At 67.5% G+C, this 115103-nt stretch carries 103 protein-coding genes and 1 pseudogene (2 of these 104 running past the window's edge); 68 read left to right on the forward strand and 36 right to left on the reverse strand.

Annotated features, from left to right (window positions below; all coding sequences use genetic code 11):
- The 4 genes from SB751_RS18220 to SB751_RS18235 all read left to right on the forward strand — a co-directional run.
- Positions 1-309, forward strand: the 3' end of a protein-coding gene (locus tag SB751_RS18220) for a LysR family transcriptional regulator (protein ID WP_410748273.1). The gene continues 591 nt to the left of window position 1, outside the view; 309 of the gene's 900 nt are visible here — the last part of the coding sequence; its start codon lies beyond the left edge, outside the window; the stop codon is at positions 307-309.
- A 123-nt stretch (positions 310-432) separates the two neighbouring features.
- Positions 433-1044: a glutathione S-transferase gene (locus tag SB751_RS18225; RefSeq protein WP_313818976.1), complete on the forward strand. Its 612-nt coding sequence runs from the start codon at positions 433-435 to the stop codon at positions 1042-1044.
- Between the two features lie 36 nt (positions 1045-1080).
- The gene (locus SB751_RS18230; RefSeq protein WP_186296773.1) at positions 1081-2031 is read left to right on the forward strand and encodes a pyridoxamine 5'-phosphate oxidase family protein; all 951 of its coding nucleotides are present in this window, start codon (positions 1081-1083) and stop codon (positions 2029-2031) included.
- A 45-nt stretch (positions 2032-2076) separates the two neighbouring features.
- Complete coding sequence (locus SB751_RS18235; RefSeq protein ID WP_149138121.1) at positions 2077-2799, forward strand: MgtC/SapB family protein; 723 nt, start codon at positions 2077-2079, stop codon at positions 2797-2799.
- Between the two features lie 75 nt (positions 2800-2874).
- Here SB751_RS18235 and SB751_RS18240 read toward each other — a convergent pair whose 3' ends face one another.
- From SB751_RS18240 to SB751_RS18250, 3 genes are all read right to left on the reverse strand, one after another.
- Entirely contained in the window at positions 2875-3396 is a 522-nt protein-coding gene (locus SB751_RS18240) for a GAF domain-containing protein (protein WP_313818975.1), read from the reverse strand.
- Between the two features lie 6 nt (positions 3397-3402).
- A complete protein-coding gene (locus SB751_RS18245) occupies positions 3403-4386 on the reverse strand; it encodes a Bug family tripartite tricarboxylate transporter substrate binding protein (RefSeq protein WP_144196448.1) in 984 nt (327 codons plus the stop codon).
- A gap of 96 nt (positions 4387-4482) precedes the next feature.
- A complete protein-coding gene (locus SB751_RS18250; protein WP_144196447.1) occupies positions 4483-6312 on the reverse strand; it encodes a gamma-glutamyltransferase family protein in 1830 nt (609 codons plus the stop codon).
- 111 nt (positions 6313-6423) lie between these two features.
- On the opposite strand from SB751_RS18250, the gene SB751_RS18255 reads away from it, so the two are divergent.
- Positions 6424-7365 carry a LysR family transcriptional regulator gene (locus SB751_RS18255; protein WP_410748274.1) on the forward strand — a complete coding sequence of 314 codons (942 nt, stop codon included), beginning with the start codon at positions 6424-6426 and terminating at the stop codon, positions 7363-7365.
- 282 nt (positions 7366-7647) lie between these two features.
- On the opposite strand, the gene SB751_RS18260 is transcribed toward SB751_RS18255, so the two are convergent.
- On the reverse strand, positions 7648-8352 hold the full coding sequence (locus SB751_RS18260; RefSeq protein ID WP_144196445.1) for a dihydrofolate reductase family protein: 705 nt from the start codon (positions 8350-8352) through the stop codon (positions 7648-7650).
- Positions 8353-8475: 123 nt separating this feature from the next.
- Here SB751_RS18260 and SB751_RS18265 point away from each other — a divergent pair, with 123 nt between their 5' ends.
- Positions 8476-9480 carry a porin family protein gene (locus tag SB751_RS18265; protein ID WP_144196444.1) on the forward strand — a complete coding sequence of 335 codons (1005 nt, stop codon included), beginning with the start codon at positions 8476-8478 and terminating at the stop codon, positions 9478-9480.
- Between the two features lie 62 nt (positions 9481-9542).
- On the opposite strand, the gene SB751_RS18270 is transcribed toward SB751_RS18265, so the two are convergent.
- On the reverse strand, positions 9543-10439 hold the full coding sequence (locus tag SB751_RS18270) for a LysR family transcriptional regulator (protein WP_144196777.1): 897 nt from the start codon (positions 10437-10439) through the stop codon (positions 9543-9545).
- 107 nt (positions 10440-10546) lie between these two features.
- Between SB751_RS18270 and SB751_RS18275 the strand changes: the two genes are divergently transcribed.
- The gene (locus tag SB751_RS18275) at positions 10547-11560 is read left to right on the forward strand and encodes an aldo/keto reductase (protein ID WP_144196443.1); all 1014 of its coding nucleotides are present in this window, start codon (positions 10547-10549) and stop codon (positions 11558-11560) included.
- Positions 11561-11595: 35 nt separating this feature from the next.
- Complete coding sequence (locus SB751_RS18280; protein ID WP_144196442.1) at positions 11596-12846, forward strand: MFS transporter; 1251 nt, start codon at positions 11596-11598, stop codon at positions 12844-12846.
- Here the strand turns inward: SB751_RS18280 and SB751_RS18285 are convergent.
- The 5 genes from SB751_RS18285 to SB751_RS18305 form a co-directional block, all read right to left on the reverse strand.
- Positions 12827-13303 carry a RidA family protein gene (locus tag SB751_RS18285; RefSeq protein ID WP_144196441.1) on the reverse strand — a complete coding sequence of 159 codons (477 nt, stop codon included), beginning with the start codon at positions 13301-13303 and terminating at the stop codon, positions 12827-12829. The genes SB751_RS18280 and SB751_RS18285 overlap by 20 nt on opposite strands.
- A complete protein-coding gene (locus tag SB751_RS18290; protein ID WP_211943170.1) occupies positions 13290-13670 on the reverse strand; it encodes an antibiotic biosynthesis monooxygenase family protein in 381 nt (126 codons plus the stop codon). Before SB751_RS18290 ends, SB751_RS18285 begins: the two co-directional genes overlap by 14 nt.
- Positions 13671-13687: 17 nt before the next feature.
- A complete protein-coding gene (locus tag SB751_RS18295; protein ID WP_144196439.1) occupies positions 13688-14677 on the reverse strand; it encodes a zinc-dependent alcohol dehydrogenase family protein in 990 nt (329 codons plus the stop codon).
- 81 nt (positions 14678-14758) lie between these two features.
- Entirely contained in the window at positions 14759-15061 is a 303-nt protein-coding gene (locus tag SB751_RS18300) for an ArsR/SmtB family transcription factor (protein ID WP_144196438.1), read from the reverse strand.
- Positions 15062-15152: 91 nt separating this feature from the next.
- Positions 15153-15794, reverse strand: coding sequence for a DUF2239 family protein (locus SB751_RS18305; protein WP_144196437.1), 642 nt, complete (start codon positions 15792-15794; stop codon positions 15153-15155).
- Positions 15795-15958: 164 nt separating this feature from the next.
- Between SB751_RS18305 and SB751_RS18310 the strand changes: the two genes are divergently transcribed.
- From SB751_RS18310 to SB751_RS18340, 7 genes are all read left to right on the forward strand, one after another.
- Positions 15959-16417 carry a DUF305 domain-containing protein gene (locus tag SB751_RS18310; protein ID WP_410748275.1) on the forward strand — a complete coding sequence of 153 codons (459 nt, stop codon included), beginning with the start codon at positions 15959-15961 and terminating at the stop codon, positions 16415-16417.
- Positions 16418-16429: 12 nt separating this feature from the next.
- The gene (locus SB751_RS18315) at positions 16430-17902 is read left to right on the forward strand and encodes a YncE family protein (RefSeq protein ID WP_144196435.1); all 1473 of its coding nucleotides are present in this window, start codon (positions 16430-16432) and stop codon (positions 17900-17902) included.
- Positions 17903-18024: 122 nt separating this feature from the next.
- On the forward strand, positions 18025-19353 hold the full coding sequence (locus tag SB751_RS18320; RefSeq protein ID WP_250025514.1) for a nitrate- and nitrite sensing domain-containing protein: 1329 nt from the start codon (positions 18025-18027) through the stop codon (positions 19351-19353).
- 305 nt (positions 19354-19658) lie between these two features.
- Positions 19659-20471, forward strand: a complete 813-nt coding sequence (locus tag SB751_RS18325) for a formate/nitrite transporter family protein (RefSeq protein WP_144196433.1) — start codon at positions 19659-19661, stop codon at positions 20469-20471.
- A 29-nt stretch (positions 20472-20500) separates the two neighbouring features.
- The gene (locus SB751_RS18330) at positions 20501-22237 is read left to right on the forward strand and encodes a protein kinase domain-containing protein (RefSeq protein ID WP_410748276.1); all 1737 of its coding nucleotides are present in this window, start codon (positions 20501-20503) and stop codon (positions 22235-22237) included.
- A gap of 51 nt (positions 22238-22288) precedes the next feature.
- Positions 22289-22855 carry a TetR/AcrR family transcriptional regulator gene (locus SB751_RS18335; RefSeq protein WP_144196431.1) on the forward strand — a complete coding sequence of 189 codons (567 nt, stop codon included), beginning with the start codon at positions 22289-22291 and terminating at the stop codon, positions 22853-22855.
- Between the two features lie 51 nt (positions 22856-22906).
- Positions 22907-23866, forward strand: a complete 960-nt coding sequence (locus SB751_RS18340) for a quinone oxidoreductase family protein (RefSeq protein ID WP_144196430.1) — start codon at positions 22907-22909, stop codon at positions 23864-23866.
- A gap of 87 nt (positions 23867-23953) precedes the next feature.
- On the opposite strand, the gene SB751_RS18345 is transcribed toward SB751_RS18340, so the two are convergent.
- Positions 23954-25228 carry an epoxide hydrolase family protein gene (locus SB751_RS18345; protein WP_144196429.1) on the reverse strand — a complete coding sequence of 425 codons (1275 nt, stop codon included), beginning with the start codon at positions 25226-25228 and terminating at the stop codon, positions 23954-23956.
- 336 nt (positions 25229-25564) lie between these two features.
- On the opposite strand from SB751_RS18345, the gene SB751_RS18350 reads away from it, so the two are divergent.
- From SB751_RS18350 to SB751_RS18365, 4 genes are all read left to right on the forward strand, one after another.
- Positions 25565-26785, forward strand: coding sequence for a cytochrome P450 (locus SB751_RS18350; protein WP_144196428.1), 1221 nt, complete (start codon positions 25565-25567; stop codon positions 26783-26785).
- A 69-nt stretch (positions 26786-26854) separates the two neighbouring features.
- Positions 26855-27916 carry a selenide, water dikinase SelD gene (gene selD, locus SB751_RS18355; protein WP_144196427.1) on the forward strand — a complete coding sequence of 354 codons (1062 nt, stop codon included), beginning with the start codon at positions 26855-26857 and terminating at the stop codon, positions 27914-27916.
- Positions 27913-28995 carry a tRNA 2-selenouridine(34) synthase MnmH gene (gene mnmH, locus SB751_RS18360; RefSeq protein ID WP_144196426.1) on the forward strand — a complete coding sequence of 361 codons (1083 nt, stop codon included), beginning with the start codon at positions 27913-27915 and terminating at the stop codon, positions 28993-28995. Before selD ends, mnmH begins: the two co-directional genes overlap by 4 nt.
- Before the next feature lie 141 nt (positions 28996-29136).
- Positions 29137-30375 (forward strand): MFS transporter, encoded by a 1239-nt coding sequence (locus SB751_RS18365; RefSeq protein ID WP_144196425.1) that lies wholly within the window; start codon positions 29137-29139, stop codon positions 30373-30375.
- On the opposite strand, the gene SB751_RS18370 is transcribed toward SB751_RS18365, so the two are convergent.
- Complete coding sequence (locus SB751_RS18370; protein WP_144196424.1) at positions 30359-31426, reverse strand: putative zinc-binding metallopeptidase; 1068 nt, start codon at positions 31424-31426, stop codon at positions 30359-30361. The two genes, SB751_RS18365 and SB751_RS18370, sit on opposite strands and share 17 nt — an antisense overlap.
- 275 nt (positions 31427-31701) lie before the next feature.
- Here SB751_RS18370 and SB751_RS18375 point away from each other — a divergent pair, with 275 nt between their 5' ends.
- The 13 genes from SB751_RS18375 (at position 31702) to SB751_RS18435 (ending at position 45690) form a co-directional block, all read left to right on the forward strand.
- Complete coding sequence (locus tag SB751_RS18375; RefSeq protein WP_410748277.1) at positions 31702-34134, forward strand: DUF3772 domain-containing protein; 2433 nt, start codon at positions 31702-31704, stop codon at positions 34132-34134.
- Positions 34135-34226: 92 nt separating this feature from the next.
- A complete protein-coding gene (locus SB751_RS18380) occupies positions 34227-34637 on the forward strand; it encodes a VOC family protein (protein WP_144196422.1) in 411 nt (136 codons plus the stop codon).
- A gap of 85 nt (positions 34638-34722) precedes the next feature.
- Positions 34723-35394, forward strand: coding sequence for a DUF2076 family protein (locus tag SB751_RS18385; RefSeq protein ID WP_211943178.1), 672 nt, complete (start codon positions 34723-34725; stop codon positions 35392-35394).
- 73 nt (positions 35395-35467) lie between these two features.
- On the forward strand, positions 35468-36424 hold the full coding sequence (gene pip, locus SB751_RS18390; protein WP_144196420.1) for a prolyl aminopeptidase: 957 nt from the start codon (positions 35468-35470) through the stop codon (positions 36422-36424).
- A gap of 201 nt (positions 36425-36625) precedes the next feature.
- Positions 36626-36967, forward strand: a complete 342-nt coding sequence (locus SB751_RS18395; RefSeq protein WP_211943179.1) for a hypothetical protein — start codon at positions 36626-36628, stop codon at positions 36965-36967.
- A gap of 176 nt (positions 36968-37143) precedes the next feature.
- Positions 37144-38313 carry an AI-2E family transporter gene (locus tag SB751_RS18400; RefSeq protein WP_144196418.1) on the forward strand — a complete coding sequence of 390 codons (1170 nt, stop codon included), beginning with the start codon at positions 37144-37146 and terminating at the stop codon, positions 38311-38313.
- Between the two features lie 17 nt (positions 38314-38330).
- Positions 38331-39860, forward strand: coding sequence for an efflux transporter outer membrane subunit (locus SB751_RS18405; protein WP_144196417.1), 1530 nt, complete (start codon positions 38331-38333; stop codon positions 39858-39860).
- The gene (locus SB751_RS18410) at positions 39857-41008 is read left to right on the forward strand and encodes an HlyD family secretion protein (RefSeq protein ID WP_144196416.1); all 1152 of its coding nucleotides are present in this window, start codon (positions 39857-39859) and stop codon (positions 41006-41008) included. Before SB751_RS18405 ends, SB751_RS18410 begins: the two co-directional genes overlap by 4 nt.
- A gap of 16 nt (positions 41009-41024) precedes the next feature.
- A complete protein-coding gene (locus SB751_RS18415; protein ID WP_313818969.1) occupies positions 41025-42071 on the forward strand; it encodes a DUF2955 domain-containing protein in 1047 nt (348 codons plus the stop codon).
- A gap of 131 nt (positions 42072-42202) precedes the next feature.
- A complete protein-coding gene (locus SB751_RS18420; protein ID WP_144196414.1) occupies positions 42203-43483 on the forward strand; it encodes a flavin-dependent oxidoreductase in 1281 nt (426 codons plus the stop codon).
- Between the two features lie 31 nt (positions 43484-43514).
- Positions 43515-44651: an ABC transporter substrate-binding protein gene (locus tag SB751_RS18425; protein WP_410748278.1), complete on the forward strand. Its 1137-nt coding sequence runs from the start codon at positions 43515-43517 to the stop codon at positions 44649-44651.
- Positions 44648-45133: a DUF3237 domain-containing protein gene (locus tag SB751_RS18430; protein WP_250025526.1), complete on the forward strand. Its 486-nt coding sequence runs from the start codon at positions 44648-44650 to the stop codon at positions 45131-45133. The genes SB751_RS18425 and SB751_RS18430 overlap by 4 nt, the downstream gene beginning before the upstream one ends.
- A 2-nt stretch (positions 45134-45135) precedes the next feature.
- Positions 45136-45690 (forward strand): MarR family winged helix-turn-helix transcriptional regulator, encoded by a 555-nt coding sequence (locus SB751_RS18435; RefSeq protein ID WP_144196411.1) that lies wholly within the window; start codon positions 45136-45138, stop codon positions 45688-45690.
- Here the strand turns inward: SB751_RS18435 and SB751_RS18440 are convergent.
- Complete coding sequence (locus SB751_RS18440) at positions 45687-46262, reverse strand: cupin domain-containing protein (RefSeq protein WP_244844705.1); 576 nt, start codon at positions 46260-46262, stop codon at positions 45687-45689. The genes SB751_RS18435 and SB751_RS18440 overlap by 4 nt on opposite strands.
- Positions 46263-46425: 163 nt before the next feature.
- Between SB751_RS18440 and SB751_RS18445 the strand changes: the two genes are divergently transcribed.
- On the forward strand, positions 46426-47163 hold the full coding sequence (locus SB751_RS18445) for a 2OG-Fe(II) oxygenase (protein ID WP_313818966.1): 738 nt from the start codon (positions 46426-46428) through the stop codon (positions 47161-47163).
- Between the two features lie 53 nt (positions 47164-47216).
- On the forward strand, positions 47217-47474 hold the full coding sequence (locus SB751_RS18450) for a DUF3820 family protein (RefSeq protein ID WP_144196409.1): 258 nt from the start codon (positions 47217-47219) through the stop codon (positions 47472-47474).
- A 53-nt stretch (positions 47475-47527) separates the two neighbouring features.
- On the opposite strand, the gene SB751_RS18455 is transcribed toward SB751_RS18450, so the two are convergent.
- On the reverse strand, positions 47528-49075 hold the full coding sequence (locus tag SB751_RS18455; RefSeq protein ID WP_186296770.1) for a glucan biosynthesis protein G: 1548 nt from the start codon (positions 49073-49075) through the stop codon (positions 47528-47530).
- A gap of 274 nt (positions 49076-49349) precedes the next feature.
- Between SB751_RS18455 and bglX the strand changes: the two genes are divergently transcribed.
- A complete protein-coding gene (gene bglX / locus SB751_RS18460) occupies positions 49350-51647 on the forward strand; it encodes a beta-glucosidase BglX (RefSeq protein ID WP_211943183.1) in 2298 nt (765 codons plus the stop codon).
- A gap of 15 nt (positions 51648-51662) precedes the next feature.
- On the opposite strand, the gene SB751_RS18465 is transcribed toward bglX, so the two are convergent.
- Positions 51663-51896, reverse strand: a complete 234-nt coding sequence (locus tag SB751_RS18465; RefSeq protein WP_144196407.1) for a hypothetical protein — start codon at positions 51894-51896, stop codon at positions 51663-51665.
- A 132-nt stretch (positions 51897-52028) separates the two neighbouring features.
- Here SB751_RS18465 and SB751_RS18470 point away from each other — a divergent pair, with 132 nt between their 5' ends.
- The 5 genes from SB751_RS18470 to SB751_RS18490 all read left to right on the forward strand — a co-directional run bounded on the left by SB751_RS18470 (position 52029) and on the right by SB751_RS18490 (position 57634).
- A complete protein-coding gene (locus SB751_RS18470; RefSeq protein ID WP_144196406.1) occupies positions 52029-52955 on the forward strand; it encodes an alpha/beta hydrolase in 927 nt (308 codons plus the stop codon).
- A gap of 10 nt (positions 52956-52965) precedes the next feature.
- Positions 52966-55059 carry a penicillin-binding protein 1A gene (locus SB751_RS18475; RefSeq protein WP_211943184.1) on the forward strand — a complete coding sequence of 698 codons (2094 nt, stop codon included), beginning with the start codon at positions 52966-52968 and terminating at the stop codon, positions 55057-55059.
- Positions 55060-55080: 21 nt separating this feature from the next.
- Complete coding sequence (locus tag SB751_RS18480; protein ID WP_211943185.1) at positions 55081-56349, forward strand: arsenic transporter; 1269 nt, start codon at positions 55081-55083, stop codon at positions 56347-56349.
- Positions 56350-56448: 99 nt separating this feature from the next.
- Positions 56449-57174, forward strand: coding sequence for a GTP cyclohydrolase I (folE, locus tag SB751_RS18485; RefSeq protein WP_144196403.1), 726 nt, complete (start codon positions 56449-56451; stop codon positions 57172-57174).
- A 10-nt stretch (positions 57175-57184) separates the two neighbouring features.
- Positions 57185-57634, forward strand: a complete 450-nt coding sequence (locus tag SB751_RS18490) for a BLUF domain-containing protein (RefSeq protein WP_144196402.1) — start codon at positions 57185-57187, stop codon at positions 57632-57634.
- A 62-nt stretch (positions 57635-57696) separates the two neighbouring features.
- On the opposite strand, the gene SB751_RS18495 is transcribed toward SB751_RS18490, so the two are convergent.
- A complete protein-coding gene (locus SB751_RS18495) occupies positions 57697-57948 on the reverse strand; it encodes a hypothetical protein (protein WP_144196401.1) in 252 nt (83 codons plus the stop codon).
- Positions 57949-58503: 555 nt separating this feature from the next.
- Between SB751_RS18495 and SB751_RS18500 the strand changes: the two genes are divergently transcribed.
- The 3 genes from SB751_RS18500 (at position 58504) to SB751_RS18510 (ending at position 64141) form a co-directional block, all read left to right on the forward strand.
- Complete coding sequence (locus tag SB751_RS18500) at positions 58504-59148, forward strand: response regulator transcription factor (protein WP_211943186.1); 645 nt, start codon at positions 58504-58506, stop codon at positions 59146-59148.
- Positions 59149-59154: 6 nt separating this feature from the next.
- Positions 59155-62601 carry an ATP-binding protein gene (locus SB751_RS18505; RefSeq protein ID WP_211943187.1) on the forward strand — a complete coding sequence of 1149 codons (3447 nt, stop codon included), beginning with the start codon at positions 59155-59157 and terminating at the stop codon, positions 62599-62601.
- Positions 62602-62740: 139 nt separating this feature from the next.
- Complete coding sequence (locus SB751_RS18510; protein WP_144196398.1) at positions 62741-64141, forward strand: MFS transporter; 1401 nt, start codon at positions 62741-62743, stop codon at positions 64139-64141.
- A 380-nt stretch (positions 64142-64521) separates the two neighbouring features.
- On the opposite strand, the gene SB751_RS18515 is transcribed toward SB751_RS18510, so the two are convergent.
- Positions 64522-67212 (reverse strand): glycoside hydrolase family 18 protein, encoded by a 2691-nt coding sequence (locus SB751_RS18515; protein ID WP_144196397.1) that lies wholly within the window; start codon positions 67210-67212, stop codon positions 64522-64524.
- 558 nt (positions 67213-67770) lie between these two features.
- Between SB751_RS18515 and SB751_RS18520 the strand changes: the two genes are divergently transcribed.
- Entirely contained in the window at positions 67771-68514 is a 744-nt protein-coding gene (locus tag SB751_RS18520) for a transcriptional regulator (protein WP_280527772.1), read from the forward strand.
- 4 nt (positions 68515-68518) lie between these two features.
- Here SB751_RS18520 and SB751_RS18525 read toward each other — a convergent pair whose 3' ends face one another.
- From SB751_RS18525 to SB751_RS18540, 4 genes and pseudogenes are all read right to left on the reverse strand, one after another.
- Complete coding sequence (locus tag SB751_RS18525) at positions 68519-69493, reverse strand: Bug family tripartite tricarboxylate transporter substrate binding protein (protein ID WP_410748291.1); 975 nt, start codon at positions 69491-69493, stop codon at positions 68519-68521.
- Positions 69494-69600: 107 nt separating this feature from the next.
- Positions 69601-70413 (reverse strand): SDR family oxidoreductase, encoded by an 813-nt coding sequence (locus tag SB751_RS18530; RefSeq protein WP_144196394.1) that lies wholly within the window; start codon positions 70411-70413, stop codon positions 69601-69603.
- A gap of 42 nt (positions 70414-70455) precedes the next feature.
- Positions 70456-71298: an IclR family transcriptional regulator gene (locus tag SB751_RS18535; protein ID WP_144196393.1), complete on the reverse strand. Its 843-nt coding sequence runs from the start codon at positions 71296-71298 to the stop codon at positions 70456-70458.
- A 131-nt stretch (positions 71299-71429) separates the two neighbouring features.
- A pseudogene (locus SB751_RS18540) lies at positions 71430-71783 on the reverse strand (YciI family protein); the annotation flags it as partial.
- Between the two features lie 343 nt (positions 71784-72126).
- Between SB751_RS18540 and SB751_RS18545 the strand changes: the two are divergent.
- Both SB751_RS18545 and SB751_RS18550 read left to right on the forward strand, forming a co-directional pair.
- Positions 72127-72333, forward strand: a complete 207-nt coding sequence (locus tag SB751_RS18545; RefSeq protein WP_144196391.1) for a hypothetical protein — start codon at positions 72127-72129, stop codon at positions 72331-72333.
- Positions 72334-72388: 55 nt separating this feature from the next.
- A complete protein-coding gene (locus SB751_RS18550; protein ID WP_410748279.1) occupies positions 72389-74584 on the forward strand; it encodes a phosphocholine-specific phospholipase C in 2196 nt (731 codons plus the stop codon).
- Positions 74585-74611: 27 nt separating this feature from the next.
- On the opposite strand, the gene SB751_RS18555 is transcribed toward SB751_RS18550, so the two are convergent.
- Positions 74612-75586, reverse strand: a complete 975-nt coding sequence (locus tag SB751_RS18555) for a LysR family transcriptional regulator (RefSeq protein ID WP_144196389.1) — start codon at positions 75584-75586, stop codon at positions 74612-74614.
- Positions 75587-75690: 104 nt separating this feature from the next.
- Here SB751_RS18555 and SB751_RS18560 point away from each other — a divergent pair, with 104 nt between their 5' ends.
- The 4 genes from SB751_RS18560 to SB751_RS18575 all read left to right on the forward strand — a co-directional run bounded on the left by SB751_RS18560 (position 75691) and on the right by SB751_RS18575 (position 79244).
- Complete coding sequence (locus SB751_RS18560; protein WP_410748280.1) at positions 75691-76833, forward strand: alanine racemase; 1143 nt, start codon at positions 75691-75693, stop codon at positions 76831-76833.
- Between the two features lie 62 nt (positions 76834-76895).
- Complete coding sequence (locus tag SB751_RS18565) at positions 76896-77795, forward strand: helix-turn-helix domain-containing protein (RefSeq protein WP_211943956.1); 900 nt, start codon at positions 76896-76898, stop codon at positions 77793-77795.
- 124 nt (positions 77796-77919) lie between these two features.
- The gene (locus tag SB751_RS18570; protein WP_211943957.1) at positions 77920-78894 is read left to right on the forward strand and encodes a Bug family tripartite tricarboxylate transporter substrate binding protein; all 975 of its coding nucleotides are present in this window, start codon (positions 77920-77922) and stop codon (positions 78892-78894) included.
- 32 nt (positions 78895-78926) lie between these two features.
- Positions 78927-79244 carry an NIPSNAP family protein gene (locus SB751_RS18575; RefSeq protein WP_144196385.1) on the forward strand — a complete coding sequence of 106 codons (318 nt, stop codon included), beginning with the start codon at positions 78927-78929 and terminating at the stop codon, positions 79242-79244.
- Between the two features lie 35 nt (positions 79245-79279).
- On the opposite strand, the gene SB751_RS18580 is transcribed toward SB751_RS18575, so the two are convergent.
- From SB751_RS18580 to SB751_RS18595, 4 genes are read right to left on the reverse strand one after another with little or no spacing between them, the layout of a single operon-like run.
- On the reverse strand, positions 79280-80914 hold the full coding sequence (locus SB751_RS18580; protein ID WP_211943958.1) for a carboxylesterase/lipase family protein: 1635 nt from the start codon (positions 80912-80914) through the stop codon (positions 79280-79282).
- Positions 80915-80964: 50 nt separating this feature from the next.
- Positions 80965-81723 carry an enoyl-CoA hydratase/isomerase family protein gene (locus SB751_RS18585; RefSeq protein ID WP_144196383.1) on the reverse strand — a complete coding sequence of 253 codons (759 nt, stop codon included), beginning with the start codon at positions 81721-81723 and terminating at the stop codon, positions 80965-80967.
- 30 nt (positions 81724-81753) lie between these two features.
- On the reverse strand, positions 81754-82527 hold the full coding sequence (locus tag SB751_RS18590; protein ID WP_144196382.1) for a glutathione S-transferase family protein: 774 nt from the start codon (positions 82525-82527) through the stop codon (positions 81754-81756).
- A 14-nt stretch (positions 82528-82541) separates the two neighbouring features.
- The gene (locus tag SB751_RS18595; protein ID WP_250025535.1) at positions 82542-83522 is read right to left on the reverse strand and encodes a quinone oxidoreductase family protein; all 981 of its coding nucleotides are present in this window, start codon (positions 83520-83522) and stop codon (positions 82542-82544) included.
- 192 nt (positions 83523-83714) lie between these two features.
- On the opposite strand from SB751_RS18595, the gene SB751_RS18600 reads away from it, so the two are divergent.
- Both SB751_RS18600 and SB751_RS18605 read left to right on the forward strand, forming a co-directional pair.
- Positions 83715-84905 carry a CaiB/BaiF CoA transferase family protein gene (locus tag SB751_RS18600; protein WP_211943960.1) on the forward strand — a complete coding sequence of 397 codons (1191 nt, stop codon included), beginning with the start codon at positions 83715-83717 and terminating at the stop codon, positions 84903-84905.
- Positions 84906-84944: 39 nt separating this feature from the next.
- Entirely contained in the window at positions 84945-85943 is a 999-nt protein-coding gene (locus tag SB751_RS18605) for a Bug family tripartite tricarboxylate transporter substrate binding protein (RefSeq protein ID WP_246118910.1), read from the forward strand.
- Between the two features lie 33 nt (positions 85944-85976).
- Here SB751_RS18605 and SB751_RS18610 read toward each other — a convergent pair whose 3' ends face one another.
- Positions 85977-86663, reverse strand: a complete 687-nt coding sequence (locus SB751_RS18610) for a GntR family transcriptional regulator (protein WP_144196379.1) — start codon at positions 86661-86663, stop codon at positions 85977-85979.
- Between the two features lie 97 nt (positions 86664-86760).
- Entirely contained in the window at positions 86761-87708 is a 948-nt protein-coding gene (locus SB751_RS18615; RefSeq protein ID WP_186296795.1) for a Bug family tripartite tricarboxylate transporter substrate binding protein, read from the reverse strand.
- A 278-nt stretch (positions 87709-87986) separates the two neighbouring features.
- Here SB751_RS18615 and SB751_RS18620 point away from each other — a divergent pair, with 278 nt between their 5' ends.
- Positions 87987-89240 (forward strand): MFS transporter, encoded by a 1254-nt coding sequence (locus SB751_RS18620; protein WP_410748281.1) that lies wholly within the window; start codon positions 87987-87989, stop codon positions 89238-89240.
- A 109-nt stretch (positions 89241-89349) separates the two neighbouring features.
- Positions 89350-89568, forward strand: coding sequence for a hypothetical protein (locus SB751_RS18625; protein WP_144196376.1), 219 nt, complete (start codon positions 89350-89352; stop codon positions 89566-89568).
- Between the two features lie 74 nt (positions 89569-89642).
- Here the strand turns inward: SB751_RS18625 and SB751_RS18630 are convergent, their stop codons facing one another.
- Both SB751_RS18630 and SB751_RS18635 read right to left on the reverse strand, forming a co-directional pair.
- Positions 89643-90047 (reverse strand): cupin domain-containing protein, encoded by a 405-nt coding sequence (locus SB751_RS18630; protein WP_144196375.1) that lies wholly within the window; start codon positions 90045-90047, stop codon positions 89643-89645.
- 4 nt (positions 90048-90051) lie between these two features.
- On the reverse strand, positions 90052-90531 hold the full coding sequence (locus SB751_RS18635; protein ID WP_144196374.1) for a carboxymuconolactone decarboxylase family protein: 480 nt from the start codon (positions 90529-90531) through the stop codon (positions 90052-90054).
- Positions 90532-91164: 633 nt separating this feature from the next.
- Here SB751_RS18635 and SB751_RS18640 point away from each other — a divergent pair.
- The 5 genes from SB751_RS18640 to SB751_RS18660 are packed head-to-tail and all read left to right on the forward strand — an operon-like array spanning position 91165 to position 95754.
- On the forward strand, positions 91165-92028 hold the full coding sequence (locus SB751_RS18640; RefSeq protein ID WP_144196373.1) for a branched-chain amino acid ABC transporter permease: 864 nt from the start codon (positions 91165-91167) through the stop codon (positions 92026-92028).
- 20 nt (positions 92029-92048) lie between these two features.
- Positions 92049-93080: a branched-chain amino acid ABC transporter permease gene (locus tag SB751_RS18645; protein ID WP_250025538.1), complete on the forward strand. Its 1032-nt coding sequence runs from the start codon at positions 92049-92051 to the stop codon at positions 93078-93080.
- Positions 93073-93837, forward strand: coding sequence for an ABC transporter ATP-binding protein (locus SB751_RS18650; protein ID WP_144196371.1), 765 nt, complete (start codon positions 93073-93075; stop codon positions 93835-93837). The genes SB751_RS18645 and SB751_RS18650 overlap by 8 nt, the downstream gene beginning before the upstream one ends.
- Positions 93824-94531, forward strand: coding sequence for an ABC transporter ATP-binding protein (locus SB751_RS18655; RefSeq protein WP_144196370.1), 708 nt, complete (start codon positions 93824-93826; stop codon positions 94529-94531). Before SB751_RS18650 ends, SB751_RS18655 begins: the two co-directional genes overlap by 14 nt.
- 50 nt (positions 94532-94581) lie before the next feature.
- Positions 94582-95754, forward strand: coding sequence for an ABC transporter substrate-binding protein (locus SB751_RS18660; protein ID WP_144196369.1), 1173 nt, complete (start codon positions 94582-94584; stop codon positions 95752-95754).
- 153 nt (positions 95755-95907) lie between these two features.
- Here the strand turns inward: SB751_RS18660 and SB751_RS18665 are convergent, their stop codons facing one another.
- Positions 95908-98511 (reverse strand): DUF6600 domain-containing protein, encoded by a 2604-nt coding sequence (locus SB751_RS18665; RefSeq protein ID WP_410748282.1) that lies wholly within the window; start codon positions 98509-98511, stop codon positions 95908-95910.
- A 228-nt stretch (positions 98512-98739) separates the two neighbouring features.
- Positions 98740-100065 carry a putative bifunctional diguanylate cyclase/phosphodiesterase gene (locus tag SB751_RS18670; protein WP_144196368.1) on the reverse strand — a complete coding sequence of 442 codons (1326 nt, stop codon included), beginning with the start codon at positions 100063-100065 and terminating at the stop codon, positions 98740-98742.
- 287 nt (positions 100066-100352) lie between these two features.
- Here SB751_RS18670 and SB751_RS18675 point away from each other — a divergent pair, with 287 nt between their 5' ends.
- The 8 genes from SB751_RS18675 (at position 100353) to SB751_RS18710 (ending at position 109998) form a co-directional block, all read left to right on the forward strand.
- The gene (locus SB751_RS18675) at positions 100353-101972 is read left to right on the forward strand and encodes a methyl-accepting chemotaxis protein (RefSeq protein WP_144196367.1); all 1620 of its coding nucleotides are present in this window, start codon (positions 100353-100355) and stop codon (positions 101970-101972) included.
- A gap of 30 nt (positions 101973-102002) precedes the next feature.
- Positions 102003-102488 (forward strand): chemotaxis protein CheW, encoded by a 486-nt coding sequence (locus SB751_RS18680; RefSeq protein ID WP_211944036.1) that lies wholly within the window; start codon positions 102003-102005, stop codon positions 102486-102488.
- A complete protein-coding gene (locus SB751_RS18685; RefSeq protein ID WP_144196365.1) occupies positions 102485-103768 on the forward strand; it encodes a CheR family methyltransferase in 1284 nt (427 codons plus the stop codon). Before SB751_RS18680 ends, SB751_RS18685 begins: the two co-directional genes overlap by 4 nt.
- Complete coding sequence (locus SB751_RS18690) at positions 103761-104441, forward strand: chemotaxis protein CheW (protein WP_144196364.1); 681 nt, start codon at positions 103761-103763, stop codon at positions 104439-104441. Before SB751_RS18685 ends, SB751_RS18690 begins: the two co-directional genes overlap by 8 nt.
- Positions 104438-106732 carry a hybrid sensor histidine kinase/response regulator gene (locus SB751_RS18695; RefSeq protein ID WP_410748283.1) on the forward strand — a complete coding sequence of 765 codons (2295 nt, stop codon included), beginning with the start codon at positions 104438-104440 and terminating at the stop codon, positions 106730-106732. The genes SB751_RS18690 and SB751_RS18695 overlap by 4 nt, the downstream gene beginning before the upstream one ends.
- The gene (locus tag SB751_RS18700; protein WP_144196362.1) at positions 106729-107769 is read left to right on the forward strand and encodes a chemotaxis response regulator protein-glutamate methylesterase; all 1041 of its coding nucleotides are present in this window, start codon (positions 106729-106731) and stop codon (positions 107767-107769) included. Before SB751_RS18695 ends, SB751_RS18700 begins: the two co-directional genes overlap by 4 nt.
- Positions 107770-107771: 2 nt before the next feature.
- Positions 107772-108797, forward strand: coding sequence for a diguanylate cyclase domain-containing protein (locus SB751_RS18705; RefSeq protein ID WP_410748284.1), 1026 nt, complete (start codon positions 107772-107774; stop codon positions 108795-108797).
- A 424-nt stretch (positions 108798-109221) separates the two neighbouring features.
- Positions 109222-109998, forward strand: coding sequence for a DUF4397 domain-containing protein (locus tag SB751_RS18710; RefSeq protein WP_144196360.1), 777 nt, complete (start codon positions 109222-109224; stop codon positions 109996-109998).
- A 50-nt stretch (positions 109999-110048) separates the two neighbouring features.
- Here the strand turns inward: SB751_RS18710 and SB751_RS18715 are convergent, their stop codons facing one another.
- The 4 genes from SB751_RS18715 to SB751_RS18730 all read right to left on the reverse strand — a co-directional run bounded on the left by SB751_RS18715 (position 110049) and on the right by SB751_RS18730 (position 114331).
- Complete coding sequence (locus tag SB751_RS18715; RefSeq protein WP_092294482.1) at positions 110049-110372, reverse strand: helix-turn-helix transcriptional regulator; 324 nt, start codon at positions 110370-110372, stop codon at positions 110049-110051.
- Between the two features lie 113 nt (positions 110373-110485).
- Positions 110486-111988 (reverse strand): tripartite tricarboxylate transporter permease, encoded by a 1503-nt coding sequence (locus SB751_RS18720; RefSeq protein WP_144196359.1) that lies wholly within the window; start codon positions 111986-111988, stop codon positions 110486-110488.
- 13 nt (positions 111989-112001) lie between these two features.
- The gene (locus tag SB751_RS18725; RefSeq protein WP_144196358.1) at positions 112002-112463 is read right to left on the reverse strand and encodes a tripartite tricarboxylate transporter TctB family protein; all 462 of its coding nucleotides are present in this window, start codon (positions 112461-112463) and stop codon (positions 112002-112004) included.
- A 410-nt stretch (positions 112464-112873) separates the two neighbouring features.
- Positions 112874-114331 carry an MATE family efflux transporter gene (locus SB751_RS18730; protein ID WP_211944032.1) on the reverse strand — a complete coding sequence of 486 codons (1458 nt, stop codon included), beginning with the start codon at positions 114329-114331 and terminating at the stop codon, positions 112874-112876.
- A gap of 160 nt (positions 114332-114491) precedes the next feature.
- On the opposite strand from SB751_RS18730, the gene SB751_RS18735 reads away from it, so the two are divergent.
- On the forward strand, positions 114492-115103 hold the 5' portion of the coding sequence (locus SB751_RS18735) for an NAD-dependent succinate-semialdehyde dehydrogenase (protein WP_144196356.1). 816 nt of this gene lie beyond the right edge of the window; 612 of the gene's 1428 nt are visible here — the first part of the coding sequence; its start codon is at positions 114492-114494; its stop codon lies off the right edge, out of view.

A 115103-nucleotide genomic window follows, 5' to 3' on the forward strand; every position in this document is an offset into this window, starting at 1 on the left:
CTGCCGGAATGGCGCTTCCTGACCGGCGGCGAGATCACGCCCACGCGGCTCTCCCCGCGCATGGCCACTACCACCAACGATTCCGCCATCGCGGCGGCCGTGGACGGCTTCGGGCTGGCGCGCGTGCTCTCGTACCAGATTGCCGATGAACTGCGCGACGGCCGCCTGCAGATCGTGATGGCGGACTTCGAGCCGGCGCCGCTGCCGATCAACGTGATCCATCGCGAGGGCCGCCACGCGATGCACAAGGTGCGCGCCTTCCTGGACCTCGCCATCGACACCCTGCGCGCCGCGCCGTCCCTGCGCTAGGGCGGCTCGGCAGGCGGCAACCCGGCATTCTTCGCGTTGGCGCAAGAGTGCCTTCTGGCGGCGGCGGTTTTTCGTGCGCTGGAAGGCACCTATAGTCGGAAGCATCCCCAACCAGGATCCGACATGAAACTGTACGCCTACCCCCTCTCCGGCCACTCCCACCGCGTTCGGCTGTTCCTCGGCCTGATCGGCCAGCCGGTCGATCTCATCGACGTGGACCTGCGCGCCGGTGCGCACAAGACGCACGAATTCCTGGCCCTGAACCCGTTCGGCCAGGTGCCGGTACTGGTGGACGGCGACACCGTGCTGCCGGACTCCAACGCAATCATGGTCTATCTGGCCAAGACGCTGGGCCGCACTGACTGGCTCCCTGAGACCCCCGCCGGCGCCGCCGCCGTGCAGCGCTGGCTGTCCGTGGCGGCGGGCGACCTCGCGGCCGGGCCGGCCTCGGCACGGCTGATTACCGTGTTCGGCGCGCCGCTGAACAGCGAGCAGGTCATTGCCCGGGCGCATCTGGTGCTGGGCCGCATGGACCGCGCGCTGGCCGGCCGCCAGTGGATTGCCGCCGATCAGCCGACGATTGCCGACGTGGCGCTGTACAGCTACACCGCCAGCGCGCCCGAAGGCTTTGTGGACTTGGCCGACTACGCCCACGTGCGGCAATGGCTGGCCCGCGTGGAAGCGCTGCCCGGATTCGTGCCGTTCCAGAAGACCGCCGTCGGGCTCGCCGCCTGATTGCTGCCCCCGCTGTCCACCCTACCGGAGCCCAACATGTCCCCCCACGCCGCCCTCCTCCCCGATCTGCCCTGGCACACCGGCGAACGCCTGCTCCAGGCGCGCGCCGGCGTGCAGGCGCGCATGGCCGAGATCGGCCCGCGCGTGGTGCGGGACTACATGCCTGACCAGCACCGCGACTTCTTCGCCCAGCTGCCGCTGGTCGTGCTCGGCGCGGTGGCGCCGGATGGGCGGGTCTGGGCCACGCTGCGCGCCGGGGCGCCCGGCTTCCTGCACTCGCCGGACCCGCGCGCGCTGAACGTGGCGGTGGCGCGCGAGCCCGCCGACCCGGCCGACGCCGGCATGGATGACGGCAACGCCCTCGGCCTGCTCGGCATCGACCCCATGACGCGGCGCCGCAACCGCATGAACGGCCGGGTGGAGCGCACCGGCCCGGACGGCTTCCGGCTGGCCGTGGGCCAGAGCTTCGGCAACTGCCCGCAGTACATCCAGCAGCGCGCGTTCGATTTCACGCGCGATCCCGGCGTGGCGGCCGACCAGCCGCCGCAGGTCCTGCCCGCCCTGGACGAGCGGGCGCGCGCGCTGATCGCCGGCGCGGATACCTTCTTCGTGGCGTCTTACGTGGATCTGGCCGATGGCAGCCGGCAGGTGGATGTGTCGCACCGGGGCGGGCCGCGCGGCTTCGTGCGGCTCGATGCGGACGGCGGGCTGACGATTCCTGACTTCTCGGGCAACCGCTTCTTCAATACGCTCGGGAACCTGGCCGCCAACCCGATCGCCGGGCTGGCCTTCGTGGACTACACCACGGGCAACCTGCTCCAGCTCTCGGGCCGGGCCGAGGTGCTGACCGACTCCCCGGAGATCGCCCTACACCCGGGTTGGGAAGGCGCCGAGCGCCTCTGGCGCGTGATACCGGACCGCGTGATCTGGCGCGAGGCGGCGCTGCCGCTGGTCTGGCACGCCCCGGACGCTTTGCCCCGGCCATAGCCCTGTGACACAATCGCGCGACGCCTGGCCCCGGAGTCCGCGATCATGTCCCTGGAAGCGCTGCAAAACATCAATCCGCAATCGCTGCTCGATACCGCGATCAGCCTCGCCGCCGCGTTCGTGCTCGGCGGCATGATCGGCTACGAGCGCCAGTACCGCCAGCGCACGGCCGGGCTGCGCACCAACGTGCTGGTGGCCGTGGGTGCGGCCATCTTCGTGGATATGGCCAACCACCTTGCCGGCCACGATGGGGCGGTGCGCGTGGTGGCCTACGTGGTGTCCGGCATCGGCTTCCTGGGCGCCGGCGTGATCATGCGCGAGGAAGGCAATGTGCGTGGCCTGAACACGGCGGCCACGCTGTGGGGGTCGGCGGCGGTCGGCGCGTGCGCCGGGGCGGACCTGATCATGGAGGCGGCTATCGGCGCGCTGTTCGTGCTGGCCGCCAACACGCTGCTGCGGCCCGTGGTGGACCGCATCAACCGCCAGCCCATCGACACGCCCGCCGTGGAAGTCACCCATACCGTGCACGTGATTACCGCGCGCGAGCACCAGAAACTCGCCATGCGGCTGCTGGAAGAAGCGCTGGAAGCGGCCGCCTACCCCACCCGCGACCTGGAGGTGCGGGCGTTCGGCGAACAGGATGTGGAGATCGAAGCGGTGCTGGCCGCTGCGTCGGTGGATGGCGACGCGCTCGACGCGATGGTCGCCAGGCTGGGCGCCACGAGCGTGGTCAGCCAGGCCTTCTGGAGCGCCAGCACTACCGAGTAGCGGTGCCGGCGCCGGGGTTCGGCTGGCTCAGCGGCTGGCTCAGCGGCTGGCTCAGCGGCTGGCTCGGCGGCCGGCTCAGCGGCTGGCCGGGGCCAGTGCCGCCACCGCAGGCAGGGCCATCTGGCCGAGCACCCGCAGCACGGTGATCTGGTCGCCCGTCCAGCTTTCCACGGCGGTCAGGTAGTTGAAGGTGCCGATCACCCGGCCACCCTCGCAGAGCGGCACGTTGACCACGCCATTCAGGCCCAGCCCACGGATCACGGCGATGTCGTCGAAGACGGCGGCCAGCGCCGCGTCGCCCTCGCCGACGAAGACCTCGCCGCGCACCAGCAGCTGGCGCGTCCACGCGGTGTCGCCCTTGACCTTCTTGCCGCCCACCGGGTAGGCGGCCGGGTCGGACGACCACAGCCGCCCGATTTCGCCGGTCTCGGCCTGCCACGTGTTGATCGTCAGCAGGCCGGGGCCGAGCAGGTCCAGCGTGGCCTGCCCCACCGCATCCAGCACGGCCACCGGCGTCGCCGCGTGGCGCAACTGGTCGCACAGCGTGTTAAGCCGCGCCAGATTGGCTAGATTGACCATCGCGACATTCGCAACCATCGACCCTTACTCCGCCTTGATGCCGAGCTCGCGGATCAGCTTGCCGTAGCGGTCAGCGTCGCGGCGCAGGATCTTGCCGAACGCCTGCGGCGTGGACGTGGTGGTTTCCACGCCGATGCTGTCCATCTTGGCCTTCACTTCGGGCAGCGTCATGATCCGGTTGATCTCGCTGTTCAGGCGCGTCACCAGCTCGGCCGGCATGTTCTTCGGGCCGAAGGCGCCGTACCACACGGACAGCTCATAGCCGGGCAGGGTCTCGCCCACCGTGGGTACGTCCGGCAGCAGCGGCGAGCGCTTGGCTTCGGTCACCGCCAGCAGGCGCAGCTTGCCGGCCTTCACGTGCGGCAGCGTCTGGGTGCCGGCGGAGAACAGCAGTTGCGTCTGGCCCGCCACCAGGTCCACCACGGCCGGGGCGCCGCCCTTGTAAGGCACGTGGAGCATGTCCACGCCGGCCATCTTGGCGAACAGCACCGCGCTCAGGTGGTTGGTGGAGCCGGAGCCGGCGCTGGCGTAGGCCAGCTTGCCCGGATTGGCCTTGGCGTAGGCAATCAGCTCCTTGACGTTCTTCGCCGGCACGGACGGATGCACCACCATGGTGTTCGTCACATAGGCCAGCAGCCCCAGCGGGGTGAAGTCCTCCACGCCCTTGAACGGCATGTTGGGCATCAGCGAGGGGTTCATCGCGTGGGTGCTCATCGAGCCGACCAGTAGCGTGTAGCCGTCCGGCTGGGCGCGCGCCACCGTGGCCGAGCCGATATTGCCCGAGGCGCCGGGGCGGTTGTCGACGATGACCGGCTGGCCGAGCGACTTGGTCAGGTGTTCGGACAGCACGCGCGCCAGGATGTCCGTGGAGCCGCCGGCGGCCCAGGGCACAATCAGCGTGATCGGCTTCGTCGGATAGGCATCGGCGGCACCAGCCCCCGAGATGGCGGCGAACGACAATGCCAGCGCGGCGGCACCGCGCAGCAGGTTCTTGACTACGGACCTCATGACTGCAACTCCCTCTGTCTTCGTGCGGACCGCCCCGTGCGGGCCGACTGTTTGTGCGATACCGCTTCCGCGATACTTCCCATGCCTGCCGCCCCGTCAGCGGCCCACGGCATAGCCTTGCATCCCACGCGCATTGGCGCCCGCGCGCAGCACCAGCCGGCCCTGGGCATCGCGCTCGCGCGAGCAGGCCGACATGCGGCCTTCGGACCAGTCGTCGCCCACGCGCACCTCGTGCCCGCGCGCGCGCAGCGCCTCCAGCGTGGCCGCCGGAAAGCGCGACTCGATGCTGATGCGGTTGAGCACGGTCTGGCGCGGCCAGAACGAACCCGGGAAATGATCGATATGCCAGGCCGGCGCGTCGATGGCCTCCTGGAGGTTCATGCCATGCACGGCATGACGCAGGAAGAATGCCAGGGACCACTGGTCCTGCTGGTCGCCGCCGGGCGTGCCGAAAACCATGTACGGCTCCCCGTCGCGCAGCGCCATCGACGGCGACAGCGTGGTGCACGGGCGCTTGCCCGGTGCCAGCGTGTTCGGCAGGCCCGGCTCGAGCCAGGTCATCTGCAGGCGGGTGTTCAGCGCGAAGCCGAGCGACGGAATCGTCGGGCTCGACGACAGCCAGCCGCCGGACGGCGTGGCCGCCACCATGTTGCCGTGGCGGTCGATCACGTCGATATGGCAGGTATCGCCCACGAACAGCTCGCGCTCGGCCCATTCGGTCACGGGCGGCAGCGCGGCGAAGGTGGGCTCGCCCACGCCGAAGCGCACGTCGGCGGTGGCCAGCGTGCGCGTGGCCACGTCGAGGTCCGGCATGCGCGGCGCCTGGCCGTTCAGCGTGCCCGCCGTCATGGTCAGCGCGGCCTGCTCGCCGATGCCCGCCGCGCGCGCGGCCAGGTAGTGCGGATCGAGCAGCGCGCAGAGCTGGCTTTCCGTAAAGCGCGGGTCGCCGTACCAGGCGGTGCGGTCGGCCATCGCCAGCTTGGCGGCCTCGGCAATCTTGTGGACGAATTCGGGGGACGTGGGCGCGTGGGCCTCCAGCCCGGCGTGGCGCAGCATGCCGAGCTGCTGCAGGAACATCGGCCCCTGACTCCAGATATCGCACTTGGCCACGGTGTAGCGGCCGAAGTCCAGCGTTACCGGGGCCTCCACCGTGGGCGCCCACTGGGCGAGGTCGTCGTAACGCAGCAGGCCGGTGTGCTTCTCGCCGGTGGTGTCGCGCACCGGGGTGTCGCGGCAGTAGGCGTCGATCGCCTCGGCCACGAAGCCGCGGTACCAGCAATCCATGGCGGCGTCGATCTGGCCCGTGCGGGAGTCGCTCCTGGACTGGGCGGTCTCGACGATACGCGTATAGGTATCGGCCAGTACCGGCAGCCGATGGAGCGCGCCGGGGCGCGGCACCTTGCCATCGGGCAGCCAGGTGTCGGCAGAGCTGTGCCATTCGTCGCGGAACAGCGCCTGCACGGCCAGGATGGCCTGCGAGATGCGCGGCACCAGCGGGAAGCCATCGCGCGCATAGCCGATGGCAGGCGCGAGCACGTCCGCCAGCGACCACGTGCCGTGGTCGCGCAGCATGGTCAGCCACGCGCCGAACGCGCCGGGCACGGTGGCGGGCATCAGGCCGATGCCGGGCATCAGTTCCATGCCCTGGGCGCGCAGCGCCTCGGGGTCCGCCAGCGCGGGCGCCGGGCCCTGGCCGCAGACTGACCGCATCGCGCGTGTCTTTTCATCCCAATAGAGGATCGGCACTTCGCCGCCCGGGCCGTTCAGGTGCGGTTCCACCACCTGGAGCACGAAGCCGCCGGCCACGGCTGCGTCGTAGGCATTGCCGCCGCGCTCGAGCACGCCCATCGCGGTCTGCGTGGCAAGCCAGTGGGTGGAAGCGGCAACGCCGAAGGTGCCAACGATTTCCGGACGGGTGGTGAACATGGCGTAATGACTGGTATCGAATGCATTTGAGTATAGGAGTCCGGAATAACTGCAAACGGCGAAAAAATTATTGTTGCATTACCATTTGGTTATATCGCTCCTTCGCCCATCATGCCGATTTCGTCCGACAAGCTGCTCCACAACGTCGTTTCGCGCCTGCGCCTGCGGCATCTGCCGCTGCTGCTGGCGCTCGAGCGCCAGCGTTCCGTCTCGCGCGTGGCCGCCGAACTCAATCTCTCCCAGCCGGCCGTGACCAAGGCGCTGCGCGAGATCGAGGACATCTTCCTGACACCGCTGTTCACCCGCACGCGCCAGGGCCTGGAGCCGACGCCCACCGGCGTGGCCGTGCTGGCCCACGCGCGCACGGCGCTGGCCGACGCGGAGGCGCTGGGGCGCGAGCTGACGGTGATCGAAGCCGGCCTGCGCGGGCGGCTGCGGATCGGCGTGATTCCCTACGTGGCGCGCGGCTTGCTCGATGCCGCGCTGGACTTCGGCCTGCGCCACACGCCGCGTATCTCGATGCTGGTGCGGGAAGGGACCACCGATGAACTGGTCAACGCGCTGCGCCAGCACGAACTCGATTGCGTGATCGCGCGCTCGTTCTACCTGGCCGGCGAGGACATCGCCCAGCAGCCGCTGTATCGGGAGGAGCCGGTGCTGGTAGTGCCGGCGGACGCCGCCGCGCGGCTCTCCCGTGCCGGACTGGACTGGAAGCGGCTGGCGGAACGGGACTGGATCCTGCCGCCCCCGCATACGCCGGTGCGCCGCACGATAAATACGATGTTCGCGGTGGCCGGCGTGGCCCCGCCGCTGCCCACGGTGGAGACCTACTCGATCAAGCCGATGGCCACCCTGCTGCGCCGCCAGCCGGACGCCATCACCATCGTGCCGCGCTCGGTGGCGGCCGAACTGGTGGAGCTGGGCGGCGCCGCTACCCTGCCCTTTGCGCTGAGCTGGGACTTGCCGCCCGTCGGCATCATGTGGCGGCGGGGGCTGGAAGACAACGAACTGATGACGTCGCTGGTGGAGGCACTGAGAGAAGCGGCCAAATAATCACTTAACTTGGAGTGCGTGCCCTCCGTGCGTGGGGACGACAATGTCTCATACATTCATGGACAATGAGCCTGTCGTGATTGACCCCTCGACATTTGTACCCGCACCCGCGACGGCTTCGTCGCGGGATTTTTTTTGGTCAAAGCACCTTTCGCATCAGGGCGTTTTCCAGCGTCACGCCCCGACAGACTGGAAAGTTTCGCTCGACCACATGAAAGCCGTGGCGCGCGAAAAAAGCTCGGCCGTCTTGCTGACGAACCGACGAATGTTCACGGAATCCTCTCAGGAAGACAGCGGCAAGCCGGCGTCCGTTGCGGCGTCCGTTGCGGCGTCCTTGGGCCCTTGGCGCCGTAGCACGACATGCGTGGCCTTCTCCGACGCTACGGATTGAACGCATGCGTATCCCAGCGCCCGCAAGTCGAGCCCTCCGAACAGCGATTCTCCCCGGCCGAGCAAGACCGGCGCGATGGCGATGTGCAGTTCGTCAACAAGGCCCTCGCGAAGATATTGCCGGATTGTGTCCGCCCCACCGCCGATCCGCACGTCCATTCCGCCAGCGGCCTCGCGTGCACGGCGGAGCGCCTCGTGAATGCCTCCGGTTACGAAATGGAACGTCGTGCCGCCCTCCATCTCGATGGAAGGACGAGGATGATGGGTCAAGACGAAGGCTGGAACGTGATACGGCGGATTATCTCCCCACCAGCCTTTCCAGTTTGCGTCCGGCCAGTCCCCGCGAATGGGCCCGAACATGTTCCGCCCAAGAATCCATGCCCCGACATTCTGAAAGCCGCGGGCAGCAAAATCGTCGTCCACCCCGGCCGTACCGCCGTCCTTGCCGAACAAGGTCTGCTGAAAGGTGCGTGTTGGGAATAGCCAGTGGTGCAGATCCGTCCCGCCAACGCCGAGCGGATTGTTGATGTCCTGATCCGGACCTGCTCCGTATCCATCGAGCGAGATAGTGAAGCCCTCAACGCGAACGCGTGCCATGGTTGTCCTCCGTGTAGACGCCTGACAGGTGAATGAAGGGTGGAGCATACGCCACTTTCTTGGGGTTCCCCATTTTCCGCTGCTAGGATAATTCGAGTTCACACCACGTCAAGGCGGAGACCGATGTCCAGCGCCCGTTGTCATTGGTTGACGCCCTTCGCCGCAGGACTCCTGTGGCTGGCACCCCTTGCCGCACATGGCCAGGAAGTGCTGCTGCTCGGCGGCTTCTACACCCACCCGCCAATCCAGGCCGACGACGACCGTAGCTACGCCTATGCCTACGTCTATCAGCAAAACCTGACGGAGCACTGGTACGCCAGCTATACCTACCTGAACGAGGGCCATATCACCGGCCATCACCGCGACGGGCACAGTGCCCAGCTCTGGTGGCGCTACCTCGCGCTGGACAGGCAGTTGGCGCTCTCGCTGGGCGCCGGCCCCTATCTCTATTTCGACACCACCAGCCACCAGCCCGATGGCAGCTACGAAAACCAGCACGGCGTCGGGGTGTTGGCCAGCGCGGCGGCCACCTGGTACGTCGGGGGCCCCTGGATGTTGCAGGTGCGCTTTAACCGGACGTGGCAGACCTCGGGCTTCCAGTCCAACACGCTCCTCCTTGGCGTGGGCTATCAGCTCGACCGCGACCACCTGCCAGGGCCCGTCGTGGGATCGGCTTCCCGCGGCAAAGACGCCACGCCCAACGAACTGACCGTCCTGCTGGGTGGCGTTGTCGTCAACGACTTCGATTCGGACATGGTCTTTGGCGGTGCGCTCGAATATCGGCGCCAGCTTTGGCGTTATGTGGAAGGGACGGTCAGCTACCTCGACGAAGGCAGCGCCAACGCCGTCCGGCGCCGGGGCGTGGCATCGCAGGCCTGGGTATCCGGGGCCTTCCTGGGAGACCGGCTGACGCTGGGTTTCGGTGCCGGGCCTTACTACGCGACCAGCCTGCAGGTCAGCGGCCCCGGCGCGGACCCCTCGCCGTCCCATTGGGCCGGCCTGTTGACGCTGTCCACGAGCTACCGGGTCGGTGATCACTGGCTGGCACGCCTGTCATGGAACCGAACCCTGACCGGATACAACCGCGATACGGACATGTTCCTCGCCGGGCTCGGCTACCGCTTCTGACGGCTTCTTATGGCTTCTGACTGTTCCTGACGGCGGCTGACGGCGGCTGACCGCCCCAACCATCATAGTGAACCCGCCACCTCGGCGACCAGGGTCCGCAGCCACATGTGCGCCGGGTCCTGCCGATAGCGCACGTGCCATGCCATGTGCAGCGGAAACGTTCCGAGGTCGACCGGCGCAGGCACTACTTTCAGGCGCGGGTCGTGGGCCAGGCGTCGGCAAATTAGTTGGGGGAGCGTAGCGCAGTAGTCGGTGGCCGCGACAATCTCGGAGATGGTCGCGAAGTGCGTGACCGACACCACCACTTCACGCTTGAGCCCCTGACGGTCCAGGGCCTGGAAGAGGCCGGCGCGCAGGCGGCCCGGGGGCAGCACGTTGACGTGCTTCAGTCGCTCGTACTGCGCCTTCGTGATCCGGCTGTCGATCGTCGGATGATCAGCGCGCACCACGCAGGCCAGGCCATCGTCCGCAATGTGTTGTACGACGAGATTGTCTGGCGCATCGCTGATCCGGCCCAGCACCATCGCGGTGGTGCCTGAGGTCACGCCCGTCTCGGCGAGGTCGGTGCCGAAGGGCAGCGTGCGCAGTTGAATGCCTGGCGCGAGCACGCTCAGCCGGGCGACCAGCGCGGGCACCAGCACAAACTCCACGTAGCTGTTCGGGGCGATCGTGACGACCTCATCGGCGCGCGACGGGTCGAAGTCCCGCTGCCCCAGCACCACCGTGTCCATCGCAGCCAGCGCCTGGGTCAGCGCGGGTGCGAGTTGCTCGGCCTTCGCGGTGGGCCGCATGCCATAGCGCTCACGGATGAACAGCGGGTCCTGCAGCACGATGCGCAGGCGCGACAGTGCGTTGGAAAGCGCCGCTTGCGTCATGCCCAGGCGGTCGGCGGCGCGGGTCACGCTGCGCTCCTCCATCAGCGCCACGAAGATCGGCAACAGGTTCAGGTCGTACCGCATCCGGACATATATCGTCGTCAATAAAACTGAATTATAGGAAATAAATTGGATGAATCACTGGCTACCGCCGATCATTCGCTCATACCACCACCGAAACGGAGAGCACCATGTCCCTCAAGAACCTCATCCCCGGCCACCTGGGCTTCGGCACCGCACCGCTGGGCAACATGTTCCGCGCCATTCCCGAAGCCGAGGCGCAGGCGACCGTCGATGCCGCCTGGCAGGACGGCATCCGCTTCTTCGACACCGCGCCGTTCTACGGCGCCGGCCTGGCGGAAGCGCGCCTGGGCGACGCGCTGGCCGGCCGCGACCGCGACAGCGTCGTGCTGGCCACCAAGGTCGGGCGCCTGGTCCTGGACGAGGTGGAGGACGTCTCCGCCCGTGACCTGGGCGAGAAGGGCGACGTGTTCCGGCACGGCCGCGCCAACCGGATCGTCAACGACTACTCCGAGGCGGCGACGCTGCGCTCGATCGAGGACAGCCTGCAGCGCCTGAAGACCGACCGGCTCGACATCGTGTGGGTGCACGATGTTGCGCAGGACTTCTACGGTGACGAGTGGCTCGGCGTGTTCGAGACCGCACGCAAGGGGGCCTTCAAGGCGCTGGACCGGCTGCGTGACGAAGGCGTGATCCGCGCCTGGGGACTGGGCGTGAACCGGGTCGAGCCCATTGAGCTGCTGCTCGACCTGCAGGGCCCGCGGCCGGACGGCTTCCTGCTCGCCGGCCGCTACACGCTGCTGGACCATTCGCGGGCCCTGCAGCGGGTGATGCCGCAGGTGGCCGCCCGCGGCCTGGGCATCGTGGTCGGCGGACCCTACAGCTCCGGCGCGCTGGTCGGCGGCCCCAACTTCGAGTACGCCCCGGCGACGCCGGCGATCCTGGACCGGGTGCAGGCGATCAAGGCAATCGCCGATCGCCACGGCGTGACCATGAAGGCGGCCGGCCTGCAGTTCTCGCTGGCTCATCCGGCCGTGGCAGCCGTGATCCCCGGCGCCAGCCGGCCGGAACGCATCGCCGAAGACCGCGCCGCTTTGGCGGCCCAGGTGCCGGCCGACTTCTGGCGCGAACTGCGCCAGGCCGGACTGGTGCATCCGGATGCACCGCTGCCGCATGGCGTCTGACACCCTGTCTTGAACCACCGCCCGGGAGAACCGCCATGCACAACCAAGCCTACGAACCCCAGTGCAACTCGACGAAGACGCACTGCACCGACGCCCGCCAGATCAGCCGCAGGACCTTGACGCTGCTGGCACTGGCACTCGGCACCTTCTCGATCGGTACGTCCGAATTCGCCAGCATGGGCCTGCTCCAGCAGTTTGCCGCGGGCCTGGAACTCGACCTGACCACCGCCACGCACGCCATCGAGGCCTATGCCCTGGGCGTGGTGCTGGGCGGCCCCGCCGTCACGATCCTGGCCGCCAAGCTGAACCGCAAGCACCTGTTGCTGGCCTTGATGGGGGTCTTCGTGCTGGGCAATGTGCTGTCGTCGGTGGCAACCGGCCTGGTCAGCTTCACGCTGGCGCGCTTCCTGAGCGGCATTCCGCAAGGGGCCTACTTCGGCGCGGGCGCCGTGGTGGCCTCCTACATCGTCGGGCCGGGTCAGGGTGGGCGGGCCTTTGCGCTGGTGATGACGGGCCTGACCGTCGCCACCATCGTGGGGTCGCCGCTGGCCACGCTGATGGGCCAGACCCTTGGCTGGCGCAATGCCTATCTGGCCGTGTCGGCACTGGGCCTGTTGTCGCTGGTGGCGCTATGGGCCTGGGTGCCGCGCTCCAGCGCGCTGGACGGCGGGCCGGTGCTGCAGGAGCTTCGGGCCCTGAACTCCCCGGCCGTCTGGGCGATGGTGGCCGTGGCCGCCCTGGGCGTGGCCAGCATCTTCGCCGTCTACACCTTTATTGGCCCCTTCGTCACCGACGGCGCCCGGCTCGGCGAGCACTGGATTCCGATTGCGCTGGCCCTCTTCGGCGTCGGCATGACGCTGGGCAACGTCCTCGGCGGCTGGCTGGCCGACCGTCATCCCACGCGGGGCGTGGCAGCCGGCTTCGGCAGCGCGCTGGTCGCCATGGCGCTGCTGGCGATGGGCGGCCAGAACGCCGGTGTCCTGATGGCGGGCCTGTTTGCGGTGGGCGCAACGATGATGGTGGCGATCCCGACCATCCAGGTCCGGCTCACCCAGGCCGCTCCGGATGCGCCGACGCTGATGGGCGCAATGAACCTGGCGGCGCTCAACGTGGCCAACGCCATTGGCGCGTGGACGGGCGGGCAGGCCATCGCGCAGGGCCACGGGCTGCTGTCAGCCGTGTGGGCCGGCTTTGCCCTGACGCTGGCCGGTCTTGTGTGGTTCCTGCGGATTTCCCGCAAGCAATCTCACCAAACGATTGACGCCACTACGCAGGCCGTATCGTAAAAATAAAATCCACTTCTATCGACGCGCCTTTTGGCAATTGCAGTACACCAACAGACGAGCGAGTGTGTATGCCGACGTCGCCCAGCACCGAATACAGGACGTCGGATGCGCCGTCGGCCACTTCGCTCTGCATCGTGAAGTCTGGCGCGCTGCGCACAAATACGGTGATGCGCGGCACCGCCTGGATGGCGTCGAGCGTTCCGCAGCTTTTTTTGATGAGGGACAGGGCACGCAGCGTCGAAGTCCCTGCTGCACGGCGCGCCTCGTCGAGCGAAATGGATTCGCCCACTACGCCAACGAAGCGCACCGTTTCTCCAACTCGCGGGATTTGGCCAGCAACGTAGGCTACGTTGCCATCAACCAAAACAGGTGTGTACTTTCCACCGATCTTGATTTCCTCGTCCGGATCAAATCCGAATTCCGCCGCGATCTGCCGCAGCTTGTCATCTCTTGTCATAGGCACCTTCACCGACGCTGTCGAAAGGGTAAAGCGTAATCGATTGCGCTGCGTTTGTCTGAGACGACGCTTGGTCCCCACCCCTCTCTGCAACGTGATAGACCGTCGGCTCTCCCGCCAGGTATGCCTCCAACCCGGCCATGAACGTCTGATGGTCTTCGCTCGGTTCGAAACCCAGCCGATGATCCTCGAGCGAGGACCATCGTACGATGAGGTTGAAGACTTCGGGCGTTTCAATGCCCTGTGCAAGCAGATGGCCGCCATAGCCCTTCGCCCGGGCGAGCAGCGGCGCGACCCTGGCGAACGCATCGGTAAACGTGTCGAGGTGTTCCTTGCGGACGGGCAGCAGGGCAATTTCGTAGATCATGCTGTTCCTTCAATGGCTCAGGCGTTTGCACGGTCGCGCTGCGCCAGCGGCCCAACCGCAATCGCGATCTTTCCCTGCAGGCCGTTGTCGGAACGCTCGAGTCGGGCGTGGGCGAGGGGGATGTCGGCGAGGGAATAGACAGCGCCGACGTGCGGCCGCAGTTGGCCGCGCTCGACCAATGCGCTCAGTTCATCGAGCTTGCCGCGGTTCTGTCGTGTGAACACGAAGTGGTAGCTCGCGTTCTTGCCCCATGCCTGTATCACGTTCTGCGGCTGCGCGGTATCGACGATCGAGACAACGCGGCCGAGCTGGGCGAGGGCGTCGGGGCTGCGGGACAGCGTGTTGCCGCCGACGGTGTCGAGCACGACATCGACGCCTTGGCCGCCTGTCTCGCGCAGGATCGCGTCGACGTAATCCTCTTTCCGATAGTCGATGACCACGTCGGCCCCCAGGCGTCTTGCGAACTCGAAGTTGGCATCGCGTACGGTCGTGAATACCCGGGCGCCCATCGCCTTCGCGACCTGGATCGCGATATGGCCGACGCCGCCCGCCCCGCCGTGGATCAGGATGCTTTCTCCCACGCGCAGCGCCGCACGCGCGCCCAGCGCTTCCCACACCGTTCCGCCAACGAGGCTCAGGCTTGCCGCTTCGAGGTGGCTCAGGGACGCAGGCTTCTTCCCGACGATGTTCTCGGATGCAACGTGGTATTCGGCATAGCTTCCGGGGCCGTCGAAGATCTGCGGGGTGTACCAGACTTCGTCGCCGGGGGTGAAGGCCGTCACGCCGGGGCCGATGGCTTCGACGACGCCAGAGACGTCGTGGCCGGTAATGGCGGGCAGCGGCACCAGGTCGGCGTAGTCACCGCGCCGGACCTGATAGTCCAGGGGATTGATCGAGGTGGCCTCGACCCGGACCAGGACTTGTCCCGCCTGAGGCGCGGGCTTGGGTACGTCCCAAAGTGCGAACGCGTCAGGGCCGCCGAATGTTTTCAGTACCAGTGCTTTCATTGCGTTTCTCCGGTGTGTTTCGATAAAAAGGGATATCGGGAAATATCGATATAAAGAGGCAAAAAACAGGCAGGCAAAAAATCAAAGCTCCTTCCCGATGAGCTGGGTGAGAGCGCTGATGGCTGCTTCGTTCCGCTTGTAGTAGGTCCACTGTCCGATGCGCCGGACCTCGACCAGGCCCGCGCGTTGCAGGGTGGCAAGGTAATCCGACACCGTTGATTGCGACAGCCCGACCCCTTCCTGGATGCTGCTCACGCAAACGCCCACCGTGTGAACATCGCCCTCATCCTGGGGCGGGAAGTGCTTCACGGGGTCTTTCAGGCCGCGCAGGATCTCGAGCCGAGTCCGGTTCGAGAGGGCTTTGAAAATTTCGAGCAGGTCCATGACGGCAGTATATCGACATTTCCCGATATGTCAATGAAGGGTGCAGCCGGTGCCTGCTTCACCGCATTCGTCGTGCTGGGGCGGCCCGCCCTCAGCCCTCAACTTGCTCGCCGTTCTCCTCCGCACCCTCCTCCGCACCCTCCCCAAACCCCAACCAAACCACATGCCCGCGCACGTCCTCGGGCCATCCGGCGATCAACTCCCCCAAGCGGCCCCGCTCATCCGCAAACAGCGCCCGTGCCGCCTCCTCAAAACCCGGGAGATCCCCGGCCATTGCCGACATGAAGTGATACGCCCGCTCCCGTGCCGCGCGGCGATTGTCGCCATGCGCATTCGCGCGGCGTGCCTCTTCCACGAGCTTTCGCAGCGCCACGGATGCCCCGCCCGGCTGCTGGGCCAGCCAGTCCCAATGACGCGGCAATAGCGTGACCTCGCGCGCCACGACGCCGAGTTTCGGGCGGCCCCTGCCGCGCGGCGTGTCCGGGGTGTCGTCCTGATCGGCGGCGGCATCCCCGCCCTCCGGCTGGAACCGGGCGACGATCTCCGCATCGCTGCCGCGTGTGTCGATGTCGATGGTGCGCCCGGTGGCGTTGTCGAAGACCAGCACCGGGCCGCTGGCTTTCCCTTCCATTGCGCGCCTGACCGCCAGTGCGACCACGCCGAGCGGGCCGGAGGCGAGGCGTCGATGGCCCTCGAAGGCGATATGGGACGGAAGGATTTCAGTTGGATTCATGGTTTGCCCCTTGGTGATGGCCGCAATTTATACCCGGATAAAATTAAAGTCAATATTACCCGGGTATAAATTTGCCGCACCCCGCCATGGAATAACCGCCGGGTGCCCTGCGTTTACCGGGCATGTGGCCTCGCGTGAGGCCGCCGCCCTTCGCGAGGAGCCCCGTGCCCAGTCTTCCACGATCACCAAGATCCACCCTCCGGTTTGTCCTGCCGCTATTGGCCGCCCTTGCGCTGCCCGCCGTCGCGGCGCCGCCCGCCGGCCCTGACGGCGCCGCGTTCCTGGCGGAGAGCGATGCCGCCATGACGAAGATGATGGACGACATGGCGGTCAAGCCCAGCGGCAACGTCGACGAGGATTTCGTCGCGATGATGATTCCCCACCATCAGGGCGCCATCGACATGGCCATGGCCGAACTGCGCCACGGCAAGAACGAGCAGCTCCGGCGCATCGCGCAGGAAATCATCGTCGACCAGTTGCAGGAGATTGCCGCGATGCGGCTGGCGCTGGGGCAGCCCCTCCCGCCTTCCACGCCGGCGCCTACCCGGCCCGATCCGGTCCAACCAACGACCCAACCGGCGACCCAACCGACTCCCCCCAACCATTCCGCTCACGCGCACTGAATCGCCCCGACCATGACAAGACACGCCCTCAGGAACACCCTCTCCCTCATGCTGCTGCTCGGCGCGGCCGGCGCGGCCCTGGCCGGTCAGGCGCCAGGGTCTTCGGCGGCGCCAGACGTGCCTATCAGCCACCGGGACCGCCTCTACGCCGCGGAGCAGTTCTCGAATACGGTTTCCGTGACGGACCCGGCGGACAACCGGTTGCTGGGCGTCATCCGCCTGGGCGACCCCGCGCCCGGCAACTTCAGCCCGCTGTATCGCGGCCAGGTGCTGGTGCACGGCATGGGCTTCTCGCCGGATCACCGCACCCTGGCCGTTGTGTCGATCGGATCGAACTCGGTGTCGTTCATCGACACCGCCACCAATGCCGTCAAGCACGTCACCTATGTGGGACGGTCTCCGCACGAGGCGTTCTACACGCCGGACGGCAAGGAGGTCTGGGTCACCGTGCGCGGGGAGAACTACATCTCGGTGATCGACGCCGCCACGTTCCAGGAAAAGACCCGCATCACCGTGGCCGACGGCCCGGGCATGCAGATCTTCTCGCCCGATGGCAAGTACGGCTACATCTGCTCGTCGTTCAACCCGGAAACGGCGGTGGTCAGCGTGGCCGACCACCAGATCGTGGGGCGCGTGAAGCAGGAGAGCCCGTTCTGCCCGAACATCGCCGCCACGCCTGACGGCAGGCAGGTCTGGTTCACGCTCAAGGACATCGGCAAGGCCCAGGTGTTCGAGGCCCGCCCGCCCTTCCGCCTGATCAAGACGCTGGAGACGGGCCCGATCACCAACCACGTCAACTTCGCCCACACGGCGGCGGGCGACTTCGCCTATATCACGGTGGGCGGGCTGAATCAGGTCAAGGTGTTCCGGACTGACGACTTCTCCCAGGTGGCCACGATTCCGGTGGGGAGCCTGCCGCACGGCATCTGGCCCTCGGGCGACGGCACCCGCATCTACGTGGGGCTGGAGAACGCCGACCAGCTGACCGCCATCGACACCGCCACCAACCAGGTGGTGGCCAACGTGCCGGTCGGGCAGGCGCCGCAGGCCATCGCCTATGTGCCGAACGCCGTGCCCGAGGGCGACGGCACGCAGGGGCTCCAGCCGCTGGGGGTAGCCGGGCAGACCACGCAGCTGAAGCTGCATGGCGTCGTGAACGGCAAGCCGGTGGCCACCGACCATGCGCCGACCAGCGTCACGCTGTTCGACCAGGGGCTGCTCCAGGTCCTGCAGGCATCGGCCACCGGGCTGCAACCGAAGCATGCCTATGTGCTGGCGCTCGCCAGCCGCGCGGACGGCGGCGGCCCGCTGGAGCCGCTCGCCGCCTTCATGACGAATCCGGCCGGCTCGGCCATCGTCAACGCGATTGGCCCGATCCGGCAGGTGGTGCGGGACGATGCCGGGGCCGGCGCGCGCCGCTATCTCGTGATCGCCCCGTCGGAAAATGGCAAACCCGGCGCGCCTGTGCAGGTGCAGGCACTGTAGGCGGACAGCGGGACAGAGAGGCAGGGAAGGCGCGGCACGGATGATACAAATGGCACGACATTTGCGTACTACCCAGCAAATGCGTAGTACCCATCCCGGCCGCGCCCCACACTCCCAGAACAATGCCCCTTTCCGCCTCAACCCTCGTCCTTCGGGCCAAGCAGCTCGAGATCGAGGCCGTTCGCCTGATGGCAAGCCGTGTGGAGCTGGCCGACCTGATCGGCCAGCTGATCCACGCCTTGCAGCGTGAACGGGGGGCCAGCAGCATCTTCCTGGCCTCGGGTGGGCAACGGCTGGCGCAGGAGCGCCAGACGGCGATGGGCGAAGCGGTCCACATCGCGTCCCGGCTGGACGAGCGCTTTGCCAGCCAGCTGGAAGCGGGCCAGACAGGGCAGACAGGCACGGCGTCGATGGTGTCGTTGATGGCCTGGGTGCAGCTCGACCTGGCCACGCTGCCGGCGCTGCGCCACTCCATCGATCAATGCCAGACCACCGCGCACGACGCCGTGGCGGCATTCAGCCGCCTGATTGCCGCGCTGCTGGAGTTGATCTTCCATCTGGCCGATGTGGCCATGTACCCGGGCATCGCCCGGCCGCTGGTGGCCTTCGTCTACCTCGTGCAGGGCAAGGAAGCCGCCGGGCAGGAGCGGGCCGTCGGCGCGCAGATGTTCGCCTCCGGCACCTGCGCCGGCACCGCGCAGCAGCGCGTGCAGCAGTTGGTGGAAGCCCAGCAGCGCAGCTTCCAGATGTTCGAGCGCTTTGCCGATCCGACGCTGCTCGCGGCATGGCGGCAACGGCAGGCCAGCGCCGCGGTTGCCGCGCAGGACGGCATGCGCCGCACGCTGCTGACCACGCCGCCGGGCGCGGCGCTGGTTCACGATGACAGCGAGAAATGGTTCGAAGTGTGCAGCGAGGTCATCACCGGCATGTGGACGCTGGAGATGCAGGTGGTACAGGACCTGCGCAAGGCCTGCGAGGCGCAGATCCAGCGTTCCCAGGCCGATCTCCAGGATTCGGCCGGGCTGCTGCGCCAGCTGCTGGACAATCCGCCGCCCCATACCCATGCCGTCGAGCGATTTTTCGATGTGGCCGAGCAGCCCGCCGCCGCCCCGGTGCTGCCGGGCATGCCCGATGCCGCGAACGGGCCTGCCGACGTGCACGCCACCACGGTCACGTCGCTGGAGCGCCTGCTGCGCCAGCAGTCGGCACGGCTGGCCCAGACCGAAGTGGAACTCGATGCGGCCCGGCGCGCGCTCAAGGAGCGCAAGGTGATCGAGCGCGCCAAGAATGCGCTGATGGCCCGTATGGGGCTCAGCGAGGACGCCGCCTTCCGGGCCCTGCAGAAGGCGTCGATGGACAACAATCGCCGGCTGGCGGACATCGCCGAAGCCACCCTGTCCCTCACCGGCCTCGCCCTGCCCCCACAGGACGACGATCGGCACCAGGATTGAACCCGGCCACCCACGCGCACCAAAAGCGGGCGGGCCATGCACTACCAACGCCCCCGGGATCGTCACTCACCCCAACCCGGCCCCAACCCGGCCCCTTCCCGGCCCCACCCCGCGGCGGGCATGGAACCTGCGTTGCACTGACATCGGGCTGATGGCGGCCTGGAAGTACACCCCCCTGTAAAGCATCAAGGATGACGGCGTCCTGTCACGCGCCGGCCGTAGGCCGGGCGGACGGACGCCGTTTGTCATTTCCGAGCCAAACGAAGCAAACGAAGCAAACGAAGCAAACGGAGAGGAAATACACAATGGCCTATCTCGCCCCCACCGAGTTCGTCACCAAGATGGTCGATGCCGGAGAGTCCAAGCTGCTGATGTCCACGCGGGACACGCTGATCCGGTCCTATATGGCCGGCGCCATCCTGGCGCTGGCGGCGGCCTTCGCGGTGACCGTCACCGTCAACACCGGCAACGCGCTGGTTGGCGCACTGCTGTTCCCGGTCGGCTTCTGCATGCTGTACCTGATGGGCTTCGACCTGCTGACCGGCGTCTTCACGCTCGCGCCGCTGGCCGTGCTGGACCGCCGCCCGGGCGCCACCTGGGGCGGCGTCATGCGCAACTGGGGCCTGGTGTTCTGCGGCAACTTCGCCGGCGCCATCACCGTGGCGCTGTTCATGGCCATCATCTTCACCTTCGGGTTCTCCGAGGCCCCCAACGCCGTCGGCCAGAAGATCGGCCACATCGGCGAAGGCCGTACCGTGGGCTACGCCGCGCACGGCGCCGCCGGCATGCTGACGCTGTTCATCCGCGCCGTGATGTGCAACTGGATGGTCTCCACGGGCGTGGTGGCCGCCATGATGTCGACCTCGGTGTCCGGCAAGGTCATCGGCATGTGGATGCCCATCCTCGTGTTCTTCTACATGGGCTTCGAGCACTCCATCGTGAACATGTTCCTGTTCCCGTCGGGCCTGATGCTGGGCGGCAACTTCACGATCATGGACTACCTGATCTGGAATGAAATCCCCACCGTGCTGGGCAACCTGGTAGGCGGCCTGACCTTCGTGGGCGCCACGCTCTACAGCACGCACTACAAGACGGCCAGCAAGCGCGCGCTGGGCTGATCGTTATCCGGCATCGAGGCGACCACGCCATGTCCGGCGGGCTCCAGGTCAGCGTTGGCCAACATTCCGACGCTGGCCGGAAGGCGGTCAACCAGGACTTTCATGGCGTGGCCCACCCCGTCGGCCACCACCGCGTGACCAAGGGCGTCGCGCTGGCGCTGGCGGACGGCATCAGCAGCAGCGCGGTGAGCCAGATCGCCAGCGCTGCCGCCGTCCGCACCTTCCTCGAGGACTACTACTGCACGTCCGAAGCCTGGACCGTGCGGCGGGCGGCGCAGTGCGTGCTGGCCGCCGTCAACTCCTGGCTCCACGCCCAGAGCCGGCACAGCGAGGCCCGCTTCGACCGCGATCGCGGCTACGTCTGCACCTTCAGCGCGCTGATCTTCAAGGCGCGGGAGGCCCACCTGCTGCACGTGGGCGACGCGCGCGTCTATCGGCTGCATCGGCATACGCTGGAGCAGCTTACCGTCGATCACCGGATCTGCGTATCGGCCTCCGAGGCCTATCTGGGCCGGGCGCTGGGCGCGAGCCCGTCTGTCGAGATCGACTACCGCACGTGGGGCGTGGAGCCCGGCGAGGTCTACCTGCTGGCCACCGATGGCGCCTATGAATACCTGGAAGCCGCCGATATCCACCAGGCCCTGACCGCCAGCGGCGACGATCTGGACCGCGCCGCGCAGGCGCTCACGGCGCTGGCCCTGGCGCGCGGCAGCCAGGACAACGTCACGCTGCTGCTGGCCCGTGTCGACGCCCTGCCGGAACCCGGCGCCCGCAACGCGATGGCGCAGACCCGGCACCTGACCCTGCCGCCGCCGCTGGCGCCCCGCATGCAGTTCGAGGGCTACACCATCGTCCGGGCCCTGCACGGCAGCGCCCGCAGCCACGTACATCTGGCAGTCGACGACCACAGCGGGCAACACGTGGCGCTGAAAACGCCCGCCGTGGATCAACGCGACGACCCGGCCCATCTGGAGGGCTTCCTGCTCGAGGAATGGGTCGCCCGGCGCATCGACAACCAGCACGTCCTGCGTCCCCACGCGGCGGACCGGCCCCGCAAGCACCTGTTCGTGGCGATGGAGTACCTGGAGGGCCAGACGCTCGCGCAATGGATGATCGATCATCCCCTGCCCGACCTGGACGCCGTGCGCGGCATCATCGCCCAGCTGGCCACCGGGCTGCAGGCGTTCCACCGGCGCGAGATGCTGCACCAGGATCTCCGCCCCGAGAACGTCATGATCGACCGCTCGGGCACCGTCAAGATCATCGATTTCGGCTCGGTCCACGTGGCGGGGCTGGCCGAGGCCACACGCCCGCCCCACTCGGCCATGCCGGTCGGTACGCTGCAATACACCGCGCCGGAATACTTTGTCGGCGATGACGGCACGGCGGCGTCCGACCTGTTCTCGCTGGCCACCCTGGCCTACCAGATGCTGACCGGCAAGCTGCCCTACGGCCTGCAAGTCACGCGCATCCGCGACCGCGCCGACGTCCGGCGCCTGCGCTACACCAGCCTGCGCGAGCAGCGCCCGGAACTCCCGGCCTGGGTCGACCACGCCCTGCGGCGCGCCCTGCACCCCAACGCCCTGAAGCGGCACGAAGCCCTGTCGGAGTTCGTCCAGGCATTGCGGGCGCCCAGCGAGCCGCTCTGGCAACGGGCAACGCCGCCACTGCTGGAACGGAACCCGCTGCGGTTCTGGCAAACGCTGGCGGCGCTACTGGGGGTGGCGGTGGTCGTTCTGCTGGGGCTGCGGGTAATAGGAATGTGATGTCGCATCGTAATTCTTGACTAAACGTTCCAGAATTACTACATTCCCTCCATGGCCCGACCCAAAGCATTCAACAAGGACGAAGCGCTCGATGCCGCGATTGGCGTGTTCCGCGAACACGGCTTTGCGGGGACGTCGGCCGGCATGCTGACGGACGCGATGAAAATCGGCCGGCAGAGCCTCTACGACACCTTCCACGACAAGTGGGACCTCTACCGCGCGGCGGTGCAGCGCTATGCCGAGACGGAAATCCACGCGCATCTCGCCACGCTGCGCAGCCAGCCCAAGGCGCGCGATGGCATCCAGCGCCTGATCGCGCGCGTGGTGGCTGACGCGCACACGCCGTGCCTGGGCGTTGGCTCGATCTGCGAGTTCGGGCACGGGCGCGCGGACCTGACGCAGATTCATCACGATGCCGCGCGCGTGCTGGAGGATGCCCTGACCGCCCGGATCAAGGAAGCCCAGGCCGACGGCGACATCGCCCCGGATCTGGATCCGAAACACGTGGCCGGGTTCGTGAGCGCGAACATTGCCGGTATCCGGATCGCGGCCCGTAGCGGGGCCAGCGCAGGCGATTTGCAGGCGCTGGGCAACCTCGCGCTGCGGGTGCTGGCGTGAGCCGTTTTTTTCTCCATTTTGGAACGATCGTTCAATAAATAAGGTAACGACATGAAAGCTGTACTGCTGCATCACCCCGATGGGCTCGCCTATGGCGACGTACCCACCCCCACGCCGGCCAAGGGCGAGGTGCTGGTCGAAGTTGCCGTGGCTGGCGTGAACTTCATGGACATTGGCGTCCGGCGCGGCCAATTCTGGCTGGAGATGCCTTACCCGAAGGGGATGGGCGTGGAAGGAGCCGGACGGGTCGTGGCCGTTGGCGAAGGCGTCGTGGACTTCCGGCCCGGCCAGCGCGTGGCCTGGGCCTATGGCCCCGGCAGCTATGCCGAGATGGTGGTCATGCCGGCTACCTCGCTGGTGCCGCTGCCCGACGCCATCGACGATCGCGCGGCCGCCTCCGTGATGATGGCGGGGCTCACCGCCAGCCACTTCGCCACCGAGTTCTATCCGGTGCAGCCGGGCGACATCGCCCTCGTGCACGCGGCCGCCGGCGGGGTTGGCCTGCTCTTGACGCAGATCATCAAGCTGCGGGGCGGCACGGTCATTGGCCGCGTCTCGTCGGAGAGCAAGGCGGAGATCGCCCGGCGTACCGGCGCCGACCATGTCATCGTGGACACCGCCGGGGAGTTTGCCGAAGCGGCCGTGCGGCTGTCGGGCGGCGAAGGCGTGCACGTGGTCTATGACGGCTCCGGCCCGGCCACCTTCCAGGGTTCGCTCGATGCGCTCCGGGTTGCCGGCACGTTCTGCTGGTACGGGCCGGTGCTCGGCGGCCCCGGCACGCTGGACATCATGAGCCTGCCGAAGAGCATCAAGCTGGGCTACGCGGTATTCGCCCATCACGTGCGCACGCCCGAATTGCTGCGCGCGCGGGCGGCCCGGCTGTTCCAGTGGATGATCGAGGGGAAATTGCACCCGAGTATCGGGCAGGTTTATCCGCTGGCGGAGGCTGCAACGGCCCTCGCCCAGATGGAGAGCCGGGCTTCGGCGGGAAAATTGCTGCTGATTCCGTAAAAAAACCCGCCAGGCCTTGCGGCCGGGCGGGAAATCGCTTCCACGGGAAGGACGGCGAAAGCATTAACGCACCGGTTAGCCCACGGGTTAGCGCACGGATTTGAATGCCGCGCGGAGTTCCTCGGCAAACAGTTGCGGCTGCTCCCAGGCGGCGAAATGCCCGCCCTTGGCGGTCTGGTGGTAGTACATCAGCGACGGGTAGGCCTGCTTGCTCCAGCTTTCCGGCGCGCGGTAAATCTCGTGCGGAAATACGCTGATCGCCACCGGCACCTTGATCTCGCGCGTCTTCTGCGCGTCGGCGCTGAAGTTGTTGTTATTGTTTTCCCAATAGAAACGCGAGGAAGACGCGCCCGTATTGGTCAGCCAGTACAGCGTGATGTCGTTCAGGATGGCGTCGCGGGACACCACGCGCTCGGGCACGCCGCCGCTGTCGCTCCATTGCGCGATTTTCTCGTAGGTCCAGGCGGCCAGGCCCAGCGGAGAATCCGAGAGCGCGTAGCCAATGGTCTGCGGCCGCGTCACCATCATCGCGCCGTAGGCGGCGTTGCGGCCGAAGAAGGTGCTCAGCGACTGGTAGGCATCGCGCTCCGGGGCGGTCAGTTCCGAAGGCGCCGGATCGCCGCTGAGAATCGACTTCATCAGCGGACCCGGCACGGTGGCGGGCATATTCAGATGGATGGCCAGCAAGCCTTTCGGCGCCTGCCGGGCGAGCGCGTCGGAAATCACCGAGCCATGGTCGCCACCCTGTGACACATAGTGCGTATAACCCAGCCGCTTCATCAGGACATCCCACGCGCGCGCGGTGCGGTCCGGCCCCCAGCCCAGTTCGGTGGGCTTGCCGGAAAAGCCATAGCCGGGAATCGACGGAATCACGACATCGAACGCGTCATCCGGCGAGCCGCCATAGGCCGTCGGGTCGGTCAGCGGGCCAATGGTCTTGGTGAACTCGAAAATCGAGCCCGGCCAGCCGTGCGTCAGGATGACCGGCAGCGCGTTGGGGTGGCGCGAGCGGACGTGGATGAAATGAATATCCACCCCGTCGATGGTCGTGACGAATTGGGGCAGCGCATTCAGCTCTTTCTCGGCCTTGCGCCAGTCATATTGGGATCCCCAATATTTGACGAGTTCCTGCACCCGCGCGGTCTGGATGCCCTGGGATTCGTCGCTCACGGTTTCCTTGTCAGGCCAGCGCGTGGCGGCAATCCGCTTGCGCAAATCGTCGAGCTGGCGCTGGGGCACATGCACCTTGAACGGACGAATACTCTCGTCGGTGCTCGCGCGCTGCGCGGCAGCCGCCTTCGGCGCCGGGTCGGCGGCAAATACGGGTTGCATGGCGCCGGCAAAACCAATGGCCGCGAGCATTGCCGCGCCTGAAATGGCCCGGCGGGCCAATGCGAATTGCCGAACGGATGGGGTAACGGATTGAGTGACAGATTGGGTAACGGCATGGGACATACAGATTCTCCTGGTTGATTCGCCCACTGCAACGAAACTTGCACGAACCCACGCAGTGTGGCGGCCAAGTAGCGGCTCAACGTGTCGCCAATGCACGGTTTTGGCTCGCCATGTATCCTCACGCGGCCAGATACATTGCGATACAGAGTCAGATGGATGGCGAGCCGGCCGGCTGCTATAACAGACCCGAAAATCGGCACCGGTTTTCCTTCGTCCCTCCTCCTCAAGATCAAGAAAAAAGTGATGAACTTCGAATCATTCGCTTCCCCCGCCTTTTTCGAGAATCCATACCCGCTGTACGACCAGATCCGCAACGCGGGCGCCCTGCTGCCGCTCGGGCCCAACATCTTTGTTACCGGCCAGTTCACGGTGATCGATGCCCTGCTGCGCGACCGCCGCATGGGCAAGACTTACCTCCAGAGCGTGCAGGCGCGCTACGGCGAAGCCGCCACGCAAGACCCGGTGTTCCAGGCGCTGAGCCGTACCTTCCTGATGATGAATCCGCCGGCGCATACCCGGCTGCGCGCGCTGCTCATGCAGGCGTTCAACCGCAAGCAGGTGGAGGGGCTGCGCGAGATTGTCGAGGCCACCACGCAGGGGCTGCTCGACCGCATCGGCGACAAACTCGGCGACAACCCCGAATTCGACCTGATTGCGGATTTCGCCTTGCCGCTGCCGGTGGAGATCATCTGCCGGCTGCTGAATATCCCGGCCGCTGACGGCGTGGCACTCGGCACGGCCGCCAGCCGGCTGGCCTCCGCGCTCGACCTCGCACCGCTCAACGCCACCCAACTCGCGGCGGCGAACGAGGCGGCGCTTGAGCTGGAGGCGTATTTCCAGCGCGTGGTGGCGCAGCGGCGCGCGCATCCCGGCGAGGATCTGATCTCCAGCCTGCTCGGCGCGGAGGACAACGGCGCCACCCTGAGCGAGGCCGAGATCATCTCCAACGTGATCCTGCTGTTCGTGGCCGGCCATGAAACCACCTCGAACATGATCGGCAACAGCATGATTGCGCTGTTCCGGGCGCCCGCCGAACTGGCGCGCCTGAAGGCGCAGTTGTCCGACACCGCAGCGGTCTCGCAAGCCGTGGCCGAATGCCTGCGCTATGACGGCGCGGTGCAGATGGTGGTGCGCACGGCGTTCGAGGAGGTCGCCGTGGCAGACGTGACCGTCCCGCGCGGCAGCATCGTCTTCATGCTGATTGGCGCCGCCAACCGCGATCCGGCCGTGTACAGCGACCCAGACCGCCTCGACCTCTCCCGCGACGCCGTGCCCTCGCTCGCCTTCGGCGGCGGCATTCACTACTGCCTCGGCACCCGGCTGGCCACGCTCGAACTCGAATCGGCCATTGCGGGCGTACTCACCCGCTTCCCGGCCTTGCATCCGGTTGACCTGGATCAACTCTCCTGGCACCGCCGCAATAACCTGCGCGGCGTGGCGACGCTGAAGGTTCGCGCGCGGTAAGCGAGGGGGCGGTCCCACAGGGCTGTGGGGTATCCTTGCGTGTTCCTTGCGCACCTATCCCCAGCCATCATGACCACGCCAAATACTCCCCCCGACATCCGCCTGACCAGCTTTTCCCACGGGGGCGGATGCGGCTGCAAGATCGCGCCGGGGGTGCTGTCCGAGATCCTGCGCAGCAGTGGCGGGCTGCCGATGCCGCCGGAGTTGCTGGTCGGCATCGAGACCGCCGATGACGCGGCGGTCTACCAGCTGAACGACGATCAGGCGCTGATCGCGACCACGGATTTCTTCATGCCGATTGTCGACGACCCGTTCGACTTCGGCCGCATTGCCGCCACCAATGCCATCAGCGACGTCTACGCCATGGGCGGACGGCCGATCATGGCGCTGGCGCTGGTGGCGATGCCGGTCAACCAGCTGCCGGTGGAGGTGATCGGCCAGGTGATGGCAGGCGGTCAGGCGGTGTGCCGCGCGGCTGGTATCCCGATTGCGGGCGGGCACACCATCGACTCGGTCGAGCCGATCTACGGGCTGGTGGTGATGGGCCTCGCGCATCCGTCGAAGATCCGCCGCAACCGCGACGCCCGCGCCGGCGACGTGCTCGTGCTCGGCAAGCCGCTCGGCGTGGGCGTGCTGTCCGCCGCGCTGAAGAAGGGCCAGCTTGCCGATGACGGCTACGCGCGGCTGATCGACACCACCACGCGCCTGAACACCCCCGGCATGGCCCTCGCGGCGCTGGATGGCGTGCATGCGCTGACCGATGTGACCGGCTTCGGCATCGCCGGCCACACGCTGGAGCTGGCGCGCGGCGCCGGCCTGCGCGCGGTGCTGGACTGGTCCGCCCTGCCCCTGCTGCCCGGCGTGGCCGCGCTGGCCGGGCAGGGCCATGTCACCGGGGCGTCGCGCCGGAACTGGGAGGGCTATGGCGGCGAGGTGCAGATCGATGCCGGCCTGCCCGCCATCGCCCAGGCGCTGCTGACCGACCCGCAGACCAGCGGCGGCCTGCTGGTCAGTTGCGCGCCACAGGCGGTGGACGCCGTCCTGCGCATCTTCCGGGAACAGGGTTTCGGCGAGGCGGCCGTGGTCGGCCGCATGGAAGCCGGCGCGCCCGGCCTGGCGGTGCGCGCATGAAGCCAGTCGTCCGCGTGGAGGATCGGCACGCCTTCGATACGCTGATCGATGCCCGTTCGCCCGCCGAGTTCGCCATCGATCACATTCCCGGGGCCGTGAACTGCCCGGTGCTGGACAACGAGGAGCGCCGCATCGTCGGCACGCTCTACAAGCAGGCTGGCGCCTTCGAGGCGCGGCGGGTGGGTGGCGCGATGGTGGCGGCCAACCTTGCCCGCCATCTGCGCGAATCCTTCGCAGACCGCCCGGCGGGCTGGAAGCCGCTGGTCTATTGCTGGCGCGGCGGGCTGCGCAGCGGGTCGATGACGACCTGGCTGCGCATGGTCGGCTGGGACGCCCAGCAACTGGCCGGCGGCTACAAGTCCTGGCGCCGGCATGTGATCGACACCCTGGCCGTGCAGGCCCCGCTGCTGCCGCTGGTAGTGGTGTGCGGCGCCACGGGCAGCGCCAAGACACGGCTGCTGCACGCGCTGGCCGCGCAGGGCGAGCAAACCCTGGATCTGGAGGGGCTGGCGCGGCACAAGGGATCGCTGCTCGGCGCCGTGCCGGATCACCCCCAGCCCTCGCAGACCGCCTTCGAAACCGCCCTCGCGGCGGGGGTCGAAGGGCTGGATTTTTCGCGCCCTCTATATATAGAGGGCGAAGGCCCGCGCATCGGCCAGCTGAACCTGCCGGTGCCGCTGGTCGCCCGCATGCGCGCCGCGCCCTGCGTGGAGATCCAGGCGGCGCTGCCGGCGCGGCTGGACTTCCTGCTGCGGGACTACGCCTACCTCGGCGAGCGGCCGCAGTGGCTGGCGGACCAGCTCGCGCACCTCAAGCCGCTGCACGGCAAGGACACCATCACCGCGTGGCAGGCCATGGCCCATGCCGGCAACCTGCCCCAACTCTTCGCCGAACTGGCGACGCGGCACTACGACCCCGCCTACGCGCGCTCCCAGCGCAAGCACTTCTACGCCTGGGACCAGCGCTCCGTGATCCCGGCGGACGACCTGTCCCCCGAAGGGATTACAGCCCTGGCACGGGAGATCGCGGCGACGGAAGGGGGAACAGAAGCGGCAAAGCGAGCAAAACAGGGCGGATAAGCCACCGCCAGCAAGCCGGGCGAACTTCCTTCACAATAGCGCCCTGACGCCACACCGGAGCACGCTGGCAGCCCCGAGGCAGGACACAGATCCCGCCCGCCAGTGCGTGGTGATCCATAAATGCTTGCGATCTCTCTCCTTATGTCCGCGCCCTCCGGAAACTTCGACACCCTACCCGACCTCTCCTCAGACTCCTCCACCCCCCGCAACCGCTCGGCCGACCGCCGCGCGCTGCTGGCATTGGGCGTGGGCAGCTTCGGCATCGGCACCGGCGAATTCGTCATCATGGGCCTGCTGCCCGACGCCGCCCGCGACCTGGCCATCTCGATTCCCGAAGCCGGCCACCTGATCAGCGCCTACGCGCTGGGCGTGGTGGTCGGCGCGCCGCTGCTGGCCGTGCTCGGCGCGCGCTGGCCGCGCCGCAACCTGCTGATCGCGCTGATGGCGTTCTTCGCCGCCGGCAACTTCGCCAGCGCGCTGGCGCCGTCCTATGCGTCGATGATCGTCGCGCGGCTGGTGACCGGTTTCCCGCATGGCACCTACTTCGGCGTGGCCGCGCTGGTGGCCGCCGGGCTGGTCCCGCGCGAGAAACGGGCCCAGGCCGTGGGGTTGGTGATGCTCGGGCTGACCATCGCCACGCTGGTCGGGGTGCCGATTGCCGCCGCCATCGGTACATGGCTCGGCTGGCGCGCGGCCTTTGTGATCGTGGGCGCCATTGGCGTGCTGACGGTGTTGCTGGTGCTGGCCTGGGTGCCCTTCGTGCCGGCGGACCGCCACGCCAGCCCGTTGCGGGAGCTGGGCGCGCTGGCGCGCAAGCAGGTCTGGCTGACGCTCGGCATCGGCGCCATTGGCTTCGGCGGCCTGTTCGCCGTGTTCAGCTATATCAAGCCGACCATGCTCGAAGTGGCCCATCTGCCGGCCAGCGGCATCCCGGTGGTGCTGGCGCTGTTCGGCGTGGGCATGGTGGCGGGCAACCTCGCCGGTGCCAAGCTGGCGGACAAGGCGCTGATGCCGACCATCGGCGGCGTGCTGGTCTGGTCCGCGCTGGTGCTGGCGGCCTTTGTCTTCACCGCGCCACATCCGTGGCTCGCCTCGCTCAACGTGCTGCTGATCGGCACGGGCGTCGCGCTGGGGCCAGCCTTGCAGATCCGGCTGATGGATGTGGCGGGGGATGCACAAACCCTGGCCGCCGCGCTCAACCACTCCGCCTTCAACCTGGCCAACGCGCTGGGCGCCTGGCTCGGGGGCGTGACAATTGCCGCCGGGCTTGGCTGGACTTCCACCGGCTGGGTGGGCCTGCTGCTGGCGCTGGGCGGGCTGCTGGTCTTCGGGTGGTCGCTGCGCAGCGCGCCGCGCCGCGAGGTTACGGCCGCTGCATAGCGGCGTCTTCCACCACGCGGTGGACGAACTCCAGCTTGGCCACCACCTGCGGGGACAGCGTGAACGGGTAGCTGTCCGGCACGCCCAGGCTCCGGTTCAGGCTGTTCAGCGCGTAGGTGAGCGGGAACCAGCGGTTCATCAGGCTGCGGAAGGACGAATCCTCCACCGGCGTCTGATCGGTCAGCGTCGGCTCCTGCGCCCCCTCGGGCCGCAGCACCAGCCCGCAGGACACGGCGGTATCAAGCGTATCGACGATATGGAGGTAGTGGGCCCAGGTTTCCGCCCAGTCCTCCCACGGGTGCATGGTGGCGTAGGCGCTGATGAACGCGTCCTGCCAGTCTGGCGGCAGGTTGCCCTCGTAGTACTGCTGCAGGGCGGTGTTGTAGTCCACCCGCTCGTCGCCAAAGCGCGCGCGGAACGGCTCAAGCCAGCGCGTGCCGAGCACCAGCCGCGTGAAGTAGTAGTGCCCCACCTCGTGCCGGAAGTGGCCCAGCAGCGTGCGGTAGGGCTCGTGCATGGCAGTGCGGGTCAGCTCGCGGTGGGCGTCGTCGGCCTCGGCGATGTTGATCGTGATGCGCCCGTTGTCGTGGCCGGTGAGCACCCTGCTGTGATCGTCGGCGTCCTGGAGGAAGTCGAACTGCAGGCCGCCGTCAGGGTCATCGTCGCGCGAGTCGATCGGCAGGTTCAGGGCCAGCAGGGTATAGAGCAGGCGCCGCTTGGCCACCTCCAGCCGGTACCAGTAGAGCCGGTTGTCCGGGACGTCCAGGTTGGGGATGGTATCGGTCAGCACGCAGGACTGGCACAGCGTGTCCTCGCCGTCCGCCGGTACCATCCAGTTGCAGACCGCCTCCACGCGATAGTTATGGCAGCGCCGGTACAGCGTGCCGGCGGTGTCGGGCTGCAGGCTGCGCCAGCCGGCGTCGTCATCGCCTTCGAACGCGGCGATCTGGGAAATATCCGGCAGGAAGCCGAGCGTGGCGTTGCAGCGCTCGCAGGTAACGTTTTCAAAAAAGACGAGGTTGCCGCAGCGATTGCAGTGGAATGTCTTCATGGTCAGAGGGTGTTGGCCAGTCCGGACCGGCCTCGGGTCAGCATATCGCAAGAGCCATGCCGGAGCGGCATGATCGACGCAAGATGACCGAAAAAGCCGTGTGATCCATCCGCTTGCGTATAATCCGGGCTTCCGTGGCCAACGCGCCGCGGACTGGCCCCGGGCCATTCCATACCGGTCGGCGCGCCGCGCCGCCACCTTCGCGGAAGTGAATCGGCCCCCAGCGGCCGTCACTTCTTGTTGTTCCCCTTGTTGCTCCCCTTCGTGCCCCCGACATGCGCAAACTTCCCAGGCTCGCCCTCAGCCTTGTGCTGGTTGCTCTGATCCAGCTACTCCCTTTTTCGTACTCGTCAGCCTTCGCCGCCGAATCGGCTTCGGCCGCCGAGGCACCCGAAGCCGTCACCCTGACCCACGTCGAGGCGATGGCCGAACTGAAGCGCCTGCAGATTGCGCAGGACGAGATCAAGCAGCAGGCCTCCGGCAGCTCGAACAACCCCAAGCTCGACGGCCTGGACGACGCCCTGCGCCAGCTGGCCGCCGATGTAGACAAGCTGACCGCCACGCTGACCGCCCAGCGCGCCGCCCTGCAAGCCCAGCTCGATGTGCTGGGTCCGCCACCTGACGCGGGCACTGCCAAGGAAGCCCCCGCCGTGGCGCGGCAGCGCGCCGAACTGAACGCGCGCAAGGCGCAGCTGGACGAGGAACGCAAGCAGACCGCCGACAGCCAGGAAAACATCGCCAACCTGAAGGATCAGGTGGCCAAGCTGCACCGCAGCCAGTTGCGCGACCAGCTTGCGCTGCGCTCGGACAGCATCCTCAATCCGCAGTTCTGGGCGCCGCTGATCCATCGCACCGCCGAAGACCGCGAGCGGCTGGGCGCGCTGCGGGATGAGGTGGTGCCGCTGCTGGCGCTGGCGTGGCAGCCCGCGCAGCGGGTGGGCACGGTGCTGTGGCTGGTGTTCGCGCTGGCCGTGTGGTCGCTGGGCCGCCGGCTGCTGGAGCGCGGCGCCGCGTGGTTCTGCCTGACCCAACTGCCCGAGACCCGGCTGCGGCGCAGCGCGCTGGCGCTGGCCATGGCACTGACCACGGTGCTGACGACGGCCCTCGCGGCGCAGATCGTCTTCTCCACCTTCACGCGCGGCTATGAACTGACGCCGGAATTCCAGGAACTGATCGCCCAGCTGGGCAAGCTGATGATGACCAGCGCGCTGATCGCCGGCCTGGGCCGGGCGCTGCTGTGCACCAAGCATCCGTCCTGGCGCCTGCCGGCGCTGGCCGACCCCGTCGCGCTGGCCATGAAGCCCTTCCCGACCGTGCTGGCTGGCCTGTTGCTGCTGGCGGGCACGCTGGAACTGCTGAGCCGCCTGGCCGATACCAGCGTGCAGGTCACGCTGCTGGGCCGGGGGCTGGTCTCGCTGGTGGTGGTGCTGACCATCGGCGCCGCGCTGCTGCGCGCCAACCGCGTGCGCACGGAGCTGGCCGCCGCCGGGGAGCGCCCCGAGGCGCGCGCCACGCTGGCCGGGCTGATCCATGCCGCCGTGACGTTGGTGGTGATCGTGTCGATGGTGGCACTGCTGATCGGCTATATCAGCGTGGCGCGCTTCCTGACCTACGAACTGGTCTGGTTCGACATCGTCCTGTGCACGCTCTACCTGCTCACCCAGCTCACGCGCGATGTCTGCGAGACGATGTTCTCGTCGGCGCACCGCAGCGGGCGCGTGATCAAGCAGCTGTTCGGGGTGGACGACAGCCATCTGGACCAAGTATCGACGGTGCTCTCCGGCATCGGCGCCAGCCTGCTGTTGCTGATGGCCGTGCTGGCGCTGCTCACAGGTGGCTTTGGCAGCACACCGGCCGACCTGCTCAATACGCTGCTGACCGTGCTCGGCGGCGAGAAGCTGCGTAGCCTGAACATCATGCCGGACCGCATCCTGAACGCGGTGATCGCGCTCGTGGTGGGGATCTGGCTGATGCGCGCCGTGCGCCGCTGGCTGGACCAGGAACTGCTGCCCAAGGTGTGCGGCGAGCCCGGCCTGCGCGCGTCGTTGATCACGCTGTTCAGCAACGTCGGCTATGTGCTGCTGGTGCTGCTCATGCTGTCGCTGCTGGGCGTGAAGTGGGAGAACCTGGCCTGGATCGTCAGCGCGCTGTCGGTGGGTATCGGCTTCGGCCTGCAGGAGATCGTGAAGAACTTCGTCTCGGGCCTGATCCTGCTGACGGAGCGGCCGGTGAAGGTAGGCGACATGGTCAGCCTGGCCGGCGTGGAGGGCGATATCCGCCGCATCAACGTGCGCGCCACCGAGATCCAGCTGGGCGACCGCTCGACTGTGATCGTGCCCAACTCGCAGCTGATCTCCCAGAACCTGCGCAACGTGACGATGAGCAACAGCACGCAGGGGGTGGCCACGCTCCAGCTGACCTTCCCGCTGAATATCGACCCGGAAGAGGTGCGTGACCTGCTGCTGGAGGCCTACCGCGAGAACGAGGCCATCCTCGACATTCCCGCCCCCTCGGTCACGTTCAGCCAGCTGGCGCCGAACGGCATCACGCTGAGCGTGACGGGCTACGTGAACAGCCCGCGCATCGCCGCCAACACCAAGAGCGACCTGCTGTTCGAGATCCTCAAGCGGCTGCGGGCCGCCGATATCGCCCTGTCGGTGCCGCAGACGCTGCGGCTGGAGAACACCGCCGCCGCGCTGGGCACCTAGCCCACGGTCCGGGTCGGACCCGGTGTAGAGTGCGGGAGGCCGCCGGCTGGCCGCCTCCCCCCTCACCCCGCCCCCTTCGACAAGGAACCGACATGACGCTGCACATCGACCGCCTCGACCATCTCGTCCTCAACGTGAAAGACGTGGAAGCCAGCGCCGCCTGGTACGAGCAGGTGCTCGGCATGCAGCGCGAGGATTTCGCGTCGCGCACGGGCACGCGGGTATCGGTGAAGTTCGGCCAGCAGAAGATCAACCTGCGCCCGGTGGGCGAAGACACCGTGGCGTGGTTCACCGGCGTGCACCCCACCGCCGGCAGCGACGACCTCTGCTTCATCACGCATATGCCGCCGGCCGAGGTCATGGCCCACTTCCTGGCCCACCGGGTGCCGGTGGAGGTGGGGCCGGTGCAGCGCACGGGCGCGCTCGGGCCGATGACCTCGGTCTATTGCCGCGACCCGGACGGCAATCTGGTGGAAGTGGCCAGCTATCCGGCTGCGACCTGATTGCGGCCTGACCGGCTTTTAAGTCTGTCTTAAGCTTCCGTACCTACAGTGGGGCCATCCCACCCACCACCACACAGGTGACGCGATGACCCCTCAAGATACCCAGGCGCTCGACAACTTCCTGACCCAGCTCACGCAGGCCCGCGCGCAGGGCAAGGACCCGCAGGCCGCTGCGATGATCGCCGACGCCGTGGCGCGGCAGCCCGACGCCGCCTACCTGCTGGTACAGCGCGCCATGCTGCTCGACCACGCGCTGGCCGACGCCCGCGCGCAGATCGCCGGGCTGCAACAACAACTCCAGCAACTCCAGCAGGGGCAGGCGGCCCAGGGCTACGGCGCGCGCGGCTTTGCCGATGGCGACGTGGCCTGGGGCAACAGCGTCGGGCGGGGCGTGGCCCCGGTCGCCCCGATGCAGCCCGCCCCCGCAGCCCCGATGCAGCCGGCCCCGCCCGCGCGTGGCGGTTTCCTCAGTGGCGGGTTCGGCAGCGCGCTGGGCAGCATCGCCACCACGGCGGCCGGCGTGGCCGGCGGCGCGTTCCTGTTCCAGGGAATCGAACACCTGTTTAACGGCGGCGGCGGCAACATGGGCGGAATGGGCGGAAACAGCGGCAACGGCTTCCTCGGGGGCCAGCCGTCGGAAACCATCGTCAACAACTACTTCGACGATGGGCAAACCCCCAGCAGCGGCTCGGCGGACAGCGGCTACCTCGATGCCGGGCTGGACGACTTCCTGGACGACGATTCGTCGCAGGTCTGAGCGGGGCTGACGGCGGCTGAGTTGGGCCGGCAGCGCTACACTGGCGCCACCGCCCACCTCCGCGAGCCCTCCCATGTCCGAACAGCGCCTGCTCTATCCCCCGATCGAACCCTACGCCACCGGCATGCTCGATGTGGGCGACGGGCACGTGGTGTATTACGAACGCGTGGGCACGCCCGGCGCCAAGCCGGCCGTGTTCCTCCATGGCGGCCCCGGCGGCGGGATCTCGCCCGACCATCGCCGCCTGTTCGACCCGGCGCGCTACGACGTGCTGCTGTTCGACCAGCGCGGCTGCGGGCGCTCCACCCCGCATGCCGGGCTGGACGCCAATACCACCTGGCACCTCGTGGCCGACATCGAACGGCTGCGCGCGCTGGCCGGCGTGGAGCGCTGGCTGGTGTTCGGCGGCTCGTGGGGTTCCTCGCTGGCGCTGGCCTATGCCGAGACGCATCCCGAACGGACCAGCGCGCTGGTGCTGCGCGGCGTGTACACGGTCTCGCAGGCGGAGCTGGACTGGTACTACCAGTACGGGGTTTCCGAGATGTTCCCGGACAAGTGGGCGCGCTTCCAGGCGCCCGTGCCGGAAGCCGAGCGCGGCAACATGATGGCCGCCTACCGCAAGCTGCTGACCGGTGCCGACGAGGCCAAGCAGCTGGAGGCCGCGCAGGCGTGGAGCGTCTGGGAAGGGGAAACCATCACGCTGCTGCCCAGCCCGGACAACAGCGCCAAGCACGCCGACGCGCATTTCGCGCTGGCCTTCGCCCGGCTCGAGAATCATTACTTCACGCACCGCTGCTGGTTCGAGGACGGCCAGCTGTTGCGCGATGCGCATCGGCTGGCCGGCATCCCCGGGGTGATCGTGCATGGCCGCTACGACATGCCGTGCCCGGTGCGCTACGCGTTCGCGCTGCACGCGGCGTGGCCCGAGGCGGAGTTCCATCTGGTCGAGGGTGCCGGGCATGCCTGGACCGAGCCCGGCATCATGCACCAGCTGATCGCCGCGACCGACCGGTTCGCCGTGCAGCCCTGACGACTGCCGGTTTCCGATGACTGCAAGGGCGTGTCCGCACGCCCGTGTTGGCTAGCTCACTAACGCCCCGCGCGCGTGCCCGGCGCAGGCTTTCGTCCCCCACGGCAGCAACCTATCCTGAACTCACGGGCGCTCGCTGGCACCACCCTGCACCGTGCACCATGCAGCGGCAGCCCGGATTCATCAAATGCGGGAGCGGTCATGACGCTGCGTAGCCTGTTGTTCATCGCCTCCATCGGACTCGCCTGGGCATCGCCCGCCCCGGCCGCCGGATGCCAGTACGACATGCAGTGCAAGGGGGAGCGGATCTGCCATATGGGGCAGTGCGTCTCCCCCGATGCCGAGGAGGCCGCCGAGCCCGCGCCCAAACCGCCCGCCGCCCGTGCCACCCCCACGCCCACCGCCGCCACGGCCCCGCGCCTGTGCTGCACCGTGGCCGGCAAGCTCAAGCTGGCCCCCGGCACCGACAACGGCCTCGCGGCCGGCGAGGCGTGCCAGGGCATGACCAGCTCGGGCAAACCCGTACCGGGATCGGTCTGCTAGGCGGCGCCGCCGCCCTCCGGGAGGGGGCCGGCACGCGGCGCCCCGCCAAAGTGCCGAAAAAAGCCAATGAATACTTTGGCGCACCGATGTGACTGTTTTCGCGGAGGGTGACGCACTGGTTGTACCTGCCGGATCGCTGGTCTAGACTGCACTTGGCGGCCTGTCAGGAGACCACGATGCTGCCTACCCCCCTCTCGGAACGGATGCTCTCCCGCGGCATGCTCGACGTGCTGATCCGGGCCGGCCTGATCGCCGTGCTCTCGGTGTTCTGCTTCCGGATCTTCTACCCCTTCCTCGACCTCGTCCTGTGGTCGGTCATCCTCGCCATCACGATCTACCCCTTGCACGTCCGGCTGCGCGACCGCATCGGCAACCGCAGTGGTCGCGCGGCCACGCTCATCGTCCTGCTCTCGCTGGCGTTGATCATGGTGCCGGCCTATCTGCTCGGGATCGCGCTGCTCCAGTCGGCGGAGGAGGCCATGAACGCCGTGCGCGGCGGCAACATGCGCATTCCGCAGCCGCCGGATTTCGTGGCCAGCTGGCCGCTGATAGGCCAGCGCCTGCACGATGTGTGGATGCAGGCCGCCACCGACATGACCAGCCTGGTACAGAAGTTCCTGCCCCAGTTACGCGACATGAGCCTGCTGCTGCTGGGCAAGCTCGCCGGGCTGGGCGTGGCCATGCTGGTGTTCATCTTCGCGCTGATCATTGCCGGCGTGATCATGGCCTATGGCGAGAAAGGACACCGCAGCTCGGAGCAGATCGCCTCGCGCATCTTCGGGCTTGACCGCGGGCCGCGCATCGCCGCGCTGTGCACCGCCACCATCCGCGCCGTGGCGCAGGGCGTGGTGGGCATCGCCTTCATCCAGATGCTGCTGATCGGCATCGGCTTCGTGCTCAAGGGCGTGCCGGGCGCCGGCGTGCTGGCGCTGGTGGTACTGCTCCTGGGCATCATGCAGCTGCCGGCCACGCTGATCACCCTGCCCGTGATCGCCTACGTGCTCTACACGGAAGGGCCGAGCGTGGCGACCATTACGTTCGCGATCTATGAATTCATTGCCGGGCTGGCCGACAACGTGCTCAAGCCGCTGATGCTCGGGCGGGGCGTGGATGTGCCGATGCCCGTGGTGCTGATCGGCGCCCTGGGTGGCATGGTCACCGGAGGCGTCATCGGCCTGTTCATCGGCCCCGTGATGCTGTCCGTGGGCTATCGGCTGTTCTGGCTGTGGGTGGAAGAACCGCCCCTGGCCAGCGAGCCCGTGGCCATCGAGGTGGTGTCCGGCGAGCCCCTGCCCGGCGCACCCGGCGCAACCGCGGTGGCCCCCGTCGAGATCCCGCGGGCCTGACGCGGACATGCGCGTCCATGCCCATCCCGCTCCGCACCAGGCATCTGTTGTGGCTTGCCCTCTGCTGCCTGCACGGCTGCGCCCGGCTGGGCCCCGATATGGCGCCGCAGCGCGAGGACTGGACCGCAAGCTGGCGCAGCGAGGCCATCGACGCGGTGACGGAGGCGCGCGCACAGCCTGACCTCCGCGAGTGGTGGCAGGTCTTTGCCGACCCGGCGCTCGAGCGGCTGATGGCCGAGGCCGATGCCCACAACGCCGGGCTCCAGATCGCCGGCCTGCGCGTGCTGGAAGCGCGCGCCCAGCTCGGCATCGCCCAGAGCGGCCGCTTTCCGCAGGTGCAGCAGGTGGGCGCCGACGTGCTCTACACGGACCGGCGCCAGTCCGGGGGCCGCAATCCCGCCAACAGCCGCTTCTGGCAGTACAGCGCCAACTTCGATATCGGCTGGGAACTCGACTTCTGGGGGCGCTTCGCGCGGGCCATCGAGTCCGCCGATGCCGCCTACTTCGCGGCGCAGGCCAATCGTGACGATGTGCTGGTCCTGCTGCACGCGCAGATGGCCGAGACCTACTACGCGCTGCGCACCGCCGAAGCGCGCCTGCGCATCGCGCGCGACAACGCGGCGCTGCAGCATCGCAGCTTCGAGATCACCGAGCGGCTGTTCCGCAGCGGCCAGACCGACGAGCTGGACCTGCAGCAGGCGCGTACCCAGTACCTCGGCACCCTGAGCACCATCCCCGAGTTCGAAGGCCAGATCCTGCGCACGCGCAACGCGCTGGCCGTGCTGATCGGCCGCCCGCCGGGCACGCTGCCGAATCTGCCGGAGCTGGCCGCGCACGAAGGCGAGCTGCCGCTGATCGGCCGCGCCGTGCTGCAGGACGTACCCGCCAACCTGCTGCTGCGCCGGCCCGACGTGCGCGCCGCCGAATGGCAGATCGCCGCGCAGTCCGCGCTGATTGGCGTGGCGCTGGCGGACCTCTATCCGTCGCTGACGCTGATCGGCAGCATCGGCTGGTCCGCCAGCACGCTCGGCGGCACGCCCAACAACTTCACGCTGCTGGGCGGCCCGAGCCTGCGCTGGAATGTGTTCGACTACGGGCGCATCCGCAACAACGTGCGCATGCAGGACGCGCGGCTCCAGCAGTTGATCGTCGCCTATCAGGAGAGCGTGCGGCAGGCCGCGCGCGAGGCCGATGACGCGGCGAGCGGGCTGATCAAGGCGTTCGAGCGGGACGTCATCCTGCGCGATGCCGCCATCTCGGCGCGGCGCTCGCTGACGCTGGCCAACGCGCTGTACCGCGAGGGCTATTCCGATTTCCAGCGCGTGCTGGACGCGCAGCGCGCGCTGTCGGCGCAGCAGGACACCTATCTGGTCAACCGCGGCAGCGCCGTGTCGAACCTGATCGCGCTGTACAAGGCGCTCGGCGGCGGCTGGCACACCGACCAGATGCTCGTGGACGCCGCCACGCGCACCCAGATGCAGCAGCGCACCGACTGGGGCGTGCTGCTCGACGAACCGCGCCGTATACCCACCGGTGCCGCCCCATGACAGATACGACGCAGCCTGCCGCCGCCAAGTCGGAGTCGCCCCCCTCTTCCACGCCGCCGCCGCCCCCGCCGCCGCCCGCCGATCCGGCGCGCAAGGGCATCCGCTGGGTCGTGGTGCTGATCGTGATCAGCCTGGTCTGGTACCTGCTTGCCGACCGGCTCACCCCCTATACCCAGCAGGCGCGGATTCAGGCGTTCGTCGTGCCGGTGGCTTCCGAGGTATCCGGCCGGGTCACGCGCGTGCATGTGCGCAACAACCAGGACGTGCAGGCCGGCGCCATGCTGTTCGAGGTGGACCCGGGGCAATATCGGATTGCCGTGGACCGCGCCCGCGCGGACCTGGAGGCCACGCGCCGGCAGATCGGCGCGAGCACCGCCGGCATCGAATCGGCGCGCGCATCGCTGCGCGCCGCGCAGGCGCTGGAGGTCAAGGCGCGGCAGGACAGCGACCGGCTCGAGCGGCTGTATCGGGAGGATGCCGGCACCATCTCGCTGCGCCGTCTCGAAATCGCCCGGGCCGATCTGGAACAGGCGACCAGCAAGGTGGCGGCGTCCCGTGCCGAGGTGCAACGCGCGATTGAGCAGGAAGGCGGCAGCGCCGAAGACAACGCCAAGCTGCGCAGCGCGGCGGGCGCGGTGGAGAAGGCCGAACTCGACCTGTCCAACACCCAGGTGCGCGCGCGGTCCGCCGGGCTGGTGACGGACCTGCGCACCGACACCGGCCAGTTCGCGGCGGCTGGCAACCCGGTGATGACGCTGATCACGATCCACGACATCTGGGTCACGGCCGAGATGACCGAGAACAACCTCGGCCACGTGCAGCCCGGCACGCCGGTGGCGGTGGTGCTCGACGCGCTGCCGGGGCGCATCTTCGATGGCCGCGTGCGCAGCGTCGGGTATGGCGTCAGCGTCGGGCAACCCGCCCCGCCGGGTGCCCTGCCCACGGTGCAGAACAGCCGCGACTGGCTGCGCCCGGCGCAGCGCTTCCCGGTGGTCATCGAACTGGACACCGCCGAGCTGCGCGGGCTGACCGGCATCCGCGTCGGCGGCCAGGCCGAAGTGATGGCGTTTCCCAAGCAGGCCAATCCGCTCAATCCCTTGGGCCGTGCGTTCCTGTATGTGATGAGCTGGCTGTCCTACGTCTATTAATCGCCCACGCGCCGCCATGCCCATCGCCCGCCCACCCCGCCAGCAACGGCCACTCCGGCTGGCGGTGGGCACGGCCCTGTGCATGGCGGTCAGCTTCGGGCTGGCGCTGCCCGTGCCGATGCTCGCGCCTGTGCTGTGCGCCTTCCTGCTGGCGGTGGTCAACCAGCCCCTGTCGTGGAAGGCCGGCGCGGCGCTGACCGTGCTGGTCATGCTGACCACCGGCGTGGGCCTGCTGCTGATTCCCGTGTTGCAGTACGCGCCGTTCAGCGGCGTGCTGGTGGTCGGGCTGGGGCTGTTCGTCACCTTCCGCTATGGCCTGCGCGGCGGGAGCAACCTCGTGGCGACCTTCCTCGCCGTTGGCCTGACCATGATTCCCGCCGCCGGCGTGTTCGAGTTCAATCTGGCCCTGGAGGTGGTCAGCGCGCTGGCCAAGGGCATGCTGATGGCGGTGGCGGTGCTGGCGCTCTGCCACTGGCTGTTTCCGGAGGCCGCCGGCGCGGCGGCGCCCACGCCCGCCGCGCTGCCCGCGCTGCAGGCCACGTGGATCGCCCTGCGCGCCGCGCTGGTGGTGATGCCCGCGTTCCTGCTGGCGCTGACCGACCCGGCCGGCTATACCCCGGTGCTGATGAAGGCGGTCAGCCTGGGCCGGCAGACCTGCACCACCACCGCCCGCGACGCGGGGCGCGAACTGCTCGGCTCCACGCTGCTGGGCGGCGTGCTGGCCATGCTGTTCTGGTGCGCGCTGAGCCTGTTCGTGCACCTGTGGATGCTGTTCCTGTGGATGTTGCTGTTCGCGCTGCTGCTGGCGCGCAAGCTCTACCGGCTCAGCCCCACGCGGCTGGCGCCGGGGTTCTGGCTGAACACCCTCGTGACGCTGATCATCCTGCTGGGCCAGTCGATTCAGGACAGTGCCGCTGGCAAGGACGTCTACACGGCCTTCGCCGTGCGGATGGCACTGTTCATCGGCATCACGCTCTATGCCTGGCTGATGGTCTACTGGCTGGAGGGCAGCCGCTGGGCGCAGGCCGAGGCGCCCCCTACCGCCCCTCCGCCACCCGGGTAAACACGGGCGATCTGGCACCCCGGACCCGCGAGCCATTTAGTTATACTCCATAACAATTTCGGCATCGCAGATAACGGCAGCCGGCGCAACACGCCGGGCACAAGGCCGGACAAAAGGCCGCGGAGGAGACCATGAAGACCCCGAAGATCGCCATCGCCGGCGGCGGCATTGGCGGGCTGACGCTCGCCCTGCTCTGCCACCGGCACGGCATGGATGTGGAAGTCTGGGAAGCCAGCGAGCAGATCCGCCCGCTTGGCGTCGGCATCAACCTGCTGCCCCATGCGGTGCGGGAACTCGCCGCGCTGGGGCTGCAGGACGCGCTGGCCGAGATCGCCATCGAGACATCCTCCCTCTCCTACTACAACAAGTTTGGCCAACAGATCTGGCACGAGCCGCGCGGCGTGGCCGCCGGCTACGCCTGGCCGCAGTTCTCGGTGCATCGCGGGCAGTTCCAGATGCTGCTGTACGAGACGGCAGTGCAGCGCCTGGGCGCGGACCGCGTTCATGCCGGCCATGCAATCGAATCCATCGCCTCGGTGGGCGGCGGCAGGGCGGGCGAGCCTGCGCGCTTCGTGCTGCGGCGCCGCAGCGACGGCGCCACCGTCGAGGCCGAAGCGGACGTGCTGGTGGGCGCCGACGGCATCCACTCGGCCGTGCGCCGGCATTTCTACCCCACCGGCGACGCGCCGCGCTTCTCCCGCCGCCTGCTCTGGCGCGCCACCACCGAGGCCGCGCCCTACCTCGACGGCCGTTCGATGTTCATGGCCGGCCATCAGGACCAGAAGTTCGTCGCTTATCCGATCTCCGCGCCGCTGCACCGGCAGGGCCGCTCGCTGATCAACTGGATTGCCGAGCTGCGCGTGCCGGACAGCTACCCGGACGAGCCGCCGCGCAGTGACTGGAACCGCGAGGTGGACAAATCCGTGTTCCGCGACGCCTTTGCCGGCTGGCGCTGGGACTGGATCGACATTCCCGCGCTGATCGACGGCGCGCCGGCCATCTACGAGTTCCCGATGGTGGACAAGGACTGCCTGCCGCGCTGGACCTTCGGCCGCGTGACGTTGCTGGGCGATGCGGCGCACCCGATGTACCCGATCGGCTCCAACGGCAGCGCGCAGGCGATTGTCGATGCCCGCTACCTGACCGACTGCCTGCTCGGCCACGCCGACCTGGACTACGCGCTGCGCGAGTACGAGGCGGAACGGCTGCCGCGCACCGCCGGCATCGTGCTGCGCAACCGGATGAACGGCCCCGAGCAGGTCATGCAGATGGCCGAGGAGCGCGCGCCGCAGGGCTTTGCCCAGATCGACGCGGTGATTCCGCGCGCCGAACTGGAGGCCATTGCCCAGCGATACAAGAACCTGGCCGGCTTCGGCCAGCAGCAACTCCAGGCCGACGCCCCGCGCGCCTGAACATCTCATAACAAGACCATAGGGAGACAACATGAAGCCGCAATCCATTCGACTCACCCTGCCGGCCCTGCTGCTGGCCGCCGGCCTCGCCCACGCCGAGGTGACCGTCGGCGTCAGCATTTCCTCCACCGGCCCGTCCGCCTCGCTCGGCATTCCGCAGAAGAACACCATGCCGTTCCTGCCCGAGACCATCGGCGGCGAGAAGATCCGCTACATCCTGATGGACGACGCCTCGGACCCCACGCAGGGCACCAAGGTGGCGCGGCGCTTTGTGACCGAGGACAAGGTCGACATCATCCTCGGCTCGTCGTCGGTGGCGCCGTCCATCGCTATCTCGGAAGTCGCGGACGAGAGCCAGACCGTGCAGCTGGCGTTCTCGCCCATCGAACTGAAGCCCGGGCGCGGCGCGTGGACCTATCGGCTGGCCCAGCCGGTGAAGCTGATGGCCGACGCGGTGGCCACCCGGGCACAGGCCAATGGCGTCAAGAGCATCGCCTTCATCGGCTTTGCCGACGCCTACGGCGAAACGTGGCTCAAGGAGTTCACCAGCGCCGCGTTGGCGAAGGGCATCCGCATTCTGGCCACCGAGCGCTACGCGCGCTCCGACACCAGCGTGACCGCCCAGGTGCTCAAGATGATGGCCGCCAAGCCCGATGCGATGCTGATTGCCGGCGCCGGCACCGGCGCCGCGCTGCCACACACCACGCTGCGCGAGCGCGGCTACACCGGCCCCGTCTACCACACGCACGGCGCGGCCACGCGCGACCTGATCCGCATCGGCGGCAAGGCTGTCAACGGGGCGATCCTGCCGGCGGGGCCGGTGATCGTGGCCGAGCAGTTGCCGGCGGACAGCGCACCGCGCAAGCCGGGCCTCGACTACGTCAACCGCTACGAGAAGCAATACGGGCCGGAGACCCGCACGCAGTTCGGCGCGCATCCCTATGACGCGGGTCTGGTGCTGCAGCGCATCGTGCCCGTGGCGCTCAAGCACGCCAAGCCGGGCACGCCCGAGTTCCGCAAGGCGCTGCGCGACGCCCTGGAAAGCGAGCGCGACATCGTCGTCTCCCACGGCGTGCTGAACTACACGGCGCAGGACCATTTCGGCTTCGACAATCGCGGCCGGGTGATGCTGACCATCGACAATGGCAACTGGAAGCTGCTGAAATGACGGCCGCGCTGCCCACGCCGGCGCTGGAACGGGTGGCGGACTTCGAGATCGCCGTGGCACCCGCCACGGACCTCGGCGCGGGGCCGCTCGGCCAGCGCCGGGTGATCCCGATCCTCTCCGGCACGGCGTCCGGGCCGTTGCTCAATGGCCGCATCCTGCCCGGCGGCGCGGACTTCCAGCTGATCCGCCCCGGCAGTGGCGACGGCTGGAGCACGGCCGACATCGAAGCGCGCTATGTGCTGGAAACCGACGACGGCGCGCGCATCTACATCGTCAACGCCGGCGTGCGCAGCGGCACGGAAGCGGACATCGCCCAGCTCAACGCGGGCGGCACGGTGGACCCGTCCCGCCTCTATTTCCGCACCGCACCACGCTTCGAGACCGCCGCGCCTGCCTACCTCTGGCTGATGCGCCACACCTTCGTGGCTACCGGGGCGCGCTACCCGGACCGGGTGGTGCTGCGCTATTTCGTGGTGCGCTGACGATGGCGGTCACACGTAACACGAGCAAAGCCCGCAAGACGCGCGAACCGCTGGCGCCGGACCCGGCCCTCGGCGAGGGCGGAGACGGCGGGGGGCACTTCAACCCGCATCTGCCCGATGTGGACTACGGCGTGCTGGACACACTGACCGGCTATGCCATCCGGCGCGCGCAGATCCGCATCTACGAGGATTTCGTCCGCTCGCTCGCCGCGTGGCAGATCACGCCGCCGCGCTTCTCTGCGCTGCAGATCATCGCGCGGAACCCCGGCGTGCGGCTGACGGACCTCGCGCGCATCCTCGGCATCGCCCGCTCCGGGGCGGTGATGCTGTTCGATGCGCTCGAAGCCATGCAACTGGTTGCGCGCGAGCCCTCGCCCACGGACCGGCGCGCCTATGCGCTGGCGCTGACGGCCACGGGGCGCCAGACGCTGGCCGCCGTGACCGAAGCGGTCTGCGACCACGACGCCCGCATCGGCGCGCAGCTCTCCGAAGCAGAGCGGCAGACGCTGCTGCGCCTGCTGGACAAGCTGGCGCCGGGAGAACCCTGGCAGTCTTAATTGGCCGCGATGGCCCCGACAGCCGCCGCCAGCATCAGCATCACCGCCGCCGCACGCTTGCGCGTGATGGCACCGGTGACCTGACCCTTGGCGCGCAGGCGGCGCAGCAGCCGCCCGTCGAGGTTGATCCGCGCCAGCAAGCGCGTGGCCAGGCGCAGGCCGACAGGCACCTCGCGCCGGCAGATCGCCACCTTGCGCACATACTGGTCCACCTCCCAGTACCACGTGGTATGCGCCGGAAAGTATCCAATCGAGCCGGCCCGCAGCGTGTGGGTGCGCCCATGGGCATCCGTCACGCGGGTCTCGCCTTCGAGGATGTAGACGATCTCGTCGAGCGCGTAGTGCCACTCGAAGGTCCCTTGTGTGCAGTCCCACACAGAGGTCCAGGCAAGTTCATCCGCCGCGGTCGAATGCTCGCTGTAGTGCGTCACGGGTTGGCCGCTGCGCACCCAGCCGGGCTGGATCTCGCAGGGTTTCATCGGGAGGGCACTGGCCTTGCTGAAGGCCCCGGTTTCGCGAATGGATGCAGGTGCCTGGTCAGCTCCGTGGGCCGCCATATGCTCGTCTTTCATCGGCAATCATTCCTGTTTGAGGTTGCTGACCGACGAAAGATAAGCCAGCGTGACACCTGCGCTCCGTGCGGGGCCGCACCATCGGTGACATTTGGAACAACAGTTTGGAACGGGGGTCCGAATCCGGCGAGCGCGGCGCCCGCCGCTGGCTTAAGGTATGCGGATGCGGACATCTTCCTCCCAGCAAAACCAACACGACCCGGCGCAGCGCGTAGGCACGCTCGACTGGGACGCCATCACGCACGACCTCGACGCGCAGGGCTGCGCGACGATCCCCGGCCTGCTCACACCCGCCGAGTGCGACGCGCTGGCCGCGCGCTACGGCGACGACGCCCTGTACCGGTCGCGCATCGTCATGGGCCAGCACGGCTTCGGGCGCGGCGAGTACAAGTACTTCCGCTATCCGCTCCCGGCGCTGGTCCAGGCGCTGCGCACGGCGCTCTATCCGCATCTGGTGCCCGTGGCCAACCGCTGGCATGCGGCCATGGGCATCGAACGACGGTTCCCGCCCGAGCACGCCAGCTTCCTTGACGAATGCCACCGCGCCGGCCAGCGCCGGCCCACGCCGCTACTGCTGGCCTATGGCGAGGGGGACTACAACTGCCTGCACCAGGACCTGTACGGCACACAGGTGTTTCCGCTCCAGGTGGCGATCCTGCTGTCGGCGCCCGGCGCCGGCTTCACCGGGGGCGAATTCGTGATGACGGCGCAGCGCCCGCGCATGCAGTCGCGCGCGGAAGTGGTGGCCCTGGCGCAGGGCGACGCGGTGGTCTTCGCGGTCAGCCAGCGGCCGGTGCAGGGCACGCGTGGCCCCTACAGGGTGAACATGCGTCACGGCGTGAGCCGTCTGCGCTCGGGCACGCGCCACACGCTCGGCATCATCTTCCACGACGCCGAGTGACCGGCGCCGGCGCTACAATGCCGGCTTTCCCCGACCCAGACCGATCGCCGCCCATGCTTCCCGACGCCGAAGCCCTGCGCCTGCTCGTGACACGCACCATGCCGTTTGGCAAGCACAAGGGCACGCTGATTGCCGACCTGCCCGGCAACTACCTGAACTGGTTCGCGCGCGAGGGCTTCCCGCCCGGCGAGATCGGCCGCCTGCTGGCGCTGATGCACGAACTCGACCACAACGGGCTCGCGGACCTGCTCAAGCCGCTGCGGGAGGGCGCCGGGCGCACCCCCCTTCCCAAGAAAAACGGGCCGCGCTAAGGCGGCCCGCTCGGGTGGATCGCCCGTCCGGCGATCAGCCCAGATTCGTTAAATCAGTTGCCCGGCATCGAATCCGGCGGCAGCTGGTAGCTCCAGGTCTCGCTGAGCACCTTGTCGCCGGAGACCAGTGCCTCGCGCATCTCCACCACCTTCTTCGGGTCCTTGACCTTGATCCGCAGCGTCACCCGGTAGCCCTTGGTCACCGGGTTCGGCTGCAGGATGTTCTCGATGACCTCGGCGTTGTCGCTGACGCTGAACGACGCACGCACCGGCGCATTCGGCGGCAGCTTGGCCAGCGCGCCGCCCTCGAAGTCGATCACGAAGCCCAGGCTGCCGTCCAGGTGGCGGATCAGGTTGGCCTGCATGATCTCGCCCGCGCTGCGCAGCGTCTGCTTGACCCAGGCGAGGTTCTTGTCGACCATCGCGCGCTCGTCCATGGTCCAGTGCATGGTGTAGTCGGCCCTGATCGGCTGGCCCTTGGGCGGCAGCTGGTCGGGTGTCCAGAACGCGACGATGTTGTCGTTGGTCTCGTCCGGCGTGGGAATTTCCACCAGCTCGACCTTGCCGCGCCCCCAGTCGCCCTGCGGCTCGATCCACGCGCTCGGGCGCAGGTCGTAGCGGTCCTTGAGGTCCTCGTAGGCGGAGAACTCGCGGCCACGCTGCATCAGGCCAAACCCGCGCGGGTTGTTCACCTGGAAGGTGCTGATCGCCAGATGCCTGGGGTTGTTCAGCGGGCGCCACAGCCATTCGCCGTCGCCGGTGTGGATGGAGAGCCCGTTCGAGTCATGCAGCGCCGGGCGGAAGTTGTTGGCGTCGCGCTGCTGGTTCGGGCCGAACAGGAACATGCTGGTCAGCGGCGCAATGCCGAGCTTGGTCACCGCGCCACGCATGAACACGCGCGCCTGGACCTTCAGCGTCGCATCCGTGCCCGGCATCAGCTCGAAGCGGTAGGCGCCCGTGGCACGCTGGGAATCCATCAGCGCGAAGAACACCAGCGGCTTGCCCGGCGCCGTGGGGCGCTCGATCCAGAATTCCCGGAAGGCCGGGAACTCCTCGGCCACCGGCAGGCCGGTGTCGATAGCCAGCCCGCGCGCGGAGAGCCCGTAGACCTGGCCCTTGCCGATCACGCGGAAGTAGCTCGCGCCGAGGATGCTCATCACTTCGTCGAGCTTGTCCGGCCGGTTCACCGGGTACAGCACGCGGAAACCCGCGTAGCCGAGGTTGTTGGTGGCGGCCTTGTCGAGCTTGAGGTCGCCGAAGTCAAAACGGCTGGGCGAGTAGCGGATCTCCTGCACGTTCCTGCCGACGATCTCGTTGATCTTGACCGGCGTGCTGAAGTGCATGCCCTGGTGGTAGAAGCCCAGCCGGTACGGCGTGGGCTGGTCCTTCCACTCCACGGCATCCAGCTTCGGCTGGATCTTGATGTAGTCGGCAAACTGCATCTTCGAGAAGGCCGGCGGCAGGTTGCTGACCGGGGCCACATAGGGCTGGTCCGCCATCGATCTGGCGCGGGTGGTCACGTCGTCGAGCGAGAAGGCGGCGGCGGGCGCGCTGGCCGCGAACACGCCCGCGAGCGCGATGGCCGGCAAGGCAAGTTGCATCTTGTTACGTAATGACGCGGCAAAGACGGCAAGAACCACGAATCCCTCCAGAAAAATCGAATCGAAAACAGGCTGACAGCGCCCGGGAGGCAAAGTTGCCGCCCTATTTGGGTAAACTGCCGACGCAGTCCACAAAAATAACCGATTTCGCCCGACGTGCCGATCAGACGTTGGACGACAGCCGGCCGGCGCCACTTCCTGCACCCTTATGCACACTTTCAGGGCACTTTCGGGGCATGATTGCGGGCCTGGCTCATTGGGGAAGACTCACCACATGCGATTGCTTTCGACGCTGGCCCTGGCGGCCAGTCTGGTTTGTACGCCGGCGCTGGCCGGTCCCGCTCCGGCCGCCGCCGGCGACAAGAACGCGTTCATCGCCGACCTGATCGGCAAGATGACCCTGGAGGAGAAGATCGGCCAGCTGCGGCTCATCAGCATCGGCCAGGACATGCCGCAGCCGCAGTTGATCAAGGAAATCGCCGCCGGCCGCGTGGGCGGCACCTTCAACTCGGTGACCCGGGCCGACAACCGCCCGCTCCAGGACGCCGCCGCGCAGCAGAGCCGCCTGAAGATTCCCATTTTCTTCGCCTATGACGTGGTGCACGGCCATCGCACCGTGTTCCCGATCAGCCTCGGCCTGGCGTCGAGCTGGGACATGGCCGTGGTCGAGCAGGCCGCGCGCATCTCCGGCAAGGAAGCCAGCGCCGACGGCCTGGACGCCACCTTCGCGCCGATGGTCGATATCTCGCGCGATCCGCGCTGGGGGCGCACCTCCGAGGGCTTTGGCGAGGACCCGCACCTCGTCTCGCAGTGCGCGCGCGCCAGCGTGCGTGGCTTCCAGGGCGCCTCGCCGGCCAACCCGGACAGCGTGATGGCCTTCGTCAAGCACTTCGCCCTGTACGGCGCCGTGGAAGGCGGGCGCGACTACAACACCGTGGACATGAGCCCGCAGCGCATGTACCAGGACTACCTGCCGCCCTACCGCGCCGGACTGGATGCGGGGGCCGGCGGCGTGATGATCGCGCTGAACTCGGTGAACGGCGTGCCGGCCACATCGAACAAATGGCTGCTGCGCGACCTGCTCCGCAAGGAATGGGGCTTCAAGGGCGTGACGGTGAGCGACCACGGCGCCATCGACGAGCTGCTGCGCCACGGTGTGGCCGACAACGGCCGCCAGGCCGCCCGCCTCGCCATCGAGGCCGGTGTGGACATGAGCATGGCCGATTCGCGCTACCTGGAGCAGTTGCCGGATCTTGTGAAGTCGGGCGAGGTGCCGGTGCGGCTGATCGACGAGGCCGTGCGCGAGGTGCTGGGCGCCAAGTACGACATGGGCCTGTTCCAGGACCCGTATCGCCGCATCGGCACGGCGGCGCAGGACCCGGCCGATGTGAACGCCGAGAGCCGCCTGCACCGCGCCGAGGCCCGCGCCGCGGCGCGCAAGTCGCTCGTGCTGCTCGAAAATCGCAACCAGACGCTGCCGCTGAAGAAGGGCGGCACCGTGGCGGTGATCGGCCCGCTCGCTGACGCGCCCATCGACATCATGGGCAGCTGGTCGGCGGCGGGCAAGGCCACCCAGTCCGTGACGCTGCTGCAGGGCATGCGCGATGCGCTGGCCGGACGCGGCCAGGTGCGGTACGCGCGCGGCGCCAACATGACCGACGACGAACGCGTGGTCGGCTACCTGAACTTCCTGAACTGGGATAACCCCGAGGTGGTGCAGGACAAGCGCTCCCCCGGCGAGATGATTGCCGAGGCCGTGGAGACCGCGCGACAGGCCGATACCATCGTGGTAGCCGTGGGCGAGTCGCGCGGGATGTCGCACGAAGCCTCCAGCCGCACCACGCTGTCCTTGCCGGGCAGCCAGCAGACGCTGCTGCGGGCGCTGCGCACCACCGGCAAGCCGCTGGTGGTGGTGTTGATGAACGGCCGCCCGCTGACCATCAACTGGGAACGCGACAACGCCGACGCGCTGCTGGAAGCCTGGTACCCGGGCACCGAGGGCGGCCACGCCATCGCCGACGTGCTGTTTGGCGACGAAAACCCGTCCGGCAAGCTGCCGATCTCATTCCCGCGCTCGCTCGGCCAGATTCCCACGTATTACAACCACCTGCGCATTGGCCGGCCGTTCACGCCGGGCAAGCCGCCGAACTACACCTCCCAGTACTTCGAGGAGGAGTCCGGCCCGCTGTATCCGTTCGGCTATGGCCTGAGCTACACCACGTTCAGCCTGTCCGACGTGGCGCTCTCGGGCCAGACGCTGCCGCGCAACGGCCAGATCACCGCCAGCGTGACCGTGAAGAACACCGGCACGCGGGAGGGCGAAACCGTGGTGCAGCTCTATATCCAGGACGTGACCGCCTCGGTGGTGCGGCCGGTGAAGGAGCTGAAGGACTTCCGCAAGGTGATGCTCAAGCCGGGCGAGTCCCGCGTGGTGAGCTTCCCGATCGGCGAGGACAAGCTGCGCTTCTACAACGGCAAGCTGGAGTACGTGGCCGAGCCAGGCGACTTCAACGTGCAGGTCGGCCTGGATTCGGCCTCGGTGCGGCAGCAGCGGTTCACGCTGCAACCGTAGATGACTGCCAGGGGGTCAGCGGTTGCCGTCGAGCAGTTCGTTCAGCAGATCGTCGAAGCCGGCCTGTGCGTCTTCGAGCGCCTGGAGCGCGGCGTCGAAGGTCTGGAGCGCCATCTTCGACGGCTTGCCGCTGCCCTGCGGCGGATACTGGCTCTGCAATGCGGCAAACGCCACCTGCACCTGGCGCGTGGCGTTGACCACGCGCTCCATCGCCTCGGCTTCTTCCGCGCGCTTCTGTTCGTCGTTCATGCAAGGGTTCCTCAATGTTTGTGAGGCGTATCGTACAAGAACTCGGCAGCGCCTCTGGCGGTCGAACCCCCTCATCCATCAAAATCAGGTAGGTTCATCGCCACCCGCCGCCCTGCCCCGCCCCCATCCTCCATGCCTGACCTTGACGCCCCCCGCTTCACCACGCTGCTCCGCCGCTCGTTCGCCGCCTCGCTGCTGACTGCCGGTGGCTTTGTCTGCTACTGGACCTACCTGGCCGTGAACCAGGAAAAGCTGCTGTTCGATGCACGCCGGCGCCCGCCGCGCGACCTGCCGGAGGGCATCGTCGCCTATTCCCACACCGTGCCGGGCGGCCTGTTCCGGGGCTACGTCTACCACGCGGACCACGAGGGCGTGCGGGACCTGCTGTTCTACCTGCCGGGCCGGGGCGAGGACGTGCTGGAAACCCTGCAATACGTGAAGTGGCTGGCGCCGGGCATGGGCTTCGCCACATTCGACTATCGCGGCCTGGGCCATTCGGACGGCATGCCCTCCGAGGCCGCCGCCGTGGCCGATGCCAGCCAGTTCCTGCTCCATATCCGCCGCGCCTTTCCCGGCGTGCGCGTGCACGTGGTGGGGCGCTCGCTCGGTACCGGGGTGGCCATCCAGCTGGCCGATCTCCAGGATTTCGAGAGCCTGCAACTGATCACCCCCTACGACTCGCTGCTGGAAATCGTGCGCAAGCGCTTTCCGCTGGTGCCGCTGCGCCAGTTGATGCGCCACCATTTCGACTCGATTTCCCACTGCAAGAAGGTCGTGCAGAGCACCAAGGTGCTGCTGGCCGAGACGGACGACGTGGTCCCGCACGAGTGCTCGGAACGGCTGATGGCGGCCTGGCCGGGGCCGGTTTCGCTCCAGACCATTCCCGGCGTGGACCACTTCACCATCGTCGAACGGCCCGAGACGTGGCAGGCCCTGTGCGACTTTGCCCAACAAGTGCCGCATCATCCACCCGAACGGATCGCGGTCCATGGGGAGAAGACACCACCCACCGATCATTCGGATACCGGAGTGGCGTTGCCGCTACCTGCAGCACGGTAGAATGCGCGCCATGAAAAGATTTGCAGTCAAGGCTGCCGGCGTCACCGCGGCGCTGGCAGCGAGCGGCGTGTTGCTCGCCGGTTTTGCCGCGGTACTCAGCCTGCGCCAGCTCCCCGATGTCGATGCCCTGCGCGACTATCGCCCCGACGTGCCGCTGCGCATCTACACCAGCGACGACGTGCTGATTGGCGAGTTCGGCACCGAGCACCGCGAGTTCATCCCGATCGAGCGCATGCCACAACGCATGTCCAATGCGCTGCTGGCCGCCGAGGACGACCAGTTCTTCCACCACGTGGGCGTGGACGTACCGGGCCTGTTCCGCGCCGCGCTGGCCAATCTGGGCGAAGGCTACGCGCAGGGCGCCTCCACCATCACCATGCAGGTGGCGCGCAATTTCTACCTCTCGCGCGAGAAAACGCTCTCCCGCAAGTGGTACGAGATCCTGCTGGCGTGGCAGATCGACCGCACGCTGCCCAAGGCGCGCATCCTCGAGCTGTATATGAACCAGGTCTATCTGGGCGAGCACGCCTACGGCTTCGGCAGTGCCGCACAGACCTACTTCGGCAAGCCGCTCGCGGCGCTGTCCCTGGCGGAGTCCGCGATGCTGGCCGGGCTGCCCAAGGCGCCCTCCACGATGAATCCGGTGGTCAACTTCCCGCGCGCCAAGCGGCGGCAGGAGTACGTGCTGGGCCGCATGCTGGCGCTCGGCATGATCCATCAGGACGAATACCGCGAGGCGCGCGCCGCCCGGCTGGTGGTGAGCAACGCCGGCAATGGCCGCTTCGCGGGCCATGCCGAGTACGTGGCCGAACTCGCCCGGCAACTGGCACATGACCGCTTTGGCGACGACGCCTATACGCGCGGGCTGAACGTGTACACCACGGTGTCGTCGATGCGGCAGACGCTGGCCTACGACGCCGTGCAGGCCGGCCTGGAACGCTATGGCAAGCGCCACGGCGCCAAGCCTGCCGACGCCCCGAACGCAGGCCTGCCCCAGGCCGCGCTGGTCTCGCTGGACAGCCGCACCGGCGCCATCGAGGCCATGATCGGCGGCGCGGACTTCGCCACCAATCGCTTCAACCATGCCACGCAGGCCCAGCGCCAGCCCGGCTCGACGTTCAAGCCCTTTATCTATTCGGCGGCGCTGGAGCGCGGCATCTCGCCGGGCACGCTGATCAACGACGCGCCGCTGGACAACCCGCGCTGGCAGCCCTCGAACGACGACAACCGCTTCGTTGGCCCGATCACGGTGCGCCAGGCGCTGGCCGAGTCGCGCAACCTCCCGGCCATCCGCACCTTGCAGGCCGTGGGCGTGCCGTACGCCATCGAGCATGCCGGCAAGTTCGGCTTCGCCACCAAGCGGCTGCCGCCCTACCTGCCGCTGGCGCTGGGTACCGGCAGCACCTCCCCGCTGCGGCTGGCCGCCGCCTATGGCGTATTTGCCAACCATGGCCACCGCGTGGAGCCGTATCTGATCGACAGGATCACCGACGGCGAAGGCAACGTGCTGTTCACCGCGGGCACGGGCGATGGCGGCACGGAACCGCCGCAGGTGATTTCCGCGCGCAACGCCTTCGTGATGGACAGCCTGCTGCAAAGCGTGGTGGATGCCGGCACCGGCAACGGGGTGCGGCGCTACCTGCGGCGCGGCGACATCGCCGGCAAGACCGGCACGACCAACGATGCCGTGGACGGCTGGTTCGCCGGCTATGCGGCCGACGTGGTCACGGTGACGTGGATGGGCTTCGACGACAACCACAGCCTGGGCCGGCACGAATTCGGCGCCACCACGGCGCTGCCGATCTGGGCCGCCTATATGGAAGGCCGGCTGGCCGGCGTGCCCGAGACCGCGTTCCCGCCGCCAGCCGACCTCGCCAAGTTCAACGGCGACTGGGCCTATGCCGAGAATGCCGATGGTGCACACGGCATCGCCGCGCTGGGCTTCCCGCCCCCGCCGGCGGTGGCGGACCTGCCTGCCGACGCCGGTGTGCCCGTTAGTCCGGGGCCGGCCGGCCCCACGCCCGCCGCGACCCACGCGACCAACGCGACCAACGCGCCACCCTCTGGCCCGGCCAGCCCGGCCAGCCCGCCCGCCCCGCTCTGACCCGCCGACCCCTACCCTCCCATGCCCGTTGAACATGCTTCGATGATCTGGACGGTGGCCGCGGCGGCCACCGCCGGCGTGCTGCTGCGCCCGTTCCGCCTGCCCGAGGCGTTCTGGGCCATGGCGGGTGCGCTGCTGCTCTGCGTGGCGGGCCTGCTGCCCTGGCGCGAGGCGCTGGCCGCCGTGGCGCGCGGCAACGACGTCTACCTGTTCCTGGCCGGGATGATGCTGATCTCGGAACTGGCCCGCAAGACCGGCCTGTTCGACCATGTGGCCGCGCTGGCCGTACGCGGCGCGCGGGGCTCGGCGCGCCGGCTGTTCGTGTTGGTCTACGGCTTCGGCACGGCTGTCACCGTCTTCATGTCCAACGACGCCACCGCCGTGGTGCTGACGCCGGCGGTGCTGGCGGCCACGCGCGCCGCGCGGGTCAAGCATCCGCTGCCCCACCTCTACGCCTGCGCGTTCATCGCCAACGCGGCGAGCTTCGTCCTGCCGATCTCGAATCCGGCCAATCTGGTGCTGTTCGGCGAACGCATGCCGCCGCTGGCGGGCTGGCTGGCGCGCTTCACGCTGCCGTCCGTAGTCGCCATCGTCATGACCTTCGCGGTCCTGTACTGGACGCAGCGCCATGCGCTGGCCGAACGCATCGAGCCGGAGGTGCCCGTACCGCCGCTGACGCCGCAGGCGTGGCTAACCACGCTCGGCATCGTCGGCACCGGCGTGGCGCTGCTGGTGGCCTCGCTGCGCGGCCAGGACCTGGGCTGGCCGAGTTGCATCGGCGGGCTGGCCACGCTGGCCGCCGTCTGCGCCACGCGGCCCCGCCTGCTGGCGCCGGCGCTCAAGGAAGTCTCCTGGGGTGTGCTGCCGCTGGTGGCGGGGCTGTTCGTGCTGGTGGCGGGCCTCGAGCGCACCGGGCTGGTCGATACGCTGGCGCACTGGGTGCGCGATCTTTCCGCGATGTCCGCGCAGGGTGGCCCGGCCGGCCTGCTCGGCGCCGGGCTGGCCGGGGTGGTGGTGGGCGTGGTCAGCAATATCGTGAACAACCTGCCGGCGGGGCTGCTGTCGGCCTCGGCGCTGGCGGCTGGCCACGCCTCGGACACCGTGACGGCCGCCGTGCTGATCGGCGTGGACCTGGGCCCCAATCTCTCCGTCACCGGCTCGCTGGCCACGCTGCTGTGGCTGACCGCGCTGCGGCGCGAGGGCCATGCCGTGGGCGCCGGCACGTTCCTGAAGACCGGCGCGCTGGTCATGCCGCTGGCGCTGCTGCCGGCACTGGCCGTGCTGCGCTAGCCGGTTTGGCGGCGCAGGCGGGGCCGGTTGTGGCGCCCTGCCATCTGCCATATAGTGAGGCACCGCGCACCACTGCCCGCACCACTGCCAGCACCACTCATGCCACATAAGGATCATCCCGGGGAATCCCACCCCGCTCCCGCCGCCACCCCAGTCTCGGACCGCATCCGCGGGCGCCTGCAAGCCGCCGGCGAGCGGTTCCATGCCAACGACAACATCGCCCGTTTCATCGAGCACGGCGAGCTGGAGGCGTTGCAGGCCGAAGTCCAGGCGCGCATGGAAGAGGTGCTGCGCACGCTCGTCATCGACGTGGACCAGGACCACAACACGCGCGAAACCGCGCGCCGGGTGGCCAAGATGTACCTGAAGGAGATTTTCGCGGGCCGCTACGCCAAGGCGCCGGAGGTCACCGAGTTCCCCAACGTCGAGCAGCTCAATGAACTGATGATCGTGGGCCCGATCCGCGTGCGCAGCGCGTGCTCGCACCACCTGTGCCCGATCATCGGCAGTCTCTGGGTCGGCGTGATGCCGAACCGCCATTCCAACCTGATCGGCCTGTCCAAGTACGCGCGCATGGCCGAATGGATCATGTGCCGTCCGCAGATCCAGGAGGAAGCGGTGGCCCAGATCGCCGACCTGCTCCAGGAGAAGATGAACCCTGACGGGCTGGCCATCGTCATGGAGGCCGAGCACTTCTGCATGCACTGGCGCGGCGTGCGCGACACCGACGCCAAGATGACCAACAGCGTCATGCGCGGCTCGTTCCTCAAGGACGACAAGCTGCGCCGTGAATTCCTGACGCTGCTCAACCTGAATCGCCGCTGAGGATTTGCCGATGCTAGTTCGCCTGATCTACGCCAGCCGCGCCAGCGCGCCGATGGAACCGGCCATGCTGGACGATATTCTCGAAACCAGCCTCGCGCAGAACCCGTCCCACGGCATTACCGGCGTGCTCTGCCACGGCAATGGGGTGTTCCTGCAGGCGCTCGAAGGCGACCGCGAGGCCGTCTCGCGCCTGTACCTCAGCATCGGCCGGGACAAGCGCCACCGCGACGTGGTGCTGCTGCACTACGAGGAAATCGCCGAACGGGCGTTCGCGGGGTGGTCGATGGGCCGCGTCAACGCGAGCAAGATCAACGCCGCCACGCTGCTGCGCTACTCGGCGAAAGGCGAACTGGACCCCTGCCGGATGCCCGGCGCGTCCTCGCTGGCGCTGCTGAAGGAGTTGATCGCGGGCGCTGCCATCGTCGGCCGCGCGCCGGAACGCGGACGGCACACGCCCTAGCGTCGGTCAGGCCGCTGGCGTTCCGGCGCCCCTGGGTGCCTGATCCCGCACAGTTTGCGCTGTCAGACCGAGACCTGGCCGAACAGGCCGCATTCGAGATCACTCTCGAACTCCTCGACCCACGCGTTGCCGGGGCTGGCGTCATAGACGCTTTCGGCCCCGGTGCGCTGCCTTCGCACGGTGACCTGCCGGGCCGACGTGCCATTGACGTCTGAGATCTCGAACTCTTGTGATGCAAGACCGACTTGCCGGAACACGGCCTCGACGTCTTGCCGTTCATGGGCGGGAAACTCGGAGAATGGGCGGTTTGCCATGGCACACCTCACCGTGGAAGAGCGTCGCACCAGGATTGCGCGAGCGCCGCCACAGCATGCCACCAATCTGGCCAACACGTGACGGCGGGCCAATGACCCCAATGGCGGTAGATGTATTCCCGGCCGGCCCCAGCGCGCGGCGCGTCCTGCGCCAGCATCAGCCCAGCTCCATGCCACCCCTCGAACAGCATCGAGAAGAAATCGATGATGGCAATCAATTTTTCGCCAAATTACGATTCGCTTCGTATCGAATTTATTGCGAAAATATCTTATCTTTCCGAATCTGCAATCGCCGCCGCTGACGAGCGGTCCAAGCGGCGATCGTCGCTGCCATGACAGCGAATTGCAACAACACTGTTGCAATTGTCACGGACCTCGCAGATACGTCGTCGATCTCAGACTTGTCCTAATTCGTCGGAAATTCAAGATAGACATCATTGCTATCCAGCAAGCATTTTCCTAAGCATTGCGAAAGCACTACACTTCACGCAACGCGCCGTCATTTCACTGTTTTATTACCGAATGCGCTGCCAGTCAGCGAGAGGAAATCGAGGCATGTCCGGAAGAATCATTCGAGTTGCACTGGCCGATGATCACCCACTCGTGGTGGCAGCCCTGCGAGACTGCTTCCAGCGCACGCCTGGCTTTGTCATCGCGTGCGAATGCACGAACGGCAGCGAGCTGACCAGTGCCCTGAGCCAGACCCCGGCGGACGTGGCCGTGACCGATTTCAGCATGGGCCACGGCGACCGCTCGCTGGACGGCTTCAACCTGCTGCGCCGGCTGGTGCGCCTGCACCCGAAGACGCCGGTGGTCGTGATCAGCGCCCAGACCAATACCGGCGTCATCCATCGCTCGATGAAGCTCGGCGCGCGTGCCTTCGTGAGCAAGGAGGACGATCCGCACGAGGTGATCCGCGCGTGCATCCAGGTCACGTCCACCAGCGGCGAGTTCTTCTCCCCCTCCATCCGCGCCGTGCTGGAGGCCGCGAGCACCGCCGCGCCGTCCACCGAACTGACCGTGCGCGAACTCGAGATCGTGCGGCTCTATGCGCAGGGGCTGCAGCTCAACGAGATTGCCGGCAAGCTCGGTCGATCGGTCAGCACGGTCTCGAGCCAGAAGACCGTGGCCATGCGCAAGCTGAGCATACAGACCAACACCGACCTCATCCGGTATGCCTACGAGCACGGGTTGATCTGATCCTTCATGCAGCAGATTCTCGACCGTACCCAGGAATCCCTCGCCCAGGCCTTCGCCTCGCTCGCGCGCAATGCCCGGCGGCAGCAGCATCTTTACTACGCCACCATCGGCCTGCTGATTGCCATTGTCGTCGTCTCCGCCGTGCTGCTTGCCGTGCTGGCGGCGGCACGGGAGATTGACTACCGTCGCGGGCATGTGGCCCAGTATGTGGGTGCGATTTCGCTGCAGTTGCAGGGCGAGGCGACCTTCCTGCGGCGGACCGCCCTGACCGTGGTGAACGTGCAGCGCTACCGGCCGGCCCCCAACCCCGGGCATGCCGATGCCGACCTGCCCCGGACGCTGCTCCAGCAAGTCAACGCCAGCGGGATTGCCTCGCCGCCCGATGGCCGCTACACCCTGCTGGTTCCCCCGGATACCCGCGCCGCCTGGGGCGCGGCGCTGCCCGATCGTCTCTGGCAGCTTCAGCAGGTGGCCAATGCCGCCCTGACCACCCAGCAGGCGCTCGATCTTCATCACCCGGCCTATATCGTCGATGCGGACGCGGCCTACGCGATCGTCCTGTCGCCGGGCAGCACCTCGGCCACGGCTCTCGCGCTGCAACCGGGGCTTGTGTTGACCTTGCGCGACAGCTTTGCCCAGGCGCTGCGGGCGCTGCCCGCAGGCACGGCGCCGGGCACAAGGGGAGAGCCCCGCTGGACCGGCCCGGCCGTGGATCCGATGCTCCAGTTGCCGGCGATGACCGCCCTCATGTCCGTCCACGACGGCGAGCGGCCCATCGCCTTCGTTGCCGCGAGTGTCCAGGTAGATGCCTTCCTTGCCCAGTTGCAACGGCCCAGCGACCCCGCCACCGTGATGCTGGTGAACCAGGCGCAGGCGCAGATCGATGTATCGCCGCCATCCGAGCCTGCACCGCCAGCACTGGTCCAGCGCATCGTGACAGACGCCCGTCATCGCTCCCCGGACGCCTTTGGCTTCACGCGTGCCGGCATGGTGCTCGTCCAGCCGCTGGGTCACGGCTTCGGCGCGCTGGTCTATCTGCTCTCGTACGGCCTCCTGTTCAACGCGGTGGCGCAGGCACTGGGGCTGATCGGCCTCACCGGGGCGCTACTGATCGCCGCCATTGTCCTGACGGCGCGATACTGGGATGTCCACCTGCTACGCCGCAGCCACGCGGAAGCCACCCGCGCGCTCGAGAGCGAGACGATCAACCATATCCTGGTCAGCGCCACGCCGATCGGGCTGTGCATCGTCCGGCTCCAGGACGACGTGGTACTGACATCGAACCAGGTCGCCGATTCCCTCTTGAGCCTCGGCAAGCGCGGCAGGCTGCCCGCGCACGTCGTGCGGGCGCTGCGGCAAGACGCACGCCATGACACACCGGGCGATATCGTGTCGGTCGCGCAGGTGGTGGTGCCCGCGCGGGAGCCGCAGGATGACACCCAGCCGCACGACGAAGCGCAGAAATTTCTCCAGATCACGCATGCGCGCGCCCGCTATCAGGAGGAAGACGTGCTGTTCTGCGCGATCCAGGACGTGACGGCGCAGCAGCAGATCGAGCACGAATTGCGCGCCGCGCAGCGCGCCTCCGAGGCGATGATGCGCGCCCGTTCGAACTTCTTTGCGTCGATGAGCCACGAGATCCGCACGCCGCTGAATGCGCTGCTCGGCAACCTGGAGCTGCTGGCGCGCGACGAGGGCCTGGAGGCCCACGCGCCGCGCCTGCGCGCGCTGAACGCGGCGTCGGAGGGCTTGCGGCGCATCGTCAACGACATCCTGGATTTCTCCAAGATCGACGCCGGCGAGATGACGCTGGCCGCGGCGCCGTTCCGGCCCATAGACGAGCTGGAAAGCGTGGCGCTGGCCTTCGCGCCGCTGGCGGCGGACCGGCCGATCCGCTTCCATGCCAACCTGATGCCGTCGCTCGATACCCTGCTGGTGGGCGACCGGACCCGGCTGGCGCAGATCGTCAACAATCTGCTCAGCAACGCGTTCAAGTTCACCTCCTGCGGCAAGATCACGCTGGCCGCCGAGGTCAGCACCGATCCGCGCGGCAAGACCACGCTGGTGTGCCGCGTGCTGGATTCCGGCGTCGGCATGCCGCCCGAACTGGTCGCGCGGGTGTTCCAGCCGTTCGTGCAAGGAGACGCCGGGGCCACCAGCCGGCATGGGGGGACGGGCCTCGGGCTTTCCATCTGCGCCCGGCTTTGCGAACTGATGGGCGGCCGTATCACCGTGGAGAGCGTGGAGGGCGTTGGTACGGCGTTCACCGTGGCGATTCCGCTCGAACGGGCGGCCGGTTCGTCCGCTGCCCAGTCCCCGCCCGCACCGGGCGGCCGCGCCATGATCCTGTGCCAGGAAGCCGAGTCCGGCGAGGCCATCGACGCCTGGCTGCAATCGGCGGGATGGCAGACCCATGTCGTGCACACCCTGGGCGGCGCCCAGGCGTACCTCCGTGGCAACCGGCCCCATGTGATGGTGGCGACTGGCGACTATGGCCTGCCGGAAATCGCGTCCCTGCGCGAGATCCGCCCCGCTGGCGTGGCGTGGCTTACGCGCAACGGTCCCGATCGTCCCGCACGCCGCGCATCGGGCGTGCATGAGGCGATGGTTTACAGCCACGGCGCGATCTTCGCGGCCATCGAGGCGGCACTGGGCGATTCCGGCGAGGATGAGGATGAAAACATCGGCCATGCCGACGGCCCCGAGGACGAAGCCTCGGCCGCTCTCGCCAACGACGAGGACACCGCGCCGGGCCGTACGATCCTGGTCGTGGAGGACAACGCGCTGAACCAGACGCTGGTTGCCGAACAGCTGCAGACGCTGGGCTGGCATCCGGTGGTCGTCGGCGACGGGCGTCAGGCGCTGGCCATGCTGGAACAGATGCCCGCCGCGCCCAACCTCGTGCTGACCGACATCCACATGCCGGTGATGGATGGCTACGCGCTGCTCGAGGCCCTGCAACGCACCCGGCCCGACCTGCCCGTGCTCGCCTTCAGCGCCGTGACCCAGACCGCCCAGGCCGTGGATTGGGAAACGCTGGGCTTCGCCGGCCATATCGGCAAACCCGCCTCGCTGCGGGAGCTGGAACAGGTGCTGCGAACAGTGGCGGCGCCACCTGCCTCGACACCGGCAGCCCCCCCGGCACCGCCCGTGCTACAGGCCGCCGACATCGCGCGCTACCAGTCGCTCCTGCGCGAACACCTGCAGACCGATCTGCCCGAACTCACCCGGACCATCGCCGCGCACGACCCGGCCGCCTTGCAGCACTGGGCGCACCGGTCGGCGGGCGCGTTCCAGATCGTCCAGGCCTACGATATCGTCAGCCTGTGCCGGGGTGTCGAACACCTGTGCGATGCCACTGCCGCGTGGACACCCGAGATGGCCGGCCTCGCCGACCAGCTCCATGCGGTGGTGCGGCACTATGCCGAAGGCGACACGGCGCCGCACGCCTGAGGCCACCTGCGCCTACCACAAAAGCGAGATTTGCGGGGACGGCGGCACCGGACGATAATGGCGCGGCCGCGCCGGTCCGGCTTCCACCGGAGCCGGGGTGCGGCAAGAATATGCCAGCTGCCCCCAGCCGTCCCCTTCCATGCCGCCCCATCAAGGTCTTCCCCAGCCCCAGCGCACCTGGGCCATCCTCACGGTTTTCTGCGGCCTGATCATGGCCGTGCTGGACGGCTCCATTGCCAATATCGCGCTGCCGTCCATCTCGCGGGCGCTCGACGCCGATCCCGCCCGGACCATCTGGGTCGTCAACGCCTACCAGCTCACGGTCACCGTCTGCCTGCTGCCGCTGTCGTCGCTGGGCGACATCCTCGGCTACAAGCGCGTGTACCGGGTCGGTCTGGCCACCTTCCTGGTCGGCTCGGTGCTCTGCGCGCTGGCGACCAACCTGCCGATGCTGGTGGCGGCGCGGGTGCTGCAGGGCATCGGCGGCGCCGGCATCATGAGCGTGAACACCGCGCTGGTGCGCTTCATCTACCCGCCGACCAAGCTCGGGCGCGGCATCGGGCTCAACGCGCTGGTCGTGGGGGTGACGATTGCGGTCGGGCCGTCGCTCGGCGCGCTGATCCTCGCCGTGGGTAGCTGGCCATGGCTGTTCGCCGTGAATATTCCCGTGGCGTTTGCCGCGCTGGCGATCTCGCGCACCGCGCTGCCGGAGACGCCCGCCCAACCGCGCGAGTTCGACTATCCCAGCGCCGTGCTGTCGGCCATCGTGTTCGGGTCGTTCGTGCTGGGTGTGGACGCACTCGGGCATGCCCCGCTGCGGCTGGCCGGCGCGGCGGGCCTGGTGGCGGCGATCGGGCTCGGCTGGCTCCTGGTGCGGCGCCAGCGCGGACGCGTCGCGCCGCTCGTGCCGGTAGACCTGTTCGCCAGCCGCGCCTTCACGCTGGCGGTGGGCACCTCGTTCTGCTCGTTCATGACCCAGATGCTGGCGTTCGTGTCGCTGCCCTTCTATCTGGAATACCAGCTTGCGCGCAGTCTCCAGGAGACCGGGCTGCTGATCACGCCCTGGCCGCTGATGGTGGCCGCAATGGCGCTGGTGTCGGGACGCCTCTCCGAGCGGTATCCGGCGTCCATCCTGGCCGGCGCGGGCCTGATCTGCCTGTCCGGCGGCCTGATCGGGCTGGCCCTGCTCGGCAAGGATGCCTCCAGCCTCGACATCGCCTGGCGCACGGCGCTCTGCGGCATCGGCTTCGGGTTCTTCCAGTCGCCAAACAATCGCGCGATGATCACCGCCACGCCGCCCGAGCGCAGCGGCGGCGCCAGCGGGGCGCAGGCCACGACACGCCTGCTGGGGCAGACCACCGGCACGGCCGTGGTGGCGCTGCTGTTCGGCCTCGACCCGACCGGCGCCGCGCGCGGCGCGCTGTGCGTGGCCGCGGCGGTGGCCGCCATCGGCGCCGCCATCAGCCTGAGCCGCCTGCGCAGCCAGGACGACGCGCGACCCGCGGTTGCCCGGCCGGAACCGCCGGAACCCGACGCGTAGGCGATAGCCTAGGGCCCCCGGCCGCCCTCACGATGGCGGCTGAGACCGTCATGATGATGGCGGGTCGGGCTGTCATCGTGCCGAAGGTCGGGCAGCATGATCTTGCCGTGGCCGCCGGCGTCCTGCACGCGGTTGTGGTCACCGTCGATGCAGATCATAGTGCAGCCGGAGAGCGCCAGGAGGCATGCCGCGCACGCCCACCAGCGCCATCCCCGCCATCCCCGCCATCCCACCCACCACCACCGCCGCCGTAGTCTTGCCATGGCGCCTCGCCCCCACATCGGGTAGCCCGAAACAAAAAACCGGGTGGGCGTCACCCTGCCGATGACCCGCCACCCGGAACCGCTACCGGGTCTTCACCCGGCCGTCTTCCCGGTCTGTCAGACCGGTCCCATGTCGTACCAGACCTTGGCGTCGCCCTCGGCATTGGTGGACGTCACGTCAGGGTCGCCCGGCTCCTGGTCGGGGCCCGCCCACCATTTGGCCTTGTACTGATGCAGCCCCTGGCCCTGGTAGTTATTGGTCACGATGGCATCGCCCGGATAGCCCTCGGGACGCCACGTGCCCTCGTCGCCGCTACTGCCGCCGGCCAGCACCAGGAGTTCCACGGTATCCGAGTCCCGGTCGCCGCTGCCGCCCGCGCCAGTCACCGTCACCGTCACCTGGATGGTGGTGTCGCGGTCGACGATCGGCGCGTTCCCGGTCACGGAGATCGTGTCGGCACCATCGAACGACAGGCCGTTCGCGTCCCACGCATACAGCAGCGGCGCGGGGCCGGTCGATTCCACGGCCGACAGCGAAATCGGCGCGCCCGCCTCCACCTGCAAGCGGCCCGTGATCTTGGCCACCACCCCGCCGGACGGCGTCTCGCCAGGCACCACGGAGAGGAAGATCGCGCTTTGGTCCGTCTGCGTGCCATCGTTCACGGTCAGCTTGACCCAGTAATCGGTCTGCTCGTCCACCGACGGCGCGGTACCTTCCACCAGTTCCTCGGTACTCCCGGAGAACGGCAGGCCCGGCGCGTCCCAGAGGTAGGTCAGCGGATCGTTGTCGGGATCGAACGACGCTTCCCCGGAGAGCGCGAAGGGCGTGCCGGCCTCGATCACCACCGAAATCCGCGATGTGGGCGGCGCCGCGGTGCGCGCCTTGACCTTCAGCGTCTGCGTCGCCGTGCTGGTCCGGTTGCTCCCGTCACGCACGGTCAGCGTGATGGTGTACGAACGGGCCACGGTGGGCAGCAGGCCACCCACCGTCGACGTGGTCTTGTCGTCGATGAAGGTCAGGCCCGGCGCGCTCCAGCTGTACGTCAGGTCAGAGCCCACCGAACGCAGCGCCGTGAATTCCACGTCGTCGCCCTCGAACGCCTCCGTGGGGCCGTCGATCACCGCTACCGGCGCGCGGCCGCCGTCCTGCACGTTGATACCGGAGAAGTAGAACGGGTCCATGTCGACGACGCGCGTCTGCACGGGTGCGCCCAGCCCCTCGCGCGCGGCGTTGACCAGCACGCCGCTGTCCATGTCGATGGTCCACGTGAACAGGCCGCCGAGGTTGTGCTTGCGCACATACTCGCCCTTGGCATACACCGAGCGCGGGGTATCGACGGACAGGAACAGGCCACTCTCGGGGCTGTACAGATAGTCCGCGTCGGCAACCTCGTCCGTATAGACGTTGAAGCCGTTGATGCCGGTCTGGTGCTCCAGGTCGAGGTAGTTGTAGATCAGGTCGAAGAATTCCGTGGTGCCAGACTCGAACGTGCCGGTGGTGGTGCCGGAGCCCGGGTCGTAGGTGCCCTGCAGCGGCGACCAGCTGTCAATCACGGCGTTGCGCCCGCTACGGCTGTAGGCGGCAAAGCCAATGTTGATATTGGTCGACGGCACGCCCTGTCCGAGCAGGTACTTCACGGCACGGTCAATGCTGTGACCTTCGGGGTCCGCCGGATCGACATCGAACAAGTTCGAGTGATGGGCGAGCTTGGGCGCCCACGGCGTGCCGAAGTAATCGTAGGTCATCAGGTTGATGCCTTCCACGCCCGACGCGATCATCCCCTTGATATCGGACGTCAGCAGCGTCGACATGGACGCGCCTGCGGCAATGCTGACCCGGATGCTGGGCAAGCGCTGCTTGAGTTCACGCACCAGCGCCTGGAAGTTGCCCGCGTCCTCGGGGCCGTGCGGGTTGCCGGCGCCCGCGTTGCCCGGATACTCCCAGTCCAGGTCGATCTCGGTGAACATCGGAAAACGCTGGACGATGAACGCCAGGCTGTCGATCAGCGTCTTGCGCTGGGTCGGGTTCGCCGCCACCGCGTGAAATGCCTCGCTCATCGTCCAGCCGCCCAGACTGAGCGACAACTTCAGGTTGGGGTTCTTGTCCTTCAGCTTCTTCAGGCCGCCGAGCACGCCCTGGGCCTTGCTCTGGATGAAGAGATCCTGGTAGTCATTGCTGACCCAACTGGTGAACCCCACGTTCAGGAACGAGGCCACATCGCCCCAGGGATCAACGAAGGTGGCTTCGTGCAGCTTCTTGCCGAAATCGACCGCAGCGTTGTCGATCACGTACTGCTTCTCGCCCTTGTCGCCGACGATTCCGGCGAAGCCGATGATGATCTTGTCGTAGGCGGCCGCGTTCACCAACATCATGTCCAGGCCGCGCCCGGCCGATGCATTGTTGAAGTTGCCCTCGAGGCGACCGTCGTACTGCGACCAGTCCGTGAAATACCCGAACACCTTCCTGCCTTGCGGCACGGCCCCGTAGGTGTTGTAGACGCGCTTGACCACGCGCGTCGCCGTGTACGAATAGTCCTCGGTCTCCGTGGCCGGATCGAACTTGTTCTGCTGGTAAGTGCGCTCCGTGGCACCTACCGATTGCGGCTTGGCGGGATCGCCAGGGTCGCCGTTGTACACCAGCGCACTGCCGGCGCGCCCGCCCTTCAATGCTTGCCTGCGGCCCTTGAAACGCGACAGTGGCGTTTTCGGCGGCGCCTGCTCATCGGGAGCCCCATTCCGATATCCCGTGGATGCGAATCCGGTCCGCCCTTGCTGGCCCGGGTTGCTGTTGTCCGATACTTTTGCCATGACTATCTGTCCTTGCAGAATTAGATGAATGCCGCCGGTTCCCATCGACTTTGACAAAACCATCGCCAGGCGGCCATGCCATCTTTCTCCCGGGCCAGATTTAATGACATGGAATGGAGATGGAATATCCTGTGTCACGATTAATCGCAGTTTCCTGAAAATAGATCCGAAGAAATCGTCATTCTGCGAGGTGAAGAATGGATGACGTGGATTTTCGTGAATCCACACTGTTATGTAACCGTGCCTTTGGGTACGCGGATGAGCAAGGAAGCCGGACCCGAATGGGTTATGATCGCCGCCACAAGCGGGATAGCACGATGTTAGATTGTTCGCGCGCGGCGCCGGGTTACGCCGCGCGGACAGCGTGAATTCCTGAACAGAATGGCGACAACCGTTGCGCACCCTGCCGCATTGTTTCAACCCCGTGTGATATTGCGGGTGCCACGTGCGACGGCGTCACCCGCTCGGGGCACATCGACACGAAAATATCTTCCATGGGAGCCGGCGAATCGCGCCCGTACGCTTGTCGTCCATCGCAGACGACATGAGGGTTGCGAAATGATCCGGAATGGCGATTCAGTATTTTTTGACTGGGACAATGACCGCGTGATTCGCGGCGGCGTGGAGACAACGATAACCGGCCAGCAAAAGCGCTTGCTGCGGTTATTGGTAGAGGAAAAACCAGCGGTTAAGCCGAAGGATTATTTACTGAATGGCGTCTGGGGCAAGCGTGCCGAACTGGTGGACGAGCTTTATCTCGTGCAACTGGTCTACCGGCTGCGCAAGGCACTAAGCCCCGTCGGCCTGGACGGCCACATCGTGACCGTGCCGCGCGAGGGCTACCGCTTCATCCCGGTGCCGAATGCGGTGCTGGCGCCCGATCCCGCCGGCCAGGCCCGTGCGGAACTCGAGCATGCGCGCGGCCTGGCGCATGTGCTGGCCCGGCTGGGCATGCCGCCCGCCACCCAGCCCTTGCCGGCCACCGAGGACGACCTCCATGTCGATGAGACACAGGGCGTCATTTCCTACGGCGGGGTAGTCGCCAAGGTCACGCGCTTTGAGTTGCGGCTGCTGGCCGCGCTGATCGAGCACCGCGACACCGTGATGTCGCGGCAGCAGATTATCGAGGCGGTGTGGGGCGCCGACGCGATGGTCGATGAGAACTGCCTCACGCAACTGGTCTCGCGGTTGCGGCGGGCGTTGCACCCGCTCGGGCTGGACAACTGCGTGGCAGCGGTGCCCAAGGTGGGCTACCGCTTCCGCCAGCAGGGGTACGCCGGAGCGCGCCCGCCCGCCATGTAGGGCCTCACTCCGCCTTGGCGCCCGAGTCCTTCACCACCTTGGCCCATTTGGTGATTTCGCTACGCTGGTACGTGGCCAGCGCCTCGGGCGTGCCGAGCACGGGGTCGAGCCCCAGTGTCTTCAGCTTGGCCTGCACGTCGGGCAGCTTGAAGATGCGGTTCAGCTCGGTGTTGAGCTTGGCCACCACGTCCTTGGGCGTGTTGGCCGGCGCGAAGACGGCGAACCACGACTCGGCCTCGTAGCCGGGCAGGCCCTGCTCGGCAATGGTGGGGATGTCCGGCGCGGACGGCGAGCGCTTGGCGCTGGTCACGCCGAGCGCGCGCAGCTTGCCCTCCTTCACCACCGGCAGCGCCGAAGGCAGGTTGTCAAACATCATGGGAATGTGTCCGCCCAGCAGGTCCGGAATGGCCATCGCCCGGCCCTTGTACGGCACGTGGGTGATCTTGACCTGCGCCATGGTGTTGAACAACTCCCCGGCCACGTGCAGCGACGTGCCGACACCGGGCGTGCCGAACTGCAGCGCCCCGGGCTTGGACTTGGCCAGCGCAATCAGCTCCTGCACGTTCTTGGCCGGCACCGACGGATTGACCACCAGCACGTTGGGCGTGGAAGCCAGCAGGATCACCGGCGTGAAGTCCTTGACCATGTCGTACGGCATCTTGCTGTACAGCGCGCCGTTGATCGAGTGCGTGCCCACGGTGCCGAGCGCCAGCGTGTAGCCGTCCGGCGCCGCGTGGGCCACGGCCTCGCCGCCGATGTTGCCGCCCGCGCCGGGCTTGTTGTCCACCACCACGGGCTGGCCCCACGACGGAGAGATCTTCTCGGAGAAAATTCGCGCGAGGATGTCCGGCGCGCCGCCGCTCGGGAAGCCCACCACCATGCGGATCGGCTTGTTCGGATAGTTCTGGGCCTGGGCCAGGGCCGCTCCCGGCACTGCGGAGAATGCCGCCGTCACTGCCACGCCCGCCATCGTCGCCATCGCGGCCATGAAGCGGCGGCGCGGGTATACACGTACACGCATGAAATTGTCTCCTGATTGTCTTGTCTTTTTTTGGGTTGGGCGGCGATCTTCTGCCGCCTGTCATCTTATACGGCGATATTGCCGAATTCCTTAGACACCTGATCGTGCAGGCGGCGCATGCCGCGCAGCCAGCGGTCGTAATCCTGCCCCTTGCGGCGGTAGTACTCGAGCACCTCCGGGTGCGGCAGAATCAGGAAACTCTCATTGACAACGCCTTCGAGCGTCTTCTCGGCAACGTGCTCCGGCGTGACCGAGCCAGCCTGCAGGAAGCCCTTGCGCTCGCCGCTTTCGCCAAACAGCATCTTGGTCTGCACGCCCTGCGGGCAGATGCAGCTGACCCGGATGCCGCGCTCGCCATAGGTAATCGACAGCCATTCCGCGAACCCGATGGCCGCGTGCTTGGTCACCGCGTACGGCGCCGAGCCAATCTGCGACAGCAAACCTGCCGCCGACACCGTATTGATGAAGTAGCCCTCGCCGCGCTCGAGCATCTGCGGCAGCACCGCCTTGGCCGCGTGGATATGGGCCATGACGTTGATCTCCCAGATGCGCTGCCATTCGGCGTCACTGGCGTCCAGCCCCTTGCGCAGGATGATGCCGGCGTTCGAGCAGAAGATGTCGACCTGGCCAAAGCGCTCCGTGGCGGTATCGACGAGCCCTTGCACGGCAGCCTCGTCGGCCACGTCCACGCGCTGGGCGAAGATCTGGCAGTCGGGCGCCGTCGCAGCGGCCTCGGCAGCCACCTGCGCCGCGCCGGCCTGGTCGATGTCCGCCACGGCCACACCGCGCGCCCCGCCCTGCGCGAACGCCAGCACCAGCGCCCGGCCGATGCCCGTGCCGCCGCCCGTCACGATGACGGTCTTGTTACGAATCTCCATGCTTGTCTCCTCTTGTTGTGCGAGTGTTCGAGTGTTCGTTCGTCAGGCCGACTGCCAGAGCCGTGCGGCCAGCGTATCGGCCAGTTCGCGGATGCGCGGGCCGAGATTGGTCTCGAGAATTTCCGGGGAGAGGCGCGTGGACGCCCCGCCGATATTGATCGACAGCACCTCCGCGCCATCCTGCAGGCACACCGGCGCAGCCACGCCGCTGACCGTGCGGTCCCACTCGGCATGCGCCAGGCAGAAGCCGCGCCGCGCGTGGTCGCGCAAGGCGCGATCCAGTTTGGCACGCAGGCCTGGCCAGCGCGGGCCGTGGTGCCGCTCCAGTTCCGCCAGCACCGCCGTGCGGCGTGCCGGCGCCAGCCCGGCCAGCCACGCACGCCCGATGGCGGACGTGGCCATGGGCAGCCGCGAGCCCGGCGTCAGGCGCATGACCAGCGCGCCGCGCGGCTGGCAGACCTCCAGGTACAGCATGTCGTGGCGGTCCGGGGCTGCCAGCGCCACGGTGCAGTCGGTCGCGAAGGCCAGCGACTGCATCAGCGGCTGGGCGATGTCACGAATGCCGGCGCCAGACAGATAGCGTTGCCCGGGCAACAGGGCTCCCTGCCCGATGCGGTACTTCTCCTGTCCCTCTACATAGACCAGATAGCCGAGACTCGCCAGCGTGTAGGTCAGCCGTGACACCGTGGGACGCGGAATGCCGGTACGGCGCGACAGCTCCGCATTGCCGAGAAAATCGTCGTGCGGGCCAAACGCGCGCAGCAGTTCCAGCCCGCGCCCCAGCGCCGTCACGAAATTGCGATCCTCGCCGTCAGCGGGATGGGCCGCGCCGCCGGACAGGAGTCCGGCATCGGCCGGTTGCGGAATCGAGGTGGTGCGCTTCATGGCAGATTCATAACAGCTTCCGCCCGGCGGCATGCCCGCTATGTAGCGAAAACATGGTTCCCACAAACGGCGCTCATGGCCCACGCCTGTGGTGTCAAAGGCGCCCTCCGCCTCTCTTCAGCCTCTCATTCGAAATCCGACATCTCGTACAGCGGACGGATCTCGATCTCGCTGGGCCCCGGCATGGGATTCGGGCAGCGCTTCACCCAGGCGACCGCTTCATCCATGTCCTTGACTTCCCAGAGCCAGAAGCCAGCCACCAGCTCACGGGTCTGAGCGAACGGCCCGTCGATGACCGTACGGCCGGCACCATCGAACGCCACGCGCTTACCCGCCGACGAGGGCTTGAGGCCGTCCGCTGCACGCAGGATGCCGGCCTTCGCCAGCGCCTCGTTGAACTTGTGCATCGCCTCGAACAGTTCGGTCGTGGGGAGCATGCCCGTTTCGCTGTCTTCGGTGGCTTTCACTAACACCATGACACGCATCGTCTGTCTCCTTGTCTACGGCCATCGCCCCACGGTAGCACCGTTGGGATCGAAATTCCTGGCGAATCTCGGGGAAATGCCCGTACCGCGGCCTGCCTGACGACGTCCGGAAAGTTACATTCATTTGAAATTTCATTACTTTCAAACGCGTGATTCGTGTGGCATTGGTCACATCATTGACATATCAAGGAGACAGACTCCACGTCTCGCCCACCAGCACCCCACTTGAGTAGGGTGATCCTTGTCCGGCAAGACATTGGCAGACAACGGCGGCGGGGAATCCGTACGGAATTCGGGCGACTTCTGGCCCGGTCCGTGACCTGAACTTCTCTGACCTAGAACCATGACAACCACAAAACCTGTTCATTCGCGCATGTACAGGCCGGTGCTCGGTGCCGGCGCACTGTGTCTGGCCCTGCTGTTGAGCGCCTGCGGCGGCGACGACAACAATGCCCCCCCGCCCGCCACGGGCGGCGGCGACGGTGGCAACGGCGGCCCCGGCACCACGCCCGCCGCCTGCACCACGGCGCACTGCGCGCCGGCCCCCTGATCCGCGCCATCCGCACCGCCCCGCGCCCTCCCCATCCAACCGACACCGACCCGGCATGACATTCAACCCGTCCAAGCGCAAGTTCCTGCGCAACACGCTCGGCACCGCGGCAGCGGCTGCCACGCTCGCATCGTTCCCGCCCAGCATCCGCCGCGCCCTGGCCATCGAGGCGAACAACACCACTGGCACGATCCAGGACGTCAAGCACGTGGTGCTGCTGATGCTCGAGAACCGCTCCTTCGACAGCTATTTCGGCACGTTCAAGGGCGTGCGCGGCTATGGCGACCGCTTCGCGATCCCCTTGGCGAACGGCAAGAACGCGTTCTTCCAGACCGACGCCACGAACAACACGATCACGCCCTATCGCCTGGACGCCACGCTGGGCAACGCGCAGCGCGCGGGTAGCACCCCACATACCTGGCCCGATGGCCAGGCCGCGTGGGACCACGGACGCATGAATCGCTGGCCCGTGGCCAAGAACCGGCTGTCGATGTCGTACTACGACACCGCCGAGGTGCCGTTCCAGCGCGCGCTGGCCGATGCCTTCACGCTGTGCGATGCCTATCACTGCTCGATGCACACCGGCACCATCCCGAACCGCCTGTTCTACTGGACCGGCACGAATGGCCCGAGCGGCGCCAACGTGGCAGCCATGGTCAACGAGTTCAACGGCGGCAATGACGTGGGGCCGTCCACCCAGGGCTGGACGTGGAAGACCTACGCCGACCGCCTGGTCGATGCCGGGGTGAGCTGGAAGGTGTATCAGAGCCTGGCCGACAACTACGGCTGCAACGAGATGATGAGCTTCCAGCACTGGCGCACGGCGATGGAATCGATGCCCGTGGCACGGCGCCCGGTGGCGCTGCCCGGCACCTCGCCCGCCTACGATCCATCGATCGACGACGCGCTGAGCCCGCTCGCCAAGGGCTTTGGCAACACCATGCCTGACGGCCTGCTGCAATCCTTCCGTGACGATGTGCAGAACGGCACGCTGCCGGAAATCTCGTGGATCATCCCGCCGTCGCTCTACAGCGAGCACCCGGGCCCGTCGAGCCCGGCGCAGGGCGGCTGGTATGTGCAGCAGGTGCTGGACGCGCTGACGGCCAACCCCGAGGTCTTCAGCAAGACCGTGCTGCTGATCAACTACGACGAGAACGACGGCTTCTTCGACCACCTGCCGCCGCCGTCGGCCCCGTCGCGCAATGCCGATGCCACGCTCGCCGGCGGCAGCACGCTCAGCGATGCCGACATGGCCTTCGAGTATCACAACTACACGCCCGCCACGGCGAATCAGTCGGCCATCGACGGCAAGCCGTACGGCCCGGGCCCGCGCGTGCCGATGTGTATCGTCTCGCCGTGGAGCCGCGGCGGCTTTGTCAATTCGCAGGTCTTCGACCACACCTCGACGCTGCTCTTCCTGGAAAAGCGCTTCGGCGTGAAGGAGCCGCAGATCGGTGCCTATCGCCGCGCCGTGTGCGGTGACCTGACCTCGGCCTTCAACTTCGTCAGCCCGAACAAGGACGCCCTGCCGACGCTGGCGGGCCGCAGCACCAAAGTCACGGTCGACAACCTGGCGCTGACGCAGAAGGCGTCGGCCGCGATTCCCGTGCCGGCCACGCCTGCCCTGCCGGCACAGGTGACCGGCACGCGCCCGTCGCGCGCGCTGCCGTACGAGCTGCACACCACGTCCCGCACCGATGCAGGCGCCAAGACCGTGACGCTGATGTTCTCGAACACCGGCACGGCGGGCGCGGTCTTCCACGTCTACGACAAGCTGCACCTCGACGCCATTCCGCGCCGCTACGTGGTGGAGGCGGGCAAGAGCCTGGACGGCCTGTGGAACGTGGCGGCCGACAACGGCAAATTCGATCTGTGGGTGCTGGGCCCGAACGGCTATCACCGCGAGTACGTGGGCGATCTGAACGAGCAGTCGGCTGGCGGCGGCACGGAAATCCAGGTCTGCTACGCACCGTGCGATCCGCCGGTGCTGCAGGTCAAGCTGTACAACCGCAGCGACAAGGCCTGCACGTTCAGCGCAACCGCCAGGGCCTATCGCACGGACGGCCCGTGGGGCCAGAAGGTGGAGGCCGGCAAGGTGGGCGAGCTGACCTGGACGCTGGGTGACAGCGGCAACTGGTACGACTTCGAGATCAGCTGCGATCTGGCACCGTCGCTGCGCCGCCGTATCGCGGGCCGTATCGAGACCGGCAAGGATACGGTGAGCGATCCGGCGATGGGTCAGCTGTCGTAATCTGCCTTGCCCTGACCCGTCCGCCGTCTACGGCTGGCGGGTCGGGCGCCACGGCGGCCTGGGCCCCAGGGCGTTGCGCAGCATCTCGACGAACCGTTGCGTGCGCATGGACGACTGGCGCGACTGCGGCACCAGCGCCATCACGTCCGCATCGGGCAGCCGGTACGCCGGCAGCAGCGCCACCAGCCGCCCGGTGGCCAGTTCATCGGCCACATCCCACTCCGACCGCGCCATGATGCCCTTGCCGGTCAGGCACCAGTGATGGACCACGTCGCCATCATTGCTCTCCATCGTCGGCCGCACCCGCACCGTCAGCTCCCGTGACCGCGCAGGACGGAGGCTCCGGTCGGCGCTGTCATGACTGCCCTCGGCGAAGCGCCACAGCGTCACGTCCTCATCGTTCTCCCGGAGCACCAGGCAGGCGTGCCGTTCGAGGTCTGCGGGCGTCTCCAGCGGGGGCGCCTTGGCGAGATATTCGGGCGCCGCACACAGGATGCGGCGGTTCGGCGCGATACGGTGCGCAATCCAGCGCGAATCCGGGATCGTGCCGATGCTGACCAGCACGTCAAAGGCGTCCCGCCCATGCACGGGCTGGCGCGGCAGCATCAGGTTGTCCGACAGATACAACTGCACCTCGAGATTGGGATGGGTGCTGTGGAACTGCGCCAGTAGCGGACCCAGGTAGCGGCGCCCAAAGCCAAACGGGCCATGGACCTTGAGCTTGCCCGCCACGACCTGACTACGCTGCTGAAGCGCCTCCTCGATCACCTGCATCTGCTCCAGGACCCCGGTGGCGTGCTGCGCCAGAAGATGGCCTTCGTGCGTGAGTTGCAAGCGCCGGGTGGTGCGTTGGGCCAGCCGGATGCCGAGGCGGGCCTCCAGCTGCCCCAGCCGCTTGGTCACGGCCGGCGGCGTGACGTTCTCTTCCCGGGCCAAGGCCGCCAGGCTACCCAGGCGGTCCAGCGCCAGGATGAACCGCAGATCCTCGATGTCCAGCTTCATTCTTAACCTCCAGGTGAATTAAGAAATTCTATGGCATTAACCACCTGAGGGCCTGGCTTCCCTACACTGGCGACTCGAAAAGCGACCTCGCATAACGGACTCCCATGAACTTGCAAGCACTCGAAACGCCGGTCCTTGTCCTGGACCGACTCAAGATGGAGCGCAATATCGCGCGGCTGCGCGACCGCCTTGCGCCTTCCGGCGTCACGCTGCGGCCGCACGCCAAGACCAACAAGTCCGCCGACGTCGCGTCCCGCATTGGCGCACCGGGTACGCCCATCACCGTATCCACCTTGAAGGAAGCCGGCTATTTCCTCGACCACGGCTGGCGTGACATCCTGTACGCGGTGGGCATCGTCCCGTCCAAGCTGCCTCATGTCGAAGACCTCGTGCGGCGCGGCGCAGCGCTCACCCTGCTGCTGGACAACGTCGAGGCCGCCCACGCGCTCGCCGCCTGGTGTCGCGAGCGCGCGCTCAACGTGCCGGTGCTGATCGAGATCGATACCGACGGCCACCGCTCGGGCGTCAAGCCGGCAGACCCGGCGCTGCTCGACATCGCCGCAGCACTGGGCAAGGGGGGAAAGGACGAGGGCACCGGCGCCTGGCTCGCGGGCGTGCTCACCCATGCGGGCGATTCCTACAATTGCCGTTCGGCCGAGGCCATCGAAGCCGTGGCCGAGCAGGAGCGCGCCGGCGCGGTCCAGGCAGCGGAACGCCTGCGCGCCGCCGGCTATCGTGCGCCGGTGGTGAGCATCGGCAGCACGCCCACCGCGCATTTCGCCCGCTCGCTCGAAGGCGTGACGGAGGTCCGGGCCGGCGTGTTCGTCTTCTTCGACCTGGTGATGCACGGCATCGGGGTCTGCAACACGGATGACATCGCGCTGTCGGTGCTGTGCACGGTGATCGGGCACCAGCGCGAGAAAGGCTGGCTGATCACGGACGCCGGATGGATGGCGATGTCGCGCGACCGTGGCACCGCGAAGCTGCCGGTCGACCAGGGCTACGGACTGGTGTGCGATATCGACGGCAAGCCGCTGCCGGAGCTGGTAATGGTCGACGCCAACCAGGAGCACGGCATCGTCAGCCACCGCACGGACCCGTCCGCCACGCCGATGTTCCCGGTCGGCACGCTGCTGCGCGTGCTGCCCAATCACGCGTGCGCCACGGCGGCGCAACACGGTGCGTACACGGTCGTGGCGGGCAGCACGGCGGTGGAAGCGCATTGGCCGCGTTTTGGGGGATGGTGAGCGCGGTTTTGCGATAGGATGGCGCCGGTAACCAGGATCCGAAACAAAAGGAGACCCCGCGCTTGTCCGAAGCCCTTCCCTCCAGCACCGCCGGCGAGTTTCCCACCTTCGAGACCTCGGATTTTGCCGGCGACGGGTCGTTCTACTTCGACCTCGTGCGGCTGCAGGACCGCGACGACATCCCGCGCGGCTTCCTGCACCGGCACAACTACTATCACCTGCTCTGGATGACCCGGGCGAGCGGCACGCACATGCTCGACTTCGCGCATTTCGATGTGCGCGACCACTCGGTGTTCTTCCTCTCGCCGGGGCAGGTGCATGCCTGGACGTCATCGGTGAAGCCGCACGGCTACGTGCTGAACTTCAGCACCGACTTCTTCGCGCGGATGTTTCCGCGCGCCGACGATGCCGCGAAGTTCCCGTTCTATCACCCCACGGGCGCCCACAGTGCGCTCTATCTCACGCAGGACCAGCATGACGGCCTGCTGCCGCTGCTCGACGAGATGGAGCAGGAGGCGCGGGATCGCCAGCCCGGCTTCCCGGACGTAGTGCAGGCGTGCCTGCTGATCCTGCTCACGCGCCTGCGCCGACTGTGCCCCGAGAACGAGACAGCCGGTGGCATTGGCCCGCACCAGGCGCTCACGCGCCGCTTCACGATGCTGGTGGACACCCACTACCTGCGCTTCGGCACGATCGGCCAGTACGCCGAGGCGCTCTGCGTGAGCGAGCGCCAGCTCAACGACGCGGTCAAGCGAACCCTGGCGCGCACCGCCAGCCAACTGGTACAGGAACGCGTGGTGCTGGAAGCCAAGCGCTGGCTCAGCAACACCGAAACCGGCATCGCCGAGATCGCGTTCCGGCTCAATATCGAGGATCCGGCCTACTTCGCGCGCTTCTTCAAGAAGCAGACCGGTCTCACGCCGGGCGACTTCCGCAGGAAGCATTGCCGTCCGCTGGACTGACCCGCGAAAAAGTCCAATACAACGTCTGATCCGTCCTAACGCCGCCGCCACGCGCCTGCGTAAAGTGTTCCTCATGGTGCATCCATAAGACATCCAGAAGACACCAGAAGCACAGGAGACAGACATGTACAAAGCCATCGCCCCGTTGCGGGGCCTTGCCGTGGCCACCATATTGGCCGTTATCCCCTTCAGCGCGATGGCGGAATACCCCGATCATCCCCTGCGCATCATCGTGCCGTTCGCGGCCGGCGGCGCCACCGACGTGATCGCACGCACCGTGGCGCAAGCCATGTCGGCCCGCCTCGGCCAGTCTGTCGTGGTGGAGAACAAGGCGGGCGCCAACGGCAACATCGGTGCTGTCTCGGCCGCCCGGGCGGACGCCGACGGCTACACGCTGCTGATGGCCACGTCGAGCCATGCCATCAATGCGTCGCTCTACCAGAAGCTCAACTACAGTCTCACGCGTGATTTCGTGGGGCTGTCGAACCTCGCGTCCGTCCCCCTGCTGCTGGTGGTGAATCCGTCGGTACCGGTCAATTCGGCCACGGAACTTGCCGCGTACGCCAAGGCCAACGCTGGCCGCGTCAATTACGCGTCGGGCGGTACGGGCACCGCTTCCCACCTCGCCGGCGAGCAGTTCAGCACGCTGGCTGGTACGAAGATGACGCACGTGGCCTACAAGGGCGGGGCGCAGGCGCTCAATGACGTGATGGGCGGCCAGGTGCAGGTCATGTTCGCCAACCTGCCCGAAGTGCTTGCGCAGGTGCAGAGCGGCAAGCTCAAGGCGCTGGCGGTCACGGGCAGCAAGCGCCACGCCGCGCTGCCCGATGTGCCCGCCTTCTCGGAAACGCCGTTCCCGGGCATGACCGCGCGCTCGTGGTTCGGCCTGTTCGCACCGGCCGGCACGCCGAAGGCCGCCGTCGAGAAACTCTCGCAGGCCATCGTCCAGAGCGTGGCCGACCCCGCCGTCAAGGAGCGACTCAAAGGGCTCGGCGCCGATCCGGTTGGCGACGACCAGCCCGCATTTCAGAAATACGTGAATCAGGAGGTGGCGCGCTGGGCCGTGCTTGTGAAGCAGTCCGGCGCCACCGTCGATTGACGCCACACATCGCCATCGCTAGAGGAAACCCCATGCTGTACGACGTTCGCACCTACACCTGCCGCCCCGGCACGATCAAGAAACACCTGGCGTTGTATGCCGAGCATGGCTACGAGACCCAGAGCCGCCATCTGGGCAAGCCGCTGGCCTACATGCAAACCGAGACCGGCAATGTGAACAGCTACATGCACATCTGGGTCTACGAGAGCGCAGCCGACCGCGAGGCCAGGCGCCAGGCGCTGCAGAAAGATCCGGCCTGGGGCGAGTACCTGAAGATGAGCGCCGAAGCCGCCTACCTGATCAGCCAGGAGAACCGGCTGATGACGCAGGTATCGTTCTTCAAGCCGTAGTCGGCACGGGCGGCCTATCGCGTATGCCCTATACCCTATAGCCGCCCGGCCCAGTACTCCCGGAACGCCCGCCGCGGGTCATCCTGCGCGCGCGTGCCGGCGGCCTCGCCATCGAACACCAGCGTGCTGCGCCGCGCCACCGAATACGCTGGCCATTGCGGGGTCCGGGCATTCGCAGGGTCGCCCGTCGCGGCAAAGCTCACCCAGGCGCTGGCCAGTTGGTCGGCCAGACGCAAATTGGCCTCGCTCGGCCCGTTCAGCCCCAAGCGAATGTCGTGCAGACTCGGCCCGATATCCACGCCATGCGGCGCACCGTAGCGGCCGCCATAGGCCGGGCTGGGTGTCTTCCACAAATATGTCCATACCGGCGCACCGTTGCCGCTGGCATGCGCAGCGGCCTTGCGCTCCGCCTGCAACTGCGCGATACGACGGAAGGTCATATCCGTATCGATCCGCGCCTGCAGCACGAACGGCGTGGCACGCGGATCCTCATCCCGATACATCGTCACAAGACGCGCCGCATCGTCACCCACGCGGGTCTGCGCGAAACGGAGCAAGCCCGCATCGTCAAGGTCGAAATTGATCTGACGGTAGGCGCGCTCGTCCAGCGTTGTGCTGATGATCATCGGCACCTGCGCCGAGATCGGCGGCGCATCCGGATCGAACGGATGGCGGGGAATCGCCACGCCGTCTATCGCCGGCGAGAAGGCGCGCGGTGCCTCGCCCTTCAAGCGATCTGCGGCTTCGAACCGCAATTGCGCCGCCAGCAGTTGCTCGAACGGCAGTGTATGCAGCCGGTCCAGCGAGCCCTTGCCGATTTGCAGCGCCGTCAGGTACTTGGCCGCAATCTCCGTGGACTGCGCCGCCGTCATGACCCGGATGCCCGAACCGCTCATGACCCCGGCGCGATGAAACAGGCCCTGCGCCGACGGCATGGCCATCAGCGTGCTGGTCTTCAGGCCGCCGCCCGACTGGCCAAACACCAGTACGCGCGACGGATCACCGCCGAACGACTCCACGTTCTCGCGCACCCAGCGCAGCGCCGCAACGATATCGAGCATGCCCACCGCGCCCGACTGCGCATAGCGCTCGCCGCCGGCCTCGGCCAGATTCAGATAGCCAAACGAGCCAAGCCGGTGATTGATGGTGATGAACACCACGTCGCCAAAGCGCGCCATCATCTCGCCGTCGAACTGCGGGGAATTGCCCGAGCCCGCGTAGAAGCCGCCCCCGTGCAGATGCACGAGCACCGGGCGCTTCGCGGCCTTCGCAGGCGAGGGCGTCCAGAGGTTCAGCACCAGGCAGTCTTCGCCCATGCCGCCGGGTTGCAGGTCATAGGCGATCAGGTCCGCATAGGCACGGCGACGGTCCGCCGGCATCTGCGGCGCGTAGTTACCGTAGGCGGTGGCATCGCGCACGCCGCTCCATTTCGCCACGGGCTGTGGCGGCATGAAGCGGTTGGCGCCGCCTGTGTCGGCGCCGTAGCGCAAGCCCTTGAACACATGCACGCCACCTGAGCGCAAGCCACGCACCTTGCCATCGGTGGTCTCGACCACCGAAAACACCGGATCTTCCGATATCGCGCGCACGCTTCCCGTGACCGCGCTGCCCGCCGTCAGCGCAGCGGCAGACTTCAGCCACTGTCGACGCGATACTCCCTTGTGCTCCATCGCCCCTCCCTTTTCTTCGTTCTCGTGATTGTCTGCCTGGTGAGGCGACGTTACTTGCCCGTAAAGGCAGGCTTGCGCTTCTCTTTCCACGCCAGCGCGCCTTCGCGGATGTCCTCCGATTGCGTCGCGCGCCGGATGTCCGCAGCCAGCGCAGCCGTGTCCAGGTCTCCACGCGCGATCGCATTCAGATGCCGCTTCATGCCCTGTACCGCAATCGGCGCCAGCCCGGCGACGGTCTCGGCCAGTTGCGCGGTGCGCTCGCGCAGGTGGTCGGCGGGCAGCAGTTCGGTCAGGAACCCGCACGCCAGCATCTCGGGCGCCTGGATCCGTTCGGCGGTCAGGAACAGGCGCTTGGCCGCGTTCAGGCCCAGCCGCGTCACGTAGCGGCGCATGCCGCGCTCATAGAAATGCAGGCCCAGGCGCGCGGCCGGCATGAACATCTCCACGGCGTCGGTGCCGAGCCGGAAGTCGCACGCCAACGACAGATCCGTGCCACCACCGTAGACGCCGCCCTGGATTTCGGCGATGGTGACTGCGCGACAATCCTCCATCGCATTGACCAGCGGCTCGAAACCTGCGCCACGCTGGCCGGCGGCGAGCTTGCCGATATCGAACCCGCTGCAGAAGTACTTGCCCGTGCTGCGCAGGACCAGCACGCGCACATCGCTGCCATTCACGGTTTCGATGTGCTGCAGCAACGCCTGCAGGTCGTCCGGACCAAGCCGGTTCGCCACATCGGGGCGCTGAAGTGTCAGCGTGGCCACGTGGGCGGCAATGTCGAGCGTGGGAAGCGAGCCTTCGGAAGCCATGCGTCAAATCTCCGGATCAATAAAGGGTAGTCAGGCGGCGGGTGCTTCCGTCGCCTCGCGAGTTGCCTGTCGCTCCCGCAGCGCGACGTCGAATCGTTCGATGCGCGCCTGCGCGAAGGCCGGACGCTGCTGCACGCGCTGCCACCAGTCGACCACCGCCGGCATACGAGCTTCCGCCATGGCCTCGGGCGCGAGCTCCGCAATCCGCGCGACAAACGGCATCGCGGCGATATCGGCCAGGGAATAGTGCGCGCCCATCAGCCACGGCCCGCTGCCAAGCATCGATGCCATCTTCGGTATCAATGCCAGCAAGGCGTCCAGCGCCGCGCGCTTTTCGTCGTCCGAGTACGGCTTGCGGGCGATACGACGCCAGGCTTCACGCCGCTCTGGTGTCGGAATCCGTGCCAACTTCCCGGCCAGGTCTGCGTCGCTCCATTGCGACGCCACAGGCTGCAACGCGATGCTCCAGTTCAGGATCAGCAGGTTCGGCAGCAGCTTGTCATCAGTCCAGCGAACGAAGTTGCGCATCGTGGCCCGCGCATACGGATCGGCGGGGCGCAGCGGGGGATTCGGCAGGACGTCGTCGATGTACTCGCAGATCGTGGCGCTTTCATAGAGAAAGCGGCCATCGTCCAGCACCAGCGCCGGCACCACACCGTTCGGATTCATCGCCAGGAATGCTGGCGAGTGGTGCTCCTGCGCCGCGAGGTCGACAGGCACGCTGTCGTAGTCGATGCCCTTCTCCGCCAGACACAGCCGCACACGGCGCGACGCGCTGGACAACCAGCCATGGAACAGTCTCATAGGGCGATCTCCTGTCAGGGAATCAGGACGGTGGCGCCTGTCGTGGCACGGCCTTCGAGGCTGCGATGAGCCGCCCGGACGTCGGACAGGGCGAAGCGCTGCCCCACCTCCAGGCGCAGGTGCCCCGACTCCACCGCCGAGAACAGCGCCTGCGCCGCTCGACGCAATGACGCCGCATCGGCGATGAACGTGCGCAGCGTCGGCCGCGAAACGATCAGGGACTTCGCATGCAGCAGTTGCAGGTCGAACGCCTCCACGTCGCCAGACGCGGTGCCATAGTTGATGGCCATCCCGCAAGGCTTCAGGCATTGCAGCGACGGCACGAAGACGTCCTTGCCGACCGCATCGTAGACCACCGAGACGCCCTTGCCTTCGGTCAGCGCCATGACTTCCGCGACAAAGTCCGCCTCGCGATAGCAGATCGCATGGTGGCAGCCATGATCCAGCGCTACGCGGCGCTTGGCTTCGCTGCCCACCGTACCAATCACCGTTGCGCCAAGCGAGCGCGCCCATTGCGACAGCAGCACGCCCATCCCGCCAGCCGCCGCATGCACCAGCACCCAATCGCCGGGCTGCACCACATATAGCCGCCGCAACAGGTACTCAGCCGTCAGTCCTCGCAACAGGGTGGCCCCGGCCACCTCCTCGGAAATCGTCTCCGGCAGCGGCACGACGCGATCGGCCGGCACGTTGCGCGTGACCTGATACGCGCCTGGATACATGGCGGCCACGCGCTGCCCGACGGCAATGCCCGACACCTCCCGCCCGACCGCCGTGACGATGCCCGCCCCGACCGATCCCAGCGTGATGGGGAACGGCGTCGGCGTGTGGGGGCCATGCGCACCATTGCGCTGGTAGATGTCGGCGAAGTTCAGGCCGATGGCCGATTGCCGGATCTGGACTTCGGTGGCATCAGGGGCCGCAACCTGCACTTCATCGAGTTCGAGCACGGCGGCGTCGCCATGCTTTCTTATACGGACTACGTTCGTATGCATACGTTCTGTTGTCTCCAAGCCGGCGCGATGACCCCTTGCCGTACCGCCGGAACCTGCGCTTTCAGGTGGTAGCGGGCCGGGGGAAGCGTAGCGCATGCGCGGACGCGCCGCATCATGGTAAATCCGTATACGTATATTTATGATGTCCATTCGTATACTTTTCCGGCACCCACGAATGCACGAAGAGGACCGATGACTCACGACGCACCGCTGTCCGGCTACACCGTCCTGGATCTTTCCATTGCCCGCGCTGGCCCGGTTGCCGTTCGGCTGCTGGCGGACTGGGGGGCCGATGTCATCCGCATCGAACCGCCGCCACCGCGTGACCGCGGATCGGTCACCGGGCGGCGCCGGGGCTCGGATGAACAGAACCTGCATCGCAACAAGCGCAGCCTCTGCCTGGACCTGAAGACGCCCGAAGGCGCCGAAATCCTGGCCACGCTGGTGCGCCGCGCGGACGTGGTGGTGGAGAACTTCCGTTCCGTAGTGAAGGAGCGGCTGGGGCTCACGTATGACCGCCTGAGCGGCCTGAACCCACGCGTGATCCTTGCCAGCATCTCCGGGTTCGGGCAAGACGGCCCGTACTGCGAGCGCCCGGGACTCGACCAGATCGTGCAGGGCATGTGTGGACTGAGCTCCGTGACTGGCATGCCCGGCCACGGCCCGCTCCGCGTAGGCATCGCGATCTCGGACACCACAGCCGGCATGTTCCTGGGGCAAGGCATCCTGCTGGCGCTGCTGCAACGCGAGCGGACGGGACGCGGCCAATGGGTCCACACGTCGCTGATCGAGGCGATGCTGAACAAGCTCGACTTTCAGGGCGCGCGCTACACGGTGGAAGGCGTGGTGCCCACGCAGCAGGGCAATGCGCACCCCACGCTTGCACCGATGGGCACGTATCGGTGCCGGGATGGCGTCGTCAATATCGCCGCCAGCACGGATCGCATGTGGAGCCACTTCTGCCACGCACTCGGTGCGGATGCGCTGCTGGCCGATACCTCGCTGCACAGTGCGGCCGGGCGGAATGCGCAACGCGAGCGCCTCGATGCCGCGATCAACGCGTGCACGGCGGCGTTCACCGCAGCGGACCTGACGGAACGGCTCAACGCGGTCGGCGTGCCGTGCGGCCCGGTCTTCGATATCGGCCAGGCGTTCGAAGACCCGCAGGTCCAGCATCTGCGCATGACCCGCCCTGCCGACCATCCCGAACTAGGGCCGCTGGCTTTGCTGCGCTCTCCGATCAACCTGTCCGCCGCGCCGCACCCCGAGCGGTTCTTCAGCGCGGCGCCAGATCCCGGTGCCCATACCGACGCCATCCTGCGCGACCTGGGCTACGACGATGCCCGCATCGCCCAATTTCGCGATGCCAATATCGCGGCGTGACGGGCCGCAGCTGACAAGCCAAAAAAGAAACGGAGACAAATGATGATCCCTCGATGCCTGCGCGCCAGGCGCGTACTCGCGCGCGCACTCACGATGGCGGCCCTGGTGGTATCGTTCGTGCCGCCCGCGCTCGCGGCCGACGACTACCCCAATCGCCCCATTCGCGTGCTGGTGGGCTACACACCGGCCGGCGCGGCCGACTACGTGGCACGCATCTTCGGAGAAGCCTTGTCCAAACAGCTCGGCCAGACCATCGTGGTCGATAACAAGCCCGGCGCGGGCAGCACGCTCGCTTCCACTGCATTGGCCGGCGCCGCGCCGGATGGCTATACGCTGGCGCTGGCCACGGCCACGCTGTATGGCATCGACCAGCGGCTCTACAAGGCGCGTTACAAGGGGGAGGATTTCACCCCCATTACGCGCCTGACCGTCTCGCCGTTGATCCTGGCCGTGAACAGGAACCTGGGTGTGGCGGACGTCAAGGCGCTCGTGGCCAAGGCGAAGGCCAATGCGGGCGGGTTCAACTACTCGTCGTCCGGCATTGGCGGTTCGCCGCACGTGGCGGGGCTGCAGTTCGAGAAGGCTACCGGCGTGCGCATGACCCATGTGCCCTACAAGGGCGGCGCGCCAGCCTTGCAGGCCGTGGCAGCCGGCGAAGTGCAAATGTCATTCGGCACGGCTGCCTCGGTGTTGCCGATGGGCACGCAAGGTGTGGTGAAGATGATCGGCGTGACCACGCCGAAGCCGTCCGACGTGGCGCCCGGCCTGCCGTCGCTGGCCGAAACGGGGTTACCCGGATTCAACTTCACATTCTGGTTTGGGCTCTATGGCCCGGCGGGCCTGCCCGCGGAGATTCGGGACAAGATCTTCGCGGCCACGCGCAAGGTCATGGCCGACCCGCAGATCCGCGCCAAGCTGGCCGCCAATGGCAGCGAAGTATCGCTATCGGAATCGCCGGCGGAATTCGGCGCGTGGGCCTCGGCCGATGGGCGCAATGCGTTGGAACGTATCGTGCAGGCCGGCGTGAAGCTCGATTGATGAAGATCTGACGATGCGGCGCGGGGGCGCCGATCAGCGCCGCCCCCGCCCCCGCGCGGCGCCATCGCCGGGCATCGAGGCGATCATGTCCGCATAGACATCGCCGCCCGTGGCGATATGGCGCACCATGGCTGCGGCGGCGGCGTCCTCGCTGCCGCGCAGGATCGCTTCCAGCACCTCCTCGTGCTCCGCCAGTGATGCCCGAATGCGCGCGGGCTTTTCGAAGCGTAGATCGCGCATGCCGCGCATCCGTGCGCGCATGGTGAGGATCTGGCGCGACAGGATGTCGTTGCAGCTGGCTTCGTAGATCACGTGATGGAAGGCGTCGTTGGCCTTGCGGTACGCCACGCCATCGGCCTTCTCGGCCGCCGCCCGGCACGCCTCCAGTGCCGTCTGGATCGCCTTGCGCTGCGGCGCCGAAATGCGGCGCGCCGCCAGCCGCGCGGCCAGGGACTCCAGCTGCACCAGGATCTCGCTCATCGCCACGTACTCGCGCAGCGTGATCGACGCGACGATGGCGCCCTGGCGCGGCACCAGATCGACCAGCCCGGCGGATTCCAGCTGGATCAGCGCCTCGCGCACCGGAGTGCGCGACACCTTGAAGCGCGCGAGCAACTGCTGTTCCTCCAGCTGCGTGCCGCTGGGCAACTTCCCGCTCAGAATGTCTTGCTCGATCGCCGTACGGATGGTCTCGGACAAGCTCTTCTTTTCATCGGACATGGAACACTGCGAGCGCTAAGTGGGGATGGCGCGATTCTACTACCGCGCCCGCCCGCGTATGCGCAATTGCCTGCTATGTGCACAAATGCGACGCCGCTCAGTCCAGCGAGATCTTCCCCGCCTTGACGATTTCGGCATACCGCGCCGTGTCACGCTCGATCAGCTTGCGAAACGCCTCCGGCGTATCGCTGACCGGCACAAAACCGAGTTCGGTGAGCTTCTTCGACACTTCCGCACTGGTGGTGGCGGCGGCGATGGCCTTCGCCATGCGATCCACCACCGGCTGCGGCGTACCGGCCGGCGCCAGCAGGCCGGTCCATGAACTCATGACAAACCCGGGGAAGCCGGACTCCTCCATCGTCGGGATCTGCGGCTCGCCGGGCCAGCGCTTGGCCGAGGCCACCGCCAGCACATTGATCTTTCCGGACTTCACGTGCGGCATGGGCACCAGCAGCGGATCGAACGCAATGGACACCTCGCCGGACACCAGCGCCGGCAGGATCGGCGCGCTGCCGTTGTAGGGCACGTGCGTCATCTTGAGCTTCGATTCCATCGCCAGACGTTCGCCGGTCAGGTGCGCCGAGCTGCCAACGCCGCTCGAGCCGAAGGTCAGCGCATCCGGATTCTTGCGCCCATAGGCAACCAGTTCACCGACGGTCTTCACCGGCAGCCGCTTGCTGGCAAACAGGAACAGCGGCAGTTCCGCCATCTGGGCCACGGGCACCAGGTCCGACGGCTTGTAGCTCAGCTTAGAGTAGAGCGACATGTTGGCGCTGTAGGCGGCCAGCACGGAGACGAAGGTATAGCCGTCAGGCGCGGAGCGCGCCGCAACGCCCACGCCGAGCGTGCTGTTGGCGCCCGGCTTGTTCTCGATGATGATGGGCTGGCCAAGGCTCTGAGAAACCTTCTCGAACACTACGCGAGAAACGGTGTCCGTCGACCCGCCCGGCGTATAGGGAACAATGACCTTGATCGGCTTGGTCGGCCATTCTGCTGCGCTCGCCCCCTGGCCGATGGCCAGTCCCGCAATGAGGATGGCCGCCATGCGGGCGGCGCGCGTGGCGCGTGTCTTGATACTCAATTGCTGTCTCCAATTCTGTTTCTTTGATTTACCGACCAAGTCGGCGGCTCATTATGCGCGACGCAGCGGCCAATCCAACGGGCGCTACGCAAGTGGTGTTCGATATCCGGACATCGTCGGGGCAGCGCGCAGCATTCTTTACCAACGCACAAAACTGTTGATCCGCGATGTGCCTTCTTCGCTCGGCGCCGGGCAGCTAGATTGAGCCGTGCCCCCCCCATCGATCGCAGACGGCTGCCGCAATGAATGAATCCGCCCCCTCCCTCCCTGCTCCCGCAACCCGGCACGCCACTGACAGCTACGTCGGCCGCAATGCCGCTTACTGGCAACGAAATCTCGCGGTTGCCGTCTTCGGCTCCTTCACCACGCTGGTCAGCCTGAGCATGCTGCTGCCGTTCCTGCCGTTGTACGTGGAGCAACTCGGCGTGACATCGCAGGACGAAGTGGTGCAGTGGTCAGGCGTGGCATTCGGCATCACGTTCCTTGCGACTGCCGTGACCGCGCCCCTGTGGGGCAAGCTCGCCGACCGCTTCGGGCGCAAGCCGATGCTGGTACGTGCGGCGGTTGGCATGGCCATCGTGATGTCGATGATCGGGCTTGCCCACAACGTCTATGAACTCGTTGCGCTGCGCTTCGCCGCGGGTCTGATCGGCGGCTATGCATCGGCGGCCACGGTGATGATCGGCACACAGGCGCCGCCCGAGCGGGCGGGATGGGCGCTCGGTGTCCTGTCCACCGGGGCGCTGACCGGCAATCTGATCGGCCCGCTCGTCGGGGGCCTGCTGCCGAACCTGATCGGCATTCGTGGCACGTTCTTCGCCGGCGGCGCCATGATCGGCGTGGCAGCGCTGCTGACGATCTTTGGCGTGCGCGAGGATTTCACGCGTCCGCCCAAGTCCGCCGGGCAACCGGTGCCCGCCGACGGCGCCGCCCGCAGCGCGCATCGCTTCGCGCTGCCGGCCCTGCTGGTGACGGCCTCCATGGTGCTGCTGGCCAATATGTCGATCGAGCCGATCATCACCGTCTATATCCGGCAACTCGATGTACCGCTCGACCGATTGGCCACGGTGGCCGGCATCGTGATGGCCTGTTCGGCGTTTGGCAGCGTGCTGACCGCCTCGCGGCTAGGCGCACTGGCCGACCGCATCGGTGCCTGGAATGTCATCATTGGTTGCCTTGTGGCGACCGCCCTTGCCCTGATTCCGCAGGCGTTCGTGACGAACTGGTGGACGCTGGCCGCGCTGCGCGGCGTGATGGGGATGGCGCTCGCCGGGCTGCTCCCCGCCATCGGCAAGCTTGTGCGCCAGGCCGTCAAGGAGCACCAGTCCGGCAAGATGCTCGGCTACCTGCAATCCGCGCAGTTTTCCGGGCAGGTGATCGGGCCGCTGATCGGCGCGCAGATCAGCGTGCATCTGGGCATGCGTGCGGTGTTCTTTGTCACCAGCGCCCTGCTGCTCGCCTGTGCAGTCTTCGATCGCTGGGCCAGGAATCGCTGAACCCGGCAGGGCGGCCGGGAACGGGCGGAAGGGGTTGATGCGCATCCGCTATCCGCAGGCGACATCGGTGGTCTATGCTGGAAGACAGCATAGACTACAGGGACCATCCATGGCCTACCACCAAGATCCCCGTCCGGCCAACGCCCTGGGCAGCGCGTTGGCCGGATGCATCCTCGTTACCCTGCTTGGCCTGGCCGGTTGCGACACACCGCCCCGGGATACCTCGTCCACGCCCCCGCCCCCGCGCGAGCCCATCGCCGCCAGCGACGATGTGTACCCGCCGCCCTCCACGGTGCACGACACCCGCCCCAAACGCACGACCCCCTAGGGTGTTGATTCGGGGCAGGCAAATTTTGCCAAGTCAGATGACGTGGGTTGGGATGCGTGGATTCCCCTGCCGTGCTACTTCACCGGCGTCAGGATCGGCGCACCCTTGTTCTTGATCAGGAACACCACGAACTTCGCAGGCTGGGTATTGCTGGCGTTACGCCCGACCGTGTGGATATCGTTCTGGCCTTCGTAGAACGTATCGCCCGCCTTGAGCGTGACTTCCTTGCCGCCCTTCAGGCCCATGATGATGCTGCCCTCGAGCACATAGACGAAGGCGTGCGCGTCATGACGATGCACGGGATCCACGGCGCCCGGCGGATAGTCCACGACGATCATCTCGCCTTCCTTGCCCGGATATTCGGGCAACGGCTTCGTCATCAACTGCTTGACGCTCGCCTCCGGCGCGGCGGCTGCCGGCCCGGCCACCATCAGGCACGACACCAGCAGGCTTGCAGCAAGGGATACGACTGTCTTCATGGCATCACTCCAGGTTGGCTTTATCGAGTCCGAACGCCTTGTCCGATGAACCGGGCACCATCCGGAACGCCACGTTCAGGCGGTTCCAGGCATTGATGGCGCCGACCAGGAAGGTCAGGTCCGACAGTTCCTTTTCGCTGTACTGGGTGCGCACGCGCTCGTAGATGTCGTCGGCCACGCCACCGGCGGGAAGGTGAGTCAGCGCTTCCGTCCAGGCCAGCGCGGCGCGTTCGCGCGGCGAGAAGAGCGTCGATTCGCGCCAGATCGCCACGTGGTGCAGGCGCAATTCGCGTTCGCCGTGGATCTTCGCCATCTTGATGTGCATGTCGACACAGAACGCACAGCCGTTGAGCTGCGACGCACGAATCTCGACGAGCTCCTGGATGGGCGTCTCGATCGTGGTCTTCTGGAACAGGACCCCGAACTCGATGAGCTTCTTGGTCAGCTCGGGGGATTGCTGGAAGTAGTTCGTACGTTGGGTCATGACTTTTCTCCTGTGTCGACACCTGAAGCCATGGTAGGTGCGGCGCCGCCGCCACGCCAGACCGACTCCGCGCGCACAGTGTTTCCCGCCAGGCATCAATCCGGATGCCCACTCCAGCGCACTCGGGTCCCCGGCAACCCCCAGAAAATCAGGGATAACACCAAGACCACGAGCACTGGCGCGGGATGCGTATTTCGCACCGCGGAATACATCGTCCGATTGCTTGACGCTGGCCGAATCGCCATGCAAATTCGCTGAAAACGAACGACCGTGCTAGAACGCGATCCGCCTCCACCGCCCCGGTGCGGGAGACAGGATTCGCGGCAAGGACACGGCGTCACCGGACCCTCGGCTCTGCCGGGTTCCAGGAGAGTGGCGCGCCACCCGGCGCGGCAACGCAAGGAGACAACTCATGCAAGACAACCGACACGCGGCACCAGCGCCCAGCTGGCCGCGCTTGCCCGCCAACTCGACGGCCACCCCGCCACAACACTGATCCGCCGGAATCCGCGCCGGTCCAGCTGACTTGACGCTGATCCGGCCCGCGCTGCCGCCCCAACGGCAACGCACCTCCACGCGCCCCGGCCCCGTGCCGGCGCGCACCTTGTTTCGCGAACCGTACGAGGTAATCCTGTGGCATTGTTTTTCCAACAGTTTCTCAATGGCCTGACGCTGGGCGGCGTATACAGCCTGGTGGCGCTGGGGCTGACGCTGGTCTACGGCATCCTGCACGTGCCCAACTTCGCGCACGGCGCGCTGTACATGGCTGGCGCCTATGTGTCGTACTACGCCATGACCACGCTGGGCCTGAACTACTGGCTGGCAATGCTGGCCGCCGCGGCCGTGGTGGCCGTGCTGTCGATGCTGGCAGACCGCCTGGTGTTTCATCCCCTGCGCAACGCGCCCGAGATCCACGACATGATCGCCGCCATCGGCATCCTGCTGTTCCTGGAAGCCGGCGCGCAGGCGCTGTGGGGCGCGGACTTCCACCGCATGCCCACGCCGTACGGCCAGATGGTGGAGTTCCTCGGCCTCACGGCGCCGATGCAGCGCCTGCTGATCATCGTCGCCGCGTTCGGCCTGATGGTGCTGCTGCACCTGTTCCTGACGCGCACGATCACGGGCTCCACGATCATGGCGATGGCCCAGAACCGCGAGGGTGCCGCGCTGGTGGGCATCGACGCCACGCGCGTGACGCTGCTGGTATTCGCCATCTCGGGCGCACTCGCCGCCATCGCCGCCACGCTGTACGCGCCGATCAACCTCGTCTACCCGAGCATGGGCAACCTGGTCATCACCAAGGCGTTCGTGATCATCATCCTCGGCGGCATGGGCAGCATCCCGGGCGCGATCGTCGGCGGCCTGATCATCGGCATGGCCGAGAGCTTCGGCGGCTTCTATATCTCCACCGACTACAAGGACATCATCGCGTTCCTGCTGCTGGTGATCATCCTGTCCATCCGGCCACAGGGCCTGTTCGCGGCCAAGGCGGCCTGATTCCGCATAAGGAGCGACCCATGAAAGCAATGCAAGGAAAGACCGGCTGGGCCCTGCTGCTGGCGGCCGCCATCGCGTTTCCGCTGGTCGTGCCCAACAGCTATTTCCTGACCGTGATGACGCTGGCGTTCATCTACGCCATCGCCACGCTCGGCCTGAACCTGCTGACCGGCTATACGGGCCAGCTCAACCTGGCGCACGGCGGGTTCATGGCGATTGGCGCCTACACGGTGGGTATCCTGACCGTGGACCACCAGTTGCCGTTCTGGCTCGCCTTCGCGCTCTCCGGGGTGGTCTGCATGGCGTTTGGCTACGTGGTGGGCGTGGTGTCGCTGCGGCTCAAGGGCCATTACTTCTCGATCTTCACGATGTGCGTGGGCTACATCATCTACCTGCTGATCGAGAAGTGGGAAGGCCTCACCCACGGCACGGTCGGCCTGATCGGCATTCCGGTGCCGGCGGCCATTGGCCCGGTCACCTTCGACAGCGTGCCGGCACAGTACTACCTCGTGCTGACCTTCCTGGTGATCGGCATGTTCATCATGCATCGGATCGTCAGTTCGCTGCTGGGCCGCAGCTTCCTGGCGGTGCGCAACAGCGATGCACTGGCAGAAGCGCTGGGCATCAACCTGATGCGCACCAAGGTGCTGTCGTTCGTGCTGTCGGTGGGCTATGCCGGCTTCGCCGGGGCGCTCTACGCCGGGCAGGTGCGTTTCCTGGGCCCAGACATCGCCCGTACCGATGTCACGTTCGACATGGTCATGGCGATGCTGGTGGGCGGCACGGGCACGCTGCTCGGGCCGCTGCTCGGGGCAGTGCTGGTGCCCTGGGTTACCCAGACGCTGCAGTTCCTGCAGGACTACCGCATGCTCGTGTTCGGCCCGGTGCTGATCCTGCTGATCATCTTCTTCCCGGATGGCATCGTCGGCTCCTACCTGAAGAAGCAGGCCCGCCGCGCCGCCGCCGCACGCCGTGGCCAGCACGCCGCCGCGCGCCCCGGTAACGTGCAGCCGCCCGTCCCGACCACCCGCCCCGGAGCCGAGAATGCTTGAGATCCGCAACCTCACCAAGAAATTCGGCGGGCTGACCGCGGTACACGACGTGTCCGTGTCGTTCGAAGCCGGCCACATCAACGCGATCATCGGCCCCAATGGCGCCGGCAAGACCACCTTCTTCAACCTGATCGCCGGCACGCACGCGCCGAGTTCCGGCCAGATCCTGTTCAAGGGGCAGGACGTGGCCGGCCTGCGCGCGGACCAGATCGCCCGGCTCGGGGTGGCACGCACCTTCCAGGCCACGGCCCTGTTCGACCGCGCGACGGTGCTCGACAACCTGATCGTCGGCCACCGGCTGCGCACGTCGTCGGGGCTGGCCGATGTGCTGTTCAACTCCCGCCGTCTGCGCGAGGAAGAACGGCTGTGCCGCGAGAAGGCCGAGGCAGCGCTCGACTTCGTCGGCCTGACCCACCTGGCCCATGAGGTGGCGGCAGACATCACCCAGGAGGCCCGCAAGCGCGTGGCCTTCGCCCTGGCGCTGGCCACGGACCCCGAACTGCTGCTGCTCGACGAACCGGCCGGCGGCGTAAACCCCGAGGAAACCGTGGGGTTGGCCGAGCTGATCCGCAAGATGGTGCGGCATGGCAAGACCGTCTGCCTGATCGAACACAAGATGGACATGATCATGCGGCTGGCCGACAAGATCATGGTGCTCAACTACGGCGAGAAGATTGCCGAAGGCACGCCGGCGCAGGTCCAGCAGGACCCGCGCGTCATCGAAGCCTATCTGGGAGCCGACCATGTTGCAGCTTGAACGCGTTTCGCTGTCCTACGGCAGCTTCCGGGCGCTGGACAACGTCTCGCTGCACGCCAAGGCCGGAGAACTGGTGGTGCTGCTCGGCGCCAACGGGGCAGGCAAGAGCTCGATCTTCCTGGCGATGAGCGGCATCCATCGCACCAGCGGCGGCAGCATGCGCTTCGATGGCCGGGAACTGGCCGGCATGAAGCCGTCGCAGATCGTGCAGGCCGGGCTGGTGCACTGCCCCGAGGGCCGCAAGCTGTTCCCGGCGATGAGCGTGCAGAAGAACCTGACGCTGGGCGCCTACGTGCACCGCCGCGACAGCGCGGGCACCCGGGAGACGCTGGAGGAAGTCTTCGAGATGTTCCCGATCCTGCGCCAGAAAAAGGACGACCCCGCCGGCTCGCTGTCCGGCGGGCAGCAGCAGATGGTGGCGCTGGGCCGCGCGCTGATGGGCCGCCCGCGCGCACTGCTGCTGGACGAGCCGTCGCTGGGGCTGGCGCCGCTGGTGGTCAAGCAGATGTTCGAGGTGATCCAGCGCATCAACCGCGCCGGCACCACGGTGCTGCTGGCGGAGCAGAACGCCTACGCCGCCCTCGGCATCGCACACCGAGCATACGTGATCGAGAGCGGCCGGATCGTGATGGAAGGCGACCGCGAGTCGCTGCTCAGGGACGAAGGCATTCGCAAGGCGTATATCGGCGGATAGTCCGCCCCACACCAGACAAGCGCAGTACCAAATCCAAAAAGGAGACAGCAATGCAGCACAAGACGATGGGTCGTTTCTTCCCGCTGGCCGCATGCGCCGTGGCCGCGCTCTTCGCCGCCACGCCCGCGCTCGCGCAGGAAGTGGTCAAGATTGGCTACACCGGCCCGCTCTCCGGCGGCGCCGCGCTGTACGGCAAGAACGTGCTGTCCGGCATCCAGATGGCCGTGGACGAGATCAACGCGCAGGGCCTGGCCGTCAACGGCAAGAAGGTCAAGCTGGAAGTGGTGGCGCTGGACGACAAGTACGCGCCGGCCGAGGCCGCCATCAACGCCCGCCGCCTGGTGCAGCAGCACAAGACCCCGGCCGTCTTCGTGCCGCACTCGGGCGGCATCTTCGCGCTGCAGGCCTTCAACGAGCAGGAGAAGTTCCTGGTCATGGCCTATTCGAGCGTGCCGCGCATCACCGACGCCGGCAACAAGCTGACCATCCGCATCCCGCCGGCCTATACCGGCTATATCGAACCGTTCATCAAGGCGCAGATGAAGCGCTACGGCAAGAACGTGGCGCTGGTGCCGGCGGACCATGACTACGCCAAGGCGTGGGTGCAGGCCTTCGTGCCGGCCTGGGAAGGCGCCGGCGGCAAGATCGTGGGCAACAACCCGATGTCGTACACCAAGGCGACCGATTTCTACACCGGCGTGTCGCGCGCCATCGCCGAGAAGCCGGACGTGATGTTCGTGGGCGGCCCCTCGGAGCCGACCGCGCTGGTGGTCAAGCAGGCCCGCGAACTGGGCTTCAAGGGCGGTTTCATCGTCATGGACCAGGCCAAGATGGACGAGATGGCCAAGGTCACCAACGGGCTCGCCATGCTTGAGGGCTCGATCGGCGTGATGCCGCTGGTCAACGACAACCGCCCGGCCGCGCAGGCCTACAACGCCAAGTACAAGAAGCTCCATGACGGCCGCGATGCCACCACGGAGATGTCCCTGAATTACACGATGACGTGGGCGCTGGCCAATGCGATGAAGCTGGCCGGCACCACCACCGACTCGGCGGCCATCCGCGCCAAGATTCCGGAGGCCGTCAAGGCCCTGCCGAAGGAGGTGAACCCGAACGAGGTGGAGGGCATCGACGCCAAGGGCGGCTCGGTGGCGGACACCGTGGTCGGCTGGGTCCAGAACGGCAAGATCGCACCGGTGCGGCTGTCGGAACTGGCCAAGTAGGCGCCAGGCGGCGCAGCAACAGGCTTCTACGGAGGGAGAAGGGGTAGCACGGCGGTACCAGCCGGCGGCACAGCCGGTGTGAAATGTGGAGAGAAAGCGAAGGGCGTCCGGTGGCTCCGGACGCCCTTTGTCTTTGCTGCGCGCCGCAGTCGATCAGCGTCGGTCGTCGTTGCGCGCCTGCATCGCCCCGCGGTTGCCGTGGCCGCCCCGGTCGCCCGGCTCATTCTGGCCGCGCTGCTGTTGCTGCTGTTGCTGCTGCTGGAACTGGCGCTGCCGTTCCTGCAGCTGTTGCTGTTGCTGCTGCGCCCGTTGCTGCTGCTCCTGGGCCTGCCGCTGCTGCTGGGCCTGACGCTGCTGCTCCATCTGCTGGCGTTGCTGGTCCTGCATGGCGCGCTGCTGCTCCTGCGCCTGCCGCTGCTGTTGCGCGGCCTGGCGCTGGTGCTCCATCTGCTGGCGCTGTTGCTCCTGCGCGGCCCGCTGGTGTTCCATCTGCTGGCGTTGCTGCTCCTGCTGCGCCCGCTGCTGCTCGAACTGCTGGCGCTGCTGCCGCTGCTGCTCCTGCTGCTGGCGCTGTTGCTCCTGCTGCGCCCGTTGCTGGTCGAACTGCTGGCGCTGCATCGCCTCGCGCTGCTGGTCCTGCTGCTGGCGCTGCTGCTCCTGCTGCGCCCGCTGCTGGTCGAACTGGCGGCGCTGGTTCGCCTCGCGCTGCTGGTCCTGAAGCTGGCGCTGCTGCTCCTGCGCCATGCGCTGCTGGTCATACTGCTGGCGCCGCTGAAGATCCTGGCCCTGGCGCTGCTGCTCCTGCAACTGCCGCTGCTGCTCCTGCCGCTGGTTCTGGAGCGCCTGCTGCTGGCGCTGCTGGAAATCGGCCGATTGGCGCTGCTGCTCGCTCAACTGCCGCTGTTGCTCGAACTGCTGGCGCTGCACGGCCTGCTGCTGGCGTTGCGCCTCGGGTGGCACGCCGCGCATCTGGTCTGGGCGCGTGGTCCAGTTCCTGCCGTTGTCACGCGGGTTGTCGTCGGGCCGCTGGGCGCCACCCTGCACCGGGTTCACGAAGCCGCGCGGCGCGCCGTCACGGCTCGGATCGCCGCCACGGTGGCGGGCAGCCAGTGCGGCCTCGGTCAGGCGCACGTCGGGCCGACCCTGGCCGCCTCGTTCACCCCGATCACCTCGGTCGCCCTGCCCCGCCTGCCCCGCCTGTTGCGACGGCGGACGCCCCGGGCGCCGGTCGTCGAACGCCGGCCGGCCCGGCAGGTGCGTGGCGATGGCCTGCCGCTCGAACCCCTGCCGCGCCATCGGCGGCAGCGCACGCGTTGGCGCCCCGCCTATATAACTACGCTTGACCGGAGCCATTGGCGGGGCGCCCCGGCCCTCGCCCACCGGCAGGGTCCGCCACGCATCGTGGTGGGACCCACGCGGCACGGGCCGGCCTTCCACGAAATTGCGCGACGGCATGCCCGTGATGGCGCCCGGCACATTGCGATTGATCCAGCGTTCCCGGTCGCGGTCGCGGCCGTCCCCGCCCCGGCCATAGTGGTGGATTGGGGCGTAGTTGATCCGCGACACATAGTTCTGGCTGGCTCGATAGCCCGGACGGTAGACGTCGCGCGGCCCGAGCGGGTACCAGGCAACGCCGGGGCCGCCACCAATCCGGATGGTGGCCGCGCTGCCGCCGATAAAGCCGACCACGGCCGGCGCATAGCACGGGCGCACGCTGACCGGGCCGGGCACCCAGCCCCAGCGGTTGCCGAAATGGGCCCAGCGGCCATAGTGCGACGGGGCGAAGCCCCACGGCGCGTCATCGATCCAGGTCCAGCCCCACGGCGCCACCCAGGCCCAGTGCCCGGTGCTGTACGGCGCCCAGCCGGACGGCACCGCGCGCGGGAACCACACCGCGCCGTAGCCGGCGTCCTGCTGCCAGTCGCCATAGTCGTCCAGTGCGGCGTAGCCGGTCATCTCGCGCGGCACGTAACGCGCGGAGACGGACTGATCCTCGCGGGCGTCGCGCGCGGCGGTCCATTGGTCGAAGCCGTCGGGCGGCGGGTACGCGCCCGCGCCGGCATCGGCAAGGTCGGTGCCGGCAAAGCGCATGCGCTGGCCGCGTGACAGCTCGATCGAGCGCGAATCCCCATACAGGACCGCGCTGCCGTGGCGCATGCTGACCAGCGTGGTGCTGCCATCGGGCGAGACATCGATCCGATAATCGCCCGGTTCATTGGGCACGAAGGCGAGGTTCGGCGTATCGACTTCCACCCGCTGGCCCTGCGGCAGGGCGCGCACGCGCAGTTGCAGCGAGCCCTGGGTGAGCTTGACCTGTGTGGTGTCGTCGTCGAGATTGAGGATGCTGGCGGCGGTGGCGCCGCCCAGCCGCACCGTGGTGGTGCCGGCATGCACTTCGGCCCGGCCGCCCGGATCGACCCAGAGCCGGTCGCCGGTGGTCACGGGCCGGTTCAGGCCGATGGCCGCCCACTCGTCCGAGCCGGCCGGCGCGAAGCTGATGCCACCGGCCACGTCAGTCAGCGTGGCGATGCGGGACGACGGATCGGCATATTGCCCGTTCGGCGCCAGCGCGTCGGGGTTGCCCAGGACGGAGCCGTCGGCGGTGCCCTGCGCGTAGCCGGGCGGCGCGTAATCCTGGGCCTGCGCCATCAAGCCATGCGCCACCAGCGCGGCGGCCAGGCCAATCCCGGCAAGCGGCGCCAGCCGGCGCGGCCATGCAGAAACCGAAGCCGAAACCGGGCGATCAAAGGGTTGCATCGTGCGAGTCATCTCTGTTCCGGACGCCCACCGCGCTTGGGGGGCGTCGCCGTACTGTCACCGTATATCGGATAACGGCAGGGAACGCGACTTGCGGACCTGACTTTGTAAGCGCATATTTCCCCGGCGCCGTCCGGAGGTCGGGCGGATATGCGCGGAAACAAGTCTTGCAGATGCTGACAGGGCGCCGGGGAGCGCAACTGGTTTGCTGCAACGCAGCATTGGCGGTCAGCGCGGCTGGCTGCGCAGGAAGTCGGTCAGCCGGTCAGGCGGCATCGGGCGGCCATAGAAATACCCCTGCGCCTCGATGCAGCGGTTGGCGAGGAGGAAATCGCGCTGCTCGGCGGTCTCCACCCCCTCCGCCACCACGCCAATGCGCAGGCTTTCGCCCACATTGATGACCGAGCGGACGATGGCGGCGTCCACGTCGTCCTGGGTGACATTGCGGATAAAGGACTGGTCGATCTTGAGCCGGTCCACGGGAAACGTCTTGAGGAAGCTCAGGGAGGCGTAGCCGGTGCCGAAATCGTCGCAGGTCAGCGTCACGCCGTCGCGCCGCAGGGCCTGGAGCTGGTCGGAGACGTCGTCGCCCTGCTGCAGGGCGATGGTCTCGGTGATTTCGATCTCCAGCAGCTTCGCCGGCAGCTCCAGCGCGCGCAGCACATGGCGCACCTCGGTCAGCAGCCGGCTTTCCGCCAACTGGGCGGCGAACAGGTTGATGGCCACGCGCGGCGGCTCGGCGAAGGTCAGCGACCACGCCCGCGCCTGGGCGCAGGCCGTATGCAGCAGCCACATGCCGACGTCCCCGGCCACGCTGCTGGCCGCCAGGGCGTCGATGAAGGCGGCTGGCGTCAGCAGGCCCAGGGTGGGATGGCGCCAGCGCATCAGGGCCTCGGCGCCCACCACGCGGCCATCGCGCAGGTCCACCTGGGGTTGATAGAGCAACTCGAACTGGCGTTGGGCATAGGCCTCGCGCAGCGCCTGCACCAGCGAGAGCCGCGTGGTCACGTCCGTGCGCATCTGCGGCTTGAAGAAGCGGATGGTCCGCCCGCCGTCGTGTTTGGCCCGGGCCAGCGCCAGGCTGGCCGCCGCCAGCACATCGGACGAATTCTCGCCCCCAGCCGGCATCACGCAGGCGCCGATACTGGCCAGCACATGGTGCCGGCGGCCGTTCATTTCATAGGGGGCGGACAGCATCGACAGGATGGCGGCACTCACATGGCGCACCAGCGTCGGGTCCGAGATGGATGTCAGGAGCACGCCGAACTCGTCGCCGCCCACGCGCCCGATGATGGCGTCGCGCGGGGAGGCGTCGGCCAGCCGCCGGGCCACGCCCTGGAGAATGGCGTCGCCCTCGGCATGCCCGTGCATGTCATTGAAGGCGCGGAAGTCGTCGATGCCCACCAGCAGCAAAGCAAAGCGTGGCGGCGCCTCGCTGCGCAGGCGCGCCTCCAGTCGCGTCAAGTATGCCTGGCGAGCGACCACGCCGGTCAGCGGATCGAGATCCGCCGGCGGCAAGGCGCCAGTCGCCTGTACCTCCGACCTGGCCACCATCCCTGCCCTATCAGTTGTGATGAACATAGTTCCCGCTCAAGCTATTTGGCAAGTGTGACGAAAACCATGGAAAAATCAAGCGGTACAGAAATGCGGCGCAACCGCGCAACGGCGCGGGCTGGCGGGCGTCCGTCCGGCGCCGGCCGACGTTGTCAGCGCCGGACGCATACAGTACCCTACGCCGCAAACGCCTGCCGCACCCGGGGCGCCATCCGCCTTCCGGCCGATAGCGCCCCGCCGCGAAACCTGCCAGCGGCCAATTCAAGAAGACCAACGCGGACCCGACCGTGAACAACTGGACCCTACGCTCGCGCATCCTGGCGAGTTTCAGCCTCATTCTCCTTGTCATGGCACTGATGGGCGTGGTCGCCTACAACCGCCTGTCCGCCATCGAGCATGAAAGCGATGTCATGCGCAACGATGCCCTGCCCGGCCTGAACTACAGCGCCGGCATGCGCGGCATCTGGGGCGAGTTCTACGTCCTGGCCTGGCAGATCGTCACCACCGAGGACGCCACCCAGCGCGGCCGCCTGCTGGCCCAGCACCAGGACGCCACCCAGCGCTTCCACCGTCTGGAACTGCTGTATGAAGCGTCCATCGTGCGCGCGGACGATCGCGCCCGTTTCACGGCGTTCAAGGAACTTCACGCCCGATATGACCAATCGGCGCAGTTGTATCTCGATCCGACCAAATGGCGGGACACCGCCACCGCCGAAGCCGCGCTGCGCGGCCAGGCGCACGACGTCTGGCTCGACGGTCGCAAGGCACTGCAGGGGCTGGTCGATGACAACAACGCCATCGCCAGCGACGCCGCCAAGGACATCACCAACGCCGTGGAAGGCGCCAAGACGAGTATCGAGGTGGCGCTGGGGCTCGCGGTGGTCGTGGCCGCGGTCTGCGGCTACCTGCTGCTGCGCTCGATCACCGTGCCGATGGGCGGCATCGTCTCGCTGCTGACCGGCATGCGCGGCGGCGACCTGCGCCAGCGCATGGCGCTGGGGCGGCGCGACGAGTTCCTGGCCGTCGAGGAAGGCTTCAACCAGATGGCCGGCGAGCTGACCACGCTGGTCGGCCAGGCGCAGCGCTCGGCCATCCAGGTCACCACGTCGGTCAACGAGATCGCCGCCACCGCCCGCCAGCAGCAGGCCACGGCCACCGAGACCGCCGCCACCACGACCCAGATCGGCGCCACCTCGCGCGAGATCTCGGCCACCTCCCGCGACCTCGTGCGGACGATGGGCGAAGTCTCCCACGCCGCCGAACAGACCGCCGGGCTGGCGGGCACCGGGCAGGTCGGGCTGTCGCGCATGGAGGCCACCATGCACCATGTGATGGAGGCCGCCGGCTCGGTCAACGCCCGGCTGGCCACGCTCAACGAGCGCGCCGGCAATATCAATCAGGTGGTGACCACCATCGCCCGCGTGGCGGACCAGACCAACCTGCTGTCCCTGAACGCCGCCATCGAGGCCGAGAAGGCCGGCGAGTACGGGCGCGGCTTTTCCGTGGTGGCCACCGAGATCCGGCGCCTGGCGGACCAGACCGCCGTTGCCACCTACGATATCGAGCAGATGGTGCGCGAGATCCAGTCGGCCGTCTCCGCCGGCGTGATGGGCATGGACAAGTTCTCGGAGGAAGTGCGGCGCGGCATGTCAGAGGTCACCCAGGTGGGCGACCAGCTCTCCCAGATCATCGGCCAGGTGCAGTCGCTGGCACCGCGCGTGCAGATGGTGAACGAGGGCATGCAGGCGCAGGCCGGCGGCGCCGAACAAATCAACCAGGCGCTGATGCAGCTGTCCGAAGCCGCGCAGCAGACTGTGGAGTCGCTGCGCCAGTCGAGCCAGGCCATCGACGAACTGACCCTCGTCGCCAACGAACTGCGCAGCGGCGTCTCGCGCTTCAAGGTGTGAGCGCCGGCTCCACGACCCGCATGTCCCGCCATGGCCCTCTTCCTGCTGTTCCGCATCGGTCCTGACCACTACGCACTCGATACCGCCGAGGTAGCCGAGGTGCTGCCGCTGACCACGCTCAAGCAGATTCCGGGGGCGCCGGCATGGGTTGGCGGGCTGATGGTGCGGCACGGGCAGCCGGTACCCGTGATCGACATCCCCGCGCTGGCCACAGGTACGCCCGCCGTGGCGCGCAAGAGCACACGGACCGTACTGGTGCACTACCGCCGCCCCACCCACGGCAGGCATGTCATCGACCAGCCCGCGCGCCTGCTCGGCCTGCGGCTCGAATACGCCACGGAAACCCTGCGCGCCGATGCTGCCGCCTTCGTCGACAGCGGCATCGACCCTGCCCCGGTGCGCTATCTCGGACCTGTGCTGCACGACACCCGCGGCCTCGTGCAATGGGTGCGCGTGGGGGCGCTGCTGCCCGATGCCGTGCATGACCTGCTGTTTCCCGATCCGGCCCCGGCATGACCGACGCCCCGCACCCGCTCACGCCCATCGAAGTGTTGCTGAAGGAACGCATCGGGCTCGATGCGGGCGCCGTCGGCACCGGCACGATCGCGCGTGCCGTGCTGGAGCGCCAGATCGCCGTGGGGGCCACCGACCTTGGCAACTACTGGAACGTGCTGCACGCGGTGCCGGACGAGTTGCAGGCGCTGATCGAAGCCGTGGTAGTGCCGGAGACCTGGTTTTTCCGCCATCGTGAAGCGCTGCTGGCCATGGCGAGCTTTGCCGCCCACCGCAGCTTTGGCGATGGCGTGCCGATGCTGCGCGTGCTGAGCGCACCCTGCTCCACCGGCGAGGAACCGTACTCCATCGTCATGGCGCTGCTGGACGCGGGCGTGCCGCCCGAGCGGTTTCGCGTGGATGCCGTGGATGTCAGCGCCCGGGCGCTGGAGCGCGCGCGCACCGGCCACTATGGCAACAACGCCTTCCGGGGCCGGCCGCTGGACTTCCGCGAGCGCTACTTCACGCCCGTGGCGGCGGGCTACCAGATTGCCGATAACGTCCGGGCGCAGGTCCGGCTGCTGCCGGGGAATCTCCTCGATCCGTCGCTGCTCGCTGCCGAGCCGCCCTACCACGTGGTGTTCTGCCGCAACCTGCTGATCTATTTCGACCCGGACACGCAGCGCCGCGCGGCGCAGGCGCTGGTACGCCTGACGCGCCCGGACGGCCTGGTCTTCGTCGGCCCGGCAGAAGCCAGCCTGCTGACGCGTGAAGGGCTCGCCAGCGCCGGGGTGCCGCTCGCCTTCGCATTCCATCCCCATCCGGTGCGCCCGCCCGCACGGGAAGTGCTGGCGTCCCTGGCGCCGGCCTTGCCCCGCGCGCCGCTGCCACCCTCCCCCACTGTGCCGGCGCGCCGGCCCCAGCCTGCCCCCGCATTGCGCGCCACACCGCCCGCCGCCACGCGCGTGAATCCGCCCGCGCCGCAAGCCGGCAGCGATGCGCTCACCGCGATTTCCGCGCTTGCCGACCGTGGCGACCTGGCCGGCGCCACCGTCGCGTGCGAGCAATTCCTGGCGCAGCGCGGCCCATCCGCCAACGCCTACTGCCTGCTTGGCGTGCTGCACGACGCCGCCGGCCATGTAGCCAATGCGCATGCCGCCTACCGCAAGGCGGTGTACCTCGAACCCGGCCACGAGGAAGCGCTCTACCACCTTGCCGCCCTGCTCGACAGCGAGGGCGATGCCGGCGGCGCCGCCCGCCTGCGCGAGCGCGCCCAACGCCACGCCCGCATGAGCCATGGTTGAAACCTCCGCGACCCGGCTGCCGAACCTTGCGGCCATCGACGATTGCTGGCGACGCATCGGCGTGTCCGGCGACGCTTCCTGTCCGCTGCTGGTGACGCACGTCCACTGCCGCAACTGCCCGACCTACGCGCAGGCCGCCACGGCGCTGCTCGACGCGCTGGCCGTCGACGATCTCGTAGATGCCGCCACGCTGGATCAACCTGCCGGGGGCGCCTCCCACGTCGATCGCGCGGCGGGCCAGTCGTGCGTTGTCTTCCGCGTGGGCGACGAATGGCTCGCGCTGCCGACCGCCGTGCTCGGCGAAGTCACCGCGCCGGCGCCAATCCACTCGCTGCCGCACCGCCGTCACGCGGCGCTGGTCGGGGTGGCCTCAGTGCGCGGGGCGCTGCTGACCTGCGTGTCGCTGGCGCTGCTGTTCGGCGGCACGACGACCGATACCAGCCGCACGGGGCGGTTCCTGATGCTGGGCCAGGGGCGCAATGCCATTGCGCTGCCGGTGGCCGAGGTGGCGGGCGTGCAGCACGTGCCCCACACCGCACTGCTGCCGCTGCCGGCCACGCTGGCGCGCGCCTCCGCACACTACACGCGGGCATTGTTCGAGCATGAGGGCCACACAGTCGGCCTGCTCGACGCCGACCTGCTGCGGCAGGCCCTGTCGCGGAGCCTGTCATGAATCCCGAACAGCTCCGCGATGCCTCGATGCTCGAGCTGTTCGCGCTCGAGGCGGACGCGCAGGCGGAAATCCTGAACGCCGGCCTGCTGGCGCTCGAGCGCGAGCCCGCTGCGGCCGCGCACCTGGAATCGTGCATGCGCGCCGCCCATTCGCTCAAGGGCGCGGCGCGCATTGTCGGGCTGGATGGCGGCGTGCGCGTGGCGCATGTGATGGAAGACTGCCTCGTCGCCGCGCAGCGCGGCGGCCTGCTGCTGACGCCTTCCCACATCGACGCCCTGCTGCAGGGCACCGACCTGCTGCAACGGATCGGCCACCCCCCCGGCGGCGCCCTCGACTGGCCCGAGCGGGAAGGACTGGCGGAGATCGACGCGTGCGTCGCGCGCCTCAACGCGCTGCTCGACGGCACCGACCCGGAGCCTGCGCCCACGCGGATGCCGGCGGTATCCGTGGAAACGCCCGAGGCGCCTGTCGCCGAGGTCCCGCCCGCCGCTCAGAGCATTCCGGCCATTCCGGCCATTCCGGCCACTGCTGACACGCAGGAGCGCATGCTGCGCGTCAACGCGGACCGGCTGGACCGGCTGCTGGCCATGGCTGGCGAAGCGATGGTGGAGACGCACTGGCTGCGCCCGTTCGGCGGCGCCATGCAACAGGCGCGGCGCCAGCAGATGCGCGCGCTCCAGGCGCTGGACGGCCTGCAGGCCCTGCTGGCCAGTGCCGACGGTACCGTGCCACGGCTGCGGGCGGCGCTGGCCGAAGCGCGCCAGTTGCTTGAGGAGAGCCATGGCCAGCTTTCGCAGCGCGTGGAGGAAATCGACCAGTACGACCACCGTGCGAGCCGGCTGTCGCGCCAACTTTACGACACCGCGCTGTCCTGCCGCATGCGGCCGCTCTCGGACGGCATCATGGGCTATTCGCGCATGGTGCGCGACCTCGGCCGCGCGCTCGGCAAGCCGGTGCACCTGACGCTGGCGGGCGAGCAGACCCAGGTGGACCGCGACATCCTCGAGCAGCTCGACGCCCCGCTGGCCCACCTGCTGCGCAACGCGGTGGATCATGGCATCGAGCCGCCCGAGGTACGCCGCGCCGCCGGCAAGCCAGAGGAAGGACGCGTCTCGTTGCATGCGCGCCATAACGCGGGGCGTCTCGTCATCGAGATCTTCGACGATGGTGCCGGCGTGGATTTCCACGCGCTGCGCGATGCCATTGTGCGCCGCAGCCTGGCCCAGCCCGAGACGGCGGCGCGGATGTCCGAGACCGAGCTGCTCGAATTCCTGCTGCTGCCCGGTTTCAGCCTGCGCGAGACGGTGTCTCATGTCTCGGGGCGCGGCGTCGGGCTGGACGCCGTGCAGGACATGGTGCGCGCCGTGCGCGGCAGCCTGCGGCTCTCGCAGCAGCCCGGCAGCGGGCTCCACTTCCATCTCGAACTGCCGCTCACGCTGTCCGTCGTGCGCACGCTGCTGGTGGAAGTAGCCGGCGAAGCCTATGCCTTCCCGCTTGGGCACGTCATGCGTGCCGTGGCGGTACGCCGGGACGAGATCGAGCAGGTGGAGCAGCACCAGCACTTCCGCCATGGCGGCCGGCCCGTCGGCCTCGTCAGCGCGGCGCAGCTGCTGCAGCGGCCCGAGACGGCCACGCAGGACGCCGACACCGTGCCCGTGGTCATCATCGGCGAGCAGGATCGTGTCTATGGCATTGCCGTGGACCGCCTGTTGGGCGAACGCATGCTGGTGGTGCAGCCGCTGGCGCAGGCGCTGGGCAAGATCAAGGACATCGCGGCGGGCAGCCTGACCGACGACGGCACGCCCGTCCTGATCTTCGATGTCGAGGACATGCTGCGCTCGGTCGAGAAACTGGTGTCCGATGGCCGGATCGAGCGCGTGCGCCAGGCTGGCGCCGGCGCCGCCGACGTCCGCCGCAAGCGCGTGCTCGTGGTCGACGATTCCCTGACCGTGCGCGAGCTGGAGCGCAAGCTGCTGGCCGGGCGCGGCTACGATGTGGCGGTGGCCGTGGACGGCATGGATGGCTGGAACGTCCTGCGCGCCGAGCCCTTCGACCTCGTCATCACGGACGTGGACATGCCGCGCATGGACGGCATCGAACTGGTCAGCCGCATCCGGGAGGAGCCGCGCCTGCGGCAGATGCCGGTGATGATCGTGTCGTACAAGGACCGCGAGCAGGACCGCGAACGCGGATTGCAGGCCGGCGCGGACTATTATCTGGCCAAAGGCAGTTTCCATGACACGGCGTTGCTGGACGCCGTGCTGGATCTCATCGGCGAGGCACGTGCATGAAGATCGGTATCGTCAATGATTCCCCTCTGGCCGTGGCGGCGCTGCGGCGCGCCATCGCGCTCGATGCCACGCACGAGATCATCTGGGTAGCTGGCGATGGCGAGCAGGCCATACGCATGGCCGCCACGCAAACGCCGGACCTGATCCTGATGGACCTGTTGATGCCGGTCATGGATGGCGTGGAAGCCACACGGCGCATCATGGCCGCCACGCCGTGCGCGATCGTCGTGGTGACGATGGATCTCGGGCGCAACGCGGACCAGGTGTTCGCGGCGATGGGTCATGGCGCGATCGATGCGGTGGACACGCCCACGCTGGCCGAGCCGGACACGCAACTCGCGGCAGGGCCGCTGCTGCGCAAGATCCGCAATATCGCCAGGCTGCTGAACGGCCGCGCGATCGCATCGCATTCCCTGACCGCGGCCACACCCGCGCCGGCCGCGCCACGCCTCGTGGCCATCGGCGCCTCGGCGGGCGGGCCGGCTGCACTGGCCACGCTGCTGGGCGCGCTGCCGGCTGACTTCGGCGCGGCGGTTGTCGCCGTGCAGCACGTGGACGAGGCGTTCGCGCCCGGCATGGCCGAGTGGCTCAACGCACAATGCGCGCTGCCGGTGGGCATCGCGCGCGCCGGCGAGAGGCCGCAGACCGGCACCGTCGTCCTGGCTGGCACGAACGATCATCTGCGGCTGGTGCATGCCGCGCGGATGGCCTACACCCCGGAGCCGGGCGATTACCTGTACCGGCCCTCCATCGACGTATTCTTCGAATCGGTGGTGGAGCACTGGCGCGGCGAGGCGGTCGGCGTGCTGCTCACCGGCATGGGCCGCGACGGTGCCCGCGGCCTCAAGGCCATGCGTGACCGGGGCTACCTGACCATTGCGCAGGACCAGGCCACCAGCGCGGTGTACGGCATGCCCAAGGCGGCTGCGGCGCTCGACGCCGCTGCAGAGATCCTGCCATTACCCCGGATTGCCGCGCGGCTGGTCAAGGCGTGCGGCGGCGGTCAACAGAACAAGAACAAAGCACAGGATGCATGAAAATGCCAAGACCTAACCCACCGGCCGATGCGGCGGCCAATAGCGCAAAAGGCGCCAATAACGAGTACATGGCGATGGTGCTGCTGGTCGACGACCAGGCCATCATCGGCGAAGCGGTGCGCCGCGCGCTGGCCGGCGAGCCTGACATCGACTTCCACTACTGCGCGCAGCCGGACGAGGCCGTGGCCGTGGCGGAGCGCACGCAGCCGACCGTCATCCTGCAGGACCTGGTGATGCCGGGCACCGATGGCCTGACGCTCGTGCGGCGCTATCGGGAGAACCCCGGCACGCGCGACATCCCCATCATCGTGCTCTCCACCAAGGAAGAGGCCACGATGAAGAGCGCCGCGTTCGCGGCGGGCGCCAACGACTATCTCGTGAAGCTGCCGGACACCATTGAGCTCGTGGCGCGCATCCGCTATCACTCGCGCTCCTACCTGAACCTGCTGCAGCGCGACGAAGCGTATCGGGCACTCCGGCAGAGCCAGCAGCAATTGCTCGAAACCAACCTGGAACTGCAGCGACTGACCAACTCCGACGGCCTGACCGGGCTCTCGAACCGCCGCTATTTCGATGAATACCTGAGCGCCGAGTGGCGGCGCGCGCAGCGCGAGCAGACGCAGCTGGCACTGCTGATGATCGACGTGGATGCCTTCAAGGCCTACAACGACACCTACGGCCACGTAGCTGGCGACGAGGTGCTGCGCCGCGTGGCGGGCGTGATTCGCGACAACTGCGCGCGGCCGGCGGACCTGCCCGCGCGTTTCGGAGGCGAAGAGTTCTCGATGATCCTGCCGGCCACGTCGGCGGGCGGCGCAAGGCTGCTCGCGGAGAAGGTGCGGCGCGCGATCGAGTCTCTGCAGATTCCGCACAGGGGGTCGCCTACCAGCGACATGGTGACCATCAGCATCGGCGGCGCCGTGATCGTGCCCGATGAGAATGGCGATGCCAGCCGTCTCGTGCAGGCAGCGGATGCCGGCCTGTACCAGGCCAAGCGCAATGGCCGCAATCAGGTCGTGATGGTGTAAGTATTTCCACGCGCGCGGCACCGCGCCGCGCGCCACCCCTCCCGCCTCAAAGGCCGACAACGCCCGGCGCCGTGTAAGAACTACCCGCCCCCTTCGGCCCATGCTTCGCGCCTCGGCTTTGCGCGGCATTCGGCACGCCTGATGCACGCGGCACTACGTGTACTTGTATCAGCTTTGTAACCGAACTGTGGGAATTCTCCGACATTGATATCGGAGGTGCCCGGCTGTCCCGCACCTTCCCGCATGCCTATCGTTGCATCAGGCAAGCGCATTCACGCACGGCTGCCAGCAGAGCAACTAGCAACGATTGCCCGCGCGGCACGCCACCATCGCCATTCGAGAGAGCACCGGCGCATTGGGCTGGTGTGAGATCGTGTGCGTCCCGCGCGCCCCAATGATCCCAACGTAAAAGAGGTGAACAACCATGGCATTCAAGCGGAACATCATTCTGGGCCTGGCGCTCGCGACCACGGCAGTCCTCGCAGCCTGCGGTGGCGGCGATGACGGCATCGACGACCGCGTGGGCCTGAGCAAGCCCTCGGTACGCGTCATCCACGCCGTGACGGCCGGCCCCAACGTCGACGTGCTGCAGAACGGCGCGCAGACCTCGCTGACCAACATCCCCTACAAGACGGTCTCGGGCTATTTCAACGTCGAGGAAGGCAACAACCTGTTCGCGTTCAACCTCGCCGGTACGTCCACGCAGATCGGCTCGACCACTGTTTCGGCGCACACCGGCCACAAATACACCGTGGTGGCGCTGCCTGGCACGACGTCGGCCGACGTGCTGCAGATCGATGATCCGTACGGCAAGGGCCTGCTGGACACCTCAGCACGTATCCGCGGCCTGAATGCCTCGATCAATGCGCAGAACGTGGATATGTACCTGACCACGCCAGCGCAGGATATCGCGGCCGTGACGCCGACCATCGCCGCCATCGGCTACAAGAGCGCAGTGCCGGCCTCGGGCCAGGATTCAATCTATGTGGATGGTGGCACCTATCGCCTGCGCGTGACCACGGCCGGCACCAAGACCGTGATCTTCGACTCGGGCGCACTGACCGTGAACAAGAACGATGACTGGCTGATTACCACGATCCCGGCTGACGGCTTTGGCGCGGTGGTGCCGAACAAGATCAAGGTCCTGGTGGCACAGAGCAGCACCAGCAACGCCACGGCGCAGGAACTGGTCAGCCAGTAAGCCTCGCCACATGGCAAGAGCCCTCTCCTCGGGCCAAGGACGCCGCCGCTTCAGGCGGCGTCTTTCTTTTGCGCGTGGTTGCCGGCGCCCGGCAGGTCTGACTTGAGCACGTCGAGATGCGACAGGTAGGCATCCAGTTCGGCGCGGCCGCTGTCGGTGATGGTATAGACGCGACCGTTACCTTCCACCAGCTCCGCCGTGATCGAGCGGGCGATCATCAGGCTGCGCAGAATGGGCCGCAGTGCGCGGATGTTCTTGTCGATGCCGCGCTCGCGCAGCCGCTCCATCAGACTGAAGACGGTGGACGGGCTGGCTTGAACGAGCTTGAGGATATAGAGCCGGGAAACGACCCGGTCGAGCGAAGGCGTGATCATGGGCGCAGTCGCTTTGGAAAGTCCTTAAAAAAACGGGGTGCGCGAGGCACCCCGAAAGCTTGCGTTGTGTGCCCGGCAAAAGCCGGTGTTACTCAGGAGCGCGCCACGGAGCGCTATTCCTCCTGGAACGCTTCCTCGCGCTTGGCCTTGATCGACGGCAGTGCCACCACGGCCACCAGTGCGGCAGCGGCAATCAGCAGGCCCATCGACAGCGGGCGCGTCACGAACACGGTGAAGTCACCACGCGACAGCAGCAGCGAGCGGCGGAAGTTCTCTTCCATCATCGGCCCCAGCACGAAGCCGAGCAGCAGCGGTGCCGGTTCGCACTTGAGCTTCAGGAACAGATAGCCGATCACGCCGAAGCCGGCAGCCATGAAGACGTCGAACGTCTGGTTGTTGACCGAGTACACGCCAATGCCGCAGAACACGAGAATCGCGGGGTACAGGAAGCGATACGGCACGGTCAGCAGCTTCACCCAGATACCGATCATCGGCAGGTTCAGGATGATCAGCATCAGGTTGCCGATCCACATCGAGGCGATCAGGCCCCAGAACAGCGCCGGGTTGCTGGTCATCACCTGCGGACCGGGCTGGATGTTGTGGATGGTCATCGCGCCTACCATCAGCGCCATCACCGCGTTGGGCGGAATGCCCAGCGTCAGCAGCGGGATGAAGGAGGTCTGTGCCGCCGCGTTGTTGGCCGATTCCGGACCTGCCACGCCTTCGATGGCGCCCTTGCCGAATTCATGCGCGTACTTGGAGGTCTTCTTCTCGAGCGAGTAGGCCGCGAACGAAGCCAGTGCCGCACCGCCGCCCGGCAGGATACCCAGCGCGGAACCCAGGGCCGTGCCACGCAGCACCGCCGGAATCATGCGCTTGAAGTCTTCCTTGGTCGGAAACAGGTTGGTCACCTTGTTCGTGAACGTCTCCCGGGCTTCCTTCTGCTCCAGGTTCGCGATGATTTCCGCGAAGCCGAACATACCCATGGCCAGCGCGACGAAGTCGATACCGTCGGTCAGCTCAGGCACGTCGAACGAGAAGCGCGCCGCGCCCGAGTTCACGTCGGTGCCGATCAGGCCCAGCAGCAGACCCAGCACGATCATCGACACAGCCTTCGGCAGCGAGCCCGAAGCCAGCACCACGGCACCGATCAGGCCCAGCACCATCAGCGAGAAGTACTCGGCGGGGCCGAACTTGAACGCCAGTTCCGACAGCGGCGTTGCAAAGGCGGCCAGGATCAGCGTGGCCACGCAACCGGCGAAGAACGAGCCGAGACCGGCAGTGGCCAGCGCCACGCCGGCACGGCCACGCCGCGCCATCTGGTAGCCATCGATGGTGGTCACCACCGACGACGACTCACCCGGCAGGTTCACCAGAATTGCGGTCGTGGAACCGCCGTACTGGGCGCCGTAGTAGATACCAGCCAGCATGATCAGCGCAGCCACCGGGGGCAGCGTGTACGTGACCGGCAGCAGCATGGCGATGGTGGCGAGGGGGCCAAGGCCCGGCAGCACGCCAATCAGCGTCCCCAGCACGCAGCCGAGGAAGGCGTACGCGAGGTTCTGCAGGGACAATGCCGTGGAGAATCCCAGGGCAAGGTGATCGAACAATTCCATTTGGACGGGCTCCTTAGCCGGTAATGAAGGCAGGCCACACCGGCATCTGCAGGTTGATGCCGTACACGAACGCGCCCAGGCTGATCAGCACGAGGACCACACCGTTCAGGAGTGCGCCCTTCCAGCTGAACTCATGGCTCGCCATCGACGAGACCAGCACCAGCACGAAGACCGACAACACCATACCGAGGGGCTTGAGCAACAGACCGAACAGCACCACGGAACCGAGAATCCACAACAGTGTCTTGAGGTCCCAACGCGCGAGTTGGTCTTCTTCGCCCTTCGTCGAGAGCGAACCCAGCGTCACGATCGCGCCCAGCAGGGCGAGCACGAGTCCGAGCAGGAACGGAAAATATCCTGGCCCCATCTTCGCCGCCGTTCCCATGGAATAGCCGCGCGCGACGAAGGAAAAGCCCAGACCGACCAGGACAAACATCAGGCCGGAGGCAAAGTCCTTTTGGCTGCGTATGCGCAAAATGAATCTCCTCAAAGTGGTGAAAATCGGTACCGCGCGGCACGCCGGCTCTGGCGCCCGCACTGCGAATGCATGACAGGCAAGCATCCGATGCGACGGAGCGAACAGTAGAGACGCGATCTTTCAGGCGCCTTTCATTTGTCTGGCTTCAGGGTAATTCCTGATTCCCGCACCGTATGCGGGCCAAGGCCAATGAATCATGTCGTGATGCAATTCATCGAAGCGAATTGCAGCCCATGAAAGTCAATTGAAAGGCGAGGCGAAAGGCGAATGAAAGAAAAAACGCCGCATGACGCGGCGTCCTGGTGGTTGGGCGGAGTTTTGCTTTCGAACGCCTTACATTGCTGCACCGCGGCGCACGCGGCGACTCAAATGTCTCTCATGTGAAAGCGCATTCGCCTGTTACCCGATCACCGGGCGGGCGATGTCGCGGCATCGGCGTCTTCGCAAGGCGTGCCCATGCTGGTATCGGGTGCCTGGCCGACAGCCTCCGCATGAGGCTCGGCAGGCAGGATGTGGCTGCGCTTCCAGTTGCCGAAGCGGTAGTAGGCAAAGGCCAGCGCCACGGACACGACCGAGCCAACCGGGAAACTCCACCAGATCGACTCGGCGCCGATATGCGGCTCCAGCAGCCATGCGAACGGCAGCCGGATCCCCCACATCGACACGAACAGGATAACCAGGGGCGCCATGACCGCACCGGTGGCGCGCACCGTGCCAAACACAACAATCGTGAAGCCGAACAGGATGAACGACCACAGCACCACGCGGTTGATATGCTGGGCGATGCCAATCGCCGTGCTGTCCTCGCCAAGAAAAATGCCGAGCGAATGCCGGTTGAACAGGTAGATCAGCGCCACCAGCGCCCCGGTCATCACCACATTGAACAGCAGGCCCATGCGCGTAATGCGGGCGACGCGCGGCCACAGGCCGGCGCCCACATTCTGCGCGACCATCGACGACACGCTGGCGCCAACGGCCAGGGCCGGCATCTGCACGTAAGTCCATAACTGCGAGGCCACGCCGTAGGCTGCCGTGGTCTGCGAGCCATAGGTGTTGACCAGCGACATCATGACAATCGCCGACGATGAGATCACCACCATCTGCAGGCCCATTGGCAGGCCTTTCGCCACCAGCGCGCGGAGAATGGCCCGGTCGGGCCACAGCAACGCCAGTTGCTCCTTGTGCAGCAGCAGGAAATGGCGTCGCCGGTACAGCACCGCAATCATCGCCACGAGGCTCACCAACTGGGCGATCAGCGTCGCCAGCGCGGAGCCGGCGATGCCGAGCGCCGGCAACGGCCGGACACCAAAGATCAGCACCGGGTTCAGCACCACATCGAGCACCACCGACAGCAGCATGAAATAGAACGGCGTGCGCGAGTCCCCTGCGCCGCGCAGCGTCATCATCACGAAGTTGTAGAAATACATGAACGGCAGCGCCACGAAGATGATGCGCAGGTAGATCACCGCCAGTGGCGCCGCGTCGTCAGGCGTATGCATGGCCGCGAGGATGTGCGGCGTAAAGACGAAGCCAAGCACCGACGCCAGGATCGACAGGCCCACGAAGAACGTGGTGCCGGTGCCGACCACGCGGCGCGCTTCGTCGATATTCCGTGCGCCCACGGCCTGGCCAATCATGATCGTGTTGGCCATGCTGATGCCGAACACCACGCCAAGCAGGAAAAACAGGATGATATTGGCGTTGGACGTGGCCGTCAGCGCGGCCTCGCCGAGGTAGCGACCCACCCAGACCGAGTTGATCGAAGCGTTCAGCGACTGAAGGATGTTGCTGCCCAGCACCGGCAGCGAGAACAGCAACAGCGTGCGGCCGATCGGGCCCGTGGTCAGTCTGGCGTCTGGCTTCATGGCGGGCGTGCGGGACGATGTGCGGCATATCGGGTCCGCCAGTCTAGCGTGAATCCTCCCGGGGCAAGTGGCCGATTATCGGCCATCACTACCCCGTGCGCGTTCCGGCCCGACGCGTTAAGCTTGCGGTTTCTCGACCCGACCGACTCAGGAGACACGCATGTACCAGGATCTCGCCCTCTATATCGATGGGGAATTCATCAAGGGAGGCGACCGGCGCGAACAGGATGTCATCAACCCGGCGACCCAGGAAGTCCTCGGCAAGCTGCCCCACGCCACCCGCGCCGACCTCGATCGCGCGCTGGCCGCGGCGCAACGCGCTTTCGAGACGTGGAAAAAGACCTCGCCGCTGGAGCGCTCCGCCATCCTGCGTCGCGTAGCAGAACTGACGCGCACGCGCGCCAAGGAGATTGGCCGCGATATCACGCTGGATCAGGGCAAGCCGCTGGCCGAGGCCGTGGGCGAAGTGATGATCTGCGCCGAGCACGCCGAATGGCACGCCGAGGAAGCGCGCCGCATCTACGGCCGCGTGATTCCCCCGCGCAACCCGGCCGTGCGCCAGATCGTGGTGCGCGAGCCGATTGGCGTCTGCGCCGCCTTCACGCCGTGGAATTTCCCGTTCAACCAGGCAATCCGCAAGATCGTCGCGGCGCTGGGCGCCGGTTGCACGCTGATCCTGAAGGGCCCGGAGGATTCACCGAGCGCCGTGGTGGCCCTGGCGCGCCTGTTCCATGACGCCGGCCTGCCCCCGGGCGTGCTGAACATCGTCTGG

It is taken from the genome of Cupriavidus sp. SIMBA_020, assembly GCF_046535395.1.
Classification (GTDB): domain Bacteria; phylum Pseudomonadota; class Gammaproteobacteria; order Burkholderiales; family Burkholderiaceae; genus Cupriavidus; species Cupriavidus campinensis.

Coding starts and splice junctions, on each gene's coding strand:
- SB751_RS18225 (WP_313818976.1), top strand. CDS start 433: ATGAAACTGTACGCCTACCCCCTCTCCGGCCACTCCCACCGCGTTCGG.
- SB751_RS18230 (WP_186296773.1), top strand. CDS start 1,081: ATGTCCCCCCACGCCGCCCTCCTCCCCGATCTGCCCTGGCACACCGGC.
- SB751_RS18235 (WP_149138121.1), top strand. CDS start 2,077: ATGTCCCTGGAAGCGCTGCAAAACATCAATCCGCAATCGCTGCTCGAT.
- SB751_RS18240 (WP_313818975.1), bottom strand. CDS start 3,396: ATGGTTGCGAATGTCGCGATGGTCAATCTAGCCAATCTGGCGCGGCTT.
- SB751_RS18245 (WP_144196448.1), bottom strand. CDS start 4,386: ATGAGGTCCGTAGTCAAGAACCTGCTGCGCGGTGCCGCCGCGCTGGCA.
- SB751_RS18250 (WP_144196447.1), bottom strand. CDS start 6,312: ATGTTCACCACCCGTCCGGAAATCGTTGGCACCTTCGGCGTTGCCGCT.
- SB751_RS18255 (WP_410748274.1), top strand. CDS start 6,424: ATGCCGATTTCGTCCGACAAGCTGCTCCACAACGTCGTTTCGCGCCTG.
- SB751_RS18260 (WP_144196445.1), bottom strand. CDS start 8,352: ATGGCACGCGTTCGCGTTGAGGGCTTCACTATCTCGCTCGATGGATAC.
- SB751_RS18265 (WP_144196444.1), top strand. CDS start 8,476: ATGTCCAGCGCCCGTTGTCATTGGTTGACGCCCTTCGCCGCAGGACTC.
- SB751_RS18270 (WP_144196777.1), bottom strand. CDS start 10,439: ATGCGGTACGACCTGAACCTGTTGCCGATCTTCGTGGCGCTGATGGAG.
- SB751_RS18275 (WP_144196443.1), top strand. CDS start 10,547: ATGTCCCTCAAGAACCTCATCCCCGGCCACCTGGGCTTCGGCACCGCA.
- SB751_RS18280 (WP_144196442.1), top strand. CDS start 11,596: ATGCACAACCAAGCCTACGAACCCCAGTGCAACTCGACGAAGACGCAC.
- SB751_RS18285 (WP_144196441.1), bottom strand. CDS start 13,303: ATGACAAGAGATGACAAGCTGCGGCAGATCGCGGCGGAATTCGGATTT.
- SB751_RS18290 (WP_211943170.1), bottom strand. CDS start 13,670: ATGATCTACGAAATTGCCCTGCTGCCCGTCCGCAAGGAACACCTCGAC.
- SB751_RS18295 (WP_144196439.1), bottom strand. CDS start 14,677: ATGAAAGCACTGGTACTGAAAACATTCGGCGGCCCTGACGCGTTCGCA.
- SB751_RS18300 (WP_144196438.1), bottom strand. CDS start 15,061: ATGGACCTGCTCGAAATTTTCAAAGCCCTCTCGAACCGGACTCGGCTC.
- SB751_RS18305 (WP_144196437.1), bottom strand. CDS start 15,794: ATGAATCCAACTGAAATCCTTCCGTCCCATATCGCCTTCGAGGGCCAT.
- SB751_RS18315 (WP_144196435.1), top strand. CDS start 16,430: ATGACAAGACACGCCCTCAGGAACACCCTCTCCCTCATGCTGCTGCTC.
- SB751_RS18320 (WP_250025514.1), top strand. CDS start 18,025: ATGCCCCTTTCCGCCTCAACCCTCGTCCTTCGGGCCAAGCAGCTCGAG.
- SB751_RS18325 (WP_144196433.1), top strand. CDS start 19,659: ATGGCCTATCTCGCCCCCACCGAGTTCGTCACCAAGATGGTCGATGCC.
- SB751_RS18330 (WP_410748276.1), top strand. CDS start 20,501: ATGTCCGGCGGGCTCCAGGTCAGCGTTGGCCAACATTCCGACGCTGGC.
- SB751_RS18335 (WP_144196431.1), top strand. CDS start 22,289: ATGGCCCGACCCAAAGCATTCAACAAGGACGAAGCGCTCGATGCCGCG.
- SB751_RS18340 (WP_144196430.1), top strand. CDS start 22,907: ATGAAAGCTGTACTGCTGCATCACCCCGATGGGCTCGCCTATGGCGAC.
- SB751_RS18345 (WP_144196429.1), bottom strand. CDS start 25,228: ATGCTCGCGGCCATTGGTTTTGCCGGCGCCATGCAACCCGTATTTGCC.
- SB751_RS18350 (WP_144196428.1), top strand. CDS start 25,565: ATGAACTTCGAATCATTCGCTTCCCCCGCCTTTTTCGAGAATCCATAC.
- selD (WP_144196427.1), top strand. CDS start 26,855: ATGACCACGCCAAATACTCCCCCCGACATCCGCCTGACCAGCTTTTCC.
- mnmH (WP_144196426.1), top strand. CDS start 27,913: ATGAAGCCAGTCGTCCGCGTGGAGGATCGGCACGCCTTCGATACGCTG.
- SB751_RS18365 (WP_144196425.1), top strand. CDS start 29,137: ATGTCCGCGCCCTCCGGAAACTTCGACACCCTACCCGACCTCTCCTCA.
- SB751_RS18370 (WP_144196424.1), bottom strand. CDS start 31,426: ATGAAGACATTCCACTGCAATCGCTGCGGCAACCTCGTCTTTTTTGAA.
- SB751_RS18375 (WP_410748277.1), top strand. CDS start 31,702: ATGCGCAAACTTCCCAGGCTCGCCCTCAGCCTTGTGCTGGTTGCTCTG.
- SB751_RS18380 (WP_144196422.1), top strand. CDS start 34,227: ATGACGCTGCACATCGACCGCCTCGACCATCTCGTCCTCAACGTGAAA.
- SB751_RS18385 (WP_211943178.1), top strand. CDS start 34,723: ATGACCCCTCAAGATACCCAGGCGCTCGACAACTTCCTGACCCAGCTC.
- pip (WP_144196420.1), top strand. CDS start 35,468: ATGTCCGAACAGCGCCTGCTCTATCCCCCGATCGAACCCTACGCCACC.
- SB751_RS18395 (WP_211943179.1), top strand. CDS start 36,626: ATGACGCTGCGTAGCCTGTTGTTCATCGCCTCCATCGGACTCGCCTGG.
- SB751_RS18400 (WP_144196418.1), top strand. CDS start 37,144: ATGCTGCCTACCCCCCTCTCGGAACGGATGCTCTCCCGCGGCATGCTC.
- SB751_RS18405 (WP_144196417.1), top strand. CDS start 38,331: ATGCCCATCCCGCTCCGCACCAGGCATCTGTTGTGGCTTGCCCTCTGC.
- SB751_RS18410 (WP_144196416.1), top strand. CDS start 39,857: ATGACAGATACGACGCAGCCTGCCGCCGCCAAGTCGGAGTCGCCCCCC.
- SB751_RS18415 (WP_313818969.1), top strand. CDS start 41,025: ATGCCCATCGCCCGCCCACCCCGCCAGCAACGGCCACTCCGGCTGGCG.
- SB751_RS18420 (WP_144196414.1), top strand. CDS start 42,203: ATGAAGACCCCGAAGATCGCCATCGCCGGCGGCGGCATTGGCGGGCTG.
- SB751_RS18425 (WP_410748278.1), top strand. CDS start 43,515: ATGAAGCCGCAATCCATTCGACTCACCCTGCCGGCCCTGCTGCTGGCC.
- SB751_RS18430 (WP_250025526.1), top strand. CDS start 44,648: ATGACGGCCGCGCTGCCCACGCCGGCGCTGGAACGGGTGGCGGACTTC.
- SB751_RS18435 (WP_144196411.1), top strand. CDS start 45,136: ATGGCGGTCACACGTAACACGAGCAAAGCCCGCAAGACGCGCGAACCG.
- SB751_RS18440 (WP_244844705.1), bottom strand. CDS start 46,262: ATGAAAGACGAGCATATGGCGGCCCACGGAGCTGACCAGGCACCTGCA.
- SB751_RS18445 (WP_313818966.1), top strand. CDS start 46,426: ATGCGGACATCTTCCTCCCAGCAAAACCAACACGACCCGGCGCAGCGC.
- SB751_RS18450 (WP_144196409.1), top strand. CDS start 47,217: ATGCTTCCCGACGCCGAAGCCCTGCGCCTGCTCGTGACACGCACCATG.
- SB751_RS18455 (WP_186296770.1), bottom strand. CDS start 49,075: ATGCAACTTGCCTTGCCGGCCATCGCGCTCGCGGGCGTGTTCGCGGCC.
- bglX (WP_211943183.1), top strand. CDS start 49,350: ATGCGATTGCTTTCGACGCTGGCCCTGGCGGCCAGTCTGGTTTGTACG.
- SB751_RS18465 (WP_144196407.1), bottom strand. CDS start 51,896: ATGAACGACGAACAGAAGCGCGCGGAAGAAGCCGAGGCGATGGAGCGC.
- SB751_RS18470 (WP_144196406.1), top strand. CDS start 52,029: ATGCCTGACCTTGACGCCCCCCGCTTCACCACGCTGCTCCGCCGCTCG.
- SB751_RS18475 (WP_211943184.1), top strand. CDS start 52,966: ATGAAAAGATTTGCAGTCAAGGCTGCCGGCGTCACCGCGGCGCTGGCA.
- SB751_RS18480 (WP_211943185.1), top strand. CDS start 55,081: ATGCCCGTTGAACATGCTTCGATGATCTGGACGGTGGCCGCGGCGGCC.
- folE (WP_144196403.1), top strand. CDS start 56,449: ATGCCACATAAGGATCATCCCGGGGAATCCCACCCCGCTCCCGCCGCC.
- SB751_RS18490 (WP_144196402.1), top strand. CDS start 57,185: ATGCTAGTTCGCCTGATCTACGCCAGCCGCGCCAGCGCGCCGATGGAA.
- SB751_RS18495 (WP_144196401.1), bottom strand. CDS start 57,948: ATGGCAAACCGCCCATTCTCCGAGTTTCCCGCCCATGAACGGCAAGAC.
- SB751_RS18500 (WP_211943186.1), top strand. CDS start 58,504: ATGTCCGGAAGAATCATTCGAGTTGCACTGGCCGATGATCACCCACTC.
- SB751_RS18505 (WP_211943187.1), top strand. CDS start 59,155: ATGCAGCAGATTCTCGACCGTACCCAGGAATCCCTCGCCCAGGCCTTC.
- SB751_RS18510 (WP_144196398.1), top strand. CDS start 62,741: ATGCCGCCCCATCAAGGTCTTCCCCAGCCCCAGCGCACCTGGGCCATC.
- SB751_RS18515 (WP_144196397.1), bottom strand. CDS start 67,212: ATGGCAAAAGTATCGGACAACAGCAACCCGGGCCAGCAAGGGCGGACC.
- SB751_RS18520 (WP_280527772.1), top strand. CDS start 67,771: ATGATCCGGAATGGCGATTCAGTATTTTTTGACTGGGACAATGACCGC.
- SB751_RS18525 (WP_410748291.1), bottom strand. CDS start 69,493: ATGGCGACGATGGCGGGCGTGGCAGTGACGGCGGCATTCTCCGCAGTG.
- SB751_RS18530 (WP_144196394.1), bottom strand. CDS start 70,413: ATGGAGATTCGTAACAAGACCGTCATCGTGACGGGCGGCGGCACGGGC.
- SB751_RS18535 (WP_144196393.1), bottom strand. CDS start 71,298: ATGAAGCGCACCACCTCGATTCCGCAACCGGCCGATGCCGGACTCCTG.
- SB751_RS18545 (WP_144196391.1), top strand. CDS start 72,127: ATGACAACCACAAAACCTGTTCATTCGCGCATGTACAGGCCGGTGCTC.
- SB751_RS18550 (WP_410748279.1), top strand. CDS start 72,389: ATGACATTCAACCCGTCCAAGCGCAAGTTCCTGCGCAACACGCTCGGC.
- SB751_RS18555 (WP_144196389.1), bottom strand. CDS start 75,586: ATGAAGCTGGACATCGAGGATCTGCGGTTCATCCTGGCGCTGGACCGC.
- SB751_RS18560 (WP_410748280.1), top strand. CDS start 75,691: ATGAACTTGCAAGCACTCGAAACGCCGGTCCTTGTCCTGGACCGACTC.
- SB751_RS18570 (WP_211943957.1), top strand. CDS start 77,920: ATGTACAAAGCCATCGCCCCGTTGCGGGGCCTTGCCGTGGCCACCATA.
- SB751_RS18575 (WP_144196385.1), top strand. CDS start 78,927: ATGCTGTACGACGTTCGCACCTACACCTGCCGCCCCGGCACGATCAAG.
- SB751_RS18580 (WP_211943958.1), bottom strand. CDS start 80,914: ATGGAGCACAAGGGAGTATCGCGTCGACAGTGGCTGAAGTCTGCCGCT.
- SB751_RS18585 (WP_144196383.1), bottom strand. CDS start 81,723: ATGGCTTCCGAAGGCTCGCTTCCCACGCTCGACATTGCCGCCCACGTG.
- SB751_RS18590 (WP_144196382.1), bottom strand. CDS start 82,527: ATGAGACTGTTCCATGGCTGGTTGTCCAGCGCGTCGCGCCGTGTGCGG.
- SB751_RS18595 (WP_250025535.1), bottom strand. CDS start 83,522: ATGCATACGAACGTAGTCCGTATAAGAAAGCATGGCGACGCCGCCGTG.
- SB751_RS18600 (WP_211943960.1), top strand. CDS start 83,715: ATGACTCACGACGCACCGCTGTCCGGCTACACCGTCCTGGATCTTTCC.
- SB751_RS18605 (WP_246118910.1), top strand. CDS start 84,945: ATGATGATCCCTCGATGCCTGCGCGCCAGGCGCGTACTCGCGCGCGCA.
- SB751_RS18610 (WP_144196379.1), bottom strand. CDS start 86,663: ATGTCCGATGAAAAGAAGAGCTTGTCCGAGACCATCCGTACGGCGATC.
- SB751_RS18615 (WP_186296795.1), bottom strand. CDS start 87,708: ATGGCGGCCATCCTCATTGCGGGACTGGCCATCGGCCAGGGGGCGAGC.
- SB751_RS18620 (WP_410748281.1), top strand. CDS start 87,987: ATGAATGAATCCGCCCCCTCCCTCCCTGCTCCCGCAACCCGGCACGCC.
- SB751_RS18625 (WP_144196376.1), top strand. CDS start 89,350: ATGGCCTACCACCAAGATCCCCGTCCGGCCAACGCCCTGGGCAGCGCG.
- SB751_RS18630 (WP_144196375.1), bottom strand. CDS start 90,047: ATGAAGACAGTCGTATCCCTTGCTGCAAGCCTGCTGGTGTCGTGCCTG.
- SB751_RS18635 (WP_144196374.1), bottom strand. CDS start 90,531: ATGACCCAACGTACGAACTACTTCCAGCAATCCCCCGAGCTGACCAAG.
- SB751_RS18645 (WP_250025538.1), top strand. CDS start 92,049: ATGAAAGCAATGCAAGGAAAGACCGGCTGGGCCCTGCTGCTGGCGGCC.
- SB751_RS18650 (WP_144196371.1), top strand. CDS start 93,073: ATGCTTGAGATCCGCAACCTCACCAAGAAATTCGGCGGGCTGACCGCG.
- SB751_RS18655 (WP_144196370.1), top strand. CDS start 93,824: ATGTTGCAGCTTGAACGCGTTTCGCTGTCCTACGGCAGCTTCCGGGCG.
- SB751_RS18660 (WP_144196369.1), top strand. CDS start 94,582: ATGCAGCACAAGACGATGGGTCGTTTCTTCCCGCTGGCCGCATGCGCC.
- SB751_RS18665 (WP_410748282.1), bottom strand. CDS start 98,511: ATGCAACCCTTTGATCGCCCGGTTTCGGCTTCGGTTTCTGCATGGCCG.
- SB751_RS18670 (WP_144196368.1), bottom strand. CDS start 100,065: ATGGTGGCCAGGTCGGAGGTACAGGCGACTGGCGCCTTGCCGCCGGCG.
- SB751_RS18680 (WP_211944036.1), top strand. CDS start 102,003: ATGGCCCTCTTCCTGCTGTTCCGCATCGGTCCTGACCACTACGCACTC.
- SB751_RS18685 (WP_144196365.1), top strand. CDS start 102,485: ATGACCGACGCCCCGCACCCGCTCACGCCCATCGAAGTGTTGCTGAAG.
- SB751_RS18690 (WP_144196364.1), top strand. CDS start 103,761: ATGGTTGAAACCTCCGCGACCCGGCTGCCGAACCTTGCGGCCATCGAC.
- SB751_RS18695 (WP_410748283.1), top strand. CDS start 104,438: ATGAATCCCGAACAGCTCCGCGATGCCTCGATGCTCGAGCTGTTCGCG.
- SB751_RS18700 (WP_144196362.1), top strand. CDS start 106,729: ATGAAGATCGGTATCGTCAATGATTCCCCTCTGGCCGTGGCGGCGCTG.
- SB751_RS18705 (WP_410748284.1), top strand. CDS start 107,772: ATGCCAAGACCTAACCCACCGGCCGATGCGGCGGCCAATAGCGCAAAA.
- SB751_RS18710 (WP_144196360.1), top strand. CDS start 109,222: ATGGCATTCAAGCGGAACATCATTCTGGGCCTGGCGCTCGCGACCACG.
- SB751_RS18715 (WP_092294482.1), bottom strand. CDS start 110,372: ATGATCACGCCTTCGCTCGACCGGGTCGTTTCCCGGCTCTATATCCTC.
- SB751_RS18720 (WP_144196359.1), bottom strand. CDS start 111,988: ATGGAATTGTTCGATCACCTTGCCCTGGGATTCTCCACGGCATTGTCC.
- SB751_RS18730 (WP_211944032.1), bottom strand. CDS start 114,331: ATGAAGCCAGACGCCAGACTGACCACGGGCCCGATCGGCCGCACGCTG.